The organism is Aureisphaera galaxeae (assembly GCF_028561275.1).
GTDB lineage: Bacteria > Bacteroidota > Bacteroidia > Flavobacteriales > Flavobacteriaceae > Aureisphaera > Aureisphaera galaxeae.
Genome location: NZ_JAQQTF010000006.1, coordinates 346,028 through 461,370, shown reverse-complemented (window position 1 = coordinate 461,370; position 115,343 = coordinate 346,028). Strand labels below are relative to the sequence as shown.

109 protein-coding genes and 2 tRNA genes (2 of these 111 running past the window's edge) are annotated in these 115,343 nt (G+C 41.4%); 46 read left to right on the top strand and 65 right to left on the bottom strand.

Annotation, left to right across the window (positions count from 1 at the left end):
* The 4 genes from POV27_RS12475 to POV27_RS12460 form a co-directional block, all read right to left on the bottom strand.
* Nucleotides 1–208: the 5' end (the start) of a hypothetical protein gene (locus tag POV27_RS12475; RefSeq protein ID WP_272863105.1), read on the bottom strand. Its footprint begins 3,032 nt before the window's first position; only the first 208 of its 3,240 coding nucleotides appear in the window; the start codon lies at nucleotides 206–208; the stop codon falls past the left edge of the window.
* An 88-nt stretch (nucleotides 209–296) separates the two neighbouring features.
* Nucleotides 297–707: a VOC family protein gene (locus tag POV27_RS12470; protein WP_272863104.1), complete on the bottom strand. Its 411-nt coding sequence runs from the start codon at nucleotides 705–707 to the stop codon at nucleotides 297–299.
* An 84-nt stretch (nucleotides 708–791) separates the two neighbouring features.
* Entirely contained in the window at nucleotides 792–1,262 is a 471-nt protein-coding gene (locus POV27_RS12465; protein WP_272863103.1) for a hypothetical protein, read from the bottom strand.
* Nucleotides 1,263–2,891, bottom strand: coding sequence for an acyl-CoA carboxylase subunit beta (locus POV27_RS12460; RefSeq protein ID WP_272863102.1), 1,629 nt, complete (start codon nucleotides 2,889–2,891; stop codon nucleotides 1,263–1,265).
* Between the two features lie 174 nt (nucleotides 2,892–3,065).
* On the opposite strand from POV27_RS12460, the gene POV27_RS12455 reads away from it, so the two are divergent.
* The gene (locus tag POV27_RS12455; RefSeq protein ID WP_272863101.1) at nucleotides 3,066–3,950 is read left to right on the top strand and encodes an SAM-dependent methyltransferase; all 885 of its coding nucleotides are present in this window, start codon (nucleotides 3,066–3,068) and stop codon (nucleotides 3,948–3,950) included.
* Here POV27_RS12455 and POV27_RS12450 read toward each other — a convergent pair.
* The 8 genes from POV27_RS12450 to POV27_RS12415 form a co-directional block, all read right to left on the bottom strand.
* Nucleotides 3,947–4,855: a 2OG-Fe dioxygenase family protein gene (locus tag POV27_RS12450; RefSeq protein WP_272863100.1), complete on the bottom strand. Its 909-nt coding sequence runs from the start codon at nucleotides 4,853–4,855 to the stop codon at nucleotides 3,947–3,949. The two genes, POV27_RS12455 and POV27_RS12450, sit on opposite strands and share 4 nt — an antisense overlap.
* On the bottom strand, nucleotides 4,852–6,759 hold the full coding sequence (locus POV27_RS12445) for an AAA family ATPase (RefSeq protein WP_272863099.1): 1,908 nt from the start codon (nucleotides 6,757–6,759) through the stop codon (nucleotides 4,852–4,854). The genes POV27_RS12450 and POV27_RS12445 overlap by 4 nt, the downstream gene beginning before the upstream one ends.
* Before the next feature lie 38 nt (nucleotides 6,760–6,797).
* The gene (locus POV27_RS12440; protein WP_272863098.1) at nucleotides 6,798–7,607 is read right to left on the bottom strand and encodes an ABC transporter ATP-binding protein; all 810 of its coding nucleotides are present in this window, start codon (nucleotides 7,605–7,607) and stop codon (nucleotides 6,798–6,800) included.
* Nucleotides 7,608–7,609: 2 nt separating this feature from the next.
* Nucleotides 7,610–8,575: an ABC transporter permease gene (locus tag POV27_RS12435; RefSeq protein ID WP_272863097.1), complete on the bottom strand. Its 966-nt coding sequence runs from the start codon at nucleotides 8,573–8,575 to the stop codon at nucleotides 7,610–7,612.
* Nucleotides 8,575–10,116 (bottom strand): phosphate ABC transporter substrate-binding/OmpA family protein, encoded by a 1,542-nt coding sequence (locus POV27_RS12430; protein ID WP_272863096.1) that lies wholly within the window; start codon nucleotides 10,114–10,116, stop codon nucleotides 8,575–8,577. Before POV27_RS12430 ends, POV27_RS12435 begins: the two co-directional genes overlap by 1 nt.
* A gap of 21 nt (nucleotides 10,117–10,137) precedes the next feature.
* Nucleotides 10,138–11,151 (bottom strand): PspA/IM30 family protein, encoded by a 1,014-nt coding sequence (locus POV27_RS12425; RefSeq protein ID WP_272863095.1) that lies wholly within the window; start codon nucleotides 11,149–11,151, stop codon nucleotides 10,138–10,140.
* Nucleotides 11,151–11,825, bottom strand: a complete 675-nt coding sequence (locus tag POV27_RS12420; RefSeq protein WP_272863094.1) for a hypothetical protein — start codon at nucleotides 11,823–11,825, stop codon at nucleotides 11,151–11,153. The genes POV27_RS12425 and POV27_RS12420 overlap by 1 nt, the downstream gene beginning before the upstream one ends.
* 106 nt (nucleotides 11,826–11,931) lie before the next feature.
* Nucleotides 11,932–12,435, bottom strand: a complete 504-nt coding sequence (locus tag POV27_RS12415; RefSeq protein WP_272863093.1) for a hypothetical protein — start codon at nucleotides 12,433–12,435, stop codon at nucleotides 11,932–11,934.
* A 282-nt stretch (nucleotides 12,436–12,717) separates the two neighbouring features.
* On the opposite strand from POV27_RS12415, the gene POV27_RS12410 reads away from it, so the two are divergent.
* From POV27_RS12410 to POV27_RS12390, 5 genes are read left to right on the top strand one after another with little or no spacing between them, the layout of a single operon-like run.
* A complete protein-coding gene (locus POV27_RS12410; protein ID WP_272863258.1) occupies nucleotides 12,718–12,894 on the top strand; it encodes a CAL67264 family membrane protein in 177 nt (58 codons plus the stop codon).
* Nucleotides 12,895–12,925: 31 nt separating this feature from the next.
* Nucleotides 12,926–14,617: an energy-dependent translational throttle protein EttA gene (ettA, locus tag POV27_RS12405; protein ID WP_272863092.1), complete on the top strand. Its 1,692-nt coding sequence runs from the start codon at nucleotides 12,926–12,928 to the stop codon at nucleotides 14,615–14,617.
* Between the two features lie 3 nt (nucleotides 14,618–14,620).
* Nucleotides 14,621–15,553, top strand: a complete 933-nt coding sequence (locus tag POV27_RS12400) for a hypothetical protein (protein ID WP_272863091.1) — start codon at nucleotides 14,621–14,623, stop codon at nucleotides 15,551–15,553.
* A 1-nt stretch (nucleotide 15,554) separates the two neighbouring features.
* Nucleotides 15,555–16,082 (top strand): DUF4442 domain-containing protein, encoded by a 528-nt coding sequence (locus POV27_RS12395; protein WP_272863090.1) that lies wholly within the window; start codon nucleotides 15,555–15,557, stop codon nucleotides 16,080–16,082.
* Between the two features lie 33 nt (nucleotides 16,083–16,115).
* Nucleotides 16,116–16,808 (top strand): HAD family hydrolase, encoded by a 693-nt coding sequence (locus tag POV27_RS12390; RefSeq protein WP_272863089.1) that lies wholly within the window; start codon nucleotides 16,116–16,118, stop codon nucleotides 16,806–16,808.
* Here the strand turns inward: POV27_RS12390 and POV27_RS12385 are convergent.
* The 3 genes from POV27_RS12385 to POV27_RS12375 are packed head-to-tail and all read right to left on the bottom strand — an operon-like array spanning nucleotide 16,803 to nucleotide 20,694.
* A complete protein-coding gene (locus POV27_RS12385; protein WP_272863088.1) occupies nucleotides 16,803–17,420 on the bottom strand; it encodes a chloramphenicol acetyltransferase in 618 nt (205 codons plus the stop codon). The genes POV27_RS12390 and POV27_RS12385 overlap by 6 nt on opposite strands.
* A gap of 10 nt (nucleotides 17,421–17,430) precedes the next feature.
* Nucleotides 17,431–18,144: a phytanoyl-CoA dioxygenase family protein gene (locus tag POV27_RS12380; RefSeq protein WP_272863087.1), complete on the bottom strand. Its 714-nt coding sequence runs from the start codon at nucleotides 18,142–18,144 to the stop codon at nucleotides 17,431–17,433.
* Nucleotides 18,145–20,694, bottom strand: a complete 2,550-nt coding sequence (locus POV27_RS12375) for a VPS10 domain-containing protein (protein WP_272863086.1) — start codon at nucleotides 20,692–20,694, stop codon at nucleotides 18,145–18,147. It lies immediately after the preceding gene.
* A 168-nt stretch (nucleotides 20,695–20,862) separates the two neighbouring features.
* On the opposite strand from POV27_RS12375, the gene POV27_RS12370 reads away from it, so the two are divergent.
* From POV27_RS12370 to POV27_RS12355, 4 genes are all read left to right on the top strand, one after another.
* Complete coding sequence (locus tag POV27_RS12370; protein WP_419179948.1) at nucleotides 20,863–22,893, top strand: prolyl oligopeptidase family serine peptidase; 2,031 nt, start codon at nucleotides 20,863–20,865, stop codon at nucleotides 22,891–22,893.
* A 2-nt stretch (nucleotides 22,894–22,895) separates the two neighbouring features.
* A complete protein-coding gene (locus tag POV27_RS12365) occupies nucleotides 22,896–23,408 on the top strand; it encodes a lipocalin family protein (RefSeq protein WP_272863085.1) in 513 nt (170 codons plus the stop codon).
* 101 nt (nucleotides 23,409–23,509) lie between these two features.
* Complete coding sequence (locus tag POV27_RS12360) at nucleotides 23,510–24,718, top strand: threonine aldolase family protein (protein WP_272863084.1); 1,209 nt, start codon at nucleotides 23,510–23,512, stop codon at nucleotides 24,716–24,718.
* A 654-nt stretch (nucleotides 24,719–25,372) separates the two neighbouring features.
* Nucleotides 25,373–25,765: a hypothetical protein gene (locus POV27_RS12355; RefSeq protein ID WP_272863083.1), complete on the top strand. Its 393-nt coding sequence runs from the start codon at nucleotides 25,373–25,375 to the stop codon at nucleotides 25,763–25,765.
* A 202-nt stretch (nucleotides 25,766–25,967) separates the two neighbouring features.
* Here the strand turns inward: POV27_RS12355 and POV27_RS12350 are convergent, their stop codons facing one another.
* The 4 genes from POV27_RS12350 to hutI form a co-directional block, all read right to left on the bottom strand.
* Nucleotides 25,968–26,765, bottom strand: a complete 798-nt coding sequence (locus tag POV27_RS12350; protein WP_272863082.1) for an MBL fold metallo-hydrolase — start codon at nucleotides 26,763–26,765, stop codon at nucleotides 25,968–25,970.
* A gap of 50 nt (nucleotides 26,766–26,815) precedes the next feature.
* Nucleotides 26,816–27,754, bottom strand: a complete 939-nt coding sequence (locus tag POV27_RS20310; RefSeq protein WP_336375836.1) for a bifunctional helix-turn-helix transcriptional regulator/GNAT family N-acetyltransferase — start codon at nucleotides 27,752–27,754, stop codon at nucleotides 26,816–26,818.
* Between the two features lie 62 nt (nucleotides 27,755–27,816).
* On the bottom strand, nucleotides 27,817–28,818 hold the full coding sequence (locus tag POV27_RS12335) for a formimidoylglutamase (RefSeq protein ID WP_272863081.1): 1,002 nt from the start codon (nucleotides 28,816–28,818) through the stop codon (nucleotides 27,817–27,819).
* Nucleotides 28,815–30,050: an imidazolonepropionase gene (gene hutI / locus POV27_RS12330; RefSeq protein WP_272863080.1), complete on the bottom strand. Its 1,236-nt coding sequence runs from the start codon at nucleotides 30,048–30,050 to the stop codon at nucleotides 28,815–28,817. The genes POV27_RS12335 and hutI overlap by 4 nt, the downstream gene beginning before the upstream one ends.
* A 61-nt stretch (nucleotides 30,051–30,111) precedes the next feature.
* On the opposite strand from hutI, the gene POV27_RS12325 reads away from it, so the two are divergent.
* From POV27_RS12325 to POV27_RS12310, 4 genes are all read left to right on the top strand, one after another.
* A complete protein-coding gene (locus POV27_RS12325; protein ID WP_272863079.1) occupies nucleotides 30,112–31,284 on the top strand; it encodes a trans-sulfuration enzyme family protein in 1,173 nt (390 codons plus the stop codon).
* Nucleotides 31,281–31,997 (top strand): bacillithiol biosynthesis deacetylase BshB1, encoded by a 717-nt coding sequence (bshB1, locus tag POV27_RS12320; RefSeq protein WP_272863078.1) that lies wholly within the window; start codon nucleotides 31,281–31,283, stop codon nucleotides 31,995–31,997. Before POV27_RS12325 ends, bshB1 begins: the two co-directional genes overlap by 4 nt.
* Before the next feature lie 77 nt (nucleotides 31,998–32,074).
* Nucleotides 32,075–32,151, top strand: a tRNA-His gene (locus POV27_RS12315).
* Nucleotides 32,152–32,523: 372 nt separating this feature from the next.
* A complete protein-coding gene (locus tag POV27_RS12310) occupies nucleotides 32,524–33,489 on the top strand; it encodes a LamG-like jellyroll fold domain-containing protein (protein ID WP_272863077.1) in 966 nt (321 codons plus the stop codon).
* A 283-nt stretch (nucleotides 33,490–33,772) separates the two neighbouring features.
* On the opposite strand, the gene POV27_RS12305 is transcribed toward POV27_RS12310, so the two are convergent.
* Nucleotides 33,773–34,801: a M28 family metallopeptidase gene (locus POV27_RS12305; RefSeq protein WP_272863076.1), complete on the bottom strand. Its 1,029-nt coding sequence runs from the start codon at nucleotides 34,799–34,801 to the stop codon at nucleotides 33,773–33,775.
* A gap of 291 nt (nucleotides 34,802–35,092) precedes the next feature.
* Here POV27_RS12305 and POV27_RS12300 point away from each other — a divergent pair, with 291 nt between their 5' ends.
* The 4 genes from POV27_RS12300 to POV27_RS12285 all read left to right on the top strand — a co-directional run bounded on the left by POV27_RS12300 (nucleotide 35,093) and on the right by POV27_RS12285 (nucleotide 41,546).
* Nucleotides 35,093–38,821 (top strand): T9SS type A sorting domain-containing protein, encoded by a 3,729-nt coding sequence (locus POV27_RS12300; protein ID WP_272863075.1) that lies wholly within the window; start codon nucleotides 35,093–35,095, stop codon nucleotides 38,819–38,821.
* 137 nt (nucleotides 38,822–38,958) lie between these two features.
* The gene (locus POV27_RS12295; protein ID WP_272863074.1) at nucleotides 38,959–39,261 is read left to right on the top strand and encodes a hypothetical protein; all 303 of its coding nucleotides are present in this window, start codon (nucleotides 38,959–38,961) and stop codon (nucleotides 39,259–39,261) included.
* 65 nt (nucleotides 39,262–39,326) lie between these two features.
* Complete coding sequence (locus POV27_RS12290) at nucleotides 39,327–40,904, top strand: SulP family inorganic anion transporter (RefSeq protein ID WP_272863073.1); 1,578 nt, start codon at nucleotides 39,327–39,329, stop codon at nucleotides 40,902–40,904.
* Between the two features lie 12 nt (nucleotides 40,905–40,916).
* Complete coding sequence (locus tag POV27_RS12285) at nucleotides 40,917–41,546, top strand: carbonic anhydrase family protein (protein WP_272863072.1); 630 nt, start codon at nucleotides 40,917–40,919, stop codon at nucleotides 41,544–41,546.
* Between the two features lie 171 nt (nucleotides 41,547–41,717).
* On the opposite strand, the gene POV27_RS12280 is transcribed toward POV27_RS12285, so the two are convergent.
* From POV27_RS12280 to POV27_RS12225, 12 genes are all read right to left on the bottom strand, one after another.
* The gene (locus POV27_RS12280) at nucleotides 41,718–42,683 is read right to left on the bottom strand and encodes an alpha/beta fold hydrolase (protein WP_272863071.1); all 966 of its coding nucleotides are present in this window, start codon (nucleotides 42,681–42,683) and stop codon (nucleotides 41,718–41,720) included.
* 56 nt (nucleotides 42,684–42,739) lie between these two features.
* A complete protein-coding gene (locus POV27_RS12275; protein WP_272863070.1) occupies nucleotides 42,740–43,300 on the bottom strand; it encodes a TetR/AcrR family transcriptional regulator in 561 nt (186 codons plus the stop codon).
* A gap of 152 nt (nucleotides 43,301–43,452) precedes the next feature.
* Nucleotides 43,453–43,887, bottom strand: a complete 435-nt coding sequence (locus POV27_RS12270; protein WP_272863069.1) for a cbb3-type cytochrome c oxidase subunit I — start codon at nucleotides 43,885–43,887, stop codon at nucleotides 43,453–43,455.
* A gap of 36 nt (nucleotides 43,888–43,923) precedes the next feature.
* Nucleotides 43,924–44,256, bottom strand: a complete 333-nt coding sequence (locus tag POV27_RS12265) for a hypothetical protein (RefSeq protein ID WP_272863068.1) — start codon at nucleotides 44,254–44,256, stop codon at nucleotides 43,924–43,926.
* A 67-nt stretch (nucleotides 44,257–44,323) separates the two neighbouring features.
* Nucleotides 44,324–44,731 carry an Imm63 family immunity protein gene (locus POV27_RS12260; protein WP_272863067.1) on the bottom strand — a complete coding sequence of 136 codons (408 nt, stop codon included), beginning with the start codon at nucleotides 44,729–44,731 and terminating at the stop codon, nucleotides 44,324–44,326.
* Nucleotides 44,732–44,740: 9 nt separating this feature from the next.
* On the bottom strand, nucleotides 44,741–45,160 hold the full coding sequence (locus tag POV27_RS12255) for a hypothetical protein (RefSeq protein WP_272863066.1): 420 nt from the start codon (nucleotides 45,158–45,160) through the stop codon (nucleotides 44,741–44,743).
* 10 nt (nucleotides 45,161–45,170) lie between these two features.
* Nucleotides 45,171–45,653 (bottom strand): hypothetical protein, encoded by a 483-nt coding sequence (locus POV27_RS12250; RefSeq protein ID WP_272863065.1) that lies wholly within the window; start codon nucleotides 45,651–45,653, stop codon nucleotides 45,171–45,173.
* 76 nt (nucleotides 45,654–45,729) lie between these two features.
* Nucleotides 45,730–46,647, bottom strand: coding sequence for a PhzF family phenazine biosynthesis protein (locus POV27_RS12245; protein WP_272863064.1), 918 nt, complete (start codon nucleotides 46,645–46,647; stop codon nucleotides 45,730–45,732).
* Between the two features lie 139 nt (nucleotides 46,648–46,786).
* Nucleotides 46,787–47,524, bottom strand: a complete 738-nt coding sequence (locus POV27_RS12240; protein WP_272863063.1) for a LytR/AlgR family response regulator transcription factor — start codon at nucleotides 47,522–47,524, stop codon at nucleotides 46,787–46,789.
* Between the two features lies 1 nt (nucleotide 47,525).
* Nucleotides 47,526–48,557, bottom strand: a complete 1,032-nt coding sequence (locus POV27_RS12235; protein WP_272863062.1) for a sensor histidine kinase — start codon at nucleotides 48,555–48,557, stop codon at nucleotides 47,526–47,528.
* A 29-nt stretch (nucleotides 48,558–48,586) separates the two neighbouring features.
* Complete coding sequence (locus POV27_RS12230) at nucleotides 48,587–48,931, bottom strand: DUF4907 domain-containing protein (protein ID WP_272863061.1); 345 nt, start codon at nucleotides 48,929–48,931, stop codon at nucleotides 48,587–48,589.
* 105 nt (nucleotides 48,932–49,036) lie between these two features.
* On the bottom strand, nucleotides 49,037–50,065 hold the full coding sequence (locus tag POV27_RS12225; RefSeq protein ID WP_272863060.1) for a Kelch repeat-containing protein: 1,029 nt from the start codon (nucleotides 50,063–50,065) through the stop codon (nucleotides 49,037–49,039).
* A gap of 241 nt (nucleotides 50,066–50,306) precedes the next feature.
* On the opposite strand from POV27_RS12225, the gene POV27_RS12220 reads away from it, so the two are divergent.
* The 3 genes from POV27_RS12220 to POV27_RS12210 are packed head-to-tail and all read left to right on the top strand — an operon-like array spanning nucleotide 50,307 to nucleotide 53,223.
* Nucleotides 50,307–51,620 carry a DUF4270 family protein gene (locus tag POV27_RS12220; RefSeq protein ID WP_272863059.1) on the top strand — a complete coding sequence of 438 codons (1,314 nt, stop codon included), beginning with the start codon at nucleotides 50,307–50,309 and terminating at the stop codon, nucleotides 51,618–51,620.
* Entirely contained in the window at nucleotides 51,601–52,845 is a 1,245-nt protein-coding gene (locus POV27_RS12215) for a BamG family beta-barrel-assembly machinery protein (RefSeq protein ID WP_272863058.1), read from the top strand. The genes POV27_RS12220 and POV27_RS12215 overlap by 20 nt, the downstream gene beginning before the upstream one ends.
* 15 nt (nucleotides 52,846–52,860) lie before the next feature.
* The gene (locus POV27_RS12210) at nucleotides 52,861–53,223 is read left to right on the top strand and encodes a hypothetical protein (protein ID WP_272863057.1); all 363 of its coding nucleotides are present in this window, start codon (nucleotides 52,861–52,863) and stop codon (nucleotides 53,221–53,223) included.
* Between the two features lie 98 nt (nucleotides 53,224–53,321).
* On the opposite strand, the gene POV27_RS12205 is transcribed toward POV27_RS12210, so the two are convergent.
* From POV27_RS12205 to POV27_RS12190, 4 genes are all read right to left on the bottom strand, one after another.
* Entirely contained in the window at nucleotides 53,322–54,038 is a 717-nt protein-coding gene (locus POV27_RS12205) for a Dph6-related ATP pyrophosphatase (RefSeq protein ID WP_272863056.1), read from the bottom strand.
* 70 nt (nucleotides 54,039–54,108) lie between these two features.
* Nucleotides 54,109–56,631, bottom strand: a complete 2,523-nt coding sequence (locus POV27_RS12200) for a DUF5916 domain-containing protein (RefSeq protein WP_272863055.1) — start codon at nucleotides 56,629–56,631, stop codon at nucleotides 54,109–54,111.
* A gap of 197 nt (nucleotides 56,632–56,828) precedes the next feature.
* The gene (locus tag POV27_RS12195) at nucleotides 56,829–57,518 is read right to left on the bottom strand and encodes a helix-turn-helix transcriptional regulator (RefSeq protein WP_272863054.1); all 690 of its coding nucleotides are present in this window, start codon (nucleotides 57,516–57,518) and stop codon (nucleotides 56,829–56,831) included.
* Between the two features lie 47 nt (nucleotides 57,519–57,565).
* The gene (locus tag POV27_RS12190; protein WP_272863053.1) at nucleotides 57,566–57,943 is read right to left on the bottom strand and encodes a VOC family protein; all 378 of its coding nucleotides are present in this window, start codon (nucleotides 57,941–57,943) and stop codon (nucleotides 57,566–57,568) included.
* Nucleotides 57,944–58,356: 413 nt separating this feature from the next.
* Here POV27_RS12190 and POV27_RS12185 point away from each other — a divergent pair, with 413 nt between their 5' ends.
* The gene (locus POV27_RS12185) at nucleotides 58,357–59,100 is read left to right on the top strand and encodes a GIN domain-containing protein (protein WP_272863052.1); all 744 of its coding nucleotides are present in this window, start codon (nucleotides 58,357–58,359) and stop codon (nucleotides 59,098–59,100) included.
* Nucleotides 59,101–59,159: 59 nt separating this feature from the next.
* Here the strand turns inward: POV27_RS12185 and POV27_RS12180 are convergent.
* Nucleotides 59,160–59,244, bottom strand: a tRNA-Ser gene (locus tag POV27_RS12180).
* A gap of 60 nt (nucleotides 59,245–59,304) precedes the next feature.
* Entirely contained in the window at nucleotides 59,305–59,694 is a 390-nt protein-coding gene (locus POV27_RS12175) for an acyl-CoA thioesterase (protein ID WP_272863051.1), read from the bottom strand.
* A 98-nt stretch (nucleotides 59,695–59,792) separates the two neighbouring features.
* Here POV27_RS12175 and POV27_RS12170 point away from each other — a divergent pair, with 98 nt between their 5' ends.
* Nucleotides 59,793–60,431 carry an NAD(P)H-dependent oxidoreductase gene (locus tag POV27_RS12170; RefSeq protein ID WP_272863050.1) on the top strand — a complete coding sequence of 213 codons (639 nt, stop codon included), beginning with the start codon at nucleotides 59,793–59,795 and terminating at the stop codon, nucleotides 60,429–60,431.
* 34 nt (nucleotides 60,432–60,465) lie between these two features.
* Complete coding sequence (locus tag POV27_RS12165) at nucleotides 60,466–61,047, top strand: M23 family metallopeptidase (protein ID WP_272863049.1); 582 nt, start codon at nucleotides 60,466–60,468, stop codon at nucleotides 61,045–61,047.
* Here the strand turns inward: POV27_RS12165 and POV27_RS12160 are convergent.
* The 17 genes from POV27_RS12160 to POV27_RS12080 all read right to left on the bottom strand — a co-directional run bounded on the left by POV27_RS12160 (nucleotide 61,019) and on the right by POV27_RS12080 (nucleotide 74,250).
* Nucleotides 61,019–61,495, bottom strand: a complete 477-nt coding sequence (locus tag POV27_RS12160) for a hypothetical protein (protein ID WP_272863048.1) — start codon at nucleotides 61,493–61,495, stop codon at nucleotides 61,019–61,021. The genes POV27_RS12165 and POV27_RS12160 overlap by 29 nt on opposite strands.
* A 48-nt stretch (nucleotides 61,496–61,543) precedes the next feature.
* Nucleotides 61,544–62,917 (bottom strand): T9SS type A sorting domain-containing protein, encoded by a 1,374-nt coding sequence (locus POV27_RS12155; RefSeq protein WP_272863047.1) that lies wholly within the window; start codon nucleotides 62,915–62,917, stop codon nucleotides 61,544–61,546.
* Between the two features lie 183 nt (nucleotides 62,918–63,100).
* A complete protein-coding gene (locus tag POV27_RS12150; protein ID WP_272863046.1) occupies nucleotides 63,101–63,805 on the bottom strand; it encodes a c-type cytochrome in 705 nt (234 codons plus the stop codon).
* A gap of 37 nt (nucleotides 63,806–63,842) precedes the next feature.
* Entirely contained in the window at nucleotides 63,843–64,907 is a 1,065-nt protein-coding gene (locus tag POV27_RS12145; protein WP_272863045.1) for a DNA topoisomerase subunit B, read from the bottom strand.
* 38 nt (nucleotides 64,908–64,945) lie between these two features.
* Nucleotides 64,946–65,860 (bottom strand): DUF4272 domain-containing protein, encoded by a 915-nt coding sequence (locus POV27_RS12140; protein WP_272863044.1) that lies wholly within the window; start codon nucleotides 65,858–65,860, stop codon nucleotides 64,946–64,948.
* A gap of 36 nt (nucleotides 65,861–65,896) precedes the next feature.
* Nucleotides 65,897–66,112, bottom strand: a complete 216-nt coding sequence (locus POV27_RS12135; RefSeq protein ID WP_272863043.1) for a hypothetical protein — start codon at nucleotides 66,110–66,112, stop codon at nucleotides 65,897–65,899.
* Between the two features lie 247 nt (nucleotides 66,113–66,359).
* Nucleotides 66,360–66,908: a GNAT family N-acetyltransferase gene (locus POV27_RS12130; RefSeq protein ID WP_272863042.1), complete on the bottom strand. Its 549-nt coding sequence runs from the start codon at nucleotides 66,906–66,908 to the stop codon at nucleotides 66,360–66,362.
* Between the two features lie 74 nt (nucleotides 66,909–66,982).
* The gene (locus tag POV27_RS12125) at nucleotides 66,983–67,750 is read right to left on the bottom strand and encodes a nuclear transport factor 2 family protein (protein WP_272863041.1); all 768 of its coding nucleotides are present in this window, start codon (nucleotides 67,748–67,750) and stop codon (nucleotides 66,983–66,985) included.
* 216 nt (nucleotides 67,751–67,966) lie between these two features.
* The gene (locus POV27_RS12120) at nucleotides 67,967–68,845 is read right to left on the bottom strand and encodes an AraC family transcriptional regulator (RefSeq protein ID WP_272863040.1); all 879 of its coding nucleotides are present in this window, start codon (nucleotides 68,843–68,845) and stop codon (nucleotides 67,967–67,969) included.
* 22 nt (nucleotides 68,846–68,867) lie between these two features.
* Nucleotides 68,868–69,215: a hypothetical protein gene (locus tag POV27_RS12115; protein WP_272863039.1), complete on the bottom strand. Its 348-nt coding sequence runs from the start codon at nucleotides 69,213–69,215 to the stop codon at nucleotides 68,868–68,870.
* 90 nt (nucleotides 69,216–69,305) lie between these two features.
* Nucleotides 69,306–70,274: a hypothetical protein gene (locus POV27_RS12110; protein WP_272863038.1), complete on the bottom strand. Its 969-nt coding sequence runs from the start codon at nucleotides 70,272–70,274 to the stop codon at nucleotides 69,306–69,308.
* A gap of 107 nt (nucleotides 70,275–70,381) precedes the next feature.
* Nucleotides 70,382–70,912 (bottom strand): DUF5655 domain-containing protein, encoded by a 531-nt coding sequence (locus POV27_RS12105; protein ID WP_272863037.1) that lies wholly within the window; start codon nucleotides 70,910–70,912, stop codon nucleotides 70,382–70,384.
* Between the two features lie 10 nt (nucleotides 70,913–70,922).
* A complete protein-coding gene (locus POV27_RS12100; RefSeq protein ID WP_272863036.1) occupies nucleotides 70,923–71,333 on the bottom strand; it encodes a DUF1761 domain-containing protein in 411 nt (136 codons plus the stop codon).
* A gap of 63 nt (nucleotides 71,334–71,396) precedes the next feature.
* Entirely contained in the window at nucleotides 71,397–72,227 is an 831-nt protein-coding gene (locus POV27_RS12095; RefSeq protein ID WP_272863035.1) for an AraC family transcriptional regulator, read from the bottom strand.
* Between the two features lie 4 nt (nucleotides 72,228–72,231).
* Nucleotides 72,232–73,206 carry a methyltransferase domain-containing protein gene (locus tag POV27_RS20305; RefSeq protein WP_336375835.1) on the bottom strand — a complete coding sequence of 325 codons (975 nt, stop codon included), beginning with the start codon at nucleotides 73,204–73,206 and terminating at the stop codon, nucleotides 72,232–72,234.
* Between the two features lie 19 nt (nucleotides 73,207–73,225).
* Nucleotides 73,226–73,888, bottom strand: coding sequence for a hypothetical protein (locus tag POV27_RS12085; RefSeq protein WP_272863034.1), 663 nt, complete (start codon nucleotides 73,886–73,888; stop codon nucleotides 73,226–73,228).
* 8 nt (nucleotides 73,889–73,896) lie between these two features.
* Nucleotides 73,897–74,250 (bottom strand): hypothetical protein, encoded by a 354-nt coding sequence (locus tag POV27_RS12080; protein ID WP_272863033.1) that lies wholly within the window; start codon nucleotides 74,248–74,250, stop codon nucleotides 73,897–73,899.
* A gap of 1,237 nt (nucleotides 74,251–75,487) precedes the next feature.
* Here POV27_RS12080 and POV27_RS12075 point away from each other — a divergent pair.
* Nucleotides 75,488–76,699: a DegT/DnrJ/EryC1/StrS family aminotransferase gene (locus POV27_RS12075; protein ID WP_272863032.1), complete on the top strand. Its 1,212-nt coding sequence runs from the start codon at nucleotides 75,488–75,490 to the stop codon at nucleotides 76,697–76,699.
* Here the strand turns inward: POV27_RS12075 and ribB are convergent.
* The 6 genes from ribB to POV27_RS12045 all read right to left on the bottom strand — a co-directional run bounded on the left by ribB (nucleotide 76,677) and on the right by POV27_RS12045 (nucleotide 84,830).
* A complete protein-coding gene (gene ribB / locus POV27_RS12070) occupies nucleotides 76,677–77,825 on the bottom strand; it encodes a 3,4-dihydroxy-2-butanone-4-phosphate synthase (RefSeq protein ID WP_272863031.1) in 1,149 nt (382 codons plus the stop codon). The genes POV27_RS12075 and ribB overlap by 23 nt on opposite strands.
* 70 nt (nucleotides 77,826–77,895) lie before the next feature.
* Entirely contained in the window at nucleotides 77,896–79,518 is a 1,623-nt protein-coding gene (locus POV27_RS12065) for an LptF/LptG family permease (protein WP_272863030.1), read from the bottom strand.
* Between the two features lie 12 nt (nucleotides 79,519–79,530).
* Nucleotides 79,531–80,172 (bottom strand): outer membrane lipoprotein periplasmic chaperone LolA1, encoded by a 642-nt coding sequence (gene lolA1 / locus POV27_RS12060; protein ID WP_272863029.1) that lies wholly within the window; start codon nucleotides 80,170–80,172, stop codon nucleotides 79,531–79,533.
* 11 nt (nucleotides 80,173–80,183) lie between these two features.
* On the bottom strand, nucleotides 80,184–82,577 hold the full coding sequence (locus tag POV27_RS12055) for an FtsK/SpoIIIE family DNA translocase (RefSeq protein WP_272863028.1): 2,394 nt from the start codon (nucleotides 82,575–82,577) through the stop codon (nucleotides 80,184–80,186).
* A 71-nt stretch (nucleotides 82,578–82,648) separates the two neighbouring features.
* Nucleotides 82,649–83,011 (bottom strand): diacylglycerol kinase family protein, encoded by a 363-nt coding sequence (locus POV27_RS12050; RefSeq protein WP_272863027.1) that lies wholly within the window; start codon nucleotides 83,009–83,011, stop codon nucleotides 82,649–82,651.
* Nucleotides 83,012–83,147: 136 nt separating this feature from the next.
* A complete protein-coding gene (locus POV27_RS12045) occupies nucleotides 83,148–84,830 on the bottom strand; it encodes an MFS transporter (protein WP_272863026.1) in 1,683 nt (560 codons plus the stop codon).
* 151 nt (nucleotides 84,831–84,981) lie between these two features.
* Between POV27_RS12045 and POV27_RS12040 the strand changes: the two genes are divergently transcribed.
* From POV27_RS12040 to POV27_RS12030, 3 genes are all read left to right on the top strand, one after another.
* Nucleotides 84,982–85,494, top strand: coding sequence for an RNA polymerase sigma factor (locus POV27_RS12040; RefSeq protein ID WP_272863025.1), 513 nt, complete (start codon nucleotides 84,982–84,984; stop codon nucleotides 85,492–85,494).
* Between the two features lie 61 nt (nucleotides 85,495–85,555).
* A complete protein-coding gene (locus tag POV27_RS12035) occupies nucleotides 85,556–86,479 on the top strand; it encodes a FecR family protein (RefSeq protein ID WP_272863024.1) in 924 nt (307 codons plus the stop codon).
* Entirely contained in the window at nucleotides 86,472–88,796 is a 2,325-nt protein-coding gene (locus POV27_RS12030) for a FecR domain-containing protein (protein ID WP_272863023.1), read from the top strand. The genes POV27_RS12035 and POV27_RS12030 overlap by 8 nt, the downstream gene beginning before the upstream one ends.
* 3 nt (nucleotides 88,797–88,799) lie before the next feature.
* On the opposite strand, the gene tpx is transcribed toward POV27_RS12030, so the two are convergent.
* The 3 genes from tpx to nhaC all read right to left on the bottom strand — a co-directional run bounded on the left by tpx (nucleotide 88,800) and on the right by nhaC (nucleotide 91,744).
* Nucleotides 88,800–89,300 carry a thiol peroxidase gene (tpx, locus tag POV27_RS12025; protein ID WP_272863022.1) on the bottom strand — a complete coding sequence of 167 codons (501 nt, stop codon included), beginning with the start codon at nucleotides 89,298–89,300 and terminating at the stop codon, nucleotides 88,800–88,802.
* 145 nt (nucleotides 89,301–89,445) lie between these two features.
* Entirely contained in the window at nucleotides 89,446–90,090 is a 645-nt protein-coding gene (locus POV27_RS12020) for a peroxiredoxin (protein WP_272863021.1), read from the bottom strand.
* Between the two features lie 163 nt (nucleotides 90,091–90,253).
* Nucleotides 90,254–91,744, bottom strand: a complete 1,491-nt coding sequence (gene nhaC / locus POV27_RS12015; RefSeq protein ID WP_272863020.1) for a Na+/H+ antiporter NhaC — start codon at nucleotides 91,742–91,744, stop codon at nucleotides 90,254–90,256.
* Between the two features lie 320 nt (nucleotides 91,745–92,064).
* Between nhaC and POV27_RS12010 the strand changes: the two genes are divergently transcribed.
* Complete coding sequence (locus tag POV27_RS12010) at nucleotides 92,065–93,474, top strand: tail fiber domain-containing protein (RefSeq protein WP_272863019.1); 1,410 nt, start codon at nucleotides 92,065–92,067, stop codon at nucleotides 93,472–93,474.
* Between the two features lie 75 nt (nucleotides 93,475–93,549).
* On the opposite strand, the gene POV27_RS12005 is transcribed toward POV27_RS12010, so the two are convergent.
* Nucleotides 93,550–94,770 (bottom strand): aminotransferase class I/II-fold pyridoxal phosphate-dependent enzyme, encoded by a 1,221-nt coding sequence (locus tag POV27_RS12005; RefSeq protein WP_272863018.1) that lies wholly within the window; start codon nucleotides 94,768–94,770, stop codon nucleotides 93,550–93,552.
* A 170-nt stretch (nucleotides 94,771–94,940) separates the two neighbouring features.
* Between POV27_RS12005 and POV27_RS12000 the strand changes: the two genes are divergently transcribed.
* The 17 genes from POV27_RS12000 to POV27_RS11920 all read left to right on the top strand — a co-directional run.
* A complete protein-coding gene (locus POV27_RS12000) occupies nucleotides 94,941–95,414 on the top strand; it encodes an Lrp/AsnC family transcriptional regulator (protein ID WP_272863017.1) in 474 nt (157 codons plus the stop codon).
* A complete protein-coding gene (locus POV27_RS11995; protein WP_272863016.1) occupies nucleotides 95,401–96,039 on the top strand; it encodes a CPBP family intramembrane glutamic endopeptidase in 639 nt (212 codons plus the stop codon). Before POV27_RS12000 ends, POV27_RS11995 begins: the two co-directional genes overlap by 14 nt.
* A gap of 97 nt (nucleotides 96,040–96,136) precedes the next feature.
* Nucleotides 96,137–97,537 (top strand): dihydrolipoyl dehydrogenase, encoded by a 1,401-nt coding sequence (gene lpdA / locus POV27_RS11990; RefSeq protein ID WP_272863015.1) that lies wholly within the window; start codon nucleotides 96,137–96,139, stop codon nucleotides 97,535–97,537.
* Nucleotides 97,538–97,708: 171 nt separating this feature from the next.
* Nucleotides 97,709–98,098 (top strand): hypothetical protein, encoded by a 390-nt coding sequence (locus POV27_RS11985; RefSeq protein ID WP_272863014.1) that lies wholly within the window; start codon nucleotides 97,709–97,711, stop codon nucleotides 98,096–98,098.
* A gap of 171 nt (nucleotides 98,099–98,269) precedes the next feature.
* The gene (locus tag POV27_RS11980) at nucleotides 98,270–98,632 is read left to right on the top strand and encodes a hypothetical protein (RefSeq protein WP_272863013.1); all 363 of its coding nucleotides are present in this window, start codon (nucleotides 98,270–98,272) and stop codon (nucleotides 98,630–98,632) included.
* Nucleotides 98,633–98,866: 234 nt separating this feature from the next.
* Nucleotides 98,867–99,478: a hypothetical protein gene (locus POV27_RS11975; RefSeq protein ID WP_272863012.1), complete on the top strand. Its 612-nt coding sequence runs from the start codon at nucleotides 98,867–98,869 to the stop codon at nucleotides 99,476–99,478.
* A 70-nt stretch (nucleotides 99,479–99,548) separates the two neighbouring features.
* Nucleotides 99,549–100,166 carry an ankyrin repeat domain-containing protein gene (locus POV27_RS11970; protein WP_272863011.1) on the top strand — a complete coding sequence of 206 codons (618 nt, stop codon included), beginning with the start codon at nucleotides 99,549–99,551 and terminating at the stop codon, nucleotides 100,164–100,166.
* 377 nt (nucleotides 100,167–100,543) lie between these two features.
* A complete protein-coding gene (locus tag POV27_RS11965) occupies nucleotides 100,544–101,449 on the top strand; it encodes a T9SS type A sorting domain-containing protein (RefSeq protein WP_272863010.1) in 906 nt (301 codons plus the stop codon).
* Nucleotides 101,450–101,763: 314 nt separating this feature from the next.
* Complete coding sequence (locus tag POV27_RS11960; protein WP_272863009.1) at nucleotides 101,764–103,275, top strand: T9SS type A sorting domain-containing protein; 1,512 nt, start codon at nucleotides 101,764–101,766, stop codon at nucleotides 103,273–103,275.
* A gap of 79 nt (nucleotides 103,276–103,354) precedes the next feature.
* A complete protein-coding gene (locus tag POV27_RS11955; protein ID WP_272863008.1) occupies nucleotides 103,355–103,891 on the top strand; it encodes an NADPH-dependent FMN reductase in 537 nt (178 codons plus the stop codon).
* Nucleotides 103,891–105,189 (top strand): anthranilate synthase component I family protein, encoded by a 1,299-nt coding sequence (locus tag POV27_RS11950; RefSeq protein ID WP_272863007.1) that lies wholly within the window; start codon nucleotides 103,891–103,893, stop codon nucleotides 105,187–105,189. The genes POV27_RS11955 and POV27_RS11950 overlap by 1 nt, the downstream gene beginning before the upstream one ends.
* A gap of 81 nt (nucleotides 105,190–105,270) precedes the next feature.
* The gene (gene tilS / locus POV27_RS11945; RefSeq protein WP_272863006.1) at nucleotides 105,271–106,560 is read left to right on the top strand and encodes a tRNA lysidine(34) synthetase TilS; all 1,290 of its coding nucleotides are present in this window, start codon (nucleotides 105,271–105,273) and stop codon (nucleotides 106,558–106,560) included.
* 3 nt (nucleotides 106,561–106,563) lie between these two features.
* Nucleotides 106,564–108,543: a protein-disulfide reductase DsbD family protein gene (locus tag POV27_RS11940; protein ID WP_272863005.1), complete on the top strand. Its 1,980-nt coding sequence runs from the start codon at nucleotides 106,564–106,566 to the stop codon at nucleotides 108,541–108,543.
* A gap of 6 nt (nucleotides 108,544–108,549) precedes the next feature.
* Complete coding sequence (locus POV27_RS11935) at nucleotides 108,550–110,385, top strand: CocE/NonD family hydrolase (protein WP_272863004.1); 1,836 nt, start codon at nucleotides 108,550–108,552, stop codon at nucleotides 110,383–110,385.
* A 437-nt stretch (nucleotides 110,386–110,822) separates the two neighbouring features.
* On the top strand, nucleotides 110,823–111,479 hold the full coding sequence (gene pgmB, locus POV27_RS11930) for a beta-phosphoglucomutase (RefSeq protein WP_272863003.1): 657 nt from the start codon (nucleotides 110,823–110,825) through the stop codon (nucleotides 111,477–111,479).
* 6 nt (nucleotides 111,480–111,485) lie between these two features.
* Nucleotides 111,486–113,768 carry a glycoside hydrolase family 65 protein gene (locus POV27_RS11925; RefSeq protein ID WP_272863002.1) on the top strand — a complete coding sequence of 761 codons (2,283 nt, stop codon included), beginning with the start codon at nucleotides 111,486–111,488 and terminating at the stop codon, nucleotides 113,766–113,768.
* Nucleotides 113,769–113,774: 6 nt separating this feature from the next.
* A protein-coding gene (locus POV27_RS11920; RefSeq protein WP_272863001.1) for an alpha-amylase family glycosyl hydrolase crosses the window boundary here: on the top strand, nucleotides 113,775–115,343 show its 5' portion. Its footprint extends 117 nt past the window's final position; 1,569 of the gene's 1,686 nt are visible here — the first part of the coding sequence; its start codon is at nucleotides 113,775–113,777; its stop codon lies beyond the right edge, outside the window.

The following is a 115,343-nucleotide window of genomic DNA, read 5'->3' as shown; positions in this document are numbered from 1 at the left end:
TTCCTTTCTTTAAAGGGATAAAACCATTTTCGGTTTCTTCGCCCACCGTTCCCGTAAAGGTTTGCCCCTGGGCCACCACATCGGGAGCGATAAGTCGTAAGTTCGATTCTTTTTGTTGCCCAAAGGCAGCGAGGTTCATGATCAATACAATGATCATAAAGCTCATTTTTCTAAGTAGCGTGCTACTTGATTTCACTGAATTTTTCATAACAATTGGATTTAGATTGCTTTTCTTTTTTATGGATATATCCCAGCAATCTTCAATTGTTACCTATTGAAAATCAAGTGTTTTGTCTTTAGAGGTCTCCCTTTTCCTGATAAATGATAATCTGTAATCCGTCAGGATCCCTCAGGTACAGATAGTAGGAACCCCAAGGGCGAAGTACAGGACCCCGAGCAGACCAACGTTTTTCTTTAAGACGATCGGCCCAATACTGAACATCATCGGTTCTTATTTGAAGGCCCATCTTATCGCTGTCCAATTTCTTGTCGAAAGCATCCTGATGGTATTCATTGTAGTCCATAATCTCCGAAATTTCCAGTAGGGCCGTGCTGTTTTCATCTCCAATACGAAGAATGACACCTTTAGAGCCATCCCCATCGTCGTAGGATTCATAGAGTTCCATTTGTAAAACTTCCATGTAAAATGACTTGGAGGCGTTAAAGTCCCTGGTTCGGATAACGGTTTTAGAAGATAAGAAGCTCATGGTTGAAGGATTTCCTTTGATCAATTAAGATACAAAAAATGAATAAGTTAAAAGGAATTACAAGCCTATACGAATAATCGAATATCATTGTAGGCTTTTCAAGAATCTTACAAGCTTGTAGATATAATTCCAAATAAAGAATAATATCACGGTTACTCCAGCTAACATCATAATTGGTAGGAAATACCAACTTATTTCTATAGCAATAAAGATGTAAAAAACAGTAGCAATTAAGCCTCCTAAAATGCATAGGGGGATTAGTAGTTTCCTTGCCCAGTTTCTAGCTTTTCTAAGTTGATACCCACAAACGATCAATAGAATGCTATAGGGAATCATAGCGAAGGAAACTGGGGTATAGTATTTGAACAAAACACCCCAAAGTATTTGAGAGGGTTGGTAACTAGCCGATACGGTGAAATTCATTCCCCAGGCATCCTGATTCATTGTCCAAATAAAGAAAAAGTTGAAAATGAAAAGAAGGGAAGAAAATAGAATGACGCTATTTCCCCAATAGATATGGGTATATGATTTCTTTTCCTTCGATTTGAATCCCATTTACACTTGTATCACCCCTAAATTAAAAGGTTTCTCAATGGGAGCGTGATCTGCCGCCTCTATCCCCATAGAGATCCAGGTTCGCGTATCCATAGGATCGATTACTGCGTCCGTCCAGATACGTGCGGCTGCATAATAAGGGGAAATCTGGCTGTCGTATCGTGCTTTGATTTTATCGTATAATTCCTTTTCTACTTCGGGAGTGATTTCCTTTCCTTCTTTTTTCAAAGAAGCTGTCTCTATTTGTAACAGTACCTTGGCAGCACTATTACCACTCATTACCGCTAGCTCTGCACTTGGCCAGGCCGCAATGAGTCGTGGATCGTAAGCCTTCCCACACATCGCGTAATTACCAGCTCCGTAGGAGTTTCCGATAACAATGGTGAACTTGGGCACTACACTATTACTCACGGCATTTACCATCTTAGCGCCGTCCTTAATAATGCCTCCGTGTTCGCTCTTACTTCCCACCATGAATCCCGTAACGTCCTGTAAGAAGACCAAAGGAATCTTTTTCTGGTTACAATTGGCAATGAATCGGGTGGCCTTATCGGCACTATCACTATAGATGACCCCACCAAACTGCATTTCACCCTTTTTGGTTTTTACCAGCTTCCGCTGATTGGCCACAATACCAACAGCCCAACCATCGATTCGTGCATAACCGGTAAGAATGGTCTTTCCATAGCCTTCTTTGTATTCGTCGAATTTTCCACCATCGACCAGTCGTTTTACGATTTCGCGCATGTCATACTGATCGGCTCTGGATTTAGGAAGGATGCCGTAGATATCCTCGGGATTGTCTGCTGGTTTTTCTGCTGCAATTCTATTGAACCCAGCCTTGTCATAGTCTCCAATTTTGGAGAAGATATTTTTTATGGTTTCCAGTGCATCTTTATCGTCCTTGGCCTTATAATCGGTTACTCCACTAATTTCACAATGGGTCGTAGCACCGCCCAAAGTTTCATTGTCGATAGTTTCGCCTATGGCTGCCTTTACCAAATAACTTCCTGCCAAGAAAATACTTCCTGTTTTGTCCACGATAAGGGCTTCATCGCTCATAATAGGAAGATAGGCTCCACCTGCCACACAACTTCCCATAACGGCCGCAATTTGGGTAATTCCCATACTGCTCATCACGGCATTGTTTCTGAAAATGCGTCCAAAGTGTTCCTTATCTGGAAATATTTCGTCCTGCATGGGAAGATACACCCCTGCACTGTCTACTAAGTAAATAATGGGAAGTTTATTCTCTATGGCAATCTCTTGGGCTCGAAGGTTTTTCTTTCCCGTAATCGGGAACCAAGCACCTGCCTTTACCGTTGCATCATTTGCCACGACAATGCATTGCTTGCCTTGTACGTATCCTATTTTCACAACGACACCACCACTAGGGCATCCACCATGTTCTTCGTACATGCCTTCTCCTGCAAAAGCTCCTATTTCGATAGAAGGCTTTTTATCGTCCAGCAAATAATCGATGCGTTCGCGGGCCGTCATTTTGCCTTTGGCATGATGTTTTTCGATTCTTTTGGGGCCACCGCCTTGTTTTACCTTGGCCAATTTTCGGCGTAAGTCGGAGAGTAAGAGTTTATTATGGTCTTCGTTTTTATTGAAGTTGATGTCCATTAATGAAAGGCTTAATTTTTGAAAATAGATGATAAAATAAGTGGTCCTATAGACCCAAGCAATTTACAAAAACTCTAGTCTTTACCGCCCATCATTACAATATAGTTTGGGAAGGAACTTTTTACGGTGAATTCTATTCCGAATTGGTTAGATTTGTTAAAAATTAATCGAAAGATGAGAGATACCTTACTGGATGAAATTATAGACAATTATGATGCATTGAAATACGGTTTATTGAAGGCACAGACCTTCGATGAATCCCATTTTGGCTTTCCCGAAATCTACTATAAGATCATGGAAACCGATCGTCAACGTGTGGATGCTTTTAAAAAAGCCTTTGAATTGAACAACAATTTCAAAGATGCCGTAGTCTGCGAAGTAGGAGTGGGGACATTGCCACTTACCAAGCTGTATATGCCCTATGTGAAGAAGGCCTATCTCATAGAGAACAATCCAGATCTCATCCCATTTATCAAACAAGAAATTGCCAAATATCCTTGGGCTCACAAGGTAGAGCTAATTTATGCCGATGCCCTGACAGTAACTTTACCAGAGAAGGTAGATCATGTTATTGGGGAATTGATGAGTATTTATTGCGCGAATGAATTTCAGGTGCAGATTTTCCAGCACATGAAGGAGTTTTTAAATCCGGGAGGTAAGCTGTTCCCTAATCGCATCGTCAATTTCGCAAGGTTGTGTGAAGCAGACATCGATGATAACGTACATCATTATCCTGTGATGTTTACCCGCCATCAGCCCATGTTCTTGACCCAACAATTTCTGGTAAATGAAATAGAGTTGTTGAAAGAGAAAAAGCAAGGGGTGAATCTTAGTTTTTCGGTACCCGTTTTATTCTCGGGAACGGTGAACGCACTTTATCTCGAATCCTATGTGGAAGTTACCGAAGGTTCCAACTTCACGGGAACGGATAGTCTAATGCCTCCTACGGTATTGAAAACGACCAATACCCAAGAAGTAAAGGCAGGGGATTTAGTACATATTGATTTTAGTTTTGATTATGGTTCCTCTCTGGACGATATTAAATGCGTACTCTCTTAGTCGAGAATATCAATGTCGAAACCAATAATATCCCGTATTCCAGCTTGAGATACATCTTTAGGCTCGATAGGGGTAACGTAATGCCATAGATCGTTACCAAAGGTGAATTCTTCGCCTGTGTCGGCTTGGAAGATAAATTCCCCAGGCTGTAGTTCTTTCTGGTAGATTATTTCGTTGGATCCCTTGGGGTTTTGTTCATATATCTGACTCTCCCCACCGTTTATATTCTGTCTATTGATCACTAGAGCCGACATAATGTATTGGGCACCATCTTCATGAACTCCTTCGGGAGCATTCTCCCCTTTGATCTGCTCTCGGCTTATGGTTCGCATGAAATGACTGGTAATTTGTAACTTTCTGGCTTCTGGGTGAATGCTTCTCACCAAGGCAGATATCTTTTTCAATAACCTATGAAAATGTTCTCCTTGTACCGCTTCTGCTGTAGCTTGGGTAAATACTCTGCGCCATCCTCTAAAGTCACCAACATTCTGTTGAAAACCTTGCTGTCCAGTGCGTTCTATAAAATAATCTTCGTCCCACACTTCAATAAGAAAGGACGAGATGTTGCGCTGGCGGGTAATCATGGACAAACGATCAAACTCCAGTTTTTGTTCTGGGGTTAATTGGTCTATCCAAGGTTGTAGTACTTCTATATCTGCAGCTCCTTCGAAATAGGGTTGATGCCGTTTTTCAATCAATGCAGTATCGTTCGGAAACAGCTCTTTCAAAAAAGAAATTTGTTTGCCGCGCACCAAATAAACGTCGTCCGATAATTCATCGAAAAGGGGTTTGAAAAAATCTAAAAATGTCTCCGTAGAAAAGCCTAAATCTTCAACACTTCCTACCCGTATTGGGGATTTGATGGTTTTCCCCAATGCTTTCGATATGTCCTTTTCGGTAATCATACTTCTTCTTCCTCATCCTCTTGAAAACGCAAGTATTCCTCAACGGTTTTGTTAACGGGAGGGATGTCTTCTTCAACAATCGTCTTCAGTAACTCTTCGGTGATGGGCGTTATGGAAACGATACGATTGGCATGGTATTCTATGATCTTTTCGAAAAGATTTCTGGCAGCACGGGCATTTCCGAAACTTTTATGCCTTTTTTCGTATAATTTATCGAAGATGAACTCCAATTTTTCCTTAGCCTCTTGGTTTAATGCAAAGTCGTTCTTTGTACAGAACAATTCGAAGATAGCGACCAATTCCTTGGGTTTGTAATGATCGAAAGTGAAGTAACGATTGAATCTAGATTGCAATCCAGGATTGGATTCTATGAAATCCTCCATTTCATCGGGATATCCAGCTACGATGACCACAAGTTCTTTGCGATGATCTTCCATTTTCTTTAGGAGTACTTCGATGGCCTCCGTACCAAAATCTTTTTTGTTGTCCTTGGCCAATGCATAGGCCTCATCGATAAACAAGACCCCATCTATAGAGGCCTTCACCACTTCTTCGACCTTAAGGGCTGTCTGTCCAACATATCCAGCAACCATCCCTGTACGATCGGTTTCTACCAGGTGTCCTTTTTCCAGATACCCTAAGTGTCTGTAGATTCTGGAGACCAATCGGGCTACCGTGGTTTTTCCTGTTCCAGGAGGTCCCATAAACACAGAGTGCAACGAATTGTTTACGTTTTTCAATCCCTTTTCCTCCCGTATCTTCTGTACTTTAAGGAAATTGGATAATTCGCCCACGGCTTTTTTAATATTATCTAAACCAATCAACTCGTTGAGTTCGTCCATGACATCATCCAGTGTCTCATCTTCGTTGATTTCTGTTTGTTTTACGCCTTCGATTTTCTGCTTAGGATGTGCGAGTTTGTCCTGTATTTTCTTCAGCAACTCGGTTTCTTCTTCTGAAATAGTTCCGTCTGCTTTGGCAATTAACGAACCGATACGATATAAAAAGGCGGTAGAATTGGCAAAATGTGGACTATCCAGACGCTTTAACAAAGAAGGCATGAGAAACTCATTTTTGTAATCCGGACCTAGATCGAACAGGCTTGCATTTTTAATGATCTCGATGTTTTCATCGAATTTCTCAGATTGTACAAAGGTATTGATACGCTCTATGGACAGCGTTGAAATGATATCATTACCCTGCATTTTTTCGAACAGAAATGCCAGCAGGAATTTGATCTTCGAATCCGACTCTTCATTGCTTTTATCGCTGAGTGGATAAATCGCATTGAATAGTTTAATGATATCCTGAAGGATCACGTGTTCCGCTTGGAACTCCATGGCATCATCACTTTTTTGAACGATCGCATTAATGGTGTTGGAAAAGCGCTTATTGTTGTTGAGATCTTCGGCAAGGTTTTGAATCTTATCGCCTTCAGCCTTCAGAATCTGCAAAAATTCATAGTCGATATCGAAATCCTGATTGGCCGATTCTTTTTTATTGACAAAGTCTTTAAACTTATTAGTAAAGTATTCCAAGTCTTTTTTCTCGTCTTTCTTCGTCAGTAATAAATCATCCAATAAAGAAGCCAAGAGGGCCATGTGTTCTTTGGGCAGTACCCCTAGGTTAGGATGCGTAAGTAAGCTTTGTTGCAAAGGGATCTTTTCGCTCGCTATGTGTAAATGATGGGTAGTGAGAATGAAATCGAGTGCATCCATGGATGACTTTTGGGAATACAATACCAGTAAGTCCTCATCCTTAATGCGAAGCGTTGGGAAAGCATCCGAGATTTTTAGGATGCTTAATGGATTGATCGACTTGCCCTTGAAGAAGTGAGCCTTCTGCTCCTCTGGTAGTTTTGAAAAAAACTGGTCTGTGGCCTTATGGTATTTGCGGGTATTCATTCTTAATCCCTATGTTTTTTTGAAGTATGTTTCCCCTGTTATTGTCCGTCGGTATCGATTTGCATCATGGCGTCTTCCACTTCATGAACCAATTCGTCGTAACGTGCCATTCGTTTGGTATCTCGAGTTCGATTAAAGGGTAAATCTACATTAATGTGTTTTACAAAGCGCGAGGGCGCATGTTTCATGATATAAATATCGTCCGCCAAATACACGGCTTCTTGAATATCATGGGTTACGAATATGATGGTAGGGCTAAACTTTTCCCAAATACCAATCAACAAGTCCTGCATCTGTAATCGTGTCTTTACGTCTAATGCACCAAAGGGTTCATCCATGAGCAGGATTTCCGGATTGGACATTAAACTTCTGGCAATAGCCACACGTTGTAATTGTCCTCCAGATAGCGCTGGATATTGAGCATATTTTTTCTGATGCCCCTCGAGTCCAACAAGTTTAATCATTTCCATGGCTTTTTCGTCCCGTTCTTTCTTTGGAACTCCTTTAAAACGCAATCCCAGGCCTACATTATCCAAAACGGTCATCCATGGAAGGGAAGAGTATTGTTGAAAAACCATACTCACCCTGTTTTGTTTTCCTACAGCTTCTCCCTTCACCAGCACAGAACCCGACGTGGGTTCTTGGAGGCCAGCAATATATCGCAGTACCGTAGATTTTCCACAACCCGACATTCCCAAAATCACGGTGAACTGACCTTGCATGGGCTTGTCTTCGATTAAAAGATCCAAATTTTCAATGATCTTAACCTTCCCATTGTCGTAGGATTGGTGAACTCCTCTCAGTTCTATGATATTTGCCGATGCTGTATCGCTAAATTGTATCGCCATAGTTAGTGCTTGTTGCCTTTGTTTGTGTGCTTAAAAGGAAATAATAGTTTATCGATCATTACAAACAATCGGTCTTGTAGGATACCAATAATAACAATAATGATAAGTATGGCGAAGGCCTTGTCGATTCTACTTTGTCGTTTGGCGGTCCAAATCAATTCTCCGATTCCACCACCTTTGTTCAGCATTTCCGCAATGGTAATGTACGTCCAAGAAATGGCAGTTAAAACGCGAATGTCATCAATGATTTTTGAAAAGACATAGGGCATATATACCGTTCTAATGGTCTGCCAAGATGTGGCGCCCAACGTAAATACGGTATTCAGATAAACGTTTTGTACTTCATCTATACGTTGAACCACTACTGGAATGAGATACACAATGATACCGAATGCCAAGAAGGAAACCTTCATTTCGCTTCCCAGTCCTAACCACATGATGAAAATTCCCGTCACAGCGGTTAAAGGAATAAAACGATACGAATCTACAATCTGACTGAACAGGCCTCTAAACAATGGGATAAGCCCCAATAAAAAGCCAATGGGAATGGAGATGAGTATCGCCAATAAGTAACCCAAGAAGTTAAGCTTGATGGAATAGAAGGTATTCCCGATCACATCGTCGTTCTTGTTGAGATCGGGAAATGCCTTAATTACTTTAACGGGCGAAGGTAATAAGGGGTAGACCTTGTTTTTCTTAAGACCAAACGAGGCCAACTCTTCATTGCTCAGTGTTTCGAGTGTGTCGTAACTGGCTACGAGTAATGAATCATTGTCGTAATACCTGCGATCTTCCATCGAAATCGTTGAGAGATCAATGGTTTCATCTTGGGTAATTACAGACTTAGATAGATTTTCTGCTAGTAAAAACCATGTGAAAATGAGTATAAGCGCTCCTACAACGGTAAGTACGACCTTATCCTTAGGAAGGAGGTTTCCTCTAAGTTCAAAAAGCTTTTTTACGTTCATTAGTCTACTACCAGTTCAAAGTCAGTCCTACGGTTTTTAGAGCGGCATTCTTCATTCTGATTGCCTTCACATCCTGAAACAGGCTCATCTGGTCCATTTCCTAGGATGATGAAGCGATTCACTGGCATGTTATGCTGACTTATTAGGTAATCTGCCACAGACTGGGCTCTCTTTTTAGATAGTGCAATGTTAGATCCTCGATTCCCTACGTTGTCTGTATTTCCTTCAATACGAATACGTGCGTTGGCGAAGGCCTTAGCAATAGGGGTAAACTGTAGATCGATCAACTGCTTGGAGTTTTCGTCCAATTGAAATTCTCCAGTTCTAAAGCTGATACTTACTTTTTTGGAAGAAAGTGACTCTTTGTTGGTCAAACTTTCATCAGCTGCAGTAAACTGCTTCTGTGCTTCTGCGCTATGACTGCCTCCAGAAAGATTTGTTCTTGAAACCAAGTCCTTGGTAGAAAGTAATCTCCAACTTTTAGCTCCTTGGGTGTTATAGCCTAGGTTGTTGTATTTCACCTTCATTTTGTTATAAAGGTCTTCTCCAGTAACACCACTATAACTTGGATTCAATCCAAAGAAATCTTTGTTGTCCCCGTGTGTGGTCAATCGAACATTGTTAATGGCATCGTAGCAGAAGTCTTCTGGTTGAGACAATCCCTCAGCAAGGATTTTTGCTGCCTTTCTTTTGTTGCTATCCGAACTGTTCAACTCTGAAGCCCCGATCATCCAACCTTCATACAGGTCTCTTAACTGATCTTTATGCGTTTCTACGAACTCTTTTTTCGATACAAAAACGTCGGCGATGATATGTGTGGCGTTTCTGGTACTTTCCAAAACCTTAGAACCGGCTACTTTACTTACACAGTCGGCATCGTCTGGACTCCAAACTACAGCTGCATCTACGGTATTACTTTTAAAAGCATCTGCCGCGTCGATAGCGCTGGGTACTTCCACAATCTGCACATCGCGTGTGGTCATGTCACTTGCTTCCAATAGCCAAATCAAAAAGGAATGCGAAGGCGTCATAGGTGCTACGGCGATTTTCTTTCCTCTCAGGTCACTTACGTTGTTAATTCCTCGTGCGGCAACGATGGCGTCACCTCCACGGCTCCAATCGGCCTGGAATACTACTTGTGGCTGAAATTGGTCTAAACCTTCTACTTCTGTAGGGAAGGCATCGATGGTCGCCCACATTAGGTCGATAGATCCATTTTTGAAAGCATCTCGGGATGCATCGAAGTCGTCGATCACTTCAAAGTTTACCTTGAATCCGTAGTCTTTGTAGAAACGAGAGTCGGTGTTGGCTTCAAAACCTTCATTGAAATACTGTCCTCCAGCATATCCTCCCCAGGTAACCACTCCTACATTGATGACGTCTTTATAGCCATCCTTAGTTTTTCCGTCCTTACCTGTTACTTTTTCTATCTGCTCTTGTACATCCGGATTTCTTAATTGTGTTAATAAGTAATACGCCCCAGCAATGATGGCTACTACGATTAATATTTTTGCAAACGGTGTTAATTTGGTCCTTGCCATAGTGTATTTTAGTTGTGGTTTTTAGTCTTCGAAATTAAATAGGTCGGAATATTGGTTATTCTGACTTTTTGTTTTTACAATAGGAGCATCGAGATCTACGCTGTGCTGATCGTGCACCAAGAGATCCTTCTGGTTTCCTAAGATTAAGGAAACCCCTTCTTTTTCCCATTTTTCCAATAGCTCCAAGCCTTCTTCTTCAAAAATTCCATTCTGAAGATCGATAGAGTCCATAAAGTTGGTCGACATGTCCATGAAACGCTCCATTTCACCAATCTTCATGCTTACGTCTTCGGCAATGACCTCAAGGGCCCTGTCGAACATTTCTTTTTTGTCGTTATTACCGGCAATGATATTCATGGCCGATTTCATAGCAGAATGACTCGCTCTAATGGCTTTGCGCTCTTGTTCCTTTACCATGACCTGATCTTCTATGTCTTCCAATAGAATCTCAGAGTTTTCATACATCTTGGTGAGTACGCGGTACAGGATTTCCATTTTCTTATAGAGTCCATCCAGCTTTAGGTTCGACTCCTGCAAGCGTCCCGCTTTTCTGGACTTAAGGATCATGATTCCCTTCTTGTCCTTTTCCTTGGCAGCGCTCGCCAACTTTAGGTTGCTATTAATGCTTTTTTTGTTATCATAGATGATCTGCTGCAAACGCTTCATCTGTCCTTTAAGAACAGCGATTTGCTTATTCATCTTTTTGAGATTGTCTTTAAGATCTTCTACATAACTCTTAAGTATTCCTATAGGGTCTATTTGAATGAAAAGACCGGTAATCCATCGCATAAAAGACTTATACATGTAAAAAATAAGGTTCCGCATCTTGGGATCCAATATCATATAGATAAGCGCCCCCAAAACCGCTAAGAGCACTCCCAGATAGAGTGTGTTCTCCGCAATCTCAATGAGGAAGGGGAGTACTTTGTACAGTCCGTAGAGTCCGCCTGCACCCAAGAGCCCCATGAAGAGCATTCCGGTTTTGCCTTCCGGCTTTTTCCAAAACGATTTAGGTTTTAACGATGTATTGTCCATTATTTAAGGTATTTCTGCATTTTTAACATATCCTCCTCAAATTGCGATTTAAGAAGGTCGTACGATTGTTTAAAATCGTTCTGTGTCTTATTGATTTTTGCATTGCTTTCTTGCACTTTGGCTTTTAGGCCTTCAATTTGCGTCTGGTGTTTTGCAATCTCTTCGGTCAAGGCTTTAATCTGAGCCGATTTTTCCTTTATAATCGATTCGAATTGTGCGATTTCACGTTCACGACCGGATACCTTATCATCGAATTGATTTTTGAAAGCATTGGTAAACTGCTCGCTTTCTTTGTCTAGAACACCGATATAAAATTTTGTGGTCTCTAAGAGCTTATCCAAGGTTACTCCCATGGTAGAGGCTGTGGCAAAAGCCGAACGGTACTTGGTAGACTCATCCATAGGCATCTTTTCCAATGCCTTAAGGGCTTTCTTGTACTCCAAATAGTCGAAACCTTCGAGGTTGTTCTTTTCGATGGCTCCCAACAGTTTTTCCACAATTTTAGGATCTACAATGCCGGTCGTTGAAGCAGCGGAAGTGCGCGTCGGGGGCGCAGGCTCCGATACGTTCGGAGTACTGGCTTCATTTCCTTCTTTGTCTTTGGGGGTAGTGGGTTTCTTAGTTTCTTCTTGGTCTTCTTCTACAATGAATAAAGACTTTAAATTCTTTAGCATGGTTGGTGTATTTGGACAAATTTAAAAAAATAGGTATTTAATTGGACGATTAAGATACGCCTTTATAGCTATTTGGTGTTGAAATTCTTGAAATGTTACAAAAGCGCTATTTAAATACACGTTTCCAACCTAGTCGTAATAGCACGAGAATGACCAAAAACAGTAGGATGAGGTGGGTAAAGCTTCCTATGAATAGCACACCAAAGAACATACGTTGCAAAATGTAGGTAAGTATAAAGGCCATGGTAATGACCAAAATCAATCCGGAGAGTCTATCGAATCCCGGAATTTCGGACATGGGTACGGTTCTATGAATGATCATGAGGGATAGCAGCATCCCAATAATAGGAACAAAATACACTGCGATATTTAGCTGTAATAAATTGGCTCTCAAGAAAAATAGGTTGTACGCTACGAGCATCACGGAAAACACTCCCGGAATAGTGGCCAAATATACCAAGGCCGTGTATCCATAGGAGATTGGGGCTTTAAAATTATTTTTGGAAACGGTTAAGAGTCCCAAGAGAGAAAATAAGATTACGACAACATAATAGCCAATTATCCATTTAGGGAATTGTCCATACTGATCTATGATATTCTGTAAGGTCATGATGTTAGTTAAATATGCCCCTAAGATAGAATATTAGTAATAGTTTATTGTTTTCTTCTATTTTGTTGAAGTTGATGCCTTTATCCTACGGTGATTCTCTTAAAATATGAAAGAGAGGGTATTTCACTTCCTAAATAAAGGATTAATTAACGATATTTGCGTTAGGGATTGCAGCGGCATCCCCTGTAGTGCAAAGCTACTACAGGGATACAGCGGAAAGCCCGGTCGTAAAGTAAACCAGAGGTTTTACTTTACGGAACGCCATAAAAAGTAAAGAGCATGATGAACAAAAATACGGTCCTGGCTTGGGCCACCTTTATTATGATAGTTGTAGGCTGTGCATTAATAGCCTTGGGAGCCTTTAAGTATGACGATGTAGCAGGATGGGGCTTCGCTGCAGTAGGAATTGGCTTTTTTGCCGTTGCATGGGTGTTCAATGCCCTAAAAGGCCGCGTATAATTACACACTAACCTTCTAATTTCAGAAAATTATGTCCGACGACAAGAAAGTCATCTTTTCCATGTCTGGGGTTTCCAAAACCTACCAAAGTGCCCAGACCCCTGTACTTAAAAATATATACCTAAGCTTCTTCTATGGTGCCAAGATTGGTATTCTGGGACTTAACGGAAGTGGTAAATCTACCTTGCTTAAAATCATTGCTGGGGTAGAAAAGAACTACCAAGGTGATGTTGTCTTTTCTCCGGGGTATACCGTAGGGTACTTAGAGCAGGAACCGCAATTGGACGAGGATAAGACCGTGATCGATATTGTTAAGGAAGGTGTTCAGGAAGTGGTCGATGTGCTAGATGAGTACAATAAGATTAACGATATGTTCGGTCTGCCCGAAGTATACGAGGATGCCGATAAGATGCAGGAGCTTATGGACAAACAGGCCAAGCTTCAGGATAAGATCGATGCGACCAATGCTTGGGAATTGGATACCAAATTGGAAATCGCCATGGATGCCCTGCGCACGCCGGAAGCCGATACGCCAATTAAAGTACTTTCTGGTGGAGAGCGTAGACGGGTAGCTTTGTGCAGATTATTGCTTCAGGAGCCTGATGTGCTGCTATTGGACGAGCCTACCAACCACTTGGATGCCGAGAGTGTGCACTGGTTAGAGCATCACTTGGCACAATACAAAGGGACGGTAATCGCAGTGACGCACGACCGTTATTTCTTGGACAATGTGGCTGGATGGATTTTAGAATTGGATCGCGGGGAAGGAATTCCTTGGAAGGGGAATTACTCTTCTTGGTTGGATCAGAAATCGAAACGATTGGCCCAAGAGCAAAAGCAGGCCAGTAAACGTCAAAAAACCTTAGAACGCGAATTGGAATGGGTGCGTATGGCCCCTAAAGGACGCCAGACCAAGCAAAAGGCGCGTTTACAGAACTATGAAAAATTGATGAGCCAAGACCAGAAACAACTGGACGAAAAGCTTGAAATATACATCCCGAACGGCCCTCGTTTGGGAACAAACGTGATTGAAGCCAAAGGCGTGTCTAAAGCCTTTGGGGAAAAATTACTGTACGAAGACCTCAACTTTAATCTTCCACAAGCAGGAATCGTAGGAATTATTGGTCCCAATGGAGCAGGGAAGACGACCATCTTCAAAATGATTATGGATGAATTGGAACCAGACAAAGGATCCTTTGAGGTAGGGGAGACCGCTCAATTGGCTTATGTCGATCAGTCGCATTCCAATATAGATCCCAATAAAACGATTTGGGAAAACTTTAGCGATGGTCAGGAACTGATTATGATGGGAGGTCGACAGATAAATTCCAGAGCCTATCTAAGCCGTTTCAACTTTAGTGGAAGCGAGCAGAACAAGAAGGTTTCTATGTTATCGGGAGGAGAGCGCAACCGCCTGCATTTAGCCATGACTCTAAAGGAAGAGGGGAATGTATTGCTACTGGATGAGCCTACCAACGATTTGGACGTAAACACGCTAAGAGCCTTGGAAGAAGGTTTGGAAAACTTTGCGGGTTGTGCGGTAGTGATTAGTCACGACCGTTGGTTCTTGGATCGAATCTGTACACATATCCTTGCTTTTGAAGGGGATAGCCAAGTGTACTTTTTCGAAGGAGGCTTTAGCGATTATGAAGAAAACAAGAAGAAACGATTGGGCGGTGATCTGTTGCCAAAACGAATTAAGTACAAGAAGCTGATTCGATAGCGAATGAAGATACGTGCCCTTTTAGGTTGCTCGCTACTTTTTCTTTTTTCATCCTGTGCTACTTTATTCAATGGACGGACCGCACCCATTACTTTTCGGTCCAAGACTCCCGTTCAAATTACTGTAAACGATAGTGTTTTTACCGTAGATCGATCTAAGACCATACGTGTGCCTCGTTCTGGCGATTCTTTGGTGGTTACTGCCAAGAATGATTCGTTAGAACGCCAATTTGTATTACAGCCAAGGCTTTCGTTCCTCTTCTATTACAATGTAACCAATCTTGGTTTAGGGTTTATTGTAGATGATGACACTGACCTTAAATACGGGTATCCACGTTTTGTAAAACTGGATGAATCCCTGGAGTGGAAGAATTCGAGTATTATGTCCTCTAGACAACAAGGGCACTGGAATCTTGGGGTATCATTACCGCATGTAAATCAATTCTATTTTCAACCTAATGGAGCGCCCGATGCTTCCGGTTTTGGTTTCTTTGGGGTTTCGGTATTGGGAGAATATTTTTACAAAGACAATAAATTTATCAATCTCACTGCAGGAGGTATTATAGATGCCCCCGTTCCGTTCCCGGCGTCCGTTAGTTATGATACGGAATATGAAACACATAATGCTTTGTTTATAAGCCTAACAGATAATTATGTATTGAATCGTTTTTCTGTGGGATATGGTGCCAATTTCTCTAGGTACAATTGGGCCTATCATAGGGAGATTGAAGAAGAAGGAAGTTTTATGGAAGAGGAAATTCGTAAGTCGAGTAATAGCTTGGGACTGTCATTAAATTCTTACTATCGAATTGGAGAAAGATTTCACGTAGGTTTGGTTTATCGTCCTACCTTTGTCAAACTAAATGCTCCCAATACCTTCGAATACGAACATAGCATAAGTATCGATTTGGTTTGGAAGTGGAGAATACGCCGTTAGTATGTCGTTTTATCAGAAAATAGCAGAAGTAGGAACGCGATTTGTGCCCAAACACAAGCTGTTTCGTTATGGATTTAATTGGTCCCCCATGTACCGAAGGAGCACGGGCCGGGTCGTTAGTGTAACCAAGGATTTATTGAATATTCGCATAAAAGTGCGCCTAAGCTATAAGAACAGGAATTATGTCAATTCTATCTTTGGGGGAAGTATGTTCTCGTCGGTAGATCCCATTCCTATGGTACAACTCATTAATCTGTTGGGAAATGAATACGTTGTTTGGGATAAATCTGCGGAAGTGGTCTTTAAACGACCTGCTAGGGAAAATCTGTATGCTGATTTTTTGTTTACTGAAGAAGAGCTAGCCGAAATAAAACAGCGGATTGCACAAGAACAAGAAATTGAAATTGTGAAAACAACACAATTAACCAACGAAAATAGATCGACCGTGTATTGCGAAGTACATAAAACCATGTATGTTGCGAACAAATCCTATTACAAGGAAAAGAGAAAGAATAAAACAGGGAAGTAGTTCCTTTTTGAATAAAACCAGCCAAATAGCACTATGTCATTCGCCAATTTAAAAGCCATCGCTTTCGATGCCGACGATACCCTTTGGGTTAATGAAACCCTTTTTCGCGATGCCGAAATAGAGTTTTGTAAATTAATGAAGGATTTTATGCCCGCCGAAGAATGCAATAAGCGTCTTTTCGAAATGGAGATGAAGAACCTGCCCATGTACGGTTACGGGATAAAACCTTTTACCCTTTCCCTTATTGAGGCCGCTATCGAATTTTCTGAAGGGAGAGTCACCAACCATACCATTACCGAAATAATTGGGATTGGAAAGAAGATGTTGGAAGCCCCGATAGAATTGATCGATGGGATCGAAGAGACCCTAAAGTATCTGGCAACGAAGTACCGTTTGGTCATGGCGACAAAGGGGGATCTTTTGGATCAGGAGCGAAAGCTAATTAAATCGGGATTGGAACCCTATTTCCATCATATTGAAATCGTGAGCGATAAGCAGCCTAAGCACTATCAGAAATTGGTGAATCATTTGGATATTTTTCCAGGAGAATTCTTAATGGTGGGGAACAGCATTAAAAGCGATATTCTTCCCGTGTTGGAAATCGGCGGACATGCCTTTCATATTCCTTTCCACACTACTTGGGAACACGAGCGTGTATCCGATCCGGTAACTCATCCGAACTTTATGGAATTGAAGGAAGCTTCAGAAATGCTTCAGATTTTATAGGATTGCTTCCAAGCGCTTTACGTATTCACCCACATCGCGCCCATCGACCAAGCCATGATGGGCATGTACGGACATGGGCATAACTTTCCTGCCGTTTTCTTCGGTCATCTTTCCGAAGGAAATTTTCGGACTACTATCCGGAAAACTATAGCTCCTAGCATGGGATAAAGAAGTGAACTTGAGCCAGGGCAAAGAGGAATAGTGAATCACATTTTCTCCCGAAGTAGCGGGATTCAATCCAGTGCTATTTTCTACTTTGGTAATGACTTCCTTGGCTTGTTCATGAAAGACCTCAAAATCTTCGTGAAAATCGATATAGGAAAATCCGAAGGTGCCATCGGGCCTTGGAATAGTAGGGGAGGCGTGTATCGCTTCGTATTCATATACTTCTCCATTGTGTATGCGTAATCGGAAAGCAGGAACTGCATTGGCGGCTACTAAGGATTTGTGCAAATACGATAAAAAGAAAGAATGCCCAGAAGCTTTGCAGGCATTATAGGTTTTGGTGCAATCTACATCCACGGTTATGCTGTGGTAAGGCTCTTCGAATTGCGAAAAGAATTTAAAATGGTCCTTTCGAGCCCACTGCTCCAGATCGATTTTTTTCTTCACTTGTGATGCGTTACACGGCTTGGGCCTCTAGCCATTCCAAAGGAGTTTGAAGTGTTTGAGGGCAAAACTCCAAATGAATAACACGACGGCGTTTTCCGTTGGTGGTTCTGTGGGAAGCATGTAGGGTTAATGGACTCATTAACATGATACCTCCTTTCGGTACTGCGCAAGTTACTTCATTTTCCTGAGTAATCCCCAAATGATCGTTTCGCTGGATGCCTTGGCCATGGGATTTGGGAATGACCTTTAGCGCACCGTTTTCCTCGGTAGTATCATCTAAGTGAATGCGAAGCGTAATGGTGTTTTCGAGCACTTTCGTAGGTGGTTGCACGCCATATTGCCCCTTTTTATGCGTCCAATTCTTATAGCCGTCTACTTCAATCTTCTCCTTGACCGAAATGCTCAGGTCTTGATGATAGGCCACAAACCAATTGGAGGTGCTGGGTTTATCAAAATAAATGGCTTTTGTAAGCCATGAAGGCTTTTCGTAATATTCGGTCAATAACCTCTTCAAATTAGCATTGAATAAGGAAACCTTGAGTTCCGGAATACGATTGAGCAATTGCCGGATGGCGAAAAGATGTTTGGAATTTTGATCTGCAACATCGTTTCCATATTCCTCGAGATCGGAAATTAAGCTTTCTATTTCAGCATCTGAATAGAAATTGGGTATAATGGCATAACCGTCCTTACGGAAGGCAGCCAATGTTTTATTGAAGCTCATTTATTGCTTTACGATCTTCCTAGATAGTTTTTTGTTGCCCGAACGAATCTGAACAAAGTAGACACCTTGCGGAAGTTCTGCAATGGAAAATGGCGTATCTGTAGATTGTGCCAAATCTCCTTGATACAGTTCCTTAATGTTACGTCCCGTGAGATCATACAGGGCAATACTTCCATTGGAGGAAAGGGAATGCTCGATATTGATTTCGGTAGTTGAAGGCACCGGATACACTACTACTTCGTTGGAAGCGTTGGATAGATCTTCGGTTCCCAGGACTTGTGTTAAATCGAAACTGTGCATGGACCTTCCATAAGTTCCAGCATACAATGTACTGGTTGGCTCGTGAAGTTTCAAATCGCGTGTTAGGGTAAGCGGAAGATTGTCTCCCAAAATGGTCCAACTAGCGCCATCATCGGTAGAATACCAAACATTAAGATCGGTAGCGGCGTAGAGTACGGTCTCGGCACTATTAATCAAAATGTCATTTACGGGTATGTTGGGTAGATTTCCAGCTACAGCCGTCCAGCTTTGACCACCATCTGTGGTTTTAAAGATGTGTGGATCATAATCCAACAATTGATATCCCGATAATGCTACATAGGCCGTTAGGTCATCTGAAGGAGAAACGGCAATAGAGGTAATATATCGATCGGGAAGGCCAGCACTTACATTGGTCCATGTGCTACCTCCATCAAAAGTCACATTTACATTTCCGTCATCACTTCCGGTATAGATGGTATCAAGGTTTAAATGAGAAGTACCTATAGCAGTAAGGGTTCCGTAGCTAGTAGCACCACTAGGATGAGGTCCATCGGTTAAATCCGGACTAATGGCAGTCCAGAAGACGGCTCGGGTAGAGCTGTACAAACGGTTGGTACCGTAGTACAATATTTCGTTATCGAAAGCCGAAATAACCACTGGTGTATTCCAGTTATTACGATCGCCAAAATCGATGCCATCCAAAGCACTTTGGAAAGTAGTTCCTCCATTGGTAGATCTACCTAGATTTCCGAATTGCGCTTCCGCGTAAATGAAATTATTATCTACAGGATCTACATTAACATGGAATCCATCACCTCCCCAAATGGGATTCCAGTCATTTAGTCCGCCCGTAAGGGTTCTAATCGTATTGTTGTCTTGAGTTCCGCCGTACAACCGTTCCGGTTGTGAGTAATCTACCTCAATATTGTAAAATTGGGTTAGGGGTAAGTTGGTAAACTTATTCCAAGTATTTCCTCCGTTCTCGGAAAGGTAAATTCCCCCATCGTTTCCTGCCAAAATAAAGTTGGGGTCGTTATTCGAAAACTCCATGGCGTGATGATCCACATGCATGCCGCCCACTTCGTTCCAACTACTACCGCTATTGTCCGTTCTATATAACAGTTGCCCTAAAACATATACCTGATCGGAATCGGCAGGGTTTACACGAATGTTTCCAAAATACCATCCAAAAAAGGAATCTACGAAGTCAATTTCCGAAAGGGCGACCAAGGTCCAGTTTTCCCCATTGTCCGTAGATTTATAAAGCCCATTAAAGGCATTCGTAATTTCATTGGTTGTATATCTCGCGTAGATTGTAGAAGGATCGGATTGAGAAACGGCCAAACCGATACGTCCTGTTTGTGGATCGGCAGCGGGAAGTCCATTAGCAGCGCCTAGTTCTTCCCAAGTGTCACCTCCATCCAAAGAACGGTGAATGGCCGAAGTTACCCCGCCATAATCGCGTATCCATGGCTTACGGGTACGTTCCCACATTGCTGCAAAAATAATGTCCGTATTGGATGGATTCATGGCCACGTCGATAGCCGCGGTAGAATCGGTTACATGTAGTACTTGTTCCCAGTTCCCACCTCCATCGGTAGTTCTGTATATTCCTCTTTCGGGGTTGTATCCATATAATTTTCCCGTAGCGGCTACGAATACCCGATCTTCATCGGTTGGATCCACAACGATACGCCCAATATGATTACTTTCGGGTAGACCTACATTGGTCCAAGTGGCTCCCGCATCGGTGGTTTTATAGATTCCATCCCCAAAGAATGCTCCTGTATTTACACTACCATTGGCTTCCCCTGTTCCCACATATAACGTATTCGCATTAGAAGGTGCAATGGCGATATCCCCAATAGAAAGTTTGGTTTGCTCGTCGAAAACGGGCGTCCATGTAACACCACGATCTGTGGTTTTAAAAATTCCTCCAGTAGCGGCTCCCGCATAGAATACGTCGTCACTATCGGGAGACAACGCAATATCGGTAATCCTTCCTCCCGTGTTTAAAGGCCCTTTCAATTCCCAATTTCCAGCGGGTTGACGACTGGCCAGAATCTGCTTAGCTTGTAATTCGGCATTTTTAATGGCCTCTACGTTGATGATTCCATCGGGATAAGCGCGTTCGTTATAGAACCATTCTCCCGGATATTGTTTGTTGAGTTCGTCCCAGTCGTTGGAGGTTACCTCTGGGTTTGTAAATTCATCGGAAAAATGAAGTACCACAGAGAGCGTGGCTCCAAAGATCCATAACAGGTGGATGGGTTTGAGGTTATAGCGCATTTTTTCAATTTTTTTGGATGTTTAAAAATACTACAAATCGGGTAGCTTGTTGTTAAATGTCTCCTATAGTTTATAAAACCATGAGAAAATTTCGAGAATATGTTACCTTTTTTGAGAATATGTTACCCGTTCAATTCGTACTTTTAGCTTTCTGAAAAAAATAATTTCATGAATAAGTTCATCCTTTCCTTCGCAATAGCCCTTATGGTTTCCTCCATTTTTGGGCAAACTTCCCATCCTAATTTTGAATATCTCGATGTGTTCGATCTTGAGTACGCCAGCGACCCTCAGATATCTCCAGATGGTGAATATGTGGTCTACCGTCGAACGGGTTTTGATATCATGAAGGATCGAAGTCATGGTACTTTGTGGATGTTGAGTACGGATAGCAGAGGGATCCATCATAAATTGAGTTCTCGGGAAAGTGGAGAAAGTCAGGCCCGATGGTCGCCCAATGGAGATCGTATTGCTTTCGTAAGCAGTTCGGGAGAGGGGAGCGAAATCTATGTATACTGGACCGATACAGGAACCATTGCCAAGCTTACCCAATTGGAAAATGGCCCTTCTAATCTGGCATGGTCTCCCGACGGAAAACAAATTGCTTTTACCATGAAGGTAAATGCGGCCCCTCCTGTGCTTGCCAAAATGCCAGCGAAGCCGAAAGGAGCCAAGTGGGCGAAAACCCCAAGGATAACGGATAGGCTAAAACATGAGGCAGATGGTGCAGGGTATTTGAAACCGGGCTTTACCCATATTTTTACTATTTCTTCGGAAGGAGGAGCGGCCAGACAACTAACTTCTGGCGATTACAATCATGGTGGTGCCTTGTCTTGGAGTCCACGAGGTGATAAAGTTTATTTCTCAGCAAATCGCAGTGAGGATTGGGAATACGATTTCAGAAATAGTGAAGTATACTCGGTAGATACCCGTTCTGGGAATATCGAAGCCTTAACTTCCCGTTCTGGTCCCGATGGATCTCCTAAGGTATCTCCCGACGGACGTTTCATCGCCTTTATTGGTTTTGAAGACAAAGTTCAGGCGTACCAAACACGTAAGCTACAGATCATGAATGCCGATGGAAGCAACCAACGTGTTGTTTCCAACAAAATGGATCGTAGCATCTCTAGTGCACAATGGGCTTCGGATAGCAAGGGGCTATACATTCAATACAACGATTTGGGGCTAACCAAAATTGGCTATCTGGATCTGAATGGGAATCTCAGCGTGATGTTGGACAATGTAGGCGGCACGACCCTGGGAAGACCCTATGCCAGTGGAAGTTTTTCCGTGGCCAAGGATGGAAGGATTGCCTATACGCTATCCAAACCCGATCGCCCTGCCGATGTAGCCGTGACCTCCCGAAAAAGCAAACAGCCCAAGGTATTAACGGGACTTAATGACGATCTTATCTCATACCGTACCATGGGAAAAGTAGAGGAGATTTGGTACAAGTCTACCTTCGACAATCGAGACATTCAAGGATGGATCGTATATCCGCCCAATTACGATAGCAGTAAAAAGTATCCCTTATTGGTGGAAAATCATGGAGGTCCCATCTTAAATTATGGCCCTCATTTTTCTGCCGAAATCCAGCTCTATGCCTCTGCAGGTTATGTGGTGTTTTATCCCAACCCAAGGGGAAGTACGAGCTATGGAGAAGCCTTCGGAAACCTTTTGTACAATAACTATCCCGGACAGGACTACAATGACGTTATGGATGGGGTGCACGAAATGGTGAATAAAGGGATTGTAGATAAGGATCAATTGTATGTCACCGGAGGAAGTGCTGGTGGAATCATGACCGCTTGGATCATTGGAAAAACCAATGAATTTAAAGCGGCCGTAGTAGCCAAGCCCGTCATGAATTGGATTAGTAAGACTTTGGTGGCCGATAATTACTATGGCTATGCCAATAGCCGTTATCCCGGACAACCTTGGGAAAATTTTGAAGGCTACTGGAAGTTTTCTCCCATATCGCTCGTTGGCAATGTGGAGACCCCAACTATGGTGATGGTCGGGATGAACGATTTGCGTACGCCCCCCAGTGAAGCCAAGCAATTGTATCATGCCTTAAAACTTCGAAAAATAGAAACCGTGCTGGTCGAAATACCGGAAGCTTCGCACGGAATTGCGGCACGCCCTTCTAACCTTATCACCAAAGTAGCACATACCTTGGCTTGGTTCGAAAAGTACAGGTAGCCATGGCGAAACTAATTTCTGTGTTGGCTATTCTTGTGGCTCTAAGTGCTTGCTCGGGGAAGAAGGAAGAAGAGGTGTATGTTTTACCCGAAAAAGCCGAGTTCTTACTAGCTTCAGATACGCTTAAAACATGGAAGATAGCCAAACGCTACAATGGCAAGGCACGCATGAATATGGAGCCTGAGGGTTGCTTCATCAAATACAAGCAGACCTTTTTCGCGAACGATTCTGTGATTGATAATAATGAGCAACATTTCGATTGTGGTCCGAGCTTGAAAGGTACTTGGGAAATTACACAAAGTGCAAAAGGGCACTCCTATATAAAACTTTCCAGCAGTCTTTTACCGGAATTATTGGGAACGGATAAGGATTACAAGTATTTCAAGATACTGTACCTCTCTAAAGATTCCCTAACCCTTTCATTTTCGCATACCCAGTATGGGAAGAAAAGGACCATCACAGATTATTTAGTAAGGGACGATCTCGATATAGGAGATCGTTCATTTCATTATTGATAACAATCTAAGGCAACAACTTGTGTATGAAAAATACGTTCACAAAAAAGGCGTACTTTTCATGTATAAAAGCGTTAGATAACATTTGAAAAAGAGTCCAGATGAAAACGATCAAAGAAGAAAATAACCGAAGGGATTTCCTTAAAAAATGTGGTCTCTCGACAGCTTCCATACTACTTCCTGTTTCTGGTTTAACGGCTATGTCCTCACTAGAATCGCCAAATGGATCACCAAGTGAGTCAAAAACCCCCGTTAATTTTATTTACGATGGTCTTGCCCTATCCCCTCAAGAATATCTTGAAAAATTAAATCAAATAAATAAGGAGAAGCCCATTGAGCCAGATTTTTATGGAAATGGCGGTGCGACAAAAATAATTGAAGAAGAATTTGCAAGAATAACGGGTAAAGAAAAAGCGATTTATCTTCCTACGGGTACCATGGCCAATCAGTTAGCGATTAAGTTGCTTAATGGAAACAACACCAAAGTCATAGTGCCAGAAAACTCGCATATCTTCAGAGACGAGGCAGATGCAGCGCAAAGTGTTCATAATAAAAGACTGATTCCCGTTGGAAAAGGGAAACCTTATTTTAACCTGGACGATTTAAAGAATACGATCGACTATACGAATACTAATGAGGTCTTTAAAAGTGGCCTAGGAACGGTTGCGATTGAAAATCCAGTAAGACGCGCCGATGGAACTTCTGTCCCTATTAAGGACATAAAAGAAATTTCAGAATATTGTAAGGAGCATGGTTATAAAATGCATTTAGATGGAGCACGATTGCACATTGCATCTGCCTTCAATAATATCTCTGTATCAGAATATGCCTCATATTTTGATACTGTTTACATTTCTCTTTACAAGTATTTAAATGCAACGGGTGGAGCTATATTGTGTGGAGATGCGGAGATCATAGACCAGGTTTCACATCAAATAAAAATACTTGGAGGAACTGTATTTCAAAGTTGGAATCATACATCGGTAGCTTTACATTATTTAAATGGAATCAATAAACGATGGAATGAAATCCTTAAAACATCGAAAGCAATGATTTCCGAATTAAATAAAATAGATGGTGTCAGCATAGTGAGTTTGCAAAATGGTACAAACATTTATGATTTGACCCTTAATGAGGAAATTAGTTTAAAGAAACTTGCCATATTCTTATATAATGAACATAGCATTTGGTTGGGAAGATCAAACGAAAAAGGGGTGGTGAAGTTTACGGTTAATGAAAGTTTATTAACAAGAGACTATGATGATATAATGAGTGCTTGGAAAAAAGGAATTGAACATGCGCGCACTTAAAAACGTAGGCTAACAAACGTGTATAATTAATCACCAAGGATGTTCAGTTTGGTTCATACTTTTAATGTAACGTACTACCCCATGCGTTTACTCATGTACAAAACCCTATGTGTCATTTGAGAAATGAAAGAAACCATTTCAAATAATGAGAAATCATTCAACATTCTGAATAAATTAATTCTGAATGGTTTTTATGATGGGAATATAAGTCCGAATAGAATTGAATTCGAACGGAAAAAGTTTCCCTCTGTGCTATCGGCAAATAATCACAGAATCATTGGAGTTCTGAACAGCGAAAACAAGTTTGAATTGTATTTTGACTTTAAATTTCCCTTGAATATAGTGGTAAAAATTGCCACTGGAATCGGAATCATTTTCTCGATTATTTCTTTGGCTAATGGAAATTGGTTTTTACCAATTTTATTATTCATTATACCTTTTCTGATAACCTATATTGATTTCAAACTAAAAAAGAAAAAGGAAATAGGTCTTTTAACTTCAAAGTTTTTGGAATTGTATAGATCGGAATATGAAACTGAATAAAAAACTACACGGAACATAAGCTACAAGCCAAGAAAATACCTTAGGCAACTATTTTAAAATTAATTGCGTCCTATAGAATAGGGAACTAGACGTATTTAATCATTCGTAACTATGGTTGACCAAAATACAAAAGCGAAGACTTCTAAAATTTTGATCTTAATTGGAAGCATACTTCTGGCCGTTATGGCGGTATTTCATGGAAGCGGCTTCTTTTACGTCAGTGATCTAATAGATAATTCAAATGCAGATGGACTTCTTAAAGAAATTGTCCCTGTCCTATTTGCCCACCCATCAATTCATCTCATTGGACTCGCAGCACTTGGCATATTTACTTTATTTCTAACATATGACGCCCGAAAAATCCTGTACTTACTTACGGCTCTCGTTTTAATTGATACCATTTTAGCATTTATGGTTGGAGGGCCAATTCCAGGGTCTATTCTGAGTGTTCCTGTATTATGTTTCGCGATAGCCGGATATAAGATTAAAAACTATCGGGCTTAGTGGCTAACAACGAGTATAATCCATTGCCCTAGTTGGCTAATTAAATAAATTATTCCTCCCTTTATTCTGCACTGATTCCAACCCCGATTCTAATATATTCATTGGCTACGGATTCATATACTAAAACGTTGGAAATAGCTAAATGAACTGTTTACGAGCTATTTAGCAAGAGACGATCCTGATGCGCAGAACATTCTTTGTGTTATTGATACCAGTTTAGGGCAACCACTTGTGTACGGCCTTCCCCGATGCTTTTCAATCGAGCTTTGAAGACTTCAATATTGCTAATGCCAGTTGCACCTCGGTAACTATAGGGATATACAATACGAGGGCTAAAAGTAGCCACGGCATTGGCCGCCTGTACTTCGGTCATGGTATACGGCAAACTCATGCAAACAAAGGCAATATCTATATTCTGTAGCGCCAACATTTCGGGAATGTCTTCTGTATCACCGGAAATGTATACCCGTTTTCCGTTTTTCTCCAAAACATAGCCATTTCCCCGTCCTTTTTCATGAAATTTTAAGGACTCTGCGCGAAGGTTGTACATAGGGATGGCTTCCACGGCAAAGCCAAAGCGTTCTTTCATTTCTCCATTGTTTAGCACATCGATCTGTGTATCGAATTCTGAAGGCATTTTATCGGCCACGACTTGGGGTACAATGATCTTTGCTTTAGAGGTATCCAATCCTTGAAGGGTTTCTACACTTAAGTGCTCTGGATCAACATCGGTTATCAAAATAAGATCGGGTGCCTCGAAATTTTTGAAAGCGTTTACACCTCCCACTGGATCCACATAAATAGTGGTTTCGTCCCAAGTAATGACCATAGTAGCGTGCCGAATAGGGCTTACCCTAAAACTGCTTTTGGTAGGCTTGGTGTCTTGTTCAACCGTCTCGGTCTCTTCGGTAACGACCTCTTTGTTTTCGGTTTCCTTAGGGTCGTTTTTGCAACTTGCAAAGGACAATAGAACGAATAGGAGGAGGGTACATTTCTTCATGGAGTTTGGTTTTGTTTCAAAATTACAAATTCCTTGACCCATCCAAAAATCTATCTACGCCATTCCATTTTTATATTGCTTCGCACATAGGGGCTGTCAGGTTCAACGGGAACTTCAACAAAACCATATTTACGGTAAATATGAATCGCATTTTCCAGAACGGTATTGGAGTAGAGGAAGATATCATAGTTGTTCTCTACCGCAAAATCCAAACAATGTTGCATCAATTGCTGACCAATCTTTCGGCCACGGGCATCGGGATGAACTGCCATTTTGGTGAGTTCGTAACGGTCTTCTCCCGCTTTCATAAGTGCCACTGTGCCTAACGCTTTGTTGTTTTCAACAGCAAAGAAGATGTGTCCTCCCGGATCCAGAATATATTTTTCTGGTTTGCTCAGCACTTCACGGTCAAAATCCTCAACGTAAAAATGGGTTTCTAACCATTCGATGTTTAGGTCGTAAAAATCTTGTCGGAATGCTTCTTGGTAGTTTGTGATGGATATTTGCATTTCAATAGCGATAAATTCGTTAACGGTGGCCAGGAACTTTCCGGATTGGAGTACGGCTTCAAAATTGTTGAGATGCTCTATTAATGAATCGGCTGGGTGTTGGGTAAATTTCTTCACTGCGCGTTCCATACCTCGCCAGACGGGGCGCACTTTTTGGTGGAATTTTCTCCCTTTTTCTGAAAGTACGATGGTCTTCTTCCGTTTGTCCGTTTCATCCGTAGCACTCTCCACGAGTCCCTTTTTAAGGAGTTTGTTGATGGTCTGGGTTACCGCGGGTTGTGATGTTTTTAGGGATTCAAATAATTCTGCATTGGTGGTGGACCCTAATTTCGCAACATTGTGAAATGCTGGAAATAAGTAAGGATCAAAGTCAATATTATGTTGATCGTAGGCCATTTGAATGTTCTTCATGCATTGATCGCTCAACCGTTTTAAACGGGAACCCATGCTCAGTTCGCCCAAAGATTTAATCGTATCCATAAGTATTTATATAAGTACTTATGTAAAAGTATAAAATCTCAACATTTCTACCAAATCTTTCTTTAATTTCCTAAGATATCACTGATGAGAAAGGCGAGGGATTTGCCTACTTGACTTTCAAAATTTTCCATGAGCGGATTGCCTTCACACAGATGAATATAAATACAATTCTTATGCTTGGAAAGTGTTGTTATATATTGTCGGGCCTCTTCCAGTGTAAATCCACTAGGCGTCATCGCACTGCTTCCCATAGTCGCTACCGTATCCAAATCCAATTCCAAGCCGAAATACGTTCCCGCTACATGTTTTTTGGCTTTTTGTAATGCCTCCTTAAAAGAGGTCTTTTGGTATACCGAAATATCTTCAAAACGTTCGAAAGCCACTTTCCCTTCGGTTTCTTCAATGCGATTTAGTAGGGTGACCGAATTGTAGTTGCGCAGCAATCCCAAGATGAAGTATTTGTCCAGATATCCTTCTTCGTGGGCATAGCTAAAGCCGTTTCCACTATGCCTGTGTTCCAAAGCGGTAAAATCGGAGTAGGCATCCAGGTTAATACAGTTAATGGGTTTGTCATAGGATAGGGAAACCCCTTTTATCATTCCATAAGCATTGTTCTGTCCGCCTCCTATGGCGATCGGTATTTTATTTAAGGCTATTATCTTTTGGATGATTTCCGAAACCTTATCGTCAATGCTCTTTACCAAACTCCCAATTTTGGTTGGAAAGAAGGGGTCGTCACTTTCCAGTTGTTTGGCATCCATCATTTCTTCAGAACAATCAATTTCCCCCAAAACAACCACGTTATTCGCATTGGTGAAGACATTGCTCTGTATGTTGCAAATAGCATCTAAGCAGGCATTCCAAGCTTTGCTTGTGCCCACATGACCGTAATTGGCGCGTACCCCGACATCCTCAGGGATGCCAAATAGAACATAGTTTGCTTCGCTTTCTGCCAGCTGTTCCCAGTCATCTACCACACCACACATTTCTCCCAGTTTTTCTTCTCCCCACCGCCATTTGGTGTGCTGTTTCAGTTTTTCTCGGTTGTAAAAAATGAGGCTCATAAGTAGGTTCCGTTTATAATGACGCTATCAATTAAATTGCTTCCAAAGGCATAGGGCAAATATCCATAGGAAGGTATTTCTTTGGTAATGATTACACTGGCCGATTTTCCCCTGGTAATACTTCCGTGAGAGTGGCTCAGTCCCATGGCATAGGCACCATTCATCGTAGCAGCATTGATGGCTTCTTCGGGTGTCAACTTCATCTTAATACAAGCTGTGGCCACTACAAAATTCATATTTCCGCTGGGGGTCGACCCTGGATTATAATCGGTTGCCAAGGCTAAAGGCAATCCGGCATTTAAGATTTCCCGTCCAGGAGTGTAAGGAATCCCTAAGAAATAAGAACAGGAGGGAAGGGCCACGGGCATGGTTTCGCTTCCTGTAAGCGCTTCGATATCTGCTTCGGTAATTACCTCTAAATGATCCACACTCAATGCTTGGTGTTTCACCCCTTCGGCTACACCGCCAATGGCTTGAAACTGATTGACATGAATTTTAGGAATAAGCCCATATTTGGTCCCAGCGGTTAGCACTCTATCGGTATCTGCCACCGAAAAATAACCTTCCTCACAAAAGATGTCCACATATTCGGCAAGTCCTTCTTCTGCCACTTTAGGAATCATTTCTTCGCATACTAGATCCAAATAAGCGTCCTTGTCATTTTTATAGGCCGAAGGTACTGCATGGGCACCCAGAAACGTAGTCTTTATGGCAACAGGATAGTTTTCCGCCAGTTGCTTCGCCACACGAAGCATTTTCAATTCGGCTTCAGTAGTAAGGCCATACCCACTTTTAATTTCAATAGCACCCGTTCCCAAAGCCATGACTTCTTCCAATCGTTTAGCCGATTGGGCATACAGATCTTCTTCCGAAGTTTCCTGAAGTTTTTTGGCACTATTGAGTATACCCCCGCCTTTTTCGGCAATTTCTTGATAGGTCAATCCCTTGATCCGGTCCACAAATTCCTGTTCCCGATTTCCGGCATAGACCAAATGCGTATGGCTGTCGCACCAAGTGGGCAACACCATTTTTCCGGTGCAATCTATGGTGGTAGCATCAGTAATGGTAGGGACGGAATCCATAGGGCCAAAATCGGAGATGATGGCATCTTCCATTAATAACCAAGCGTTCTTTAGGGCAGGTAAATGAGCCATGTCGGCGCCACTTACTTTTAGGATATTACTGTCCCGAATTTGCAGTAACTCCTTAATGTTCGTTAACAAAAGTTTCATTGGTTAAATATAGCAAACCTGAAAAGGAATTAATACCTTAGACCTTCAAAATTTAAGGAAAATGAAATCGAATAATTTTGGGATGAACACCCTTTGTACCCATACGGGAGGTGTAAAGGATGAACAGTTTAAAGGAGCTGTGTCGCCCATATACACTGCAAGCTCGTATGCTTATGAAAATGTGGATGTAAAGCGCTATCCGCGTTATTTCAATACGCCCAACCAAGAAGCATTGGCCAAAAAAGTAGCGGCACTGGAGAAATGCGAAGCGGGACTCATTTTTGGAAGTGGGATGGCGGCAGTGAGTCATTCCTTACTGACTTTTCTGAAAACAGGCGATCATGTGGTGGTGCAAAAGACCATTTATGGTGGCGCTTTCAATTTCATTGTCGAAGAATTCCCGAAACTAGGGATCGAATTCGATTTTACCGATGGTTTTTCTGAACAGGATTTCGTCGCGAAGATGAAAACCAATACCAAGGTGATTTATGTGGAAACCCCTTCCAATCCTTTAATGCTCATTACCGATTTGGAAATGATTTCTCGTATAGCGAAGGAAAAGGGGATTGTTAGTATGATCGATAATACATTTGCCTCTCCCATTAACCAAAACCCAGTTGATTTCGGGATCGATATTATGATTCACAGTGCGACCAAGTATATGGGCGGACACAGTGATATCTGTGCCGGAGCAGTAGCGGCCTCGCAAGAACATATCGATAGGATTTGGAATCTGGCCAAAAATTATGGAGGAAGCTTGAGTGACTATACCGTTTGGTTGTTGGAGCGCAGTATGAAGACAATGGTATTGCGAGTGAAGGCGCAAAATAGAAATGCTAAGAAATTGGCCAAATGGTTGGACAAACATCCTTTGGTAGATAAAGTATATTACCCTGGATTGAAACACCACCCAGATCATGAAATTGCCAAGCGGCAGATGCGTGGCTACACAGGCATGCTTTCTTTCGAATTGATCGATTCCTTGGATCCCGATGCCTTTATGGAGTCCTTGCAGCTCATAAAACAATCCATGAGCTTAGCCGGGGTGGAGTCTACGATTTTGTCTCCAGTAAAAACCTCACATGCTTTGTTGTCCCCAGAAGAACGGAAACGACAAGGCATTGCCGATGGATTGCTGCGTTTCTCTTTAGGGATTGAGGACAAAAAAGATTTGATTTCAGATTTGGAACAAGCTTTTGAAGCTGTTGCCAAAAAACAACTAGCAACTATATGAAGTTAGATATACTGGCCATTGGTGCACATCCGGATGATGTGGAAATGAGCTGTGGGGCAACCCTTGCCAAAGAAATTGCTAATGGCAGGAAAGTGGGAATATTGGATTTAACCCGAGGAGAACTTGGGACCCGGGGCACAGCCGAAATCCGTGATCAAGAAGCTGCCGCTGCCGCCAAGGTATTGGGAGTGATTGTTCGTGAGAATTTGGATTTGGGCGATGGCTTTTTCCAGAATGCGAAGAAAGAGCAAATGGCGATCATTGAAATCCTACGAAAGTACCGTCCAGAAATTGTCTTTTGTAACGCCGTAGATGATCGGCATATCGATCACGGTAAAGGAAGTAAATTGGCAAGCGACGCTTGTTTTTTAAGTGGATTGCGGCGTATTGAAACTACTTTCGAAGGACAGGCGCAGGAGGCATGGCGTCCCAAGGCGGTCTATCATTATATTCAATGGAAAGAGATAGAGCCAGACGTTGTAGTCGATGTTACGGGGTTTATGGATAAAAAAATGGAGGCGATTAAGGCCTATAAGAGTCAGTTCTACGATCCGGATTCTAAAGAACCTGAAACCCATACGTCTTCCAAGAACTTACATGAAAGTTTACGGTACCGAAATCGGAATTTAGGACGTATCATTCAGACAGAAGCTGCCGAAGGGTTTACGGTAGAACGGTATCCCGCAGTGGACTCTATCTTCGATCTGATATAAAAATCTTTAAAAAGACTATTGTGCAAAGTGCCTAAATGCACTATATTTGCATCCGCTTTCGAAATGAAAGACACATGGTGGTTGTAGCTCAGTTGGTTAGAGCGCCTGATTGTGGTTCAGGAGGTCGCCGGTTCGAACCCGGTCTTCCACCCCATAAAAGCCTTCAACGTATGTTGGAGGCTTTTTTATTGGCGCAACGTGAAAACTTGTTTTCGGAGTAAAGCCAATAAAATAGAATCAGGCGAAGCCTGAAGGCTTTATGAGCAGGTTTCCCATTTCGGATCACGCCTATCGGAGATAGGTGTAACANTTCGGATCACGCCTATCGGAGATAGGTGTAACAGGTCTTCCACCCCATAAAAGCCTTCAACGTATGTTGGAGGCTTTTTTATTGGCGCAACGTGAAAACTTGTTTTCGGAGTAAAGCCAATCACTTATTTCCTATTCAAAGTTGGTAATTACCTTACAATGAGAATTATAAATTTAATTCACTAACTTCAATGTCTCAATAATAAACCAACTAAATATGAAAAAACTACTACTCTTAACTTTAGTATCGATAGTATGTGCTAGCACCACATTTGCCCAAATCCCAGAAAACGGCCTTATGGGGCGCTATGAATTAGATAATGGTACCTATGTAGATACCAGTCCAAATGGTTATGATCTTATTGCCGTAGGCACAGGAACCATATTACCGGCCGACAACAGATTCGGAGAGCCTATGAAGGCCTTGTTGTTGTTGGATGATTACTTAACCTTGGCAAATCATCCCGGTGTTTTCGACTTCGACAGTGAGAATCAAGTTTCCCTTGCGGTATGGATGAAAATTGACCAAACCGTGATCGATTGGACCGGAGTTCTTAATAATTGGGGTGGATTCGATATGGGAGGTTATTATTTGGGACTGAACCCGAGTCAGCAAATCCGTTGGAATATCAATGGACCCAATGTGATTGATTCTGCCGCGGTTCCTACAGGTATTTGGATGCACGTTGTTGCCATCTATGACGGATCGGTTTCCCAATTGTTTATCGACGGTGTTATGGTAGCGCAATTAGACCCAGGGGCTTCTATTACTCCTAGCGTGTATCCCTTTGTAGTGGGTGCACAATCGGATAACGACACCAATAGATTTCCAGGAACACTGGACGAAGTGCTGGTATACAATCGGGCACTTACAGCCCAAGAGGTGGAAGATATCTTTAATAATATACCCTTGGGGATTGATGATGTGAACGAACTGTCCAAAAGAATAAAAGTAGCTCCTAACCCAGCTAGGGCGGAGTTCAATATTACCTATGATCAAGCTTCTTTGGGTGAAATAACTTCAATGAAGATTACCGATATGAAAGGAAGCACGGTTATGCAAGAGGCGATATCGGAGTTCAATCAAACCTTCGACGTGAGCACCCTAAATGCTGGAGTGTACCAAATTACTTTTGAGTCACAGTACGGAGCCAAGTACATCAAGCAGCTCTTGATAAAGTAAACCAATTATCTTTTCACTATGCAATAAGCCCTCATGGAGGGCTTATTGCATTGCGGAAAATATGTTTTCGTTAAAGTGCAATTTTGAATCGACCTTAGATTTTCGGGATGCTGTATGTTTGCACCAAAATTCCTCTAAAGGATTTTCAGGCCGCCCATCGCTCCTCAATAGGTTGGCCTGTTTTTTTCGAATAATGGAGTTGTGGTTACCTAGAGATAAGGTATATTTTTCATAATTATTTTTGGATTGGAAAAAGCCTCTCAATTTTGAGAGGCTTTCTTTTTTATTCCTGTATTTTATCTTTATCTGCGGTGATCCGTCCTTCGCGGTTAGCTACTTCCCAAGTTGTATAGAAAATGAGCTGGGTGCGCTTCCTTAGCAGATCGTATTCGATCTTATCGGGCGTGTCGGTCGGTTTGTGATAATCTTCGTGAACCCCGTTGAAGTAGAAAATAACAGGGATGTTGTTTTTGGCGAAATTGTAATGGTCGCTTCGGAAATAAAAACGATTAGGATCATTTTCTGCGTTATACTTATAATCCAATTCCAAATCACTGTATTCCTTGGCAACCGCTGCAGACACGTCATGCAGTTCCTGGCTTAACCTGTCGCTTCCAATAAGATAAACATAGTTGGGACTGTCCTTTTTATCGGGTGCTATACGACCAATCATATCTGTATTTAGATTACACACCGTATTCTCTAAAGGGAATAATGGGTTCTCGGTATAGTATCTAGATCCGTAAAGGCCAATCTCTTCGCCTGTAACGTGCAGGAACAAAATGGAACGCTTAGGGCCGTTTCCGTCTTTCACTGCCTTTTGAAAAGCTTCGGCAATCTCCAACATCCCAACGGTACCACTACCATCGTCATCGGCACCATTGTACACTTCACCATCTCGAGTCCCTACGTGATCGTAGTGGGCGGAAAGTACAATTACTTCATCGGGCTTTTCAGATCCCTTAATGAAGGCCACAACATTTTCGGAAGGTTTGGGTTCACTCATTCTCCCAAAATACTCAGCTGGGATTTCTTGATAGTAGTCTCCCTTTTCAACAGGGGCTTCAATTCCCTGTGCCACATAAAAGTCCTTTAAGTACGCCGCAGCCATTTTCTGTCCATCGGTTCCTGTCATCCGACCTTGCATTTTGTCATCTGCAAATTCGTAAAGGAGCGTTTTAAGATCTTCAGAAGTGATTGTATTGGCGTAATCGGTAATTGTTTGGTCCTTACCCTTCTTTTTGGAAGAGGTCTGCGCAGTATTACAGGAAACAAATAAAAGGGACAAACCCAATAGAAAAGCGTACTTCATGTCATTTAATTTAGTGCTTAAAGATACATATAGTTGTATGGGGCATTGTAAAAAAAATGTGAAAATTGAAAATCGCCCAACCTTAAACAAGAAGGGAGTCCTAAGTGCTTGTGAAACAGTTAATATTGGTTTTCGTTGAACAAGTGTTTATGAAAATCCATGAAATGTTCAATTTTGAAGGTGAAATCTTAAACAAAAAGTTAAAAAAATATTAAAATAAATTTTAGGGGTAGTAATTTTTGAAGTTAGATTGTTTAATAAATGTTCAAAAAAATTAAACAAAAATCAATTATGAAAAAGTTACTACTATCTCTTATCGCTTTGGTGACTGTTTCCTTAACCTTTGCTCAAAACGCTAGGGTTCAGGTCATTCACAATTCGGCAGACATGGCGGCTGCCGAAGTAGACGTTTATGTCGATGGTGTTTTAGCCATCGATAATTTTGCATTTAGAACTGCAACACCTTATATCGACCTGCCCGCTGGCACTCCGGTGGACATTGATATTGCTCCTGGTGACAGTACTGGAGTGGGCGACTCCATTGCTACTTTCACCTACACGTTAGCAGACGGCGCTACTTATGTAATTGTAGCTGATGGTATCGTAAGCCCAACGGGTTACGATCCTGCTACACCTTTTAATTTAGAAGTATACGACATGGGCCGTGAGGCCGCTACTAGTGGAACCAACACCGATCTTTTGGTACACCATGGTTCGACAGATGCTCCTACGGTGGACATCGTAGAAGTAGGTGCTGGTGCTGGTACTATAGTCGATAACTTGGCTTACGCCGACTTTCAGGGTTATCTTGAGCTTCCTACTGCGAATTATGCTTTAGAAATCAGAGATGAAACAGGCACCGTTACCGTTGCTGCCTACGAAGCTCCTCTTGCCGATTTGGCCTTAGATGGTCAGGCAGTCGTAGCAGTGGCATCTGGTTTCCTAGATCCTTCCGTAAACTCAGATGGCCCTGCTTTTGGAGTTTGGGTGGCCTTGGCTAGTGGAGGTCCTTTGGTAGAATTACCAGCCTCTACGGCTCGAGTACAGGTAATCCATAACTCTGCGGATGCTGCTGCAGCCGAAGTAGATGTTTATTTGGGAGATGCCCTCGCCATCGACAATTTTGCCTTCCGTACAGCAACTCCGTTCTTGGATTTCCCAGCGGGAGTAGGTATAACCATTTCCGTAGCACCTGGTGATAGTTCCGGAGTAGGGGATGCGATTGCCACATTTCCACTTACACTCATGAGGAACGAAACCTATGTAGTAGTAGCTGATGGAATTGTAAGTCCAACAGGATACGATCCGGCCCCTGCCTTTGGATTGGAAATCTTGGCTGGTGCGCAGGAAACTTCTGCAGATCCAGCAAATACCGATGTGCAAATCCATCACGGTGCTACGGATGCCCCAACAGTAGATGTGTACGAAACAGGTATCGGTATTGGACTTATTGCCAACGATATAGATTATACAGAGTTTAGAAACTCTTACCTGCAATTGCCTAGCTTAAATTATTCCATCGAAGTACGCGATGCTACCGGAACAGTAACCGTAGCCGCTTACGAACTGCCTATTGCCGATCTTGGATTGGCGGGTAATGCCGTAACTGCTGTGGCATCTGGTTTCTTGGATCCAACTCAAAACAGTGATGGAGCTCCTTTCGGATTATGGGTAGCCCTACCTGCAGGAGGACCTTTGGTAGAATTGCCAACTTCTACAGCCCGTGTTCAGGTAATCCATAACTCTGCCGATGCCGCTGCTGCCGAAGTAGACGTATATATTGACGGTGCTTTGGCGGTAGACAACTTCGCCTTTAGAACGGCTACTCCATTTATCGACTTAAACGCAGGTGTTACTACCGAGATCGCTATTGCCCCAGGCGATAGTAACGATGTTGGAGACGCTATTGCTGTCTTCCCAGTAACCTTGGCTGCTAATGAAACGTATGTAGTAGTTGCCGACGGGATTGTAAGTGGAACAGGATACGATCCAGCCCCACCTTTCGGATTGGAAATCTATGATATGGGACGTGAAGCTGCTACCGACGGTGCTAATACCGATCTATTGGTACACCATGGTTCTACCGATGCTCCAACTGTTGATATTGTTGAAGTAGGTGTAGGAGCTGGAACCATTGTAGATGACATTGCTTATACAGAATTCGCAGGATACTTAGAATTGCCAACAGCAAACTACGAATTGGATGTGAAGGACGAAACGGGAACAGTACGGGTAGCTTCTTATGCCGCTCCTTTGGCTGATTTGACCCTAGATGGCCAAGCCATCGTAGCTGTTGCTTCAGGTTTCCTAGATCCAACACAAAATAGCGACGGTGCTCCTTTCGGAATTTGGGTAGCACTAGCTGCTGGAGGAGATTTGGTTCCACTTCCAGTAATTGAAAAAGCTCGAGTACAGGTAATCCATAACTCTGCCGATGCCGCTGCTGCCGAAGTAGATGTATACATTGACGGCGCATTGGCCATAGATAACTTTGCCTTCCGTACAGCGTCTCCATTTATCGATTTCGATGCCGAAGTAGAAGTAGAAATCGCTATTGCCCCAGGCGATAGTAACGATGTAGGAGATGCGATTGCTGTCTTCCCAGTAACCCTGGCTGCTAATGAAACTTATGTAGTAGTTGCCGACGGTATCGTAAGTGGATCAGGATATGATCCAGCACCAGCATTTGGATTGGAAGTGTACGATATGGGACGTGAAGCAGCAACGGATCCTGCTAATACGGATGTTTTGGTACACCACGGTTCAACCGATGCCCCTACGGTAGACATTGTGGAAGTAGGCGTTGGAGCGGGTACTGTGGTAGATGATATTTCTTACACTGAGTTCCAAGGGTATTTGGAATTACCTACAGGAGATTATACTGTAGAAGTTCGTGACGAAACAGGTACAGTAACGGTAGCTTCTTATGAGGCTCCATTGGCGACCTTGGGTCTGGACGGTGCTGCTTTGGTAGCTGTAGCTTCCGGATTCTTGGATCCTTCACAGAATAGTGACGGCGCTCCTTTCGGAATTTGGGTAGCATTACCTGCAGGTGGTGACTTGATCGAATTACCAGCCTCTACGGCTCGAGTACAGGTAATCCACAATTCTGCGGATGCGGCTGCAGCCGAAGTAGATGTTTACATAAATGGTGGTTTGGCTGTGGATAACTTTGCCTTCAGAACCGCGACACCGTTTATCGACTTAAATGCAGGTGTAGGAGTTGAAATAGCTATAGCTCCTGGTAACAGTACCGATGTGGGAGATGCTATTGCAACATTCCCATTAACATTAACAGCCAATAGTACATATGTTGTGGTGGCCGACGGTATCGTAAGTGGATCAGGATATGATCCAGCCCCACCTTTCGGATTGGAAATCTATGACATGGGTAGGGAAGTAGCCACCGATGCTGCCAATACCGACGTACTGGTACACCACGGTTCTACAGATGCCCCAACGGTAGATGTAGTGGAAACTGGAGTAGGTGCAGGTACGATCGTAGATAACTTGTCGTATACTGAGTTTGCTGGATACCTAGAGTTACCTACAGCAGATTACGTACTTCAAATCCGTGACGAGTCTGGAACGGTAGGAGTGGCTGCTTACGGAGCTCCGTTGAGTACACTTGGGTTGGATGGAGCGGCTATTACGGTAGTAGCCTCTGGATTCCTAGATCCTTCACAGAATAGTGACGGTGCTCCTTTCGGACTTTGGGTAGCATTGGCTGCTGGTGGAGATCTTATTCCATTACCAGATGAGGTATTGGGTGTAGATGAGAATGCTCTAGAAAATGTAGTTCTTTATCCAAACCCAGGAACCGAAATGATAAATATTAAAGGTCTGCAAGGAAGCTATACCGCTAGTATAGTAGACATGCAAGGAAGAATACTAAGTACGTCCGAAGTGTCTGCGGACAACCAACAAATCGCTATAGACACATTGTCCCAGGGGATTTATCAGCTCATGATCTCTCAAAATAATAAGGTAGTAGGGACCAAGCGATTTATTAAAAACTAATTTTGGTTAGATTTTTAGATTAGTCAGTGGAGCCCCGTGAATTCGGGGCTTCGTTTTGTTTGATAAAAAAGCTAAAATATTTAACAAAAGCTTAATGGATTCTTTGTGATAGAGTTTTATTTTTGTTCTCGAAATTTATGTACTTAAAGTCATTCGCACATAGTGTAGTTTCATTTCTAGTGGTGTTTTCCCTACTGGTTCCCTCTGTTGCCCCTTTTTTGAAGTGTGACAATGAGTTGATTATTTCTTTGGATATTTCTGATGAAGAATCGAAAAAGGAACATAAGAAGGAATTGGATAAGGACGTGTTCTTTCAGGACCTTATCGAAAACCCAAATCTAGAAGAAATTATTTCACAAAAACTTTTCGATAACTACGGTAAATCCTTTACCGAAGTACATCAGGAAATCTTCCTTCCCCCTCCAGAACATAAAGGTTAATTTTTCAGCACAACCAAAAAATTAATCATCAATTTTCCCTTTTGATGGGGATAAACTATTGTATTATGTTTAAATATTTAAAAAACGATTTACCAGCGAGTATCGTTGTATTTTTTGTGGCTTTGCCTTTATGTTTAGGGATTGCCTTGGCGAGTGGAGCGCCGCTATTTTCAGGTCTAATTGCAGGAATAATAGGAGGAATTGTAGTAGGAAGTTTAAGTGGATCACAAATTGGAGTAAGTGGACCCGCTGCGGGTCTTGCTGCTATTGTATTGGCAGCTATAGCTACCCTAGGTAGTTTTGAGAATTTCCTTTTGGCCGTTGTATTGGGAGGTGCCATTCAATTACTATTCGGAGTGCTAAGAGCGGGAGTTATTGGATACTACTTTCCATCTTCAGTGATTAAAGGAATGCTTACGGGAATTGGAATCATCATTATCCTAAAGCAGATTCCTCATTTCTTTGGATATGGAGCTAATCCGGAAGGAGATTTTGGCTTTATCCAGGTAGACGGAGAAAACACCTTTTCCGGAATCATAAACGCCATAAACTCTATTAGCCTAGGATCTACCCTTGTTGCTGTTGTAGGTCTTGGAATCTTAATCCTTTGGGAAAAAGTACTTTCTAAAAAGGCTAAAGTTTTCAAACTGGTACAAGGTCCTTTAGTGGCTGTGGTTTTCGGAATTCTGTTCTTCGCTTTAACGGGAGGAACCTCTTTGGAAATTGCCAGTGCCAATTTGGTAAGTGTACCGGTTCCGGAAGACGCGTCTTCATTCTTGGCTCAATTTAGTTTCCCAAATTTTGGTGAAATCACTAATCCAGCCATTTGGGTAACGGCATTTACCCTTGCCTTGGTAGCGAGTTTGGAAACACTTTTATGTGTTGAGGCAACCGATAAATTGGATCCAGAAAAACGTGTAACACCTACCAATCGCGAATTATTGGCGCAGGGAGCTGGAAATATGATTTCTGGATTTATTGGAGGACTTCCTATTACACAGGTAATTGTACGAAGCTCTGCTAACATTCAGTCAGGAGGTCGCACCAAAATGTCGGCCATTATCCATGGATTCTTCCTTTTAATTTCCGTGATGTTAATTCCAAGACTATTAAATATGATTCCATTGTCAGTGCTGGCTGCCATTCTATTGGTGGTAGGATATAAATTGGCAAAACCTGGTTTGTTTGCAGTGATGTACAAAAAAGGGTGGAAGCAGTTCGTTCCCTTCATGGTTACCGTATTGGGGATTATCTTTACCGACCTTTTAGTGGGAATCGGACTAGGATTGGCCGTTGGAGTAGTTGTAATCTTAATTAAGAGTTACCAGAACTCTCACTTCTTGCACAAGGAAGATAACAGCAATGGAGAGACCAAAATTAAGATGACCTTGGCTGAGGAAGTAACCTTTTTCAACAAAGGAGCGATCCTGAAAGAACTGGATAGTCTGGAAGAAGGGAGTTATTTAGAATTAGATGTTCGAAAAACCCGATATTTGGATAATGATATAGTAGAAATTCTCGAAGATTTTTCAGAAAAGGCAAAAAATCGCGAAATTCACATCAAATTAATTTCTGAAAGGGGCGTAGTCGAAAACCCAGACAGTTATATCGAATTTTTTAAATTAAGACCAAAATCAGCATAAACCTTATAAATTATGAAAGCACAAACCCAAGAAACACAAGCGGCAATGACACCGCAAACTGCTCTAGACGCATTGAGAGCTGGAAACGGAAGATTCGTTAATGGAGCCATGGTTTCTCGTAATCTGCAAGAGCAGATAAACGATACGGCTTCCGGACAGTATCCATTCGCTACGGTACTACATTGTATCGATTCGCGCGTGTCTGCCGAGTTGTTGTTCGATCAGGGAATTGGTGACGTATTCAGTATCCGTATTGCTGGGAATTTCGTTAATGACGATATCCTAGGAAGTATGGAGTTTGCGTGTAAGTTGGCTGGAACCAAACTTTTGGTAGTTCTAGGGCATACGGCCTGTGGAGCTGTGAAAGGAGCTTGCGATCATGCTCGTTTGGGGAACCTTACTACTTTGATCAATAAGCTGGAGCCTGCTGTAGATGCAGTGGCAGAGCCAACTGATCCAGCACAGCGTACTTCTGCGAACATCGATTTCGTAAACGAAGTAGCTAAGAAAAACGTACTTATGACCATGGATAATATCCGTTCTAAAAGCCCTGTGTTGAAGGAATTGGAAGATGATGGAAGTATCGCCATTGTTGGTGGAATGTACGACATCGCTACAGGAAAGGTAGAATTCTACTCCTAAGGAATTCCACATATAAATTTGAAAACCCGCAATTGAATTGCGGGTTTTTTTATGGCTACAAAGTTTTTGGTCAAGCGGTTTTTTGAGGTTTTCATTCATGAGCAAAAAAATAGCGGAATAGAAAAATCAAGTAATTGCTTCCATTCCGCTGATTCATCTTTTAATTTCGATCTATTCCATTCGCTGCATAAATGCTCTAATCTTACTAATGATTTCGTTTCCGTCTTCCTCCAGAGCAAAGTGACCGGTGTCGAAAATGTTATAGTCTATGTTTTTTACATCATTTTTAAAGGCTTCGGCACCACTTTCAGGGAAAAAGGCATCATTTTTACCCCAAACGATTAATAACGGAGGTTGATTATCCCTTAAATATTGTTGCCACTTTGGATATAGTTTAATGTTGTTCTGATAGTCGTAAAACAAATCTAGGTTTACCTTATGAGCCCCTGGTCTTGACAGGCGTAAATAATCAAGATTCCAGGTATCAGGGTTTACATTCTCGGGATTTCTAACACCATGGGTGTATTGCCATTTTAACCCTTCCAATGAAAATACTCCTAATAATGCTTTTTCGGTTTCATCATTTCTACCGGCCCAAAGCTCACGCACAGCGGCCCAAGCTTCACCCAATCCTTCTTCATAGGCATTACCGTTCTGATTTATGATACCCTTTACTTTTGAGGGATGTTTGGTTGCAATCCTAAATCCGACGGGTGCTCCATAATCCTGTATCATTAAAGTGTAGGAATCCAGTTTTAACTGCACCAGTAATTTATCTATTGTATTGGCAATGTTGTCGAAAGTGTAATCGTATGCGTCGGGTGAGGGGAAGTCGCTTTCACCAAATCCGGGATAGTCAGGAGCGATGAGATAAAATTGATCGGATAATTGAGACAAAACCTTTCGGTACTGATGAGAGGAAGAAGGAAAACCATGTAATAAGACGATTGTTGGGTTGCTAGGATTTCCTGCTTCGCGATAAGCGATGTTAATTCCGTCAATGTCCATTTTTTTGAATCGAACAGATTGATGGGTGGTATCAACAACTATTTTAGTGGTTTCGGTAGTTTTGGGTGTTTCGCATGATGCTGTAAAGGATAATGCGATTAAACTTAGGATTAAAAAATAATTTTTCATGTGAACAATTTTTAGTTTATTACCGAACGAACGGTAAAATTTAAAGTTAAATTTTTTTACAGTGAATATCTGGTTTCAATTTTTTTAAGTGCATTTTTAAATACGTTAGGAGAGTTCATGCCCTTGGCAACGACTAGACTACCTTGAATATCGATCAAGGTTTGTACCGAAAGTTCATGGGCCTTGTCCTTAGAAAGTCCAATGGACATTCCAAAACTTTCGAAAGCGTCTATCCATTGTTGCATTCCCTTTTCTATTTGCTGCTGGAACAAAGTAATGCCCGATTCTAACGATAGGGCCCTGAAGATACAGGTTTCTTTTCCCCCATTGTAGGAGGAGTCGATTTGGTACAGTGCTTGGACCAATCGCTTTTTAGGTGCTACCTCTTCATTTTTTAATTCGTTTAGCACATGTACTTCCACCCATTTTTCAATATGGGTCAAAACCGTTTTGGCCATTTCTTGCTTTCCTCCAGGAAAACGATGATAAAGACTAGCCTTTTTCAAGTTGGTGGCTTCGGCCAGTTCTGAAAGGTTGGCGCCGTCGTAGCCCTTAGAACGAAAGACGTGCGTCAATCCTTTTATCATGTCCGAATCCAATACTTTTTGTGGTCTCATACGGCAAATATAGTCAATTAAAAGCAATTACCAAACGTTCGGTAAAAAATAATTATCGAACTTATACGGAATATGTTAGAGTTTACATATAGACAACGGATTGGGTTTTAAGAAGTCTTCGCAGGAGTGATTTTCTGAAGCCGTTCTTCACTTCAGGTTATGTTTTTTCCTTTTATCAATCCATAAATTATATTAATAGGAAAGATGATTTGTCCCAACACCATAATTGCGATTACGAGTGTTATGACGAAACTTAGATTGTTGTTCAATTCATATTCCATTATTTCATCCCCATAGAACAAGGTCATAATCCATACGATTATGGCTCCGCCAAAAGTAAGTCCTATATGGATCCCGTTCAGCCATTGAGATAACGCTCTATTCGTTTTGTACATCGTCCAGTAGCCAATTCCGATGACTCCAAAAACAAAGGAAATTAATGTTGTTAGATGCGAATAAGCGATCACAAAATAGGTGTCGTGTACATTGATATCGAAAGCGGTATCTCCACTTAAAACTCCGATGAGCAGTACCATCGGAATGGAAAGTAAGAAGATTAAGTATGGCTTCTCAACGACTGTTTTCATTCAAATGCTTAACCCCTTTTTATTCGAATAATACCTTTATATCCAAGTGAATTGTTCATAAATAATATTGTTCTTTTTCATGAAATTTCCAAACTTTGAATAGGCATCATTCCCGTTAAAATGTTTTTCAATAGCCAGTAGAATTGCCATTTTATCATTTATGTCCGCCCCGAGTAAAGCGGCTATTTTTTTCACTTCTTCAAATTCGATCGTATAATAGTATTCATAGTCCGAATCGCCCATCAAGTCTTTCACAGTCTCTCCGATGTCATACCCATCAAAAATTAACTGATTGTTTTCATTAAAATATATCTCCATTGAGATTTTAATGCTAGGGCTTTCAAATTCATAAAGGGTGATTTTTTCCATTCTCTCAATGTAATTGGTCAAAACTATTGGATTCGAAGCAATACCGCCAGACGAAATTTAGCCTCGTCTAATCGTTAAATGGATGATTTTTCAGAATTGTTTGATGCTCTCTCACTTCTCTTTCTTTCCAATCTTCATGTAAAATTCCGAGTAATTCTTCTTGCTTGGCAAACATGATACGTCTAAAATCTTGTCCCTCAATTCTATTTTTCAATTCGTAGTGAGAAGCCATTGAAAAGGTGACAGAAGAAAATATCCAATATAATAAGTCATGTAAGCTAGAGGTTATTTTTCTTTCACGTTCACGCCCTCTTTCTGAAATTACATAATTATATAGCCCAAAACTATCCAGTTCAATATTTGGTGTTGCGTCTCCAATAGGTAAGCTAAAAGTTGGTAACAAATAATTGGGCGCATTAATTTTTTCGGCCAATTGGTTCACTATGCTCTGTATTTCAGTTAAGGTTTTCGGCATATGTTGTACTTAATTGTCCTTTACCGTAGGCCTAATTTGGATTGGGATATATTTCTCTGTTACTTCATTTAAATCAATAAAGGTCCAATTTGCATTTTTCCTAGTCTTTATTCCATAGGTTGGAACTTCATTTTCAATATAGAACCTAGCATATTTTGTAGAATTAATAATTATGATAGTATCGATTTTAATGCTTGTGACTTCTGGAATACTTGATTTAATGTTACCGCCAGAAACATCTTTTAATAACTCTTCTTTTGAGATATTGTCAAATACAAAATCCGGAAAATATTTTAGCAAAGTTTCATAATCTGACGCATTAATAGCCTTAATTGAGTTAGCCACATCCAGCGCAAGACTATCCCTCTCGGTCTGGGAAAATGAAATTATTGAGTTTAATATCAATATTATGGAGAAAAGCTTTTTCACGATAAAATAGTCATTGTTGGTCAATTTTTATTTTCTCTTTTTTAAATGTATTAATACAGTGATAAAAATCATCTTTTCGAAATTCAAAGGGTCCAATGTTCTGAAACCATTTGATGTTTCTTCCAACAGTCTTTGGATTATCTGCTCTCGTCAAAGTCTCGTCAATGCCTAATTTATTCCATTTTACGGTGTCTCCATCTAATTTCATTTCGACAACCACCACGGTACAACTAAAGTCACAATCGTCAGGGCACATTAAAATCGGGACGATTTTAATTTCATTAGGTCTCAAATCAATTCTCTCCCAAACCACTTCTTCTTCATTTTTGTTGTAAAGCCATCCATTCAATAATGTTGAAACCAAACCCTTTAAATGCCCATGGTAATCTATTGTCTCTGCAATTTTATTCAATTGAACCCCATCAATCATCATCACTAAATGAGGTCCATTCGTGTATTCCGTCTTATGATATTCTGCCCTTATTTTATTCATTTAACCATTGCTTGTGTTCGGGATAATCTTCACTTCAATACTTTTCAGGTTTTGTTAGCTACTTCATTTTCTCTTACTATAAAATCCACGTTCCCTTAGACATTGTTATCGAATATCCACCTACTTTGATGTCATACATATTTCCACTTCTTTTTCCTTCTAAATATAAGTAGGACTTTCTATTCATTTGAAACCCTTGCTCGATTTTGGCACTAATCACATCAGATTTATTTCTAAGCAAATATGCCAGAAAGCATCCATTGGCACTTCCCGTAGCGGAATCTTCTTTTAAGATTTCATCTTCAATGCAAAACATTCTCACATTGTAATCATTCCCATTTTCAAATGTTTCATCTGTAAAAAAAAGGAGTGATGTACTAATTCCGCTAGGAGAATTAGATTTATATAATTGATGTTTCAGTAAAAAATCTTTGAACTGAGGAGCATTTAATTTAATTTGATTCATGCCTTCTAAGTTCTGTATAGGAATAATAATGAAAGGTAGACCCGTTGATATCTCTTGAATGGGCAAAGTATCGCTTAAAATGGAAGGAGCAATTCCTAACCCAGTGGCTACTTCATCTACTTCAAATTCTTTCAAAAATGCTGGTTGGGATTGAGTCATTGTATACAAACATGACTCTATTTGATTTACATCCGACAGTACCACTTCAATTTCGCCATTCATCAAGTCTAAGATGATTGTGTTTGAAGGAGTACGCATCAAATAATTTGCGATGACATAGCTGGTTCCGATCGTTGGATGTCCTGCAAATGGAATTTCCGATTCTGTAGTGAAAATTCTTACTGCATACTTATTTTCTCCTAATTTCTGTTTGATAAATGTAGATTCGGCAAAGTTAATTTCCTTAGCTATACTAAGCATCTCATCTTCATTGAGTGCATCCTCCAAGTCCAAATTAACGGCGAGCTGATTGCCTCCGTATTTATTCTTAGCAAATACATCCAGAATGTAATAATCGATTTTTTTCACACGTAATTCCCTTAAAATTTTACTGAGCCAGATATCGCTACTATGAAGGTACTACTTTTATGGGACCTGCGTGAGGAGAAAAAGCTCAGAAAAGGGGTTCTGACTATTTCAAAAAATAGAATTACGTCGATACATCTCCCTAAAGCCCAATACGCCCGTAAAAATCGCTCTTGTAGCTTTCACCAATGGGAATGCGAATGTCGTCGATAACGATCTTGCTTCTTTGTATAGAATCGATCCGACCTATGTTCACAATAAATGACTTGTGTACCCTGAAGAAATCTTCCTCTGGCAAATGTGTCTGCATTTCCTTAAAACTCATTAGGGTAAGGATGGGCTTGTTGCTTCGGGTGGTGTGAATCTTTAAATAATCTTTCAAACCCTGTACGTACTTTATTTCCTGAAATTCGATCTTCACGTTGTCGTATTCCGACTTAACGAACATATACGTCTTTTTTTCTGTTGAGGTAGTCCCGAAGGCAGGTGAAACATTCATATTGTGAAAGGGTTTAGCATTATTCTTTAATTGTAACATTTCCTTGGCGCGATTCACCGCCTTTAGGAATCTGGAAAAGGGGATGGGTTTTACGAGATAGTCTACCGCGTTAAGCTCGAAGCCTTCCAAAGCGTACTGCGGATAGGCGGTTGTAAAAATGAATAAGGGTTTTTTGTCGAGCGCCTTTATGAAATCAATTCCGTTGATTTGGGGCATCTCAATGTCCGAAAATACCAAATCCACCTCCTGCGATTGCATGACTTGCATGGCTTCCACAGCATTGGTATAGGTTCCCATAATCTCTAGGGTGCCAATGTCTTCACAATAGGATTTTATCACATTGAGCGCCAAAGGCTCGTCATCTATAATGATACATTTCATGCTATGAAAGAATTAATTCTAAATCTACAAAATACCGCTTCTCATCTTTGCTAATGCTTAGACTATGTGCGTTTGGGTATAAGAGTTCCAGTCGGCTACGAATGTTGGTAAGTCCTATACCAGAACTTTTCTCGTCTTTTTTATAGTTTCCCAAAAAGTTGTTTACTCGAAAAATCAATTTGCTGTGCACGATCTCTATGGAAATAGCAATATCGGTGACCCCCTTAAAATCCGTCCCATACTTAAAGGCATTTTCTATAAAGGATATAAGCAATAGTGGATAAATCTTTCGGTCCTCATAGTCACCTTTAATGGCCAAGGTGACGTGTTCGCTATTGGATAGGCGAAGTCGCTGCAGGGAAATATAGTTCTTTATATAATTGATTTCTTTGGTCAACGGAACCTTTTCTTCCCGTGCTTCGTACAGCATATACCGCATGAGTTCGGAAAGGGTGATGACGGCTTCGGGAGCTTCGGACGATTTGTTGCGAACCAAGGAATAAATACTGTTCAGGGAGTTGAACAAAAAGTGGGGATTCAGCTGATTCTTCAACAATCGCAATTCTGTTTCCGTTTTCTGGATTTCCTTTTGCTTCACCATCTTGTCCCTTTTGTAGAAATCCTTCACTAGAGCAATGGTTCCTCCAAAAAGAAAGAAGGCAAAGGAGATCATCGTAGGGATAACATACCGAAATTGCCGCATTTGCTTTGGGATTCTCTGCTGCCGCATGGCCTTATTTATTGCATCGAAATCTGCAGAACTAGGCAAATTCATGACAATAATGTTCATTGCGAAGAGCAGTAGAATGGAAAGACCTATGTACTGAATCATTTTCTTCTTCAAAAGTAGCTGAGGTACCAATACCAAATAGTTGAGATAGAAAACGAGGCCATTCAAAAAGAAACGGCTTAGCATATGAAGATCCAATTCCCCGAACTGGGTATACGAATAACTGATGGGAAATGATAAAAGGCAGACCCAAGCAATGACATGTATCCAAAATTCTTTGTACGAAATCGATCTAAAATTCATGCGATGGTTTTTTGCCAAGGGTCTTGCAACTAATTTTTAAATGTAATACTTAATTCTTCAAGCTCTTCCTTGCTCACAGTGGGAAAGTCGCCTTTTACCAATTTTTTAACGACCACCGTAGCGACTTTCTGTGCTTCTTCCTTAGATTGAAAGCCCTGTATTCCTTTGACTCCCGGAATGTGACTTTGTTTAATGATCAATTGGTTGTTTTTGTAGATTTCGTAATACCAATGGGATGAGTTGGAAAGTTGGGCGATCTTGCTATGATAGGCCGGAGTTGTAGCTTCACGGGATTCCGTAACCATTAGTGTAAGGACAATGACTACAATGAATATAATGGAGACCGCAGCCAGATAGGATATTCTTCTCTTCATAGGTATTTTAAAGGAACTGGAGGGAATTACACCTAACAACCATAAACGTGACGTAATCCCCTAAGCCAGTTCTTAATCAAACAAAATAATCAACAAAACAATGTATTAGTCATCTTCATCTTCTTCCTGAAAGGGGAAGAATTCAAAATTGTCGTCCAAATAGAGCGTGCCACTTCTTCCTAGAGCAAGAAAGGCACGTGAATCGTTGTAAAAAGAGATAGGGTTCTCCCTTGACGTTTTTTCGATCGAAGTCTTTTGTTCCCAGGAATCGGAACTGGGGTCGTATTCCCAAACCGTGGTACTGGCCCCAGCTCCTAGGTTTCCACCAGCAATATATCCTCTTCCGTTAAGGGCGAATCCACTTGCACCCGAACGGGCTATTTCGTAATCGTCTTCTGCGTCTATAGGATCAAGCTCTGTCCAAGTTTCATTGTTTGTATTAAAAGCCCAGAAATCATCTGCGAACACTCCGTTAGAAATTCCAGTGCCTATATATACTGTGTTGCCTATAGAAAATGCTGTGCCATCCCTTCTTTTGGAGCCTCCAAAGCCTATGAGTTCCGTCCAAGTATCGGCATTGGGATCATACTCCCAGAAGTCTTTTTTGTCGTTATCCCCATCAAATCCAGTGCCTACGTAACCTGTACTTTCCGAATTGAATCCAATAGCACTTCTACGTACGCCTCCGCCAAAATCGGAAATGGGTGCCCACGTATTGTTTTGTGGATTGTATTCGTAGAAATCGGCCAATTCATTGTCGCCGTCAAAGCCCGTTCCCATATAACCACGATTTCCGATAGCAAAGGAAGAGGCGGCACTTCTTTCCACTCCTGGGAAATCCGATAACTGAATCCAAAAGTTCCCGTCCATATCATAGGCCCAAAAATCCTTGAGGTAATCGTCCCCATCGTATCCGGTTCCCATATAGCCTATATTGTTGATGGTGAATGCGGCCGAATTACTCCGCGGCGTCCCATCGAAAATGGAGCGGTCTACCCAATTTCCCAAACGGTCATCACCATCATCGTCATTGTTGCAGCTTATCGCCATAAGCGATGCTAGTGCTAAAAGACCGATACGTACAATATGGCCGTTGTTGTGGGATAAGTTTATTGTGAATTGTTTGTTTCGCATAAATGGTGTTATATAAAGGTTCATTAAAATCGAGGGCAATGTAGAAAGGCCTTTTCCCACGAAGAAATAAACTATACCATTCATCCAATTTTGTAGATCAATCCAGACATTTTATCTACCAATCCCAATTGGCGGTCAATTATGTTAAAATAAAGTGTTGGTCTACAAAATGTTAGCGTTGGTCTATCGCACTTTATATCCTTACAGTCATGCTCTTTATTTGCCTCATAATTATACCATTATGAAGCGATTGCTCTATTACCTTTTCCTTCTGCTCTTTGTTGTGGCGTGTAGTTCGGACTTTGAAGAACTTCCCACTTTCGAAATAGGGCAGGAGTTTACCGACTCTAACGTACGGGTCATTTCCATTGATACCTTTTCGGTATCACTTTCCACCTTTAAATTCGATAGTATTATTGTAGAAGGTACCGATCGATTACTGGTTGGGCGTTATGAAGATGAATCCTTCGGGAATGTAAGCGCGTCCAGCTACTTTGAGCTTATTCCGTTGACCTATCGGGTTGAAGAAGAAGGCGTTCTGGATAGTGTGGCCCTTATATTAGATTACGACACCTATTTCTACAATGACACCACGGCTATTTCTGAAATTCTGGTTCATCGCTTACTGGACGATGTGGAACCGGAGGACGAATTTTATTACAACACTTCCACCATACCCTTCGATCCTGTTCCCTTAGCTACCAAATCCTATCGCCCGGAGCCTTTCGATGAGGATTCGTTGCACATTAGTTTGCCATTAATCTTTGGGCAAGAGATTTTTAGGGCCATTCGCGATGGAGATGTAGATAATGACGGCGAGCTTACCGATTTGTTCAAAGGGCTAACCATACAGCCAAATTCTACCAATAACGGAGCTGTGATTGGTTTTGAAAGTGATACGGAAGAAACATTTTTGCGGTTTTTCTACAAAGTGGAAGACGAATTCGGGGTAGAAGAATTTACATATGATTTGGTGGTGAATCCCAATCAACTTTCCGAAAAGAAATTCAATAATATTACTACCGATTTCAGCAATACCCTATTCGAGGATTTGGATGATCCGGAAACCATATTAGCTTCCTTGGATTCGGATGATAGGAGTTTTACCCAAAGCGGTTCTGGTTTGGCCATTCGGCTTCAATTGCCGAGCATTAAGGAATTGAACAACTTAGAGGGAACAGGAACACTATTAGATGCCATTCTTGAGCTACGCGTTCCTTCAGAAACACTGAATACCGATTTGGTTGTACCTGATTCCTTGAGCGTAAATCTTTTAGATCAGAATAATGATTTCCAAGGACAATTGTTCGATGGAACGGAAGCTGTTTACGGTACGCTAAACGACGAGGATAACGAATTCAATGCAGACTTTTACGAGGTCCCCGTTCGTGCCTATATCGATAGGAAATTAGCCGAACCTTTTGAGGCAGACGATGCTCTGGCCATTTTCCCTACCGGCTTTACGAGCAGTGTAGACCGATTGATTGTAAACGGGGAGAACAGCGAAAATTTTAACGCCAAACTTATTTTGATCTATGCCATCTACGACGAATAATATCCTTTTGTTGCTGCTTCTTGTGCCTGTAGGAGTCATTGCGCAAAGTAATAATCTAACCGGCTCTCCCTATTCTCTTTTTGGATTGGGCGTGCAGAGCAACTCCAATTTGGGTGGTTTCAATGCATTTGGTAAAACAGGAATCGCCTATGGGGAAGGATTCGTTGTGAATCCCTACAATCCCGCCGCCGTTAGTAATGTGCCAGAAAAAACTTTTTTGTTCGATATCGGGATTAATACAGAGATCAGCGCTGTTTCCAACCGGGCCGACGATGAAAGGCGTATTGCTTCCAACTTTTCGAACATCGCCGTAGGTTTTAATCCCAGCGGAAAATGGGGAGTGGGACTTACCTTAACGCCTGCTACCAATGTGGGGTATTCCCTTATCGGAATACAGACGAATATAGAGGGAAGTGTAGAAAATTTTACAAGTAATGTACTGGGGTCGGGAGGCATTAATAGAATGAGTTTGGACTATGGAAGAACCTTGTCCGATACATTCAGGGCTGGTCTTAATGTCTCCTACCTTTTTGGAAACATAGAGGAAACCGAAAGTGTTATTTTGGAAGACGATATCCTTCAGATTGAAGAGAAAAATCACTACAACGGATTCCAATTCGGGTTTGGGATTCAGTACGATCCTATCAAAAACCTGAGTGTAGGAGCAATTGTAGACCTTCCTGTATCCTTGAAGGGAAGCCAAGATCGCAACGTAGTAAAGACATTAGACTTTAACCCCACTTTGGTAGAAGATGAAACTGGGGTAGCGATCGATAACTTTTTATTACCCTTGGAATATGGCTTTGGGGTAAGTTCCACTCAATTAAAAGGGCTTACCCTAAATGTGGATTACACCCGAAAGGAATGGAGCAATACCAATCAGAGAGATAATATAGGGGAGTATGTAGATCAAGATATAATTGGTATGGGAATGGACTACACACCCAATCGTCGCGGATTCACCTATTGGGATCGGGTAAGTTATCGGGCGGGCTTTCAGTATGACTCAGGGTATTTAAAGATCAACGATTTCAATGTGTCCAGTTATACACTTTCAGCTGGGATTGGACTGCCCTTCGGAAAGAAAGGATCTACCTTCAATATCTCTTATAGCTATGGGAGTCAGGGACAGGTAGAAGGAATCCTTATAGAAGAAAACACTCACTTAATCAATCTTAACCTAACCCTTTCGGACATCTGGTTCTTGAGACGAAAAATTAATTAATAAAAAAAGAAATATATGAAAGCATACCTTTTAATTATGGCATTGGTACTCCAAATGATGGGCATTTCCTATGCACAGGAAATGGGCACTGTGGAAGAAATGGCCGCACAACAAACCGCATTAATGGATGATAAGTTATCATTGAGCGGAGAACAGAAGATTCAGGTAGAGACCATCAATCGTCTGTATACCCAAAAACAAGTGGATCTTATGAATAGTAGTGGATCTATGTTTTTTAAAGTGGGAGACATGAAGGAAATAGGACGATCTAAAGCAGAAGCATTAAAGGCAGTTCTCACCGAAGAACAGATGAAAATATATGAAGATGAGGTCATTCCCATCTTGAAAAAACAGATGAAAAAGAAACGGAAGTCCTAGTGTTTGTATCGTGTGGACTTACATTGAAGTTTGGTTAATAATTTCAATTGTTTCCTGAAATGCTCTGGGTGTCTGGAGCATTTCTTTTTGATCGCAAGTTAAGTTGGGATTAAGTCAATGAACCAAAACCCCATCGATTTTTTGGTTGCATCCGAGTCATCTTCTTTAGGCGCCTTGTATTCACGAAATACTTTTTCGCCTTTTTCGAAGGTCACCGGATTTTTGAAAATAGGCCCTTCATAGCAAAAGGTATGGAATTCCCCATTTTCGCCACAGGGATCCACATTGTCCGGGAGATCTTTTACAAATGAAGCATCCAGTTCACGACCTACAAAAGATTCGTCGAGTAATTCCGATTTAATACAAACCACTACCGCCTTAAACCCAAGTTGGATAAATTCCTCCATAAGAGCTTTGGTATCCCTTTTCCAAAGGGGAAAAATGGAGGTAATACTAAATGTTGCCAACTGCTGTTCCCGATATTCCCTCAAATCTTCCAAAAAGATATCGCCAAAGGCACAATGGGTATAACCATCGTTCTTCAGGGTCCTTAACTTATTGGTCATGATGCGGTTGTAGTCTTCCATACTCGGTTGTTCTGGAAGGGGAATGGTGTCTAAGGGAATGCCAATTTCCGCGGCTTGTCGTTTCAAAAGCTCCGTGCGTAATCCGTGCATGGAAACACGATCATAGTGCGAGTTTATAGTAGTGATGAGCCTGTCAATTTCGAAAGAATCATCTTTTTGTAGGTGATACAGGGCTAGGGAAGCGTCCTTTCCCGAGCTCCAATTGAAGTATGTTTTTTTTCGATTCAAAAGAATTCCCAATAAGGCCATCAAACATACGAATTATTGATGGCCAAATTGGGATTATGTCTAACGCTTTTTAGGGAAATACCCCGTCATTCACGCTGGGGTTTCGGAAACTATCAGGTCCCCGATCTTTCCTTCGGTTTCTAAGCAAAGCTGGAATCTGGTTGAAATCCAAGAAGTATTGCAGCTTCACCGAAACCGTATGGGTAATGGGTTGTTTAAAAAGGGTGTCGATACTTTCCACATACGAATCCCTGGCGGCATTGTCAAAATTGAATAACTGATTTCTATACAGCGCCGTTAGGAAACTTCCAGGGGCAAACTGCCACGAGTAGCTCAAATCGAAATTCCAAGTAGAGAAATTAATATCTGGATTATCAGGAATATTTGTGGTAGTATAACCGGTTTCGTTGGTCACGTATCCGTCATCCTGAAGAGAGAACAGAACACGGTCGTATTCTACCGTTCCCCAGTAGTTACGCAAAGTTAGCGCCAATGTGTTGTTGGGGTTAAAGTTGAAGCTGGTGTTAAACGTTTGCTCCACTTCCAATCGCTTACGATCCCCAATAATTACATCGTCATCTACTTGGGTTACATACCCACGATCGCCGGTGTAGTAATCCCAAGATACGGTATAGGAAAGCTGAAACTTATCATTCATTCTGAATCGCGGACTGAAACCAAGCCACCAATTCCCATAATCACGATCCTCATCGATAAAGGTTTCCACTCCGGTCCATGCATTTACAGAAAGTCGTTTGTTAGTATTAGATAGGTACCATCCATTTATGTTCGCACCGTTCTTGGTAATGAAAAAACTACCTTCCTTTCTAGGTTCAAAGTAATCGAATTGTCTTCCCGGTTGTAGGTTGATATTGAAACCACCTCGGTGTAGTTTTTTGGTAGTACCGTTGGCCCAAAAACCGAACCCGAAACCAGTAAAAGTACTGGGGTCTGCCAAACGGGTGTAGTTTACGTACGTTCCTACGGCATAGCGATTCCACTTTTCAGTAGGTTCGAAGATGCGGTAACTAGCGTCCACTCCAAAATTGTTGAAGTTGTTACGGAATTGAAGCCCAATATCATTGATGTCATACTTTGTATCGGCATATCTATGATCGAAGCTGTACCTTAGGTTTCCATGGGTCTTTCTAATAAAAAAGAAAGAACTATACCCAGTAGTGGTTTCGCCAAAATCCCGAACGTTACTCATTTTAAGGTCCGCCCTAATGTTGTAGGTGTTACGCTTATTCGAAATACTTGAAATGATCCCCGTAACATTGGCATCCCGAAAAGAACCACTACGCAATACGTTTGTGTTGATAATACCCACAGACGAGTTCCCATTAAACTGCTGATCGGCCACAACGATATTGTAATTGGTGAAGGGCTCCACCTCTTCGGTACGAATTTCTCCGGTTACCGTATTTTCGATAGTGGCATCGGTACTTTCGGTAATGGAATTGAATATCCCAAGACCCAATCCTTTTTTCGTACGCCCCGATACTTTTACTGCGTTCAATACTTTTACGGTATTCGGCATATCGATAACCTCTTCATCGTCTCCTAAGGTTACACTTCCTGTAGGTGCATTTCCTACTCTTCGGGAGAAGAACAGGTTTCCTTTATTGAAAAGATCCACACCTTCGGTAAAGAACTGACGTTGTTCGGAGAAGGTCTGTTCAAAAGGGCCAAGGTTCAAGGAGACATTATCGAAACGGGCCTGGCTAAAATCGGGAATTAACGTGGCGTCCAACGTAAAATTCTCGGTAATTCCATATTTCACGTCCAAGCCCGCATTATAATTATCTTCAAGCTCCCCGTCGAAACTATTTTGTACGGTAGATACAAAAGGGTAAAATGCCAAACGCACGGGAGGTTCTAAATTGGACAATCCTTTTAACTCACCATGATATAGACCAATATTTCCTTTTGAAATATCAATGGGATTCCATGTATATTGAGAATCGTCCCTTCTAAACCGCCTATGAAACTGAAGCCCCCAAGTGTCTAAGTTTTTATTGTCGAAACGGAGACAGCGGTAGGGGATTTTCATTTCAACGGCCCAGCCATCGTCATTGATCTTCACGGCACTGCTCCAAACAGCATTCCATCCGAAATCTTCTCCAATACTGGGATTGGCAATGGCATCGGCTTGCGTACCCGAGGCAAATACAAAGAATTCGGTATCGTTTTGGGCATCGTTATTTGGATTTACAACGAAGCCGAAAAAGTCGGATTGCCCAAAATTATCTCGACTGGAAAGTTGTTTTGCGATCAAAGCGGGGTCATCGTAAAGATAGGCACCCACATAAATGGCCTGATCGTCATAGGTGAGTTTAACAATGGTTTTTATGGAATCCGTGTCCTTAACGCCCATATCGGGCCTAAACTGGGTAAAATCCTTGGCCTCTTGGGCATTGGCCCAAATAGCCTCGTCCAGCACACCGTCTATTTTGGGTGCCGTTTCAGTTCTTGAAATTTGAAGTGTTTTTTTTACAAGTACTTCCGCTTGTTCGGGTTCTTTTTCTTGCTCTTGTGCGGTGGTGGTACATACAAGGCATACGGTGAATAGTGATAATAGAAGCCTTTTCATTTATTGGTTGTTGTGATTGATGATGTTACTGTAAAGACCAGACGATTTTAGATTCGTTACAGGTGAAAACGCGGAAAAACGTTATTAATTCGTTAAAATATGTGTTAAAATCACCTAGAGCGCGGTCCCTCTTGGACTTAGCTTTGACATTTTAATAGTGAAAAGGAGGAAAAAATGTAGGAAAAGGTTTAATCCTACTAATCATTGAAGGGACAAGAAGCGAAATAATCCTGAATACTGAACTTTCTATCTTCGAAAGTTTCAGGTAGGATTTTGAAGTGTTTTATTCTATCTATTCTGAAGGCTCTGTAATCGTTCCGCAAATGACACCAGGCGATAAGAATCCATTTATTTTCGGCCGAATACATGGCACAGGGTTCAATTTTCCGAAAGGTGATATTAGGATCCTCCGCCTTTTGGTAATTGATTTCAACAAAGTTGAAGTGGGTAATAGCTAACTGAATTTCAGAAAGGGCATTACTAGTGAAATCCTCGAAATTCCAATTCAGAATGTGGATTTTGTCGCTTAACAATTCACTTTTCTCCTGAACAGAAGTTCTGAAGACGGACTTGATCTTAGTAAGGGCGTCGTTGAAGTCGGTAACAAAGGAGACGTCCTTAGATTGATTTACAATATGCTGGGCCGTTACCAGAGCATTGGCTTGCTTTTCGGTAAATTGAACCGGAGCAACCGTATAATTATCGACCAAACTGTAGCCGCGACCTTCTATGGTATAAACGGGAATGCCCGCTTCCTCCAATTTTCGGATGTCCCTGTAAATGGTACGGATGCTTACATTGTATTTGTCCGCCAATTCGGAAGCAGTGAGCAATCGCTTCGATTTTAGCAGGGTAAGGATCGATATGAGTCGGGAGAGTTGCGACATAAAACAAAGATAGCGAACCCTTTTCAGGATTCGCTATGCTATTTTGTTTACCCCATGGAGTGAAAGGCTACGCGATTTCCTTCCGTATCGATGAATTGGGCAATGAACCCATTTTCTTTAATATCGGTCTTGGGCATCACTACTTTACCACCGGCCGATTCTACCTTAGACAAAGGAATGCTAAGATCATCACCACCATTTAAATACACGGTAGAACCGTCTGCCGAAGGGTTCATACCTTCCATTTGTAAAATGGCGCCTCCAACTTTGTTGCTTTCCATATCATAGTGGAAGATTCCATATTTTACATTTTGCTCCTCCATGTGGTGGTCAGTGATTTCTTCTCCCAAAACTGCAGAATAGAATTTTTTTGCTCGTTCGTAATCGCTTACGGGAATCTCGAACCAATTAATTGCATTTTTCATGATTATGTTGTTTTTAAAATTAGAACTACTGCAAAAGTATCGGGTGTTGAGACAGATGGTGTCAGGGGTGGTTTTTTATTTTTTTGGAAGTGAAAGGTGAAAGTTGATGGGTGAGGAGTGATGAGTCATTTAGCAGTTTGTCATCCTGAGCTTGATGAAGGATGGATGTGAGATTGATTGGTTGGTTGAAATGTTTAGTTGTTGAATCGTTTAGCTGCTTAACTGTTGAACGCATATCTCTTTTCTGTTTTCTCTTCTCTCTTCTCACTTCACAGATTCTGTAAAATACGTGTAAATACTTCTCGATTTTAAAAAAAGCAATCAATACTGTAACGTTTTCAAATTTCCTTAATCTATAGAGTAATTAACAGTAGGGCAGTCTACTAACATCATCATCACTCAAAAACAACATTATGAAAAAACAAACTCTATTTTTTGCGATACTTCTTTGTGCAGCTATGGGAACAACCTGGGCTCAAAAAGTAGTTAATGTAAACTCCTTCGACAAAGTAATTATTAGCCCTCATATAGAAGTAACCTTTGTAGAGGGAACGACCGAATCGGTAACCATTGAGAATTCTATAGTGGATGAATCTAAACTAAACATCGAAGTGGAAGGAAAAACACTACGGGTATATCTAGATGGAACCAAAAATATCCCGAAACAAAAGAAGGTATATGAGCACGGAAGAAAAACAAAGAAACCGCTTTATAAAGGAACGCAGGTGACAGCGACCGTAACGTATATTTCAGTAGATGAGTATTCCTTACGTGGGGAAGAGCGAATGACTTTTCAAAGTCCTATTGAACAAGAAAAACTACGTTTAAAAATTTACGGGGAATCTGAAGTATCTTTTGAAGAATTACAACTGGATGAGTTGCGAACTACAATTTATGGAGAGAGCGAATTAACCGTGAAAGCGGGAAATGTTAGAGAACAGAAGATCGTAGCCTATGGAGAAAGTAGAATCGATATGGCCCAAATTGAAAATCGCGAGAGCCGATTAACAGCCTATGGAGAGGCAGAATTTGAATTGAACACATCAGACCTCATAAAAGTCACCGCTTTCGGAGAAGCCTCTGTAGGGTATACGGGTGGTGCCGATGTGAAAAAAGGACTCGCCTTTGGAGATGTTAAGATATACACACTGGATTAGCCATCCTTAGAATGCTTAGTAAAACAAAACCCGCAACTTACGTTGCGGGTTTCATTTTGCGGAGGAAGAGGGATTCGAACCCCCGGAGGTGTGACCCTCAACAGTTTTCAAGACTGCCGCATTCGACCACTCTGCCATTCCTCCTTTTGCGGGTGCAAATATACAAGGCTTTTTCTTTTTCTGAAAACAAATTTTCAAGAAAAACTACCCCACAATCGGGATGGGTTTCTTATCATCGCCCACCGCTACAAAGGTAAAATAGCCCGTCACCGCTTTGTCGCGAGCATCGCTGTACATATCTTCCATATAGATATCTACCTTTACCACACAACTGGTCCTGCCCACTTTGTCCACTCGGGCTACCAATTCTACAATCGTTCCCTGGGGAATAGGCGTGGTAAAATCGATCTTCTCAGTAGAGACGGTAACCACTTTCTTTCGGCTAAATCGCGTAGCGCAGATGAAGGAGGCCTCGTCCATCATATGCAATGCCGTACCTCCAAACAGGGTGTCGTAATGATTGGTAGTGTTAGGGAAAACGGCTTTGTAGATGCGGGTTTCGCTATTCTGTATGCGTTCGTCTATGTCGGGCATAATATTTCTTTTTGATGCTATTAAAATATTCGATGGGTTTATACAAAAACCCTCATTTGTGATGCGTATTTTTGCACCATAAAGTTAAGGGAAATAGCATGGCTTCAGAGATCATAGAAAAATTAAAATGGCGTTACGCCTGTAAAAAATTCAATCCTTCCAAAAAACTTACCGAAGGACAAATACAAATACTTAAAGATGCGTTCAACCTCACCGCAACTTCTTACGGACTACAACCCTTGAAGATGTTGGTCATTTCCAATCCGGAGATCAAGGAACAATTGGTGCCCTTGTCTATGGATCAGCCACAGGTAAAGGATGCCTCGCATGTATTGGTATTGTGCAGGGAGAATGGGATTTCTCCAGACTATATAAAATCACATTTCAATAGGGTAGAAGACATACGCAATACACCCCGTGAAATTTTAGATCCTTTTCAAGAGTATTTGTTAGATTCTTTCGCAGGAAAAGAGGCCGAAGAAGTTTCTTTATGGATGTCCAAACAAGCCTATTTGGCCCTAGGGAATCTATTAACTGTTTGTGCCTTGGAAGGTATCGACGCCTGTCCTATGGAAGGCTTTGAGCCTGCCAAATACGATACATTATTGGGGTTGAAAGAAATGGGGTTGACTTCCGTATTGGTATTGCCTGTGGGCTATAGAGCAGACGATGATCTATTTTCCGAATTGAAAAAAGTAAGACGTGGGGTAGCCGAAGTGGTGATCGAAATGAACTAACAACGGCTCTAGGTATTTATCGTATCTTACTGCTGTGATTACGAATACCACACGCAATTTTCTAACCACCATAATTACCAGTTTTTTCTGGCTTTTCTTTAGAAAGAAGTACCGAAAGTATTCCATTGGATTGCTCATCGTACTTTTAATAGGCTTTCTATTGCCTCAGCCCATGTCCATTCCCGTGGAAGGTGCCACTACGGCCGATTGGAGCCCAGATTCCTTTTGGGCGTATCCGTGGGGAACCTCCATTACGCATAAAGGGATCGATATCTTTAAGGAACGGGGAACTCCCGTTACCGCCGCTACCTACGGTATAGTGGTTTATACGCATGAAGGTGGAAAAGGAGGGAAGTCGGTCATGGTGTTAGGCCCTAAATGGCGTTTTCATTATTATGCACATTTGGATCGTGTAGATGTATTTCCACTGAAGCCATTGGCCATGGGATCACAAATAGGAACTGTTGGGGATACGGGCAATGCCAAAGGAAAACCACCACATTTGCATTATGCGATTACCACACCTTTTCCCTATATACATCTAAGGGATACCGAGGCCGTGCATGGTTGGAAGAAAATGTTCTATCTCAATCCTGATCGCTGGTTTCGTCCGTAACGTATTCTTTTTGAACCGCTTCAATATCGCCCCAGGTACTCCAAATGGCTCCCAATAGTCGTTTGAATTCGGTAGAGTCGGCGGTTTTTTCAATACTATCGAACAATACGTGCATTTCCCCCCTTAAATCGGGATACTTATGGGTAAGCGGAGCAATGCTATCCCAAGCGGTTATATGCCCATCAAAGGCCTTAGAGAAAGCCGCTGGGCAATCGGAAAAATCCATGCCGCGTAACTGTTTGGTGTATTGGGCTATGGTTTCGCTCAAGGAAATGGTTTCACAGGCATGGTTTCGTTCTTTTCCGTATTCGGAATCTTCCGCTAGGATGCGTTCTATGCAATCCGCAGGGGACGCTACGACTTCTTCTACTGGAGTTTTGCCCTTATCGCTTTTGCAGGATAGTAGTGTTATGAAAGCAAAGGTGAAGAGGAGTGTTAATGGTTTCATGTTTAGCTTTTTTTGATCTAATGTCTACTATTAAAAACGCTGAAAGTCTTATTCTATAACAATCCTCTTGGTAACGACATCTCCAACTTCTGTGTGGATGGAAACAAAATAATTACCGGAAGTCAATGACGATACATCTAAAGTTGTGCTGTTTGACTTACTTTCAATCAATTGACCAAGGGTATTGCGAATTTCGACTTTTGAGATGCGTGTCTCGCTAAGAATATTGATTACATCTTTCGTTGGAACAGGGGACATCAAAAAATTAATGGAGTCAAAACTTTCTGTTCCCAAGGTTAATGGATTTCTATACCAAGCAATTTTGTCATCGTACCGAGATCCCGATAAAATATCACTAACTCCATCACCATCGATATCCGCAGCAAATACAGAAAAGGCACCAATCGTATTTTCAGTTATATATGCTCTGTCCGAATGAAATGTTCCCATTCCATCGTCGTTTTCATACCAAGCGATAAAATCGTCCTCCATAGATGGGATAACAATGTCCTTATCGCCATCCAAATCAATATCCATGGTGGCTATAGAATACGGGAAAATAACACTTTGCGGAATCCAGTGCCATTCAAAATCACCTTGACCATTGGTATTCTCCCACCATTCCATTCCGCCAGCACTAGCATCCGAGGCGACAACGTCTAAATCCCCATCTCCATCCATGTCCACTGTAATGGCTTGTGTTGGGGATACAACATTTCCTGGATCGGATATGGAGATCTCGCTACTAAAAACACCATCCCCTTCATTTTCATACCAAACCACTTTGCTGTCATCAAATGATGTTGATATAACATCATTATCTCCATCTCCGTCTATATCTGCGGCATGGACATTCCAAGGAGCATCGGTATGAACACTAATTATGATTTCTTCTCCAAATGTTCCTTCGCTATCTGTGTTTTGAAACCAGACCACTTTGTTATTCAAATAAGAAGCAGATAAAACATCCATATCGCCATCGCCATCTAGATCTGCTACAAAAACAGCAATCGCTTCGTTAAGGGTGGACGTTATTATTTGCTCTTCACCAAAGGTGCCCAATCCATCCAAATTTCGGTACCAGGCTACCTTATTGTCATTCATTGAAGCGGAAATGACATCGTTGTCCCCATCCCCATCCATGTCTGCCGAAAAAACAGATCCGGCCCCGTCGGCATTTAAACTGATCACCTGCTCATTCCCAAAATCGCCTAAGCCATTCAAGTTTTCATACCACGCTATTTTATCATCCTCAAAAGAAGCCGACATTACATCTAAATCGCCATCATCGTCCAAATCTAAAGCATAAACACTACGCGCGTCATCTGCGTTGGTTGATATGATGTGTTCACTGAATTCAATTTGAGAGAAAATCTGCCCGTTACAACTTAAAAGGAGTATGAGAAGAAGAAAACGGGTCATAGCAGTTGTTTTTAATCTCTTAAATGTACAAAGATTATGACCTATTTGAAACTGAAAATACAAACTACCAATCTATATTTATTAATATTGGGAAAAGCAGCTACATATTTATTCACCCATTCACCCATTCACCCATTCACCCATTCACCCATTCACTCATTAACTCATTCAATCATTGATTTTTCAGTCCAATTTAAAATCCCATTCCGATTTTCGGTTGTTTCTGAATGCTGGGTATTCCGGAATTAAATTGGAGAGTTCGTTTATGGAATTGTCCATTTCGAAAAGTGTTCGCAATGTGGTTTTGTTCCAGTCTTCTGGATCATGGGTTTCGGAAGCACAACTGAAGGTCCAAAATCGATCTTTGGAAACACAAGCATATAGTATATGCCTTTCTTTGGAAAGTACATGTGCACATGCTTGTACTTGCTCATTCTCCGCTGGATTGAATTCGAATTCAATGGGCACAGGAATTCCATTTAAAGACATTTCATAACGTTTTTCAACGAAGTAATAAATCTTATCGAAATCAGCATCGGTCAAGCTCGGGAAAGGTTCCATAGGGCTCCATCCCGCTTCGCGTAAGGTTTTCGCGATACTGTCGCCATTGCGAAACATCTCTTGCGAATTGCGGGTATAGGCATATAACCAATCGCGTTCCCTTCTTTTGGTAATGTCACCTAGGGCAGGTGCGGTAGCTATTTTGTCCATCCCAATATAATGGCAGGAAGCACAGTTGGCTTTGAATAAGGCCTTCCCAAAATTAAAAATGCTATCCCCATTGATCGTCTGATGCGTAGCTTGAGGTTCGTATATATCATTGGGCGCCTTGAGCCCTAAAGTTAGCAATAGAACACCCAGTAAAGAAAGTGTGACTAGACTTTTCATATGATTTCTTTTTACAACTTTTACCGCTTGGGGTCTCTTAAATTTCAAATTTACGGATCAATTTTTGGGTCGATGCTTCATCTTTTTCGATTTTCCGAAACAATATATTGGCTACAAATTCGGCGATGGGCTCTACCACTTCGGGGCTGGCCAGTTTATTCTTTACACATCCGCTGAAAGTAGGTGCTTTCATTCTAATGTTAATTGCAGCCATAAGGTTTTCTTGCATTCCCTTTTCCGAAATTTTATACACCTCTGTTAATTGATGTTTTTGAAAATATTTCATGACCCCATAGGTAAGTCCTTTCAATAGCCCGTCTACATGACTGCCATTTTCATGGGTATAATAATCATTCACGTACGATTTCAGAAAAGGTTCATCGACCGTATAATCCCTAAAAGCAAAAGCAGCTTCCAAATGGAAATCACCTATTTGCTCGTCAATATAGGAGTTGAAATAACTGCCGCCCAAGCCTTTTAAGGTTTCAATTTCCAATCGGTCCTGAAGTCCATTCTTAAAATGATAGATCGTATTGCACTTACTGCCATGCACTTCGTAGGCACTATGAAACGAGACCTTCTTGTATAAAAAGGCAAATTCTTGCAACACATGATTCATATAACCTTCATTCCAAGTAAAATCCTTGCTCCAAATCTCATCATCCAGTTCAAAACTGATTTCTAACGAAGCAGCAATCATCCCCTTTTCTAATGGCGCTCCATTTTTAAGTATTCCTTTTTCATAGGTTTGCTCAAGCAGTGGGTTAGATGCACTATCTATCAATTTAAGGGTAAATGTCTTACTAAGTGCATTGAGGGGTAAAATTCCCATAGTAAATGGGTTTGTCTCGTTAAAATACATCCTACTCCAATTATCTATTACAGGGTTTTGAATGTTCTGGATCATAATTTTACCATAGCGGGAATCCGAATAAGCAAAAGAAATAGAATCGGCCTGCAAAGAGGTTAAGGATTCACTCAAAATTCCCTTTAGGAGATCGGTAAAGCCTTTCATGTTTATACGCCCTAGGTACATGCCGGGCCTTTTACGGATATGTGCTACAGAGTCTAATTCTTGAACAGAGTTAAAGGTGTTTTCCAATGTCTGTGCTGTTTATTTAGAGTTAATAGTAATTGAACTTATGTGGATGTATCTGTTTCGTCCCATTCTTCTATATCCATGAACTGACGTAGCCAATTGAGGACTTGATGCCTTTCATAACTGGTGCTTCGGTTTATTTTTGTCTGATCTTTTTGACCATTCAGAAACAAGTCCCGGAAGTAGGTTGTCGCCAACTCGTTTACCAAGTTTTCCTCAAGGATTTCTTCGGTGTTGCGGAATTCAAGATTTGTAAGAAACAGCATGAGGGAATCACCAATTTCTGGAATGTTCCTTTGTAGTTCTTCAAACACACCCTCGTTGTGCTTGGCGTCCAATTTTGGAAGTGTTTCTACCTTGTTCAAGCACCACCCAAGGGTTAAGGCACTTTCTATGCGCCATGACAGATCCATTAGGATTTCTTCCTCTGGATTTGGATCTTCAAGGAATGCTTTCTCACTTTGGGAAACCCTATCCCAAATCATCTCTTCTTTAAGCCACTGAATAATTTCGGGTCTATCTTCCAAAGAGTGCACGGCATGCGAAATAGCGTATAAAATCATCATACGGCAACCCGCCTCATAAGGTGTTTGAAAGCTATCGGGAGAATAGTTTAGGTACCCCAAATGGCTAACTCTGTAGTTTTTAATGCCGTAACCTATTAGTCGAGACTCAAGGCTCTTCTTCCGTTTTCTTAAGATGGGATCACCAGAATCTTCTATCGCTATTATTTCTTCCGGTGTTTTATACCAGTCTTTATGAGGAGTTGATTTCCCGCAACCCGGGCACCAGGTCTTTACATATTGTGTTTCGCATTTTGGACATTTTCCATGGCTTTTGAAGGTGTTCCATACATGGCCACAATTACAGGCCCAATATTTACCTCCATCGGGTCTCCATTCGCAAACGGTGCATTGGATGACGAGGTTGTTTTTTTTCTTTTTTCGGAAGAACATGTATTTGAAATAAAGTATTCGTTAACGTTTATAACACTATTGGGAAGCTAGAATGAACAGTATGATAAATCCAACAATCACCCAAAACAAACCACCCATGGCTTTTACCATTTTTGCTTGTTCTGCTTTTTTATGGAATCCATGTTTTTCGAATCGATCCATCTCAGATTGCGTGAAAAGATTTTCCTTTCCCACAGTATTTGAGGTGAAAAATGGCAAAAAGAAAAAGGTAAGCCATTCGCCTTTGGTCAAAGGTTTTTCCTTTCGTTCCTTTTCGAATCGCTCTCGTTGTTGTTGTTCAGTTTCTATTTCCTGAATGTTAGGTTAGCGTTTCCATCCAAAAATGGGATCTTCCTTTTCCATGGAAACAATCTTGTTGAATGCTCGGTTTGCCAAAGAAAACCCCATTGAACAGACGAATTTCTTATAAATCAAACCTAGCTTTAAGATACGAAATTTACTCGTATTATCAGTCCTGAAAGATGAAGAATGTTACGGCTTATGACTCATTTTTAAGTCGTAATTCTTGAAATTTTTCTCGAGTCAATCGCCACTGATTTACCTCCTGAAAAAAGTTGATGGAACCTGGAATGGTTTCATAGGTTTTCACAAATTCAAAACCTATTTTGGCCAAAGTTTTATTGGGTGCCGGATTCAAGGCATAGGGCTCGCAGTAGAGTTCATCCAGTTCATAATTTTTGAAAAAGAAAGGAAGCGACTTCATCACCAGGGTACTACCCATACCTTTTTTACGATTCCCACCATACCAAAGATGCAAATGCATATGGGCGCGCTTTCCAAATTGTATCTGATTGATATTCGTATGTCCAATGGCCTTGCCATCCAATTCCCAAATAAGGGCATAGGACTGCTTGTCTCTGTAAGTAGTATCGATTTGTTCGGAAAAGGCTTTTTCTAAAGTTTCCTTCGCAGGCATTTTATCCAAATCAACTCCCATCCCGACCAGAAAATCGGGATCAGAACTCATCCAATAGTCGACCAAACTAGGGATGTCCTTGTGTGCTATTTCACGAACGTTAATACTCATGCCTGAGATACGGCTAAACAAAAAGACCGCTCATTGAAGAGCAGCCTTCCAAAGTTATTATTTTGAACGTTCCTTTAGAACTTTCCGTTGGAATTTTTCCATTCCTCTTGTGGCGGAATGACCTCAATTACATCCCAATGCTCCACAATTAGGCCATTCTCCACACGGAATAGATCGTAATAGGCTACATGATCACCCTTTCCAAATTTACCTTCACTAATGGTCAATACAAAGTTTCCTTCGCCTAATACGCTATGAACCTTGTCATACTGCATCACCAATCCATTATCTGCAAAGTATTGTAAGGCAGCTCCTAGGCCGTCCAAACCGTCGGCCACAGCAGCATTGTGCTGAAGGTATTTCTCCGCGTTTATGTAGGTCGTTAATTTATCCGATTGCCCATTCATAAGTACATCGTTTACAAACCCCTCGACCAATTTCTTGTTTTCTGAAGTTTTCTCTTTGTCTGAAATGTCAACAGCTCCGTCCAATTGGGTTCTTCCACTGGGATTGGGTGGGGTAATTTCCGAAAGGTTATCCCAGTGCTCTACGATTAATCCGTCTTCGAAACGAAATACATCGAATCCAACCTTGGGCCCAAAGAAATTATATTCGGTATGGGTAAATACAAAATCCCCATCCTGAAAGGCACGAACCACATTGGCCTTGAAACCACCTTCGGGTGCATGCTGCATAACTTCCCCGAAGCCTTCCAATCCATCACCAACCGCTAGATTGTGCTGAATGTACTTTTGGGAGTTAATGTATGAGATTGGGGTTTGGTCCCCGGTATTAAAACTGTTGAGTAAGGCTACTGCTTTTTCCTTGTTTGTTAATTCCATAGTTTCTGTTTTTTCAGTGTTTGATTGTTTTGTATCCGATTTTTGTTGTGTACTGTTACCACACCCACTACCCAGAAGTAGCAGTAGTATGGAAGTGCACATAGCGAGTGTTTTCATGATGTTATCTTTTGTGTTAATTGATGGTACAAAGATGTATCAACCATGTAAACAGGGCGGTATAGAAAAAAGCAGAAATACTGTAAAAATGGGAAAATGCTAGAAGGAAGCGCGAAATTGCTCGGGGGTCATTCCGAGTTGCCGTTTAAAGTACTTGTAAAAATTGGTGGTTTCTTCAAAACCCATCATAAAGGAAATCTCCTTAATGGAGTGAGAGGTGTTTATAAGCAACCGTTTTATTTGCTTGCTGCAAATCTCATCGATAAACTCCTTGGCGCTTTTGTTTACGATGTTTCTTGAAATGGTATTGAGCGTTTTTGTGCTCAGCGCCATCATGTCTGCGTAATCTTTCACCCTGGTTGTCCTAACGACATGATTTTCTACCAAATTTTGAAAAGTAATGAACTCCGGTAGGTATTTTTTGTCGGCAATGATCTGATCGCTTTGCGATTTGATACGATACAGCTGGGTGATAAGAATATGCAATTCACTGCGTATGATACTAAGGGAATGGACATCCATAGTTTCAAAATACTCCTCGTCAATTCTATGAACTATATTTTTTACCGTTTCAAAATCACTTTGTGACAACTGTATTTTTGGAACCCCTAGGAATTCATTGAAGAGCTGCATGGACTTCTGATTTTCCTGCTTTTCCAAATAACTCACCAGGAATTCGTCAGTAAAAAGCAAAAGATGACCCTTTACGTTATCACTTCTGAAAAACTTATGTATTTGATCTTTCCGAATCGTTACAACCGTCCCTTTTTCACATTTGTAATCGGTGAAATCGATAGTGTGATATCCCTGTCCTTCGGTAATCAATAAAATGATGAAGAATTCGACCTTATGAAGGTTTTCCGGATTATGATCTAGGGATTTTCGCCGAAAAAGCTCTTCCAGTTTCAGCATATCGAATGCCGAATCGGGGCGGGCTTTATTCTGGAATTTTACCTGGATCAGTTTTTCTTCATCCATATAGACCTTAAAAAATTTTCACCTATTTATTCTTACAGGTGCATAATTTAAATAGATCGGAAGTCGAGGTTAATTTGTCGTCTACCTTGCTCAACGTGTGGTTCTGATAGCCATCGAAATAGGAAATAACCACTTCGCTATCTACAACTTCGTACGTTCCGGGAACATTTAGTTTACTCCCCAATTCTGGATTTCGTTCGGCCAAGTCGGCCGGGATAAGATCGATAAAGACTTTACCACCACCTTTAAATCGTAAATTGGAACCGAATTCTCCGTTGGCCATTTCGCATTGGTATTCTCCACAAAGGTCGTTACCGCCGCATGAAACAAGTAGGGTTAGAGCTGGGATAAGGAATACTAATTTTTTCATATCTGTATGTTAGGTTTGTTTCTCTAAAATTACAGAAGGTTTTCAATTTAGCAGCGGATTAATTCCAATAATTTATGATCCGCATTCAATTTATCTTTTATATTCAAACACCATATAACATTCCCTTTCTTTATAGCTATGTTTTATGAACCTTAGTAGCCCACTTTCTTCATATTCATAATGATCGGTTAGGTTCCCTTCTTCGGGACACCCAAATTGCTCTAGATCTGTACTTTTTCGATCTAACTTAATAAGCCTGCCTTGGTTGTCGTATTCATAGGTGATTTCGAAAGAAAGAGGGTCGGATTGGATCGAATCTTTGTAAATATTCTTTACCAACTGCCAGTTTTCATCATATAACAATTTTCCTCCCAAGGGCGGTCTCTCTCCATATGTATATTGAGTTGGTTTTCCATTTTGAAACCCGCTATATTCCCTAAACATCCAGACCCTAGGTTCAAAGCCGTCGTTGTCATATTCGGTCTCACGTAAAAGAAGGTTTTCCTTAGTGTATTCGAATTCCCAATAAAAAGCTTGCTCATCACTAACGATGTCACCCGAACCGTTGCGATATTTCTTCCGAATGAGATTACCGCTTTCATCATAAGCATAGTCCAATATTTTTCCTAAACCCATGAATTCTTCTGAGCTTTCATCTATCAGGTTTTCTTCTTCTTCCTTTATTATTTTCCCTTCAGTATCTCTTTCGAAATAGTACTTGTACATGGGTTCTCCCGAAAAGTAAACGACCTTGGAAGAAATTCTACCATTATTATCAAATCGATATGTACGGTATACATAGGGACGTTCAATTTGATACACTGTCGAACCTTTCCTTGGGTACTTGTCCCGAGAGTACGCAATTACTTTTCGTATTTTCTCTTTTTTCATGAGCTCTTCGGGAAAAAGAATAGCTTGTTCATTCCTTTGTGCAAGTGGGGGATAGGAACAAAACTCGCATGGCTCTTCACTATATCCATCATTAGGATCAATTATTTCCGTTTGACCAGAAACAAATGAAAAGGAAATTAAAAAGACAATGGGTACCCAATCCTTCATATATGCAGATTATTTCTGCGAAGCTAGAGTACCCCAATTAGTTAAAAAAGGTTGATTGAGTGAAAGAGTCTTCTGAATTAGTCTGAGGCTATTTGCTATTTCGAGCGTTACCCCGCTTTCTCATATGCCTCCTGTATCCATTCCATAAGTTGTGAATCGATTTCTTCCAACGTCTCTAATCGAACCCTATGAGTACACATGGCACCAAAGGGGCCTGAGTTTTCCAATCGGTCCGTGATCTCTTTACCCTTTAGCTTTAACCCAATATCCATACGGGTTTTGGTGGCCGGTTTTACCAAGACAAACTGCCTTTTCCGAATAAAGCTCACACTGTCCTTCTTCGGTGTAATGGTAATGTCATTGCCCAACGCACTTATCTTGGAATGAAGTGCATCATAGAGCGGTTTTAAATGCTCCTTTCCTTTGTATTGATTCGTCAACAGATTGGTATCGTCCATAGATCCTGCATCCGCTTTTCGCGCTTTTAATGACACAAAATTGGCGTAACCGTGGGTAAATCCGTGTTCCGTTTTCAGAAAATCGATAATGGCCTTGTGCTTTTCAATTTTCGAATCCTTTACCACTTGTATCCAATGATCGAGTGGCTTCCCTGTTTTTTCCAATAGTCCTTTTTCCATGATGTTCAATTTACCAAATTCCTAAAATAATCCCCATCGTTGTTAATGCCACGATACAATAGCCCGCATTGATAAGATAGGCCTTCAATGATTTCATTTCAAATAAATACAGTATGCCCAATAACATGGCTACCCAGCCGAATCCAGCAAAAAATCCTGCACTGGCGCCAAAAACAAGGTCCGCTTCAGCTCCTATAAACATTTCCAGTATGACAGCGGCTATAAAGGCCAACAAGAGGGAAAGTCCGAAAGTTTTGGGAATGCTACGTTTTTTCAAATCTTCTTCGGTGAAGCCGAATTCGGTCATCCAAGCCCGTCCAAAAATGGGCCCGTACCAAATGCCACCAATGAGAAATGATGAGACTGCGGCCCCGAGTACCGAAAGCCATTTAATGTTTTCGAATGCAGTTGCTAAATCCATAGTGTGTTGTTTTAAGTTGTGGAACAATACTACGGGAAGCAAAATTCTTAGGATAGTAAAAAATTAACCTTCCCGATCCAAGGGGAAGAAATTGGGCTCGTCGTTATGGAAATCATTTTGGATAAATTTCTGTGGGTTTAACCCCGAAAAATGCTTGAATTCCTTAATAAAATGGGACTGATCTGCATACTCGCATTGATAGGCAATTTGCGACCATTCTATTTTTTCGGCTTTATGGATTTGCTGTAAAATTTCATTGAATCGTAAGATACGCTGATAGTATTTGGGAGTAAGCCCTACGTACTTTTTGAACTGATCTATTAAGTGTTTCTGCGTTTTTGAATAATTTTCAATTGTACGATTGTAGTTGGCTACAGACTCCGTTTGTAGTTCTTTAAGGACATCCAACAATTCCGCTGGAGGAGTTTTTTCTTGATTGAAACGACCCTTTAACCATGCTTCAGCCAATTGAAACTTTTCTTCGGAAGTATCCTTAGTTAGGATTGCATCTCGGAGTTGGAGCAGTTCATTTCCGAATAGCTCATCGGAAGGCAGGATACGATCATTCAATTCGTGAATGGGGAAGTGGAAGAAAGGATGGGCGCCGAAAGGCTTAAACTGAATGACAAACATTTCGGAATTCTGATGGGCGGAAATGGAAATGTAGTTTTTATGCATGCCCGAGACCCAAACCTTGGTAAACTCCCGATTTGGTTTTAGAGTTTCATTGTCGAAAGTATTGCGCACAAAACCATCCAACTCGAAAATAACGAAGATATGCCCCGTAGGAACTACCCGCTCTATGGAATGATCGGGAACGAAGTTTTTAAAATGAAAAACGGCTTCTACGTACTTGGCAAGCTCATTGGGTAATGTATGTGTTTCGAATATCATAGTGTTAGCGTTTCCTTTTTTTCAATATACCAAATAGTTCTTGACCCCTGCGATCTGGAACCGAATTATAGGATTCCTCGAATACGTCCAATGTAAAATGACTGGAGAACAATGCCTCATATTCCTTTTGGGTACTGCCAAAAGGACGTTTGGTAAGATCCCCTGTAAAAGGAAAATTGAACCAGACGCCTACCAATTTTCCGTTTTCCGACAAAAGATCATGCATTTTTGCTACATACTTTTCCCGATTGTTATCAATAGGAGGAAAGGAGCAGAAAAAGGTTTGTTCTATAATGATGTCGAAGGTATCGTTCAATTCGAAGAAATCACCTTGAAGGATTTGTGCTGAGGGAAAATCGGGAACGCGTTTTTTGAAGTTTTCCAAAGGAAGGGGAGAGATATCGATAATGTAAAGGTTTTTAAAGCCTTCTCGAAACATATATTCGGCTTCATAGGCATTGCCTGCTCCAGGAATAAGGATTTTAAGGGTTTTGTCCTTTAACTGATCTACATATTCTTTGATAGGTGTGGAAACCATTCCCAAATCCCATCCCGTTTTTTCGTCTACATAGCGCTGTGACCAATAATTTTCTTTGTTCATTTCCAGCCAGAATTCTCGCATGACCGGCGTAATATTCCAGCAATCATTGATATCGGAATTATCCCAGCACCCCCAGTAGTATATAGTGTATTTATGAAGTTCGAAATCCTTGGTTAATAAGGGTTTTACTGAATCCCATTTCGATAGCATTAATGCTATCGTTGGCTGATCGGTAAGGGACTGAATGATCATTTCCATTAGGGAAAACTTGGTGTCCTCATCGGTTATCTCACTATTGTAAGCATTGACGTAATCATCGATCCTCTCGGCTTCGGCTACGATATAGGTCCAATCTTGATCGTGTTTGTGAAATTTGTAACCGAAAAGATTCGCCAATACATCACAATTGCGTCCACAACGAAATTCAGGTTCTTTCATTTGTTATAAATAGTATTTTTCAATCGAGACGATGGAAGACTTCTTTTTCGCTAAGCTCAGCAATGATTTCTTCGCAGATAGCATTGAGTTTTACGATGGCTAAGTTATGATTTGATTCGAAATTAATGTTGGGCGATTCGGAATCTGTGGTTAAATTGAATTTGTCAAATCGCTTTTCAAAGGTAAGCGTGTCTCGATAGAACCAATAATAACGAAGAGGAGAATGACTTTGCGTTCGTGCGAAAGAATAACGTAAACCATTGGCAATGCTATCTGGCTTTAACCTGTAACGACCTACTTCTTCATTCTTTATGGCAACTATATTCCTAGAATAGAAGTCAAAAGGTGCTTGCTCTTTCAATTCAATGGTATTGAAGGCACCACAATTATCCATTTTTTTGATGTAATTGGTATTTCCCATTCTCCAAAAAGCATATAGGTTAAAGTAGTAACCATCGGGTATACAAACATTAGGATCTTTCGTATTGTATATTCGAAACGAACCGTATGTAATATGCTTAACTACAAAGAAATCGGAAACGCCTTCTTGGTTTAACTCTACTTTTAATTCGGAAATCAATGCTGCCGTTGGATCTTTCTTTTCTTGGCATCGTGCAAGTGACGAGAGAAAAAGAGTATAGATGAATAGAATGAGTTTTAAAGCTACAGGCAAATTCTTCATATGGCTTTCTAATTTCCCTTAAAAGTGGCCCAATCTACATCCCAGGTAACTATACATTTAAATTCATAGGTCTTTTGAAAAGCAGCTGTGCTAAATGTAAACTTTGAATGATCTCCCGCTCCGTGGGGACTGCAATCTTTAAAAATGGTAATAGTGTTGGAAAGATTATCTAAAATGGAATCGTAACTCCTTTGCGATATTCGAACGACCGATTCATCAGGGATGATTCTGGGGAGATTCTTTCGGAACCATGGTTCAATGTCTTCTAGATCCATTAGGATTTTGTCATGCTCTACAAGGATATCAACTAGGTTTTCAATTTTAATGAAATCGTAGTGGGTCTTATTTTTTATGAAAATCATTTTAACCTGCATTCCCCAATGACATTTTCCTTTTTGTAAATCTATCCAAAGTGTATCGCCAACCTTTAGTTTTTTCAATTTATTTAATGAAAGAGAGTCTTTCAAATAACTACCAGTGTCCGAATGAATAACACTTCGATTGGATTTGAAGGTATCAAAACTGGAAAAGAGGAAAATTGCCGCAAACACCAATGTTGCGATTCCGAAGTTTTTGAAATGTTTATTAATGGGAATCCTCATTATTAATCAAGTAGCCATTCGATGGTGTTTCCTGTACTAGGAATGTAAAACAGAAGAAAGATACTTAAAGCAGCTATAAGACTACCTAATAATATCTTAAAATTGATTCCTATTTTTTTAAGCTTCCAAAATAGGACGTGAGTGGTAATAGCAATTGGAAAACCGAATACGATACATCCTGAAGAGATCACTATTAAATACATGGAGTAAAAGCTTCCTTTGGTAAGCATGGGGTATTGGGAATACTCGGAAAATTCGGGATGCTTGTAGGAAGGTTCATAGCCGAATACTGAAGTTATGTAGAAATAAAAAACAACAATTGAAATAGAAAATAATAGAGGTATGGAACCTAAAATGACATAAGTGACATTGAAGATTTTTTCAATGCGTTTTCCATATTTGAACGGTGAGTATGTATTAGTCTTTACCGAATTCAATGGCTATTTCGATTTTAAAATCATAATAATTAACAGGATCACAGAGAAATACAAGGCTAACCCAAAATATAATTGAATCATATACTTTTTAGCTTCTTTTTTCTTTCCCTGGATTTTTAACAGGGCTAAATGCTTAAAATGTCTATTTAATGCAAAGGCGGTAAACAGAGGATTCCAATAGTTTTTTTCAACTTCCGATTCGTGTCGGGCGTAGTTCAGGTAATATTTGTTCTCAAGTCGTGATTCTTCGTATCGGGAAAGATTTCGGGATTTGAATTCCCTTTTCAATTGTGCTAAGGTTTGATTATCAATCAATTCGCTCCGAATTAATTGATACAATTGATAATTGTCCAAAAGTTTAATCTTATTTGGTCCCACAAGCAGTTCGTAATAGCTTCCCTGCAATATAGCTATAATAGGTAATTCACATTTAAGGAAAACGAAAGTTACCGTTACACCTGTCGATATTCTTTAAGGATCACATTGCACCCCACGAACGCAACCCTTATCTTTGCCCTACGTCTAAGAGGCGTTACCTAACCTCAAAATAATAGATTGCTATGCCAGGATTTGAAGCTTTTGGAGAAGAAGAAAAAAAACACGTAAACGATGTATTAGAAAGTGGCGTGCTTATGCGCTACGGTTTCGACGGAATGCGCAACGGCCATTGGAAAGCCAAGGAGTTCGAGGCTGCCTTTGCACAACGTATGCAAAGCCAATACTGTCAATTGGTATCTAGCGGAACCTCGGCATTGACCGTTGCCTTGGCATCGGCTGGCGTTGGAGCAGGAGATGAGGTTATCATGCCTACGTTTACCTTTGTGGCCAGTTTCGAATCGATCATGATGTTGGGAGCTGTTCCCGTATTGGTCGATATAGACGATACCCTTACGTTAGATCCAGCTGCCGTTGAGGCCGCCATTACCGATAAAACACGTTGCGTAATGCCCGTTCACATGTGTGGGTCTATGGCCGATTTAGATGCGTTAAAAGCAATTTGCGACAAACACAATCTATTACTTCTAGAAGATGCCTGTCAGGCCATTGGCGGAACTTACAAAGGACAACCTTTGGGAAGCTATGGTGATTTGGGGTGTTTCTCTTTCGATTTCGTAAAAACCATTACCTGTGGGGAAGGTGGAGCGGTAATTACCAACAACGAACAATACTCTATCAATGCCGATCAGTACCAAGATCATGGACACGATCACGTGGGTAATGACCGTGGGGCCGAAACCCATCCGGTGCTTGGTTATAACTTCCGCATTTCTGAATTGAATGCCGCTGTAGGATTGGGGCAGTTGAGCAAGCTGGATACTTTCCTAGCGAAGCAAAAGGAACACTATACTATTATGCGTAATGCTTTGGAACAAGTGAATGGCGTTACCTTTAGAAGAGTGCCCGAAGGAGGGGAGGAGAACTATTCTTTCCTGAATTTCTTCCTTCCGACAACAGAACTCACCCAAAAAGCACACAAAGCATTAGGCGAAGCTGGAGTAGATGCCTGTTTTTACTGGTACACCAATAACTGGCACTATATTAATGGTTGGGAACACCTTAGAAACCTGAATTCTTTGGGTAGGGTACCTTCCGAAATCCGAAACCAGATTCAGGATTTGAACAATGCCGATTTCTCTGCCAGCGATGCTTGGATGGGCCGTACTATTTCTGCTTTGGTGAAAATAGGATGGACCGAAGCTGAGGTACAGCAACGGGCTTCAAAAATGGCCGAAGTTATTAGCGAGGTGCTTAAAACGGAATATAGTCTATAATTTCTAGACCGTAACCAATCATCCCTACACGTTTTCCCTGTTCCCTGTTGGAAACAAGACGGATTTTGTGGATGTTCAGATCATGAAGGATCTGTGCACCAATCCCGAAGTCCTTATTATCCATTTCAATACGAGGAGCTTTGGCAACTTTATCGTCTACCTGTAGTTCCCGCAATTGAGATAATCGGTTAAGCAGGTTTAAGGATTGACTCTGCTGATTGATAAAAACAATCGCTCCTTTTCCTTCAGAATTGATCGCTTTGAACATATTGTCCAACTTCTTATCTGCATTGTTGGTAAGGGTTCCTAGGATATCATTGTTTACCAAAGTGGAATTCACTCGAACGGGAACCGCTTCATCACGCGCCCAACTTCCTTTGGTCAATGCGATATGTACCTGATCGTTGGTAGTTTGTTTATAAGCTCGTAAACGAAAGGAGCCATATTTCGTATTAATATCGAAGTCTTCTTTCTTTTCGATCAAAGAATCGTGCTCCATGCGGTAGGCCACCAAATCCTCGATAGAGATCAATTTAAGGTCGAATTTTTTGGCTACATCTACCAATTGAGGTAGACGTGCCATGGTTCCATCTTCATTCAGGATTTCTACCAAGATTCCTGCAGGTTGCAGTCCTGCTAAGCGTGCTAAATCAATCGCGGCTTCGGTATGCCCCGTACGACGTAGTACACCACCTTCCTTGGCTTTCAAAGGAAAGATATGTCCTGGACGACCTAAGTCTTCCGCACGTGTTTCTGGGTTTACCAATGCCTGAATGGTCTTAGATCTGTCGTGTACCGAAATACCTGTGGTACAACCGTGTCCTATGAGATCTACCGATACAGTGAACTGTGTATGGTGCAAAACCGTATTGTTCTCTACCATCATGTTGAGTTGCAACTCCTTGCATCGCTGCTCGGTTAAGGGAGCGCAGATAAGCCCCCTACCATGGGTAGCCATGAAATTGATCATTTCTGGGGTTACCTTTTCGGCCGCAGCAATAAAGTCTCCTTCGTTTTCGCGATTTTCATCGTCAACAACAATGACCACTTTTCCGTTGCGAATATCTTCAATGGCTTCCTCAATGGTGTTTAACTGAATCATAGCACTTTTTTCAGTAGATATCATAATCACTTTTTTAGCAGATGCAAAGATAGGGAATGTATATTACTAAAGAGGGAAAATGATGTAGACGAAACTATAGTAACCCTAACTCTTCATCGGAGTACCCTTTTAACTTTAACTCCCGGATAATTGCCTTCCGAACATCGTCCGAATAATCATAGGTATCTGGGTTTTTCAGCATGTCCTTTAATTGATATTCAGATTTAGACAGTACCATCGCCTTCTCATGCTGTGTAAGTATAATGGGTTCTTCGTTTTCCAAATCATCCCTATTCTTTTTTCTCAAGAAGTTAAAGCGCTGTATGAAGGAGTCCATATCGAAAATCCCCTGGTCTGTGGTAGCTCTATAGGTGAGCCAAATGCCTAAAGGGAACATAATGAACGTACTGAGCCAACTAGCTATAAATGGGTGCATGGTACCATCTTCGGCACTGTTCTTAGCGAAAATCCCTATGAAATGGTAGGTAAGGAATAATAGTACGGCTACTACCATGGGTAGTCCCATACCTCCTTTTCGGATGATGGCCCCTAAAGGAGCACCCACAAAGAACAAGATGATACAGGCAATAGCCAATGCGAATTTTTCATGAAAGGCAATCTCATGCTTGTTGAGCCGTTTCACTTTCTGCTTCCATTGGTCTTTCCGGTTTTGAGTCGTTTTTTGAGACCCTCGGATATTATCTAAAGCCGTCTGTAGGATCTTGGTTTTTCGGTCAAGAACAAAAACATCCAAAACTTCAGTAACAGCGGTATCTTGCTGTTTTTTTCGAGCTGTGGAATCCTTCTTTTTGGGAAGTCCCATGCGGTAGTACATATCTACGCCAAACTGATCAATATTTTTGGAAAACTCATCTGAAAGCTTATCGATTTCAGTTACCAGTTCACCGGCACTGTACATGTTGTGATTGCTCAGCTTATTATCCTTATCAATGTCGGCATCGTTAAGTTTGGTAAGGTCTATATTGATCGTATACTCTTCGAAGTAGCTTTTTGCAAAAGGCAAATTACGCTGCTTCATCACGTTTTTAAGCTGTACGTCCTCGTAGTAGTTACCATCCTTCAGAATAAGCGAAAGTGTATTGCTGCCTTCCTCACTGGCCACTTCTCCTTCTTTGGCAATGATCACGGTCGAATTCTTTGTAGGTCGTTTCGGGTTTTTTTGGTGAATGATTACCTCCCTAAAGTATTGCTCGTTATCACCGTACTTTTCATCCACCTTAATGTTGAAATCGTCCCCGATACTACTGAATTGCCCTTCAACAATAGCCATGGACGGGCTTACCTGTGCAATGTTTCGTCTCAGGTTTTGCCATTTGTATTCGGAATACGGGATGACGTTATTAGCAAAGAAAAAAGCTAAGAGTGATAGCCCAAGAATAAAAATAGTGAGGCTTCGCATGGCTCGTTGCAGGGAAATTCCTGTCGATTTCATGGCTGCGAACTCGTACTTTTCAGAAAAATTCCCAAATACCATAAGAGAACTTACTAAAATCGTAAGCGGCAGCACTAAGGGTATAAGCTTGGGTGAGAAGTACCAAAGGAACTTTAAAATGATCCATACATCTAAGTCCTTCCCGGCCAATTCAGATATGTAAAGCCAAATGGTCTGGAGAACAAAAATGAACATTAAAATAATGAAGACGCTTACAAACGTCTTCAAAAATGCCACTAATATGTACCGATCGAGTATTTTCAAACAAACACTTTATTAGTCCAATCGATTGATGTAGTATCCATCTTTCTCGAACTTTGCCTGGTCAAAGGTAAAAAGTGTTTTTGATAAAGGCTGATTGGTTTTAAAAGAATTAACAGTAAGCGTGTATTTAGTGCCATTGGCATCCGTTTGGATTAAACGGTAAATATGCTTGGTCTGCGCATCAATCCCCAATAAAATATCCTTGATCTCGGCTTTAGAATCAATAGGGGTTAACTTCACGTACTGTATTTTTCTTCCTTTAATGGTTTGGGAGATGTCCATTTTTGAAGTGAAGCCTTTCTCATAAAACGTCAACAGTTCAGATGGAGTGATCTCCTTATCATCGTCTGCATTGTATTTGGAAATGGTCACTTCTTCGTCTTCAGGAACGACGGTATAAATAGTGCTGCCGTCGAACATACGTGTGGTTCCCAACATATTCAAAATATACTGTTCTCCTTTTATGGTCACATCACCACGAGTATCTTGGTTTACGCCTTCTTTAGCATTGTTAAGGTTCCACTTAAAGTCGATAACAATGTTGTCGTAGCTCTTTACTTTCGCCGATACTTCATCAAGCAATGACTTTGCACTTTGCGCATGTGCCAAAGAAACGCAGCCTAAAATCATTGCTAAAAAAATTACTTTCTTCATCTTAATCTTACTTAGTTGTTTTCGTTGTTTAAAAGTTGGTTCAATGCCTCAATCGTTGGAACGAGTACCTGTCGGGCTTTACTACCTTCGAAAGGACCTACTACGCCTGCAGATTCCAATTGATCGATCAATCGACCTGCACGGTTGTATCCCAGCTTAAGTTTTCGTTGCAATAGCGAGGCAGAACCTTGCTGTGCAATGACCAAAACTTCGGCAGCTTCCCGGAACAAACTATCCCGTTCTTCCACACTTATATCAATAGTTGTGCCACCTTCTTCACCTACGTATTCTGGTAGTAAATGGGCATCTGGATACGCCTTTTGAGAACCGATGAATTCGGTAATGTCAGCTACCTCGGGAGTGTCCACAAAAGCACACTGAATTCGGGTGAGATCATTCCCCTGGGTATAGAGCATATCCCCGCGGCCAATTAACTGGTCGGCACCCGCTGCATCTAGAATGGTTCGGGAGTCGATCTTACTGGTTACCCTAAATGCAATACGTGCAGGGAAGTTGGCCTTAATAATACCAGTAATCACATTTACAGAAGGTCGCTGGGTAGCAATAATTAGGTGAATACCAATGGCTCGTGCTAACTGAGCTAGACGGGCAATAGGGGTTTCCACTTCTTTCCCAGCAGTCATGATAAGATCTGCAAACTCATCGATTACCAACACAATGTAGGGCAAGAATTTATGTCCTTCATTCGGATTCAGCTTTCGGGCCTTAAACTTCGTATTGTATTCCTTTATGTTACGACACATTGCATTTTTAAGCATGTCGTAACGGGAGTCCATTTCAATACACAGGGAGTTGAGTGTATTGATCACTTTATTGGTATCGGTAATAATGGCTTCTTCGGTATCCGGCAATTTGGCCAAGTAATGCCTTTCAATTTTATTGAATAAGGTAAGTTCTACCTTTTTGGGATCTACCAGGACGAACTTCACTTCCGCTGGATGCTTTTTATAGAGTAGGGAGGTAAGGATGGCATTTAATCCAACCGATTTACCCTGTCCCGTGGCACCCGCCATAAGCAAGTGCGGCATTTTGGCTAGATCTACCACAAAGGTTTCGTTACTAATGGTCTTCCCAAGAGTTAAGGGAAGCTCCATTTCCGCATTCTGAAACTTAGGCGAAGCAATGGCCGAACGCATTGAAACAATCTGTGGGTTTTTATTAGGTACTTCTATCCCAATGGTTCCACGTCCTGGGATAGGAGCGATAATACGGATCCCCAATGCCGCAAGGGACAATGCAATGTCATCCTCCAGATTTTTAATTTTTGAGATTCGGATTCCTGCTTCGGGTACAATTTCGTAAAGTGTAACTGTAGGCCCCACCGTAGCTTTTATGTTTGAAATGCCAATCTTATAGTTGCTCAGGGTTTGGACAATACGGTTTTTGTTGGCTTCGAGCTCTTCCTGATTAATGGTGATGCCTTGTCCACCCGTGTAATCCTTCAGTAATTCTAGGGTTGGGAATTTATAGTTGCTAAGCTCGAGCGTGGGGTCAAATTCCCCAAAGTCGTCCACCAATTTTTTCGATAGGTTCTCGGTAATTTCTTCTTCTTCTGGTGCTGCTTCTACTTCCATGGAAACATCGGGTTCTTCCACAACTACCTCTGGTTCCTTTACAATGGTCTTCAGTGTGGGTTCGGGTATAATTTCCTCCTCTTCAATAGTCCCAACATTCATTTCTATTTCTTGGGAAGGGTTTGTCAAGGTTTCAATAACATCCTTCTCGTAATCTGTCTGGTCTATCGGCTCTTCGGTTATGGTAGCTTCTCCCGAGTTGAAATCATCCTGAATCTCCTTTTTGGTTTTCTTAAGGGCGTCAGAAACTTTTTCTGGGGTCATTTTCAATCGAACGACTAAATAGACGATAGCCAAAAATGCCATGACAAGGATGGCTCCGATAAGTCCTATGTAATCTTGTAGCAGATCGTTTATTTCGAACCCAATTACCCCGCTAAAAACGGTTTTTTCCATGGAGAAAAAGCCAAAGAATACCGAAAGCCAAACGGTTACCAGTAATCCCCAGAACCAAAATCGTAACAGTTGCTTCTTGGCGTAATCGAAAAAGTAATAGACACCTGTAAGTCCGATGAGGAAGGCAATGATAAAGGCGGAAACCCCAAAACCTTTTCCTATAAAGAATTCCGAAAGGTCCCTACCCACCGACGACAGCCAATTCTGAGTGGCTTCGTCACGTCCCAATTCGCCTACTGAGCTTTGGTCTGCCTGCCAAGTAAAAAAATAGGATACAAAGGAAAAGAGAAGTGCAAGGCCGAAAAAGAAAAGAGCCGACCCCAAGATGATTTTTTGTTGTCTGGAAAGGGTAAGGGATAGTTTTTTTCTAGGTTTTTTGGCTGTCCTCTTTTTTGCCGTCTTTTTTTTCGCCATAGTTGGTTGTCGTTACACAAAAGTACAAATTGTTAACGTTCGAATCTATATAAAATTTTGGAGTTTCCCGTTTAGAATTTCGGAATGTAAATAAGACATCCCACAATCACAGCGGCGATGGCGGCAAAGAATACGGCACCAGCGGCAACATCTTTGATATAACCAATCTTATTATGGAAATCGGGATGCACGAAATTGGCAATTTCCTCTGCAGCGGTGTTTAAGCCTTCAATACTCATCACCAATCCTATGGCTAAGGTTTGGAAGATCCATTCGGAAGTGGAAATGTTGAAGTAGAAACCAGCTACTGTCATAAGAATGGCGATAGCTGCCTGAACCTGTATACTGGCTTCATTTTTTAAGAGCATCCATGCCCCTTTGGTGGCGTATTTAAAACCGAGCAGTCGTTTTACAAGGAAGGATTTTTTCTTCACTAGGAGTTAGGTCTGTTTCCCGCAAAGGTAGCATATTGTAGGATACCATAGCAACAAAATAAATGAGGCCGCCCAAAGCCCTTGGACGACCTCAAAACTTAAACTTAACAACTAACGTAACCTAAGTAAGTACGTATTAATTACAATCGACTATGTCGTTGGGTGTAAATCCATTACAGAATAAGAAACACTCATTGTACATGGTAAGTACGGTACCCGCAAATTCCACACAAATAGGCTCATAAGGTTCTGTAATACAATCTGCACATGGCTCTACAGGGTCACAATCTACGTAGTCTGCTTCGGTGAAACCATCACATTCTGCATAACAGGCATTGTAGTAGGTGACTACAGCACCGCCAATGCCTACACATACAGGGTCATATAGATCGTTGCACTGGCAAGGATCATCGCAAGTGGGTGCTACCCAATCTATTTCGGCACAGCAATCTGGGGTGTCGTTGATACATACCAAGGCACCACCAAAATCACCAGTTGGAGGGAAGGTAACGGTAATGGGTAGACTGGCTAATTCGAAGAACCCAATGAACTGACCGTCTAAGGTGAACAGATCGAAGAAATCATTACCGGGGTTCTCATATTCGAAATCAATAGTAACCGTATATCCTCCGGTAGGGTTACAGTCGCCAATATCTGCGACAAGATTGGTGATGGAACATTCTCCGCCACCGCCACAGGTTGGTGGAACCCAAGTAATTTCGGCACAGCAATCAGGATTATCGTTTACACATACCAACACGCCTCCGAAGTCCGTTCCATTGGATTCGAATTCAAGCGTAAGTGGTAAACTGGATAATGGGAAGTTTCCGATGAATTCACCATTCAGCCCATAGACATCGAAAGTATCGTTGGTGGCATTAATCACTTCAAAGTTGATGGTAACCACATATACATTGCCTGCGGGATCACAGTCACCGACTTCAACAGCTACATTGGTAATATCGCATCCGTCTGCAGGACAATCTACAAAGTCATTTGGAGTATATCCTTCACAAAGGGCCAGACATTCATTATCGAATTCGATGATATTTCCACTCGGGGTCTCAACACAAACAGGGTCTATTTCTGCAGGACATTCGCAATCGGTAGGACAATCTACAAAGTCATTCGGTGTAAATCCTTCACAAAGGGCCAGACATTCGTTTCCGAATTCTATAATAGCTCCGTCGGTCTTCACACATACCGGATCGTATACATCGGTACATTCGCAATCGTTTTGACATTCTACGAAATCTTCTTCCGTAAATCCTTCACACTCTGCATGGCAGGCATTGGGGAACGTTAATACTAAAGGACCTTGGTCCGTTTCAATCTCTACGCATACGGGATCATACTCATCGGTACAGACACAGGGTTCGAAGATGCAACTCTCCAGTAATGCTAGGAATTCATCTTCATTATTTATGGTGACAATTTCGGTGCCATTGGTGGCTGGATTGTACCATATGACATCGAATGGGAATTCGATACCCACTATATAAAGTTCGGGAGTAGAATTAAGGATTACTGTAATTAGTTCCCCTAGATTTTCTACGGTAACCGTGGCTCCGTTGTTATAGATAAGGGTAATGGGGTACACAAATTCAAAACAAAAATCGATGACAAGATTCCCAGTAGGGTTGGCGTCTGCGGTGAGGACACCGTTGTCATCGAAATGCGTTCTTAATTGTGATAATGCGTTTTGAACAGATTCACTTTCCTGTACATTTTGCGTAGGTGCAATCGTATCGTCGTTGGTACAGGCTACAAAAGTGAGGGCAAGTAGGCAAGCAGCCAAAAATATTCTAAGATGCTTCATTTTCATAGGTTTAAGGTTAATAGTGGGCGCGCATTTTTTGCGATTAATCTACCATACGACAACTCAGGTTTAAAAAACCCTACCCGAAAATAAATTTATTTTTTACATAGTTTTGACCAGACCCTTTTTCAAAAAGGTAACTAGCCCAACCATGCTCAAAGAACTGGAAAAAATATGTAAACCCGCTGTTTTTGAAACGATTTTCAAAAAGTACGCCCGTGATGTAAAGCAATTTGTGTTCTTCAAAACACAGGATATGGATCAGGCGGAAGACATCCTTCAGGAAACTTTCGTGAAGCTATGGGAAAACTGCGATCGGGTTTCCTACAGTAAAGTAAAAGGGTTTTTGTATACCACTGCAAATAATCTCTTTTTGAATTGGTTCAAGCACAGGAATGTGGTAAGGAACCATGAAAAATCATCTCTTTCCCGAAACAATCCCGAGTCTCCAGAATTTGTGATGTTGGAAAAGGAGTTTTTGGAAAAAATAGAAAAAGCTATTGCCGATTTACCGGATACGCAGCGGGAAGTGTTTTTAATGAGCAGAATGGAAAAGAAAAAATATGCCGAGATAAGCGAGATTTTAGGTATTTCTGTAAAGGCCGTGGAAAAGCGAATGCATCAGGCCCTTAAGATCATGCGCGAAAAGATTGGAAACGTTTGATAAAAATTTAGAAAAGGAGGTAGGGTTTTTTAAACCCCAGTTGTCGTAACTATGATATTGTATGGAAAAATCGCATTTAAATAACGAACAAGAAGTCTATTTGGCGAAATGGATGGCCGGAGAAATAAGTGATGCCGAACTGGCAGAACATATTTCCGAAGAGGATTTTACTTTTTACAAAAAACTGCGACTGGGGACGGAACTCCTTCGAACTCCAGGAACCGATACATTTAGTGCCATCCAAGAAAAAATAACTTCCCAACAAAAGGCAAAACCCCTGCCAAGAAAGTACATCCGTTGGACCATGGCGGCGGCAGCTTCTTTGGTGATGCTTTTTGCGGGTTATTGGTATGTAATGAATGGCGACACCACAATATCTACCACTTTTTCCGAACAGAAAACCATTGCCCTGTTAGACAATTCTGAAGTCATTCTGAATGCCAAAACGCAGCTGAGTTATGAAGAAAGATCCTGGGAAAATAACAGAGAAGTTCATTTAGATGGAGAAGCCTACTTTAAGGTGGAGAAAGGAAGTACTTTTTCTGTCATCACCGAGAATGGTTCGGTGCAGGTATTGGGTACCCAGTTTAATGTGAAGACCACATTAGATTATTTTGAAGTAACTTGTTACGAGGGTATGGTGGAAGTTCGGAATGGTGGGAAAGCCAAAGTGCTCTTACCTGGAATGACGGTACGAAGGATTAATGGACATCCGTTAGAAGATGGAAGATCGTCTCAAGAACAACCCAGTTGGATTCATGGAGAAAGTTCCTTTAAGAGTGTGCCGCTTACCTATGTGTTGGCCGAATTGGAAAATCAATACTCACTAACGTTCGATACAAAAGCCATTGATGACAGTGCTCGTTTTACGGGAAGTTTCGGACATGATAATAAAGAAGTAGCGCTGTCTACGGTTTTTAACGCCATGCGAATAGAGTACAGCTACAATGACCAAAAAGTTGTTGTGCTTCGCCCATATGAATAGAAAAAATACCTACCATTGGATTTTTATCCTATTCTTTCCCTTCGTAGCAGCCTTTTCCCAAGAAACGGCTGCTTTTCGCGTTCAATTCGATGAAACCCCGGTTTCTGAAGCACTTTCTACCCTCGAAGCACTTTTCGATGTCCGTTTTTCCTATCAGGATGATCTCGTTACCAACAAAACCATTACTTTGGAAGCGGCCGACCGTACCTTAGAAGAGGTACTACAATCGCTAGAGGTCACCCTACAAGTTCAGTTCGACAGGATCGATGATCGATATATTTCCCTGTATGCCGATAATAGCTCGTTAAGTGAAGTGCAGGAACTGGATAATGTGATTGTTACTGGATATCTCACCAAGGGAATTTACAAGCGAAAAGATGGTGCCTTTACCATAAAACCTAAAGAATTGGGTGCCTTGCCAGGACTTACCGAGGCCGATGTGTTGGAAAGTATACAATTGTTGCCAGGAGTGATTAGCCCCAACGAAACAGCTACGGGGTTCAATGTCCGTGGGGGAAGGGCAGATCAGAATCGTATTCTTTGGGATGGGATCAATATCTACCACAAAGGACATCTGTTCGGAATGATTTCAGCCTTTAACCCCAATCGCATTGAAGGGGTTGAATTTCATAATAAAGGTACGCATCCACGTTATGGGGAGAGATTGTCCAGTGTGGTATCCATAGCTTCCAGAAATGAAGTTTCCGATCGTTTTTCGGCGGGGATTGGATTGAATGGAGTAGGGGCGGACGCTTTTTTGGATCTGCCTATTGTAAAGGGAAAACTGGATATACAAGCAGGAATTCGGCGGAGTTACGATGAGGTGTTTGAGTCGTTTACCTTCGTTAGGATGGCCGATAAGGTATTTGAAAGCACCAAGATCACCAATGCCGAGAATACCAACAACGACTTTTTCTTTTTAGATTACAATGCCAAGGTGAACTATAAACCCAATGAAAAACATAGCATTCACCTAAGTACCATTCAAATTGACAATAATTTGGATTATTTGGTGAGCGAACGGGATGTGGACAACGGAACCATGCTGAATGATATTCTGGAAATAAACAATGAAGGATATGGTTTGCAATGGAATGCCCAATGGAGCGAACGGGTGCGCCAAGAAACAACGGCATCGGTTTCCAAATACCGCTTTACCTATAATTTTTTGGAGTCTAACAATGAAGAGCAAGTTTCGGATTTTGAAAAGAAAAATGTCATTTTCGATTCGGGAGCTGCTACCGAAGTTTTTATAGAAACACGGGATGATCAGCTACTATCCCTGGGGTATCAGTATTCCTTGAAAGATGTGAGCTACGCCTTTTTAGAAACCGCGCAACTCTCTTTTGTTTTGGATAGTGATCAGACTGTAGAGCAAACGCATTCATTATTTGGAAATTACCAATACAGAAATCCTGATTTATTCGATGTTGCCGTAGGAGCGAGGGTAAGCTATTTTCAGAATTTGGACGCCGTTCGCGTAGAACCCCGCATTTTCATTTACAAAGATCTATTTAAGAACCTAAGGCTTCAGGTTTCGGGGGAAGTTCGGAGTCAGATCATTAGTGAAATAGACGAAACGGTATTGAGCGATCTGTCTTTAGAAAACCGTTTGTGGCGTTTGGCCGATGGAGGCACTTTTCCCATTATTAGGAGCCATCAGGTGTCCGCCGGTTTGGTGTATAACAATAAAGGATGGACGGTAGACGTGGACTCCTACTACAAGAAAATTGATGGTCTCACTGCTTTAGCCCTTGGTTTTTTGAATCCGTTGGACAGCCAGTTTCACATTGGGGAACAGAAAATCCTTGGGGGAGACTTTTACCTTAAAAAGAGTTTTGGGGCTTTCAACACCTGGTTCAGCTATTCCATAAACAGCGTGCAGAGTAAGTATCGCGAGCTGAATAATGACGATTATTTTACGGCAAGCAATAGCATTAGGCACAATGTGACAGCCTCTTTGACCTATCAACTGAAAGATTTTCAGGTAGCCATGGGGTGGAACTGGCACACAGGGCGCCCTTTTACCGAAGCCTTAACCGTACCTTCCAGCGATGATTTGTTCTTTCAGGGAATCAATACCGAACGTTTGCCCAATTACCATCGTCTGGACCTTTCCACAACCTACGCCTTCCGATTTTCCAAAGAAAGTCCATTAAAGGGAAAGATTGGGTTTTCCATTCGAAATCTATACAACAAACGGAATTACCTAAGCCGTGAATACTTTGGTAATAATAACATTAACGACCCGATAACAGTAGTCGATAAATTCTCTTTGGGCTTCACTCCCAACTTCCTATTACGATTGTATTGGTAATACTTACGAAAGTGCGTTTAAGGCAGCTTCATAATTGGGCTCTTGTCCAATTTCGGGAACTTGCTCGGTATACAGTACATTGTTATTTTCATCCAGCGCGATTACCACACGCGAATGCAATCCAGTAAATGCACTTTTAGAAATCTCGAGTCCGTAGTCTTTTCCAAAGGATCCATCGTTGAAATCACTGAGCATATCCAAGTTTTCGATCCCTTCGGCGGCACAAAAGCGGGCCTGGGCAAAAGGAAGGTCTCTGGAAATACAAAGCACTTGGGTATTCTCTAAAGCGGCAGCGGCCTCATTGAATTTTCTGGAAGAAGCAGCACAAATGCCTGTGTCAACACTTGGAAAGATGTTCAATAGTTTTCGTTTTCCGTCATAATCGGAGAGGGATTTTGAAGAAAGATCGTTAGCGATCAATGTGAAATTTGGAGCGGTACTTCCCACAGCAGGTAGGTTTCCTATAGTTTCTGCGGGATTTCCTCCCAAGGTGATATTTGCCATAATTGTAAGGATTGGTTTAAGAACCTTAAAATTACAACTAAGAATCCATTTAAATGTGAAGGGAATGTCAAAAAAAAGTACCCCTTCCGATTTCGGAAGGGGTATGCTTAACCTAACTTAAAAAATAAACTAATTGGTATTGTAATTAGTTTAAATGCTGTGATAAATATTCTGCAACACCTTCGCGGTCTGCATTCATGGCAGTAGCTCCTTCTTGCCAGTTGGCTGGACATACTTCACCATTTTGCTGTACGTGGGTATAAGCGTCGATAAGACGGATAAATTCTTCCACATTTCTTCCTACAGGCATGTGGTTGATGCTTTCGTGGAATACCGTTCCTTCCTCGTCGATAAGGTAAGTAGCTCGGTATGTCACGTTATCACCTTCTACCAAAACAGTATCGGTAGCTTCGTCGTAACGCTCGTTGGTGATGTCTAGAATTCCTAACTGAGTAGAAAGGTTTCTGTTGCTATCTGCGATGATAGGATAGGTAATTCCTTCAATCCCTCCCATTTTCTTAGGAGTGTTTAACCAAGCAAAGTGTACTTCGGGAGTATCGCAGGAAGCACCGATGACAAGGGTGTTTCTCTTTTCGAATTCTTCCATAGCAGCTTGAAAAGCGTGCAATTCGGTTGGGCAAACAAATGTGAAGTCCTTTGGGTACCAGAAAAGTAAGATTTTCTTGTTCTCTTTCTGCGCCATTTCAAGAACGTTTACCTTTTCAGAAACTCCTGTTTTACTGATTGCATCTACGGTAAGATTTGGAAATTTTTTACCTACGAAAGCCATATATTTTCTTTTAAAATTCTACTTGTTTTTTGAGGCGGCAAAATTACGAAATAGACCTCCTAGGAAAAAGAAAATAGAACTATTCTTTTCAGAAAAAACAATAGTTTTTTACAAAGAAAACAGTATCAGTTATTTACTGAAATTAATAAAAGAAGGAAACCTACTATTCCGCTTGTACGGGAACTGTTTTTGGTGCCGTCATCATCTTAATTTTAATTCTGAAGGCGGCAAACAGCAAGGTGGTAAATGGGCTGAGCCAGTTGAAAATGGCGTATACAAAATACTCGGCCACACCAACACCTAACACACCACTTTGATAGGCACCACACGTATTCCATGGAATCAAAACGGAAGTTACCGTTCCACTATCTTCCAGAGTTCTCGAAAGGTTTTGAGGGGCTAATCCTCTATCGTCGAAGGCTTTTTTAAACATTTTTCCTGGAATCACGATGGCCAGATATTGGTCGCTGGCTATGGCATTCAATCCTAAACAGCTAATCACCGTACTGGCAAATAATCCAAACACCGTAGTGGCCAGTTTCAGCAGTGCCTTGGTAATTCTTGCCAACGCACCAATGGCATCCATAACTCCACCAAAAACCATGGCACACATAATTAATGCAATGGTCCATAGCATACCTTTCATTCCTCCGGCAGAGAATAAGTTATTAAGTGTCTCATTATCGGTAACGATAGCGGTATCTGTAAAAATAGAAGTAACAACAGCTCCCACTTTGGAAGACCCTAAAGTGGTTAGAATATCGGGTTGAAAAACGAAAGCAAATATCCCTGCAGAAATGACACCTGCCGCCAGAGCAATAAGTGGCTTGGTTTTTAATAATATGAGGGCGATTACAATTCCTGGAACCAAAAATAGCCAGGGGGTAATATTAAATGTAGTGTCGATGGTACTCAACAACCCACTTAAGTCTGCATCACCTGTGGTGTCTATAGTGGAACTTAATATGGAAAAGACAATTAAGGTTACAATAATGGTTGGCACCGTGGTAAACGCCATGTACCGAATATGGGTAAACAAATCTGTCCCCGCCATTGCCGGAGCCAAATTGGTAGTATCGCTAAGGGGAGACATCTTATCTCCAAAATAAGCGCCCGAGATCACCGCACCTGCAATCATTCCTCCAGAAATGCCTAATGCGCTTCCTATACCAATTAGCGCTATTCCGACGGTAGCGGATGTGGTCCAAGAGCTACCTGTGGCTATAGAGATTATGGCAGCAATGATTACCGAAGCTGGTAGGAATATCTCTGGACTCAAAACCTGCAATCCGTAATAGACCATGGCAGGTATAATACCACTCACCAACCAAGTTCCAGCCAAAGCTCCAACCAATAGCAAGATCATTATGGGGATAAAAACACTTTTAAGGTTCTCCCATATTTCAGAAACCATAGTGCTCAGTCCCACCTTATTTCTAAAACCAACAATCGCTGCAACCAAACCTCCCATTAAAAGAATATACTGATTGGAAAAATCACCCAACCAAGCCCCATCGGCAAAGAAAATATTATATGCCAAAAGCCCCATCAAAATGAAAACTGGGATAAGGGCTTCCATAAAGTCCAATTCCTTATTCTCGATAATTTTCTGATCGTTCACATCAATTTCTGAAAGGTTGTCTTGGTCCTGCATAGTGGTATTTTAAATTGAAATGTAATGTTACGATTTTGAAGTCGGCTGTGCAAATACCCGCTCCAATTTGAAAATAGAATGGGGTCGAAATGACCCGACTTGCATTTTAACAATTTTTAAAATCGGCGAATGACACAAAAAGCCGATGAAGTGAAAATGTTAAGAGATTATCCTTCAACGAGTTTACTGCGGTTTTCCCGTAAAATTTGTCACTTAAACGAGTAAAATAATGACTTTATCGAATAATTTGCCAATGTATTGTAGGTAATGGATTACAAATATAATTTTGGTATCATCAGTTGACCCAAATTAAAACGCTTATGAAATTGTTGGCCCCCGTATTTGCACTTTTAGCTACCTTCTATGTAGCAAATGCACAAGTAGGAATAGGAACCACCTCACCCCAGTCTGCCTTAGACATATCCGTTAAGAATCCGTCCAACCCAGAATATACGGATGGTTTGCTTATTCCAAGATTGGATGCACTGCCTTCCACAGATCCCAAGGATGAGCAACATGGTATGCTTATTTACCTTACGACAACCTCAGGCACCAAAAGCCCAGGATTTCATTATTGGGATAAAAATCAAGGAGCATCCGGAGAATGGATCCCTTTAGAAAATGATTGGAAAATCAACGGAAACAGCAATGCCACCCGCGGGACCCATTTTATTGGGACCACCAACGCTCAGGAAGTTGATTTTCGAGTAAACAATACACACATTGCTCGGTTTACAGAACTAGGTCAGTTGGAGCTTGAGTCCGCTGGTGAATCGGTACTCATCGGTATAGAAGCCGGTGAGAACTATGATCCTTCTGGAACCGCTGCCGAGCAGAATGTGTTTATTGGGTACCATGCAGCGCGCGCCTCTACATCGGGACGCGACAATGTTGCAGTTGGGGCATATTCCATGACGTCGAATACAACAGGTAATTTTAATGTAGCCGTAGGGGATGAGACCTTGGAGAACAATACCACGGGTAGTGACAATACGGCCTTAGGGAATGATGCTCTTAGAGCCAATGATGACGGTCAGAGCAACTCTGCTATTGGACGTGATGCCCTGCGTAACAATGTAACAGGGGATAACAACACCTCGATTGGTAGAAACTCATTAGATTCCAATACCGCAAGCAATAATACGGCGGTGGGATATGATGCCGGGGAGAGCAATACCACAGGAAGTAGCAACACCTATGTAGGATATGATGCCGATGCTACCAGTGGAAGTATTTCCAACTCCATGGCATTAGGGAATGGAGCTCGTATTTCTAGCTCCAACCAGATTCGTGTGGGTAATACCTCTATCACGAGTATTGGAGGATATAGAAGTTGGTCCAATCTTTCTGACGCACGTTTCAAGTTGAACGTTCAGGAAAATGTCCCTGGATTGGACTTCATTTTAAACATCAAACCGGTCACTTATACCTTGAATAGGGAGAAACTAAGTGCCTTTAAAGGGGAGACAGAAGTAGTACGAAATACTTCTGAAGTGGAAACGGGTTTTCTTGCGCAACAAATTGAGGAGGTTGCGCAATCAATGGGCTACGAGTTCAGTGGTGTAACCCGTCCAGATGATCTTAACAAAGATAACTACACGGTCTCTTACGCCACTTTCGTAGTGCCTTTGGTAAAAGCCGTACAGGAGCAACAGTCCGAGATTGAAACCTTGCGCGCAGAGATCGAAGAATTAAAAGCATTAATAAAGGCGTCTAACGCCGGTAATTAATAATTCCTTATCTGCAGCTTACGTAGATAATGATATTAAAACCGTCTAATGGGGGTTAGACGGTTTTTTCTTTTTTTAGTAGGCCATTGCGGCTTCCAAGACACCTACTTCCATCATACATTGCTTCATAAGTTCGTAAGTGCGTTCAATGTCGTTGTCCAATCCAATAGAGAAACGGATCAGACCATCGGAAAGTCCCATTTCGGCTTGTTCGTCTTCCGGAATTTCGGAAGAAGTGGAAGACCCGGGAGCACTGAATAGAGTTTTGTAAAATCCAAGACTCACAGCTAGGTAACCCAAGTTACGCTCTTGCATCAGTTCCATTAGCTCATTGGCTTTTTCCAAGCTACCCACATCGATAGTAAGCATACCACCAAATCCATATTCTTCGTTCATCATTCTTTTGAATAGTTCATGTCCAGGATGGGAAGGAAGACCAGGGTACACGGTTTTTAATCCATCGGCTTCGAAACGCTCGGCAAGGAACATGGCATTTTTGCTATGTTGTTTCATACGAATATGAAGCGTGCGCAGATTTTTGAGAATGGAGGCCGCCCTCATACTGTCCATGGAAGCTCCAAGCAACATACTGGCACCGTCATTTACGTTACGAACCGCATCGATAAACTCTTGGTTAGCACATATGACTCCGCCCATGGTATCGCTGCTACCGTTAATGAATTTCGTAAGACTGTGCATCACGATATCCGCTCCCAAATGAGCAGGGGAGATGGTAAGCGGGGAAAAGGTATTGTCTACCAATAATTTCAGGTTGTGTTTTTTCGCCAATTGGGCAAGCCCTTCGATATCGGCTACTTCCAATAAAGGATTGCTTACGCTTTCGCAATAGATGATTTTGGTTTCCGGAGTAATGGCTGCTTCAACAACATCCAACTTGGTGATATCCACAAAATCGGTGGTGATGTTCAGTTGTGGAGTGAAGTTTTTCAGGAACGCATACGTACCTCCATATATGGTTCTACTGGAAATAATATGGTCCCCAGCCTTACACAGTTGAAGGATCGCAGCAGTAATGGCACCCATTCCCGTTCCAGCTACATTGGCGGTTTCAGTCCCTTCCATGGCGGCCAACGCTTCTCCCAAATATAGATTGGAAGGAGAGGTATGACGCGAATAGAGATAACAACCATCGGCATTCCCTTCGAAGGTGTCGAACATGGTCTTGGCGGAAAGAAAGGTGTAGGTGGACGAATCTGAAATAGAAGGATTTACCCCTCCGAACTCTCCAAAATACTGAAGGTCCTGTATCTGATTAGCGGGTGCGAATTTTTTCATACTAGTTGTTTTTTGGTGTTTCAATAGATACATCAAAACTAGCACATGATAGAATATTTGTCAATGATATTAATAATATATAGAAAATAATTCTAAATAAATTAATTAATATGGTATTTTAATTTGTATGTTTATGTTTTAATTAGGAACATTCAGATAAATTTTCGGTTATGGTATTGGATCGGATAGATCGGCGCTTATTGCGCTACCTTCAGCAAGATTGCAAGCAAACCAACAAGGAGCTTTCCCATAAGTTGGATCTTTCGGTAACAGCAGTTTATGAGCGTATCAAAAAGCTCGAGCGAACGGGAATTATTAAAGGGTACGAGGCTCACATCAACAAAGATGCTGTAGGGTTAGGGTTTTTAGCCTTTTGCCATATCCGATTAGAAAAACATGCTAAGGAAACCATTGGCTCCTTCGAAAAAGAGGTAAGAAAACTAAACGAAGTATTGGAATGTTTTCACGTAAGTGGGGAGTACGACTATTTGTTGAAGGTTGTAGTGAAAGATATGGAGCACTTTCGTAATTTTATGGTAAACAAGTTGACTACTATTGAGCATATTGGGAGTACCCAAAGCTCCTTTACCATTAATGAAGTTAAAAACACGACTCAATTAACATTGTCCGATGACGCATCCTAGGTATCTCCTCGTCGAATTCTTCCTCATTTTTATAGCTGTCCCAGTTAGTTTCGCCTTGCCGTATTCACCGTGGGTAAAAGGCCCCATTGCGCTGTTGGGCTTTGCATACATCGTGTATGTACTCTTTCGGGTAGAGAAGATCAAATTCAAAGTAAAAAGGGGGATTGATTGGAAGGCCTTCTGGAGGCGTATCCTTATCATTTTTGGGGTCATTGCGTTGACCACAACGGCCTTTGTGTATTTTTCGGAACCCAAGAATCTCTTCTACGTTCCACGAACCAATATAGGGTTATACGTCATCATTCTTTTTGTTTATACTTTCCTTTCGGTATGGCAGCAGGAAATTATCTACCGCACTTTTTTCTTTAAGCGATACGAGGAACTTTTTAATAGTAAATACCTGTTTATTTTCGTGAACGCAATTGTATTTAGCCTCGCCCATATTTTCTTTAGGAATACCTTGGTTATGGTACTCACGTTTGTTGGAGGGTTGCTATTTGCTTGGACCTATTTCCGGTTTCGCAGTACCACTTTAGTAAGCATAGAGCACGCCTTGTATGGCAATTGGTTGTTTACGGTAGGAATGGGGCAGATGTTGGCATTTCCAGGGATGGAAGGCCCCTAATTAAGGAATTGATTTTTATACGACCAAGTAATAAAGCTTATCCTTTTAAACTACAAAGTAGGTTTGTAACTTTGCACTCGCATTTAAAAAAACAGATATGTCAAAATATGATGTTGCCGTTATCGGTTCGGGTCCTGGGGGATACGTGGCCGCTATTCGTTGTGCCCAATTAGGGATGAAAACAGCGATCATTGAAAAGTACAACACCTTGGGAGGTACCTGCCTTAACGTAGGATGTATTCCCAGCAAGGCATTATTGGATTCTTCACACCACTATGAAGATGCTATTAAGCACTTTGCAGATCATGGAATCGATATTCCCGGAGAAGTGAAGATCAACTTCAAAAAGATGATCGAGCGTAAGCAGGGTGTGGTAGATATGACGACTAAAGGAATCGTTTTCTTGATGGATAAAAACAAGATCGATGTATACCATGGTATCGGTTCCTTTAAAGATGCAACACATATTGAAATCGATGGGGAAAAGAAGGAAACCATCGAAGCAACAAATACCATTATCGCTACGGGAAGTAAACCTTCTACACTTCCTTTTATCACAATCGATAAAGAACGAATCATCACTTCTACAGAAGCCTTGAGCCTTACTGAAATCCCAAAACACATGATCGTGATTGGTGGTGGGGTAATTGGATTGGAGTTGGGACAGGTATATCGCCGTTTGGGAGCTGAGGTTTCCGTGGTGGAATACATGGACCGAATCATTCCGACTATGGATGGTGCTCAGAGTAAAGAATTGACGAAAGTGATGAAGAAACAAGGGGTGAAATTTTACGTTTCGCACCGTGTTTCTGCAGTGGAAAGAAAAGGGAAGGAAGTTACCGTAACGGCTACCAATAAGAAGGATGAGGAAGTAACTTTTACAGGAGACTACTGTTTGGTTTCCGTAGGGCGTAGACCTTATACCGACGGGTTGAAATTGGAAAATGCAGGAGTAAAGGCTAACGAACGCGGACAGGTAGAAGTAAACGATCACTTGCAGACCAATGTTTCGAACATCTATGCCATTGGAGACGTAATTAGAGGAGCCATGTTGGCACATAAAGCAGAGGAAGAAGGTGTGTTGGTGGCCGAGATTTTGGCTGGACAAAAACCACATATCGATTATAATTTAATTCCAGGTGTGGTATATACGTGGCCAGAAGTGGCGAGCGTAGGTAAGACCGAGGAGCAGTTGAAAGAGGCTGGAATCGCCTATAAATCGGGTCAGTTCCCAATGCGAGCGTTGGGAAGAAGCCGTGCGAGTGGCGATACCGACGGATTCGTAAAAGTTTTGAGCGACGCCACTACAGATGAGGTATTGGGTGTACACATGGTAGGAGCCCGTGTGGCAGATTTAATTACTGAAGCAGTTACCGCAATGGAGTTCCGTGCCAGTGCAGAGGACATAGCCCGAATGAGTCATGCCCACCCGACCTATGCCGAAGCAGTGAAGGAAGCAGCCTTGGCCGCTACGGAGAACCGTCCGCTACACATTTAAGACAGATTACATAGTTAAAGTTATAGGAACCGCTTTCCGTTTGGGAAGCGGTTTTGTTTTGCCCCTTTCGAAACGGACCTTCGAGGGCTTTTCCGTCTGATTAAGATATCATTAATAAGCAAAAAGGAGGCTTTGAATCCCATACTAATGGCTATATTTATAAAAAAAACGATGAAAAAATTAATCCCCCTTCTTGCACTTCTTTTGGTCTTAGCCTCTTGCAAATCCGATGATGACGGTTCGTCCATGGAAGAAGATGCCCAAGCCTTGGAAAATTTGTTTTCTGAAATTGAAGCAATGGCCAACGCTGTTTCCTGTAAAGACCCAGCACTGTGGACATACACTGAAGTAGGCGCTAAGGCCTGTGGTGGCCCACAAGGTTTTGTTCCTTATGCTGCGAATATGGCGAATGTCAATCTCTTTCTTGAAAGGGTAGAAGAGCACCGGCAAGCGGAAAGAAACTTTAATGAAAAGTGGGGGATCATAAGCGATTGTTCGCTACCTGCTGAACCTTCCGGAGTAGAGTGCCAAAACGGAGAAGCTGTTTTAATTTACAATTAGAATGACCTTTCCCATCAAAAAGTCTGCTTGCCATAGATCGTTTTACCGTTTAATCTGATATATGACCGTTAAACGAAAAGCAAATTCATGATCCGATAAAAGTGATTAGTATTAGTATACCGTACGGATTACAAAAGTTCATTAATTACTAATCATCAAAATTGTATCATTATGAAGCACTTAAAATTAGTTACCATTCTACTTACCGCTTTTTTGTTGTTTGGGTTTTCTATATCCAATACATCAAACATCGAGGTTACCAAGACAAATTCTGAAATCAGCAGTATCGATATAGAAAATGAAATTGCCTGTCTTATCAATTTAGCTTACGAAGAATCTTCTTCTTTCGATGAAACCAAGTGGCGTTATACCATCAACGCAAAACATAGACATACGGGGCAACAAAGGAGCTTTACGTGTATAAAATGCGGAATGGGAAACGCAGCTTCCTGTGCATTCTATATGGCTTATAATGCCTTTGGTGAGGATTTGATCATCTTAGGCGCTAGTTCTACACCTCTCGGAGGTTGCTGATAGGTATGAACCTATATAATGTAGAAGTATATGAACTCCCGTTTTGGCGGGAGTTTTCATTTCGTCGATTTTGTGGAGCCGTTCAATGCTAAATACAACCGTTAAACGAAAAGCAAATCCTGTTTTCATGAAAACCTAGTAATATTATAAAAAGGGCTGAGGGCAATTTAGAGCTAATGTGATTCCTGATTCATACAAGCGTATGAAGGAATCGTTCAATAAATGTCTTTTATCATGAAAACATCTTTTTGGATTGAGGAAAAAAGTCCTCAGCAATTTTTTGAAACCATCATACAAAGAGGCAATCGCAAGGCGACTTTGTGGGATGTGTTTAGGAATTATGCCCCAATGTACAATCATCTAAAGCATGTAGACCTTTTGGGGATGTCTCGTGCCGGTGTAGAAATGATCGCAGACGATTTTATCTACCCCCAGATTGTCCTTAGTTATTCGGATACCTTTTACGGTTCTCAGGATGCAGGGAATCTCACCTATGAAGAACAGCATGCCGCGGTGTCTAGGACTTTTAAGAATTATAAAAGGGAGATTACTGAATTACTCGGGCAGCAGCCGGACAAATCCTTACATCCGAAACCCTTAAGACCAGAAAGTTTAAAGGATCAAACCCATTGGGATATGTATGATACCTTATTCATGCAAATTCCTTTTCTACATGAATTTGAAGGCCAATACACCGTCTGGAAGGGAGACAGAAAAGTACTTTTTTTGTCAGTGCGAAAGGAAGATAATGAACTGCCCTATGATGTGGTTTTGGGCGGGCTAGAGTTGGATAAGTACCAAGAGGTTTTAACGGTATATAACGGATTGGTCGATTCCTTTCGATAAGAAAGTTCTGTGGGGGAGCTGGTGCATGTCCAAAAAAAATGATCATAAAATGAGAAAGAATTAATAACCAATGAAGACAAAGTGCACTGAGGAGATTCAATATGCTGTGGAGAGTGGCGACCTAACCACAGTTCGAAGTATGATCGAAGCTGGAGAAGACATTAATTGTTTGGGTGAATGGCAACAGACCCTATTAATGAAGGCGATCCAAGCGGGCAAGGAAGATATTGCTTTATACTTGCTCCATAGAGGTGCAGATATTACAGGTGTGGACGAGGACGGCAACAGTGCGCTCTTCAAAACTGGTTTTCGAGGACTTACAAATATTGCCAGGTTACTGGTTGAAAAGGGAGCAGACATAAACCAACCCTGTTATTTGGGAATGACCACGCTCATGATGGCAGCCAATAGAAACCACTTGGACTTGGTACAATTTTTGGCCGAAAGTGGAGCGGCGGTCAACATGCAATCCCAAACGGGATACACTGCCCTTATGTATACCTCTAGTTCAGAAATCCTGACCTATCTCTTATCCAAGAAAGCGAACCCTGCCTTGAGAAATAAAGAAGGACATACCGCATTAGAACAATTTAAATGGAGTCTCGAAGATGTAAAAGAATATGAAACCCCAGAAATGATCAAGAATTATGAGAAGATTGTAGGTATTCTTGAAAATTATATCCCTTAAAAACTAACGATCTGTAGTTTTTAAATTAACTTTTTGAAACCCCATAATTTCCTAGGCCGCAGGGCTTGTATCTTACTTGAAATTTCAAGTTTTAAGACTGTTAGTCAACTTGATTCAATTTATTTTTTGTAACTTAAAGCCACAACTAAAGAACTTTAATCAAAATATTGCAGTGCTTTTTGGCGAGAGTATTGCTTAAGGGTATAGTCCCTCCCACCCTTATGGAACCGTTCCAAATTATAGGAATTCACCTATTTTGGAATGTGCCTCTGTTCCCAATTATATCCACCAAAGTTTTTTAGTACAAAATCATTGTTTGAAATCCGATGGTATTCGGGGATCGATACCTATACATATGCAACTAAAAACTAACCTTTATGAAACACAAGTACTTTTTGGCGATGGTGCTGTGCGTTTTCTTTGCCTTTTTTGAAGCAAACGCACAATTTATGGATGACATGGAATATCCCGACGCCTGTGCCTGCAGCAGTTGGTGGACTACTTGGGAGGATTCCGGAAACCCTTTGATTGTTGTCGGGAATAAGGGAGAAAAAATAGGACATATCCCTTCCCAATTTAATGATGATGCCGTTCTCTTTTTGGGCAATCAGATTTTTGGGGATTGGGGATTGGAGTTCGACATGTACATTCCTTCTGGAAAAGAAGCCTACTTTAGTCTACAGGGCATTATTCCTGTGACTGGCGGGGAATATATAGTGGGCCACTTTTTATTTAATGAAAACAATATTTTACCTGGAGTGGGAGAGATTACAGATACATTTTTTGGATCCGTAACGTTCGACTTCCCTCACGATGAGTGGTTTCGTGTCGCCATGAATTTCGAGCTTCTTGGAATCAGCGGACCTTCTTGGGGGATGAGTGTTAACGATGCCATTGTTATTGAAGAAGGAAGTCCATTTATAAATTCCAACGGAAGTACCCCTACAAGTTTGGGAGGAGTTGAATTTAGAGCAGTTAATGCTGTTGCCGATTTTTTTGTGGACAACTTCAATTTTGAGGATAACCTAATAATTTTGAATACAGTTGAAAGTCAAACTGAACCCGTAGTTATACTTCCCAATCCAGTGAACGATACAGCAACCCTATTCACCAACGAACCTGTTGATGGATGGAAGGTATATGGTATTCAGGGGAATTTGATCTTGGATAGCAAGGAAGGGAGTGGCCAGACAATTCCCATGACTGCATTGCCCAAAGGAATCTACCTAGTCGAAGTTCGTATGGGAGATAGAAAGAGTATACAAAGGCTCATAAAAAAGTAATCATTGTTACCTATCAGAACATTTCTGATGACCAAACCATATAAGACAACTAAAAACAAAAATTCTATGAAACACAACTACTTTTTGGCGACCGTAGGTGCGCTTTTTTCACCTATTTTGATGGATGGACATACTATATTGACTGTTTCTAACAAGTAAACGTACATGCCCCCCTTGGTGGATCTTGGGACGGAGGCCCGTGCGAAATACTGGGAGGGACAGTAACCTGCAACGGTGCCTTCGGGGGGCATATTAAAGAAGATCCACAACCTTATATGATGACCAAACCATAAAACAACTAAAAACTAAATTCTATGAAAAACAAGTACTTTTTGGCGATGGTGCTTAGCGCATGCTTCGCAATTTTTAGCGCCCAGGCACAATTTACAGACGATTTTAATTGGATAGACATTGGCGAGTGTCCTCCTTGGTGGAGTTCATGGACGGGAGAATGCATTAGCGTTGGGAATGGTGGATGTTCACCTCCTTATAATGGATATATGCGACCCAGTGATCCCGGTGCTGGTGACGTCGTAGATCCTGTCCTAAATTTAGGGAATCAGACCTCTGGGCTTTGGTCCTTAAAGTTTTGCATGTATGTTCCTTCCAACAGGGAAGCCTACTTCAATTTACAGGGGATAGTTCCCGTAGGAGGAGGCGAATGGATTGTTGGGAATATCCATTTTAATCAAGACCTATTAACTCCCGGAGAAGGCCTTATCGATAATTCAGCTTTGGGAGCGGTAACCTATAATTTTCCGCATGACCAATGGTTCGATATTGAAATGAACTTTGATCTTACAGGGGGTATAGATAATGCTACTTGGGAATTTATTGTGGATAATGGTACCGTGCTTCCAGCCGGTACCCCTTTTACAGATTCTAATGGCACTGTGCCAACGAGCTTGGGTGGGGTAAATTTCTTTTCTATATCTGCCGATAACGAATACTTTATAGACCTTATTGAGTATACTAATGAAATGCCCAATCCTTCACAAGACCCGTATTTTGATGATATGGAATATGATGAACCCCTTTCCGATAATGCATGGTGGGAGTATGGTCCTATTGCCATAAATGGAACCAATACTTACAGTGGCTCAAATGCAGGTTATATGTCTGATGGGACCAGTGCGACTTCGGTTTTAAATTTTGGGAATAAGATTTTCGGATTTTGGTACAATATTTTCTATCTCTATGTACCTTCAGGAAAAGAGGCTGCTTTTTCCATTCAAGGCGAGATGCCACTGGTAGATGGAGGTTCTGTGGTTGGGGATATTATTTTCAACGAAGATGGGACCAATCCTGGGGTTGGGAAAGTAACCGATTCCGCATTGGGTGAGGTCACGTTCACTTTTCCCCAAGATCAATGGTTCCGAGTACGAATGTGGTGGGATATTACTGCAGGGATTGATGTATCGGTATGGTATATGGATGTGGATGGTGTTACTGTTATTCCTGCGGGAACCGATTTCACGAATTCGAACGGCGATTATCCAACGGCAGTGGGAGGATTGGTATATAAGGCGCGCTCTGCTGATAGTGAATTTTGGGTGGATGACATTATTTTTAGCGACCTTGTTATTGGTGTTGAGGATTTTTCCAACCTATCATTTTCGCTTTCACCAAATCCAGCGTTGGATGAAGTGCGGATACAAACCGAGAACACTTTTAAAACTGTACACATATATAATCTTGAGGGTAAGCTAGTGTTGCAAACAGGTCAAGAAGAAATCATAAACGTAGCCTCATTACCCGCTGGGGTCTACTTTGTGGAAATACATAATGAAAAAGAAAAATCGATTCAAAAGCTAGTGAAAAGGTAATCCTTTTAATAATTGCTTTTTTAAATTTGAACCACCCGAATTCTCGGGTGGTTTTTTTGGTTTTCAATATATTTACAACATGAAAAAGATTCTTGCCTTTGCCGGAAGTAACAGCAGTACTTCCATCAATCACAAACTTGTTTCGCATATAGCTTCAACCATCGCTAATCATGAGATTTCGGTTATTAAGCTGACCGATTATCCTTTACCTATGTACAGTGAAGATTTGGAAAAGGAAGCAGGGTTTCCTTCCGAACTTTCCAGTCTGTTGGAAAAAATTCAAGGGGCTGACGGGCTTATCATTTCGGTAAATGAACATAATTCGGGGGTTTCGGCCTTTTTCAAGAATGTGACCGACTGGCTTTCCCGTATTGAACGTAACTATGGTGAAGGTAAAAAGGTGCTCGTTCTTAGTGCATCACCAGGAGGAAGGGGAGGACTTTCCGCCAACCAATACCTCTCTGGAGCACTTCCCAGAACGGGAGCAGAAGTTGTAGCCTCGGTTACCTTTCCTTCTTTCTACCAGAATTATTCGGAAGAAGAATCTAGGATTAACGATGCAGAGCTCGCCGAAACGGTTTCACAGGCGGTAGATGCCCTTTTAGCAAGTCTATAGTGGAGCGAATCCTAAAGAAATACCCTATTTCTTTAACCGATTCCTTGAAGCGACAGTTGCTCCTTTGGGCACAACGATATGAGGAGGTGATTTGGCTAGATTCCAATGACCACAATCAGAATCATAGTAGCTATAGGGCGCTATTGGCGGTCGATGCCAAGTCTAAAATCGAAATAGGAGCTTCCCATGCTTTCGATGCACTGGCAACCTATCGGAAAAATACGCCGGATTGGATGTTCGGTTATCTTTCGTACGATCTTAAAAATGATGTGGAGCAATTGCATTCCCGAAATTTCGACGGCCTTCAATTTCCCGATCTCTATTTTTTTCGGCCGAAAAAAGTATTCCTCTTCACAGATACGGAAGTGGAAATGCATTATTTGGAAGAGGTTGCTGATGAAATGGAAAAGGATTGGGAGTTAGTAAACCAGCAACAGGTGAAAACGGAATCTTTGGTTTCCGAAGAAAATATCCGGATACGCCTGCGCACCTCAAAGGATAATTATTTCGCCAAAGTGAATGAAATGCTTCGTCACATTGATCGTGGGGATATTTATGAGGCCAATTTTTGTCAGGAATTCTTTGCCGAACAAACGACCATAGACCCCATACGGGCTTTTCATCACCTCAATGAAATTTCTATTCCACCGTTTGCCACGTTTTTACGTTTGGGCGACTTGTATGCGCTTTCAGCTTCTCCAGAGCGTTATCTCAGGAGGGAAGGAACCCATGTGGTATCACAACCTATAAAAGGAACTGCCAAACGTTTGGAAGACCCTGTGGCCGATGCAGAAATGGCGCGGTTTCTAGAAAACGACCCCAAAGAGCGAAGTGAGAATATCATGATCACCGACTTGGTACGAAACGACCTTTCCCGATTTGCTATCAAGGGTTCTGTGGGAGTCGAAGAATTGTGCAAAATCTATTCATTTGAACAAGTACATCAAATGATTTCGACCATTACCTGCGAAATTCCAGAGGATTTCCCATCGGTTTCCCTCATTAAGAATACCTTCCCCATGGGAAGTATGACCGGAGCTCCCAAAGTATCCGCCATGAAGATTATTGAAAACCTAGAGGATGCCAAAAGAGGTCTGTACAGCGGAGCTATTGGATATTTTACACCCACAGGTGACTTCGACTTCAATGTGGTCATACGCAGTATTCTATACAATGCCCAAGCATGCTATGTGAGTTATTCGGTAGGAGGGGCTATCACGGCCAAATCCATACCCGAAAATGAATACGAAGAATGTTTGCTCAAAGCCAAGGCCATGCGGAAGGTGTTGGAAGGTTAACGTATTCTTTGGAAAGGTATATTACTTCTTTCAGTATTTTTGAAGGCATTTCAAGCCATGTTATCAACTTTTAAAGAACATATGGAGAGGGAATTTCCCATTGCCAAAGGCAAAAAGATTTTAGTTGCCTGCAGTGGAGGGGTGGATAGTATGGTGCTGGTACACCTTCTGTTTCAATCGGGATACAGTATTGCTTTGGCGCATTGCAACTTCGGACTGAGAGGAGACGAAAGTGATGAAGACGAGACTTTTGTTCGCAGATCAGCCGAAGATCTGGGGCTTCCTTTTCACACCAAACGGTTTGAGACGGATACTTTCGCGAAGGAACATAAAGTGTCCATTCAGATGGCCGCTCGGGAATTGCGGTACCAATGGTTTGAGGAGCTATTAGGTAGGGAAGGATACGATTATTTGGCAACTGGACATCATGCCGATGATGACATGGAGACCTTTTTTATCAATCTTTCCAGAAGAACGGGACTTCGCGGACTTCGTGGTATTCCCAAACAAAATGAAAATACCATCCGTCCTTTATTGGCTTTCTCTCGAGAAGAAATCTTGACTTATGCCAAGGAAAATGATCTGTATTGGCGTGAGGATAGCAGTAATGCAGATACGAAATACCTTCGGAATCAGATTCGGCATACTCTCATTCCCGCATACAAGGATTTGGGAGAGAAAGCACAAAAAGGATTTCAAAGCACTCAGAATTATTTGGATCAGAGCAGCAAGCTGATCGATGATTACATTCAATTGGTGCAGAAACTTGTGGTCGAAGAAACAGCCGAGGGTATTATAATCAATATCCCTAAACTACAGGATTTACCCAATACCGATGCCTTATTGTTTGAGTTACTGCATCCCTACGGATTCACCGATTTCGATACCCTACGGGATTTATTGGAAGCACAGACCGGAAAGCAAGTGTTATCCAGCAGTCACAGAATCCTAAAAAATAGGGAACATCTTTTGCTAACTGTCTTAGAGATAGAAGGTCCGGAAGGCCGTTATGAAATTGAAGCCGCCACGACAAGTATGGAAGCTCCTATTTCTCTTGCTTTTTCACAAGCCGAACGGTTCGAAATTACCAATGGCCATACGGTTTTTGTAGACACGGAGACGCTCACGTATCCGCTGTTATTGCGAAAGTGGGAAGAGGGGGATAGCTTTTATCCCTTTGGAATGCAAGGAAAAAAGAAATTGAGTAAGTTTTTTAAGGATGAAAAGTTATCTTTGGTGGCCAAAGAAAATTGTTGGCTCCTTTGCAGTGGAGATCAGATCGTTTGGGTAGTAGGCTACCGCATGGACGACCGGTTTAAGGTGACCAAACAAACAAAGAAAATAGTACGAATTGATTATACCCCAAACTAGCATATGAAACGCTTCTTAGTTATATGTATTCTTACCCTTTTTGCCCAATTCTCATTTGGGCAGGGATTGTTGGATCCTGTTAAATGGGATGTGTCCATGAAACAAAAGGATGGGAACCAATATGAAATAGTTATCGATGCTTCTATAGATGCCGGATGGCATTTATATAGCCAGAAGCAATTTGGAGCAGAATTCGAAGGCCCCATTCCAACTGAGTTCACATATAATGCTACCGATTCTACCTATCGCTTAGTGGGCGATACCAAAGAACCACAGATAAAGCCAATTTTCGATAAAGTATTCAACTTGGATGTGGTGTACTTTGAGGATGCAGCAAAGTTTAGCCAGATCATAGAAGTGATTAATGAGGACAACTTTAAAGCTATTGTTGAGGTATTCTATTCGGTTTGTGATGATGAAAAGTGCCTAGCACCCGAAACCAAATCGTTCGAAGTTTCGCTACTGGGTGCCTCTGCGGTGACGGAAAACGTTGAAGTATCATCAACGGACTTAGCAAAGACAGAAGCCCTTAAACGCGATATTAAGGGAAGGGATAAGTACGAAGATGTAGACAAAGAGAAGAAAGGACTGTTCACAATTTTTATGTTAGGATTCCTAGGTGGGCTTATAGCATTGCTTACACCATGTGTATTCCCTATGATACCACTTACGGTAAGCTTTTTTACCAAAAGTGCCCAGAACAAGAAAAAGGGATTGGTCAATGCTATCTTGTATGGACTGTTCATTTTCCTTATTTATGTATTATTGAGTATTCCTTTCCACGTATTGGATTCACTCAACCCAGAGATACTAAATAACATTTCTACCAACGTAACACTTAATGTTATTTTCTTCGTCATTTTTATTGTTTTCGCATTCTCCTTCTTTGGGTACTTTGAGCTGACATTACCTCAATCCTGGAGTGCTAAAATGGACAGCAAGGCAACGAGTATAGGAGGTTTCATAGGAATCTTCTTCATGGCATTGACCTTAGCCATTGTTTCATTCTCTTGTACAGGACCTATATTGGGAACCTTATTGGGTAGTTCCTTGACAACTGATGGAGGTGCAATGCAACTAAGCATGGGAATGGGAGGTTTCGGATTGGCATTGGCATTGCCATTCGCATTGTTTGCTATGTTTCCGAATATGCTGAATACACTGCCTAGGAGTGGCGGTTGGCTGAATACAGTGAAAGTAGTGCTTGGTTTTATCGAATTGGCTTTAGCCTTTAAGTTCCTTTCCAATGCCGATTTGGTTGAGCACTGGGGCATTTTGAAAAGAGAGGTGTTCTTTGCTATATGGATTCTGTGCGCTTTGGGATTGGCGTTGTACCTTTTCGGCCTTATACGTTTCCCACATGATGGCCCTAAAGGAAAATTACCCAAAGGGAATATTTTGGTAGGAGTACTTTCTGTAGCCTTTTTACTGTACCTTATTCCTGGGCTAACCAACACTAAATATGCAAATCTGAAGTTGCTAAGTGGATTCCCACCACCTTTATTTTATAGTTTGTACGATAAGGAAACCACAGCCCCATTAGGACTGAATGCCTATAAAGACTTCGACGAGGGCTTAGCAGCAGCCGAAAGGGAAGGAAAACCTATTATGGTAGATTTCACAGGATGGGCCTGCGTAAATTGTCGAAAGATGGAGGAACAGGTATGGAGTGATCCCGAAATCTTCAAATCTATTAGTGAAGATTACGTATTGATTTCTTTGTATGTCGATGATAGGAAAGAGCTGGAGGAAGGGGAAAAGTTTAATTTTGTTTGGCCTACAGGGAAAAGCAAAAAAATAGCAACAATTGGTGACAAATGGTCTACGTTCCAAACCATAAATTTTCAAAACAATTCACAACCGTATTACGTCCTAATGGACTCAGAATTGAACCTTCTCAACAAGCCTGTTGGCTATACCCCAGATTCCAGTGAATATCTGCAATGGCTAAAGAGTGGAGCGTCCAATTTTAATAAAAACTAATCCATTATGAAAAGACTGATTTTTCTTATTGCCCTATTCGTAGCTACTACAGCATGTGCTCAAGAGGACTATGCTAAAGATCATTACAACAAAATGGAAACCACCATTACCATGCGTGATGGTGTTAAATTGCACACAACCATTTATTCACCCAAGGACACTTCTAAAGAGTATCCTATATTACTGCAGCGTACACCGTATAGTTGCCGTCCCTACGGAGAAGATCAGTTCCGTTCCAGGATTGGGCCCAATGAGTTTATGATGAAAGAAGGAAATATCGTGGTATATCAGGATGTTCGCGGCCGATGGAATAGTGAAGGGGTATACGATAACATGCGTGCCTACATTCCAAATAAAAAAGGGAAACAAGTAGACGAAGCCAGTGATACCTATGACACCATAGATTGGTTGGTGAAAAACGTAGCCAACAACAATGGGAATGTAGGGGTTTGGGGAATTTCATACCCGGGATTTTATGCCACGTATTCATTATTGGATGCCCATCCGGCGTTAAAAGCGGTTTCTCCCCAAGCCTGCATAGGTGACTTCTTTTTCGACGATTTTCACCACAATGGAGCTTATTTCCTGAGTTATTGGAGGGCTACAGCCGTATTTGGTTATGAGAAAACCGAACCTACCCAACAATCTTGGTATTCTTTTCCAGATTTAGGATCTAAAGATCAATACCAGTTCTTCTTGGACAATGGCCCACTTTCCAATTTGGACAAGTACTACGGCAAGGACAATGTTTTCTGGCAACAATTAAAGGAGCATCCTAATTATGACGAATTCTGGAGATCACGTGGAATTATTCAGCATCTTAAGAATATTAAACCAGCGGTAATGGTAGTGGGAGGATTGTTCGATGCAGAAGATCTCTATGGTCCTTTTGAAACCTACGAGAAAATAGAACAGAACAGCGATAACTACAATACTATGGTCTTTGGACCTTGGAGTCATGGCGATTGGGCGCGTAATAATGAGCGACAAGCCATTGGGAATGTTTATTTCGGAACCAACCTTTCCCGAGATTACCAAAGGGATGTAGAGACTACCTTTTTCAATCATTTCCTGAAGAACGAAGGAAAAGGAACCTTGGATTTACCAGAAGCTAAAATGTTCGATACAGGAACGCGCGAATGGAAGAGCTTTACCGAATGGCCTCCTAAGGATGTAAAGAAGAAGACTATGTGGCTGCAAAGCGATCAACGATTGAATGCTGTGGCCGATCGCAGCAATACGTACGAAGAGTTCGTGAGCGATCCAAAGAAGCCCGTTCCGTATTCCGAAGATATCAAGATGGTATTTACCCCAAGAAAGTATATGGCAGACGATCAGCGATTTGCCGCCCGAAGACCTGATGTTTTGGTGTTCGAAACTTCAGTTTTGAAGGAAGATATGACCCTTACGGGCGAAATTTTGGCAAAATTGAATGTTTCTACTACGGGGACCGACGCAGATTGGGTGGTAAAATTGATTGATGTGTATCCAAATGATGCAGAAGATTATCCCGAAACTCAGAAGTATCTGAAGATGGCAAATTACCATCTTATGGTACGTAGTGAGGTGATGCGTGGACGCTTTAGAAACGATTTCAGCAAGCCCGAACCTTTTAAGCCTAATGAAAGAACTCAAGTAGAAGTAAAACTACAGGACGTATGCCATACATTTAAGAAGGGCCATAAGATCCAAATTCAGGTGCAAAGTACGTGGTTTCCCTTGATAGACTTGAATCCACAGACATTCGTGCCTAATATTTTTGAAGCTAAAAAGGAGGATTTTCAGAAGCAAACACATCGTGTTTACAACGATTCTACTGTGGAGTTTTTAGTGCTGGAATAGGGACAAAAAAAAGCGCTGCGTAGTGAAAAGCAGCGCTGATAACAAACCTAACTTAGTAAATTTTATTTCAGTATCGAAAATCAATTTTTTATCCCCACAAAAAATTTTTCCAATACGAATTCACTAATACTTCAAAGATAGACCACAAAAATTAACTACCTATACGTGCATACACGTATTTTTACACTAATAAGTGTTAAAATAGTATATTCCTATAGGGAAATAGGGTTTTAAGTCCCCATTTACGGGACCTCAGTGTACATCGGTATTTGCCAGAAATTTTAACTAAAACGTTTTCGGTAATTTATTCCATTTCTACGCCTCAAAAAATACATATCTTTAGAACCGATTTTACAATTAAATGCTGTGAACACTGAGGTTTCAGCGCATTAAATGTGCTGTTTTTAACCTGTATTTTGCCGCTTTTACCATAATAAATGACGAGAAAAGGATTTATTTTCGATTTGGATGGTGTCATCGTAGATACCGCCAAATACCATTACCTAGCGTGGAAAAAACTTGCAGAAAGCATAGGAATTTCCTTTACAGAAGAAGACAACGAACAATTAAAAGGGGTGAGTAGGGTACGTTCCCTAGAAAAAATACTCTCCTGGGGCAATAAAGAACTCCAAGAAGACAAGTTCATGGAACTGTTGGCCGTAAAGAACAATGACTACTTAGAATACATTGAGAAGATGGATGAAAGCGAACTGCTTCCCGATGTAAAGAGGGTATTACATTTCTTATTGGATAGTGGTCAACCGGTTGCCTTGGGGTCGGCCAGTAAAAATGCCCGTAAAATATTGAGGGAGGTGCATCTATACGCTGCCTTCGAAGCTATTGTAGACGGTAACGATGTGACCAATGCAAAACCTGACCCAGAAGTATTCTTAAGGGCCGCCGAACAAATTGGGGTAAATCCAGCCGACGCCATCGTTTTTGAAGATTCCTTAGCGGGAGTGCAGGCTGCCAATATAGCTGGAATGACCAGCATAGGTATTGGAAACCCTAAGATACTGCATGAGGCAGATTATGTTTTTTCGGATTTTACCGAAATGTCCAATGAATTTTTACACAAACTCATTCATCAATAACAACCAATGAATCAAGAATATATCATACCAGATCCGTGGAGCATCATTGAAGAAGGCTTCGATGCGGAGCTGGTAAAGTCGTCCGAAAGTCTGTTCAGTATTGGAAATGGAGCCATGGGACAGCGTGCCAATTTTGAAGAGGATTATAGCGGCCCAACCTTTCAAGGGAGCTATATAGGAGGGGTTTATTACCCCGACAAAACCCGTGTAGGTTGGTGGAAGAATGGTTATCCCGAGTATTTTGCGAAAGTATTAAACGCTCCTAATTGGATCGGTATACGGGTTTCCGTAAATGGTGAAAACCTCGATATGAATCAATGCGAGGTAGCTCAGTTTCGTAGGGAATTGAATATGAAGGAAGGCTACTACCGCCGATCGTTTGTGGCGACCCTTCAAAATGGGACCCAAATTGAAGTGGAAAGCACGCGTATCCTTCATTTGGATCATGACGAATTAGGAATTATCAACTACGCTATAAAAGCACTGAATAGGGACGCAGAGATTGTGTTTAGTCCTTATTTGGATGCCGGAATCACCAATGAAGACAGTAATTGGGACGACCAGTTCTGGGAAATTCTCAATGTTTCGAATGAAAACGATCAAGCCTTCATCCGAAGTAGGACCATGAAAACCCATTTCGATGTTTGTACTTATATGCAGTCCAAACTCTATGTAAATGGAACTTCGTCTGATGTTTCACCGGAGATGGAGACCAAGGAGAAAAGCATTTGGGCACATTACAATGTATCTGTAAGAGAAGGACAAACAGCAACCCTTCAGAAATACGCTGGATATGTGGTGTCCCTAAATCATGAACCCGATGCATTACTAGGAGCAGCTAAAAATATCCTTCAAAAAGGAACTTCTTTGGGGTATGAAGCCCTACAGCAATCCCAAGCACAAGCATGGGCCAAGGTCTGGGAAATGGCGGACATTGCCATTGAAGGTGATGTTGAAGCCCAACAGGGTATCCGTTTCAATATATTTCAGCTAAATCAAACCTATTCGGGAAAAGACGCTCGATTAAATATAGGGCCGAAAGGATTTACAGGTGAGAAATATGGTGGAAGTACCTATTGGGATACCGAAGCCTATTGCATCCCATTTTATATGGCGACCAAAGATCAGCAAGTTGCGCGTAATTTATTAAAATATCGGTACGATCAATTGGGCAAGGCCATAGAAAATGCTGGAAAGCTTGGTTTCACTAAGGGAGCCGCCTTGTATCCTATGGTGACCATGAATGGGGAAGAATGCCATAACGAATGGGAGATTACTTTCGAAGAAATCCATAGAAATGGAGCGATAGCCTTTGCCATTTATAACTATGAACGCTATACGGGCGATACTTCCTATGTACCCGAAATGGGCTTGGAAGTACTTATTGCTATTGCCCGTTTTTGGCATCAGCGTGCTACGTTCAGTACAGCCAAGGATCAATACGTAATCCTTGGGGTAACAGGTCCTAACGAATATGAAAACAACGTAAATAACAACTGGTATACCAACTACATTGCAAAATGGTGTATTAAATATGCCATACGCATGATTGAAAGGGTAGAAAAGGATTCACCCAATGATCATGAACGTATCATGAACAAGACTCAACTTTCTTTGGAAGAAATGAAGGCTTGGAACAAAGTAGCTGGAGCTATGTATTTCCCATATTCGGACGAGCATAGTGTGTACCTTCAGCAAGATGGTTTTTTGGATAAAGAGTTGGTTACTGTAGAAGATCTGGGTAAGGAAAATAGACCCATAAATCAGAAATGGTCGTGGGACCGCATATTAAGGTCTCCCTACATTAAGCAGGCAGATACTTTACAAGGATTCTATTTCTTTGAAGATCATTTTACCGTCGAAGAATTAGAACGTCATTTCGATTTTTACGAACCCTTTACGGTACACGAATCCTCACTTTCACCTTGCGTGCATAGCATTCAGGCGGCTAAGTTAGGACGTATGGAGCAAGCCTACACCTTCTATTTACGAACCTCCCGACTGGATTTGGACGATTATAACAAGGAGGTGGAAGAAGGCTGTCATATTACCAGTATGGCGGGAACCTGGATGAGCATCGTAGAAGGATTTGGAGGCATGCGCGTTAAAAATGGAGAGCTCCATTTTACGCCTCAGATCCCGGAACAATGGACCAGTTATTCCTTTAAGATCAATTTTAGGGGAAGCATTATAAAAGTGTCCGTAGATAAAGACCAAACACATTTTACTTTAGAGAGTGGGCCAACGGTTACGTTGGTTCTTAATTCAGAAAGAATAACGATAAACTAATAGATTATGTCTGTACGAAGTTATCTCCTCATGGCGATGGCCCTCTTTATCTGGATGGGCTGTGGCGAAAAGAAAAAAACAGAAGAAACCCCGAATGAAGAAACCACCGCAGAAGCGAAAACGGCCTATTTCGATTGGGAAGGGGCCAATGTCTACTTCTTGCTTACGGATCGTTTTAACAATGGGGATCCCTCCAACGATGTAAATTTCGATCGCACGAACGAAACTGCTGTTTTAAGAGGTTTTGAAGGGGGAGATATTAAAGGAGTGACCCAGAAAATAAGAGAAGGCTATTTTAACGATTTAGGGGTTAATGCCATTTGGATGACGCCTATCGTAGAGCAAATTCATGATGGGGTGGACGAAGGAACGGGTTATACCTATGGGTATCATGGTTACTGGACCAAGGATTGGACGACTTTGGATCCTAACTTTGGAACGAAGGAAGATCTTCAGGAATTGGTAACCACGGCACATGAAAATGGTATTCGTATTTTGTTGGATGCCGTGATCAATCACCACGGTCCCCAAACCGAAACAGACGGAGTTTGGCCCGAAGAGTGGGTGAGAACTTCACCCAAATGTGACTTCCAATCCTATGAAACCACTACCAAATGTACTTTGGTGGCCAATTTGCCAGATGTATTAACCGAAAGCAATGAAGCCGTTTCCCTCCCGCCACAATTAGAGAAAAAATGGAAGGAAGAAGGCCGCTACGAAGAAGAAATGGCCGAATTGGATGCGTTTTTCGAAAAAACGGGACATCCCAGAGCACCCCGCTTCTATATCATGAAGTGGTTGGCCGATTATATTACCGACTATGGAATCGATGGGTATCGTGTGGATACCGTAAAGCATACGGAGGAATATGTTTGGGAAGAATTTGAAGATGTTTGCGATACTGCTTTTGCCGAATGGAAAGCCAATAACCCTTCTTTGGTACTGGATGATGCACCCTTCTATTTGGTAGGGGAAATCTATTTCTATTCCATCAATACTGGAAAGTACTACGACTTTGGGGATAAAAAGGTGAATTACTTTAACGATAGCTTTGATGCGCTCATCAATTTCGATTTAAGAAGTACTGCCGAAGAATCCTTGGAAAGTGTTTTCAGTCGTTATTCCAATATTTTGAATGGCGACATGGATGGCTACGGTACCATGAGTTATATTTCTTCCCATGACGATGGAGGTCCTTACGATAAGTCCCGTGAAAAGACCTATGAAAGTGCCGTACGATTGTTATTGGCTCCTGGAGCCTCACAGATTTACTATGGAGATGAAATTGGTCGCTCTTTAATTATTGAAGGAACTCAAGGGGACGCTACGTTACGATCTCCTATGGATTGGAAAATGATATCCAATAGCTCAGAAACACAGCGATTATTGAAGCACTGGCAGAAATTGGGGCAATTCAGGAATAACCATATGTCTGTGGGAGCAGGGGTGCACAAAATGATTTCGGAAGCACCTTATGTGTTTTCTAGAACCTATACAAAAGGTGAGTATACCGATCAGGTTGTAGTGAGTTTGAACAATCCTGGTGATAAAGAAATTTCGGTAGGAACTGTTTTC

Excerpts from the sequence above, each read along its gene's own strand:
- POV27_RS12470 (WP_272863104.1), bottom strand. The coding sequence starts at position 707 with ATGAGCTTCTTATCTTCTAAAACCGTTATCCGAACCAGGGACTTTAAC.
- POV27_RS12465 (WP_272863103.1), bottom strand. The coding sequence starts at position 1,262 with ATGGGATTCAAATCGAAGGAAAAGAAATCATATACCCATATCTATTGG.
- POV27_RS12460 (WP_272863102.1), bottom strand. The coding sequence starts at position 2,891 with ATGGACATCAACTTCAATAAAAACGAAGACCATAATAAACTCTTACTC.
- POV27_RS12455 (WP_272863101.1), top strand. The coding sequence starts at position 3,066 with ATGAGAGATACCTTACTGGATGAAATTATAGACAATTATGATGCATTG.
- POV27_RS12450 (WP_272863100.1), bottom strand. The coding sequence starts at position 4,855 with ATGATTACCGAAAAGGACATATCGAAAGCATTGGGGAAAACCATCAAA.
- POV27_RS12445 (WP_272863099.1), bottom strand. The coding sequence starts at position 6,759 with ATGAATACCCGCAAATACCATAAGGCCACAGACCAGTTTTTTTCAAAA.
- POV27_RS12440 (WP_272863098.1), bottom strand. The coding sequence starts at position 7,607 with ATGGCGATACAATTTAGCGATACAGCATCGGCAAATATCATAGAACTG.
- POV27_RS12435 (WP_272863097.1), bottom strand. The coding sequence starts at position 8,575 with ATGAACGTAAAAAAGCTTTTTGAACTTAGAGGAAACCTCCTTCCTAAG.
- POV27_RS12430 (WP_272863096.1), bottom strand. The coding sequence starts at position 10,116 with ATGGCAAGGACCAAATTAACACCGTTTGCAAAAATATTAATCGTAGTA.
- POV27_RS12425 (WP_272863095.1), bottom strand. The coding sequence starts at position 11,151 with ATGGACAATACATCGTTAAAACCTAAATCGTTTTGGAAAAAGCCGGAA.
- POV27_RS12420 (WP_272863094.1), bottom strand. The coding sequence starts at position 11,825 with ATGCTAAAGAATTTAAAGTCTTTATTCATTGTAGAAGAAGACCAAGAA.
- POV27_RS12415 (WP_272863093.1), bottom strand. The coding sequence starts at position 12,435 with ATGACCTTACAGAATATCATAGATCAGTATGGACAATTCCCTAAATGG.
- POV27_RS12410 (WP_272863258.1), top strand. The coding sequence starts at position 12,718 with ATGAACAAAAATACGGTCCTGGCTTGGGCCACCTTTATTATGATAGTT.
- ettA (WP_272863092.1), top strand. The coding sequence starts at position 12,926 with ATGTCCGACGACAAGAAAGTCATCTTTTCCATGTCTGGGGTTTCCAAA.
- POV27_RS12400 (WP_272863091.1), top strand. The coding sequence starts at position 14,621 with ATGAAGATACGTGCCCTTTTAGGTTGCTCGCTACTTTTTCTTTTTTCA.
- POV27_RS12395 (WP_272863090.1), top strand. The coding sequence starts at position 15,555 with ATGTCGTTTTATCAGAAAATAGCAGAAGTAGGAACGCGATTTGTGCCC.
- POV27_RS12390 (WP_272863089.1), top strand. The coding sequence starts at position 16,116 with ATGTCATTCGCCAATTTAAAAGCCATCGCTTTCGATGCCGACGATACC.
- POV27_RS12380 (WP_272863087.1), bottom strand. The coding sequence starts at position 18,144 with ATGAGCTTCAATAAAACATTGGCTGCCTTCCGTAAGGACGGTTATGCC.
- POV27_RS12375 (WP_272863086.1), bottom strand. The coding sequence starts at position 20,694 with ATGCGCTATAACCTCAAACCCATCCACCTGTTATGGATCTTTGGAGCC.
- POV27_RS12370 (WP_419179948.1), top strand. The coding sequence starts at position 20,863 with ATGAATAAGTTCATCCTTTCCTTCGCAATAGCCCTTATGGTTTCCTCC.
- POV27_RS12365 (WP_272863085.1), top strand. The coding sequence starts at position 22,896 with ATGGCGAAACTAATTTCTGTGTTGGCTATTCTTGTGGCTCTAAGTGCT.
- POV27_RS12360 (WP_272863084.1), top strand. The coding sequence starts at position 23,510 with ATGAAAACGATCAAAGAAGAAAATAACCGAAGGGATTTCCTTAAAAAA.
- POV27_RS12355 (WP_272863083.1), top strand. The coding sequence starts at position 25,373 with ATGGTTGACCAAAATACAAAAGCGAAGACTTCTAAAATTTTGATCTTA.
- POV27_RS12350 (WP_272863082.1), bottom strand. The coding sequence starts at position 26,765 with ATGAAGAAATGTACCCTCCTCCTATTCGTTCTATTGTCCTTTGCAAGT.
- POV27_RS20310 (WP_336375836.1), bottom strand. The coding sequence starts at position 27,754 with ATGGATACGATTAAATCTTTGGGCGAACTGAGCATGGGTTCCCGTTTA.
- POV27_RS12335 (WP_272863081.1), bottom strand. The coding sequence starts at position 28,818 with ATGAGCCTCATTTTTTACAACCGAGAAAAACTGAAACAGCACACCAAA.
- hutI (WP_272863080.1), bottom strand. The coding sequence starts at position 30,050 with ATGAAACTTTTGTTAACGAACATTAAGGAGTTACTGCAAATTCGGGAC.
- POV27_RS12325 (WP_272863079.1), top strand. The coding sequence starts at position 30,112 with ATGAAATCGAATAATTTTGGGATGAACACCCTTTGTACCCATACGGGA.
- bshB1 (WP_272863078.1), top strand. The coding sequence starts at position 31,281 with ATGAAGTTAGATATACTGGCCATTGGTGCACATCCGGATGATGTGGAA.
- POV27_RS12310 (WP_272863077.1), top strand. The coding sequence starts at position 32,524 with ATGAAAAAACTACTACTCTTAACTTTAGTATCGATAGTATGTGCTAGC.
- POV27_RS12305 (WP_272863076.1), bottom strand. The coding sequence starts at position 34,801 with ATGAAGTACGCTTTTCTATTGGGTTTGTCCCTTTTATTTGTTTCCTGT.
- POV27_RS12300 (WP_272863075.1), top strand. The coding sequence starts at position 35,093 with ATGAAAAAGTTACTACTATCTCTTATCGCTTTGGTGACTGTTTCCTTA.
- POV27_RS12295 (WP_272863074.1), top strand. The coding sequence starts at position 38,959 with ATGTACTTAAAGTCATTCGCACATAGTGTAGTTTCATTTCTAGTGGTG.
- POV27_RS12290 (WP_272863073.1), top strand. The coding sequence starts at position 39,327 with ATGTTTAAATATTTAAAAAACGATTTACCAGCGAGTATCGTTGTATTT.
- POV27_RS12285 (WP_272863072.1), top strand. The coding sequence starts at position 40,917 with ATGAAAGCACAAACCCAAGAAACACAAGCGGCAATGACACCGCAAACT.
- POV27_RS12280 (WP_272863071.1), bottom strand. The coding sequence starts at position 42,683 with ATGAAAAATTATTTTTTAATCCTAAGTTTAATCGCATTATCCTTTACA.
- POV27_RS12275 (WP_272863070.1), bottom strand. The coding sequence starts at position 43,300 with ATGAGACCACAAAAAGTATTGGATTCGGACATGATAAAAGGATTGACG.
- POV27_RS12270 (WP_272863069.1), bottom strand. The coding sequence starts at position 43,887 with ATGAAAACAGTCGTTGAGAAGCCATACTTAATCTTCTTACTTTCCATT.
- POV27_RS12265 (WP_272863068.1), bottom strand. The coding sequence starts at position 44,256 with ATGGAAAAAATCACCCTTTATGAATTTGAAAGCCCTAGCATTAAAATC.
- POV27_RS12260 (WP_272863067.1), bottom strand. The coding sequence starts at position 44,731 with ATGCCGAAAACCTTAACTGAAATACAGAGCATAGTGAACCAATTGGCC.
- POV27_RS12250 (WP_272863065.1), bottom strand. The coding sequence starts at position 45,653 with ATGAATAAAATAAGGGCAGAATATCATAAGACGGAATACACGAATGGA.
- POV27_RS12240 (WP_272863063.1), bottom strand. The coding sequence starts at position 47,524 with ATGAAATGTATCATTATAGATGACGAGCCTTTGGCGCTCAATGTGATA.
- POV27_RS12235 (WP_272863062.1), bottom strand. The coding sequence starts at position 48,557 with ATGAATTTTAGATCGATTTCGTACAAAGAATTTTGGATACATGTCATT.
- POV27_RS12230 (WP_272863061.1), bottom strand. The coding sequence starts at position 48,931 with ATGAAGAGAAGAATATCCTATCTGGCTGCGGTCTCCATTATATTCATT.
- POV27_RS12225 (WP_272863060.1), bottom strand. The coding sequence starts at position 50,065 with ATGCGAAACAAACAATTCACAATAAACTTATCCCACAACAACGGCCAT.
- POV27_RS12220 (WP_272863059.1), top strand. The coding sequence starts at position 50,307 with ATGAAGCGATTGCTCTATTACCTTTTCCTTCTGCTCTTTGTTGTGGCG.
- POV27_RS12215 (WP_272863058.1), top strand. The coding sequence starts at position 51,601 with ATGCCATCTACGACGAATAATATCCTTTTGTTGCTGCTTCTTGTGCCT.
- POV27_RS12210 (WP_272863057.1), top strand. The coding sequence starts at position 52,861 with ATGAAAGCATACCTTTTAATTATGGCATTGGTACTCCAAATGATGGGC.
- POV27_RS12200 (WP_272863055.1), bottom strand. The coding sequence starts at position 56,631 with ATGAAAAGGCTTCTATTATCACTATTCACCGTATGCCTTGTATGTACC.
- POV27_RS12195 (WP_272863054.1), bottom strand. The coding sequence starts at position 57,518 with ATGTCGCAACTCTCCCGACTCATATCGATCCTTACCCTGCTAAAATCG.
- POV27_RS12190 (WP_272863053.1), bottom strand. The coding sequence starts at position 57,943 with ATGAAAAATGCAATTAATTGGTTCGAGATTCCCGTAAGCGATTACGAA.
- POV27_RS12185 (WP_272863052.1), top strand. The coding sequence starts at position 58,357 with ATGAAAAAACAAACTCTATTTTTTGCGATACTTCTTTGTGCAGCTATG.
- POV27_RS12175 (WP_272863051.1), bottom strand. The coding sequence starts at position 59,694 with ATGCCCGACATAGACGAACGCATACAGAATAGCGAAACCCGCATCTAC.
- POV27_RS12170 (WP_272863050.1), top strand. The coding sequence starts at position 59,793 with ATGGCTTCAGAGATCATAGAAAAATTAAAATGGCGTTACGCCTGTAAA.
- POV27_RS12160 (WP_272863048.1), bottom strand. The coding sequence starts at position 61,495 with ATGAAACCATTAACACTCCTCTTCACCTTTGCTTTCATAACACTACTA.
- POV27_RS12155 (WP_272863047.1), bottom strand. The coding sequence starts at position 62,917 with ATGACCCGTTTTCTTCTTCTCATACTCCTTTTAAGTTGTAACGGGCAG.
- POV27_RS12150 (WP_272863046.1), bottom strand. The coding sequence starts at position 63,805 with ATGAAAAGTCTAGTCACACTTTCTTTACTGGGTGTTCTATTGCTAACT.
- POV27_RS12140 (WP_272863044.1), bottom strand. The coding sequence starts at position 65,860 with ATGTTCTTCCGAAAAAAGAAAAAAAACAACCTCGTCATCCAATGCACC.
- POV27_RS12130 (WP_272863042.1), bottom strand. The coding sequence starts at position 66,908 with ATGAGTATTAACGTTCGTGAAATAGCACACAAGGACATCCCTAGTTTG.
- POV27_RS12125 (WP_272863041.1), bottom strand. The coding sequence starts at position 67,750 with ATGGAATTAACAAACAAGGAAAAAGCAGTAGCCTTACTCAACAGTTTT.
- POV27_RS12120 (WP_272863040.1), bottom strand. The coding sequence starts at position 68,845 with ATGGATGAAGAAAAACTGATCCAGGTAAAATTCCAGAATAAAGCCCGC.
- POV27_RS12115 (WP_272863039.1), bottom strand. The coding sequence starts at position 69,215 with ATGAAAAAATTAGTATTCCTTATCCCAGCTCTAACCCTACTTGTTTCA.
- POV27_RS12110 (WP_272863038.1), bottom strand. The coding sequence starts at position 70,274 with ATGAAGGATTGGGTACCCATTGTCTTTTTAATTTCCTTTTCATTTGTT.
- POV27_RS12105 (WP_272863037.1), bottom strand. The coding sequence starts at position 70,912 with ATGGAAAAAGGACTATTGGAAAAAACAGGGAAGCCACTCGATCATTGG.
- POV27_RS12100 (WP_272863036.1), bottom strand. The coding sequence starts at position 71,333 with ATGGATTTAGCAACTGCATTCGAAAACATTAAATGGCTTTCGGTACTC.
- POV27_RS12095 (WP_272863035.1), bottom strand. The coding sequence starts at position 72,227 with ATGATATTCGAAACACATACATTACCCAATGAGCTTGCCAAGTACGTA.
- POV27_RS20305 (WP_336375835.1), bottom strand. The coding sequence starts at position 73,206 with ATGAAAGAACCTGAATTTCGTTGTGGACGCAATTGTGATGTATTGGCG.
- POV27_RS12085 (WP_272863034.1), bottom strand. The coding sequence starts at position 73,888 with ATGAAGAATTTGCCTGTAGCTTTAAAACTCATTCTATTCATCTATACT.
- POV27_RS12080 (WP_272863033.1), bottom strand. The coding sequence starts at position 74,250 with ATGATTTTCATAAAAAATAAGACCCACTACGATTTCATTAAAATTGAA.
- POV27_RS12075 (WP_272863032.1), top strand. The coding sequence starts at position 75,488 with ATGCCAGGATTTGAAGCTTTTGGAGAAGAAGAAAAAAAACACGTAAAC.
- ribB (WP_272863031.1), bottom strand. The coding sequence starts at position 77,825 with ATGATATCTACTGAAAAAAGTGCTATGATTCAGTTAAACACCATTGAG.
- lolA1 (WP_272863029.1), bottom strand. The coding sequence starts at position 80,172 with ATGAAGAAAGTAATTTTTTTAGCAATGATTTTAGGCTGCGTTTCTTTG.
- POV27_RS12055 (WP_272863028.1), bottom strand. The coding sequence starts at position 82,577 with ATGGCGAAAAAAAAGACGGCAAAAAAGAGGACAGCCAAAAAACCTAGA.
- POV27_RS12045 (WP_272863026.1), bottom strand. The coding sequence starts at position 84,830 with ATGAAGCATCTTAGAATATTTTTGGCTGCTTGCCTACTTGCCCTCACT.
- POV27_RS12040 (WP_272863025.1), top strand. The coding sequence starts at position 84,982 with ATGCTCAAAGAACTGGAAAAAATATGTAAACCCGCTGTTTTTGAAACG.
- POV27_RS12035 (WP_272863024.1), top strand. The coding sequence starts at position 85,556 with ATGGAAAAATCGCATTTAAATAACGAACAAGAAGTCTATTTGGCGAAA.
- POV27_RS12030 (WP_272863023.1), top strand. The coding sequence starts at position 86,472 with ATGAATAGAAAAAATACCTACCATTGGATTTTTATCCTATTCTTTCCC.
- tpx (WP_272863022.1), bottom strand. The coding sequence starts at position 89,300 with ATGGCAAATATCACCTTGGGAGGAAATCCCGCAGAAACTATAGGAAAC.
- POV27_RS12020 (WP_272863021.1), bottom strand. The coding sequence starts at position 90,090 with ATGGCTTTCGTAGGTAAAAAATTTCCAAATCTTACCGTAGATGCAATC.
- nhaC (WP_272863020.1), bottom strand. The coding sequence starts at position 91,744 with ATGCAGGACCAAGACAACCTTTCAGAAATTGATGTGAACGATCAGAAA.
- POV27_RS12010 (WP_272863019.1), top strand. The coding sequence starts at position 92,065 with ATGAAATTGTTGGCCCCCGTATTTGCACTTTTAGCTACCTTCTATGTA.
- POV27_RS12005 (WP_272863018.1), bottom strand. The coding sequence starts at position 94,770 with ATGAAAAAATTCGCACCCGCTAATCAGATACAGGACCTTCAGTATTTT.
- POV27_RS12000 (WP_272863017.1), top strand. The coding sequence starts at position 94,941 with ATGGTATTGGATCGGATAGATCGGCGCTTATTGCGCTACCTTCAGCAA.
- POV27_RS11995 (WP_272863016.1), top strand. The coding sequence starts at position 95,401 with ATGACGCATCCTAGGTATCTCCTCGTCGAATTCTTCCTCATTTTTATA.
- lpdA (WP_272863015.1), top strand. The coding sequence starts at position 96,137 with ATGTCAAAATATGATGTTGCCGTTATCGGTTCGGGTCCTGGGGGATAC.
- POV27_RS11985 (WP_272863014.1), top strand. The coding sequence starts at position 97,709 with ATGAAAAAATTAATCCCCCTTCTTGCACTTCTTTTGGTCTTAGCCTCT.
- POV27_RS11980 (WP_272863013.1), top strand. The coding sequence starts at position 98,270 with ATGAAGCACTTAAAATTAGTTACCATTCTACTTACCGCTTTTTTGTTG.
- POV27_RS11975 (WP_272863012.1), top strand. The coding sequence starts at position 98,867 with ATGAAAACATCTTTTTGGATTGAGGAAAAAAGTCCTCAGCAATTTTTT.
- POV27_RS11970 (WP_272863011.1), top strand. The coding sequence starts at position 99,549 with ATGAAGACAAAGTGCACTGAGGAGATTCAATATGCTGTGGAGAGTGGC.
- POV27_RS11965 (WP_272863010.1), top strand. The coding sequence starts at position 100,544 with ATGAAACACAAGTACTTTTTGGCGATGGTGCTGTGCGTTTTCTTTGCC.
- POV27_RS11960 (WP_272863009.1), top strand. The coding sequence starts at position 101,764 with ATGAAAAACAAGTACTTTTTGGCGATGGTGCTTAGCGCATGCTTCGCA.
- POV27_RS11955 (WP_272863008.1), top strand. The coding sequence starts at position 103,355 with ATGAAAAAGATTCTTGCCTTTGCCGGAAGTAACAGCAGTACTTCCATC.
- tilS (WP_272863006.1), top strand. The coding sequence starts at position 105,271 with ATGGAGAGGGAATTTCCCATTGCCAAAGGCAAAAAGATTTTAGTTGCC.
- POV27_RS11940 (WP_272863005.1), top strand. The coding sequence starts at position 106,564 with ATGAAACGCTTCTTAGTTATATGTATTCTTACCCTTTTTGCCCAATTC.
- POV27_RS11935 (WP_272863004.1), top strand. The coding sequence starts at position 108,550 with ATGAAAAGACTGATTTTTCTTATTGCCCTATTCGTAGCTACTACAGCA.
- pgmB (WP_272863003.1), top strand. The coding sequence starts at position 110,823 with ATGACGAGAAAAGGATTTATTTTCGATTTGGATGGTGTCATCGTAGAT.
- POV27_RS11925 (WP_272863002.1), top strand. The coding sequence starts at position 111,486 with ATGAATCAAGAATATATCATACCAGATCCGTGGAGCATCATTGAAGAA.